Source organism: Bradyrhizobium sp. RD5-C2, from assembly GCF_019972155.1.
GTDB lineage: Bacteria > Pseudomonadota > Alphaproteobacteria > Rhizobiales > Xanthobacteraceae > Bradyrhizobium.
Window position 1 is genome coordinate 1 of sequence record NZ_BOVL01000006.1, and the last position, 112,312, is coordinate 112,312.

Here is a 112,312-nt window from a genome sequence, read left to right on the forward strand (position 1 = left end):
GGGTCGTGAAATCCGATCGGCGAGCGCGGAAATTCGGGTGTGCCTCCCGGCGGCAGGTCGTGATCCCAGGTGATTTCGCCGTCCGCGACCTTGAGATCGCAGACCAGTGGCAGGAGGTACCCGCAGGTCATCGCGTCAACGAACGGCGGGCAGCGCTTGATGGTGTCCTCGTCGTGCAGGTTGATCGAGGAGAAGGCCGTTGCCGGCATGGTCTTGAGCCAGTCGGGAACGCCTTGGGCCGCCGGGACCGGTCGCGGGATCAGTCCTTCGAGCTGTTTCGGACAGCGAAATTTGAGCGTCAGCTTGTTGTTGTTCGTCATTGGGCGCTCCAGTGCGCCCGATCGACCTACATGATGATGTCGTGAATTCGCGCTCACGATCGATTGATGGCGACCTCAGCCATGCGTCCGACAAACGCCAATCCGTTGCCGCCCTCATCGGAAGCAGGGGCAGACACAATCTGAAGCAAACGGGAAACGCCGGGCGCGCTAGCTCACGAGATACTTCGCCACCGCCGGCTCGTTCCATTCGATGCCGAGCCCGGGACCGCGGGCCGTCACTGCGCCGTCGATGATCTCGGCGGGCCTTGCGAGGATCGCGCCCGCGAAGTCGAGGAACTCGAGCCAGTGCGCGGTCGGCGTCACTGCGAGCAGATGCGCGCTGACTTCCGCGAACAGATGGCTCGACATCGGGATCGATGCGGCATCGGCCTGTCCCGCGACCTGCATCCAGCCGGTGACGCCGCCGACCTTCATCACGTCGGGCATGATGAAGTCGGATGCGCCGGCCGCGATCGCCTCGGCGAAACCGCGGGGAAACCACCAGTTCTCGCCGGCCTGGATCGGCGTCGGCGAGGTCTCGCGAACCCTGGCGTGACCGGACAGGCTTTCCTGCGGTACTGGCTCCTCGATCCAGTGCAGATCGTAGGGCGCAAGGCGGGCGATGCGGCGGGTGGCTTCCGCCGGATCGAGCGACTGGTTGAAATCGATCATCAGCGCGATGTCGGGGCCGAGCAGGGCGCGCACGCCCTTCACGACGCGCTCGTCATTGGCGGCATCGCCGTCGCCGCCCTTGATCTTGATGCCCTTGAAGCCTTGGTCGAGCGAGCGGCGCAGCGCGCGCTCGTCCGCTACGGGATCGACCGCGCCATAGCTGTCATAGGCCTTGATCGGCCTCGCCGAGCCGCCGAGCAGCGCGACCAGCGGCCGGCCGCCGAGCTGACCGAGCACATCCCAATAGGCCATGTCGAGGCCCGACACGGCCATACCGACCAGACCCTGCGCGCCGAGCAGCCGGAACTTGGCGTCCATCGCCTTCAACAGATCAAACGGGGCGACCGGCCTGCCGATCAGCTCGCGACCGATCTCCTCGATCAGATAGCAGAGAGGGTGAAGTGTGAGCTTGCTGTAGGCGAAGATGTAGGTGCGGCCGGTAACTCCTTGATCGGTTTCGACATCGATCAGCACCAGCGGACCGGAATCGATCACGCCAAACGCGGTCTTCACAGGACGCTTGAGCGGCACCACGACGCTTCGTGCCTTCACTCCGCGAATCGCTGCAACTGTCTGGCTCATCGGTGCTTCCTTTGGCGGTTTCCACTTCTTGTTATTGGATACTGTACCATCGCAGCAGCCGCGGCGCGGCCCAATCGGTCGCGACCTGCTCGATCAAATAGCGGCCCGGATATTCGGCGAGGAAGGCGATGCGCTGGGTCTGGCCCGGTTCGACCGCGAGCGTGTCGAGCCAGAACGGCTTCCAGCCATCGTCGAGCCGGTCGAGCAGACGGAAGTGATGGCCGTGCAGATGAAAGGCGCTGGCGATTGCGCTCGGGTTGGTCAGGGCCAGCACGACGGTTCGGCCTGCCTTGGCCTGAAAGGCCGGGGCGGTGGAGGGCTTGAACTCCGCCGGGCGGAACCAATCGGTTGGCGTGCCCAGCGCCAGATCGAATCTCGCTGCACTCTTGAGATCGAGCTGGGCGGGCATGTCGTTGCCCGGTAGCGGCGGGGCCGGCGGGAACGGCGCCGTCCGGATCGGCGGTTCGTTCGAGACAACCAGCTTGCCGACCGGGCGGGCCTGCTTGCCGTCGTGCAGTAGGATCGGGAAGCTGGTTCCGGCCAGACCGGTCGCATCGACAAAGACGTCCGTACGGCCCCCCGGAGCCAGGATCAGCGCACCGTTGCGGGCCGGGAACGGTTCGGCCGGCTGGCCGTCGATCGCCATCACGCGGACGTCGAGGTTCTCGAGCTTGACCGCCAGCACACTGCGTTGGCTGCCATTGATAAAGCGGAGTCTGAGGCGGGCATTGGCCGGTGCCGAGATATCGTATGAGGTCTTGCCGTTAATTGTATGAATTTGCGTCGAATCTTTCGGGTCGCTTCCAGGCGGGATCGCGGTTCCATCGGACTGCAGGCGCCACTCCTCGATCAGCAAGACCTCGTCGCGGTCGATCGCCACCGGCGAGGTGCCGGTCACGATCAGCGGGCGCGGTCGTGCCGGCGCCGTGCCATCCCCGAACAGCGGTTCGCACAGGAACGTGCCGGCATGCCGAAGCGGCAGCTGAAAGCTATCCTTTGCCCCTGTGGCTAGAGGCGCCCGGGAGGCCAGCGGCTCCGCGGCCGGGACGCCATCGAGCCCGCGGCAATCAAGTACGGCTGCAACCGGCAGCTCGTTGCCGAACGTCACGTCGAGGACCTCGCCGCGCTTGAAGCGGAGGTCGCCACTGCCGAGCGACCAGACTGGGGTCTCCGGGGTGCCCGGACGAAGCAGGATGCGGTCGGTTTTGGCCTGCAACGCGACTGCCGTCCGGCCCTGTGCCCAGCCGGGGCTCGGCCAAGCGGGGCAAAGCGCCGCGGCGCCGAGACCGGCGATCAGGTCGCGCCGGGTGAGGGAAAGTTCGGGCCTTGCTAGGGGGCTTGCCATCCGGCCGATGCGGACCATTTTCAAGTGTACCTGTCCAGTCGCGATCGGTCGCAGGGCGGGCTCTCCAGCGGCCATTTTTTTGCTGCGAACCGGTGGGCGCATGTTATAAGCCCGGCCGCCCGCGGCATCGCGGCCGGACTGGATGCTTTTCGCGCGGGCGTGGCGGAACTGGTAGACGCGCTGGATTTAGGTTCCAGTGACGAAAGTTGTGGGGGTTCGAGTCCCTCCGCCCGCACCAAGCGCTTACAGCGTTTGCATGACGAATTCTTGGAGAACCTTGAGCCCCGAAGGGGACGAGGGTTCGCCGAACCCACAGACGTTAGGCCGCAAGGCTCACCGTCGAACAGACTGGACACTGCCACGGCCGCTCGGGCCGCGGCAAAAGCGGAAGAAGATTGATACCATGCAGGTCACCGAGACCCTCAACGAGGGACTGAAGCACGAATTCAAGATCAGCGTTCCGGCATCCGATCTCGATGCCAAGGCGGGCGCCAAGCTGGTCGACCTCAAGGACAAGGTCCGTCTCAACGGCTTCCGTCCCGGCAAGGTGCCGGTCGCGCACCTGAAGAAGATCTACGGCCGCTCGGTCATGGCCGAGACCATCGACCAGACCATCAGCGACACCAACCGGCAGATTTTCGAAGATCGCGGCTTCCGCCTCGCCGGCGAGCCGAAGATCACGATGCCGACCGAGAAGGACCAGGTCGAGGAATTGCTGTCGGGCAAGACCGACCTGACCTACACCGTCGCGATCGAGGTCGTGCCGCAGATCCAGCTCGCTGATTTCAAGTCGTTCTCGGTCGAGAAGCCTGTGGTCGATGTCTCCGACGCCGACGTCGACGATGCCATCAAGCGTGTCTCCGAGGGCAGCCGTCCGTACAATGCCAAGGCCGAAGGGGCGGCGGAGAAGGGCGACCGCGTCACCATCAGCTTCAAGGGCACCATCAACGGTGAAGCCTTCGAGGGCGGCACCGGCGAGGGCATTCAGGTCGTGATCGGCGCCGGCCAGTTCATTCCGGGCTTCGAGGAGCAGCTGATCGGCATCGGCACGGGCGAGACCCGCACGCTGAAGGTCCCGTTCCCGAAGAACTACCTCAATGAAAAGCTCGCCGGCCAGCCGGCCGAGTTCGAGACCACGGCGACGCTGATCGAGGCGCCCGGTGAGGTCACGGTCAACGACGAATTCGCCAAGACGCTCGGCCTCGAGTCGCTCGACAAGCTCAAGGAGCTGATGCGCGAGCGCCTGACCGCCGAGTTCGCCGGTGCGACCCGCCAGAAGGTCAAGCGCGCGCTGCTCGATCGGCTCGACGAGAGCCACAAGTTCGAGGCCCCGCCGTCGCTTGTCGCGGAAGAGTTCAACCTGATGTGGAACTCGATCAAGGCCGAGATGGACTCGACCGGCAAGACCTTCGCCGACGAGAACACCACCGAGGATGCGGCCAAGGACGAGTACCACAAGATCGCCGACCGCCGCGTCCGCCTCGGCCTCGTGCTCTCGGAGATCGGCGAGAAGAACAAGATCACCGTGACCGACGACGAGGTCTCGCGCGCTGTCATCGAGCGCGCGCGCCAGATGCCGGGCCGCGAGAAGGAAGTCTGGGATTACTACCGCAGCAACGCCCAGGCGCTGGCCCAGCTCCGCGCCCCGATCTACGAGGACAAGGTCGTCGACTTCGTCCTGGAGCTCGCCAACGTGACCGAGAAGAAGGTCTCGAAGGATGAGCTGTTCAAGGATGAAGACGCCGAGAAAACTGCCGCTTAATTGCGGCACCTCGCGTTAATGATGAACCGTGAAAGCACGCCTGCGACGGGCCTCCGTCGCTAGGCGCGCCGACGCGAATCGGCTTGAACTTCTGCGACCTGCCCAGTTGGCTAGTGCCGGTCTTGTCGGCCGGAAATTGGCCCATATCTGGGTTAAGCCTTAACGTTCTGCATCACCCCTAACCCTTGGGTTCTTTCATGCGCGATCCCGTTGAAACCTACATGAACCTCGTGCCGATGGTCGTCGAGCAGACCAATCGCGGCGAACGCGCCTACGACATTTTCTCGCGCCTGCTGAAAGAGCGCATCATCTTCGTCACCGGCCCGGTGGAGGACGGCATGTCGACGCTGACCGTCGCGCAGCTGTTGTTCCTCGAGGCCGAGAATCCGAAGAAGGAAATCTCGATGTACATCAACTCGCCGGGTGGCGTGGTGACGTCGGGCCTTGCGATCTACGACACCATGCAGTTCATCCGTCCGCCGGTATCGACGCTGTGCACGGGGCAGGCGGCCTCGATGGGCTCGCTGCTGCTGGCAGCCGGCGAAAAGGACATGCGCTTCTCGCTGCCGAACTCGCGCATCATGGTGCACCAGCCGTCCGGCGGCTTCCAGGGCCAGGCCACCGACATCATGCTGCACGCTCAGGAGATCCTGAATCTCAAGAAGCGCCTCAACGAGATCTACGTGAAGCACACCGGCCAGACCTACAAGGCGATCGAGGACGCGCTCGAGCGCGACAAATTCCTTACTGCCGAGGATGCCAAGACGTTCGGCCTCGTCGACAAGGTCATCGACAAGCGGCCGGAAGACCCGTCGGCGGCCAAAGCGGCCTGACGACGCCGGCTGATCTGGACAGGCGACCCGGGGCGTCGGTGTGATCTCCACATTGACGCCTCACATAGTCGGCAAAGCAGGACGGCGGAGTACCTCGCAAGCGCATACGCTGGGCCAGAAAGTTCCGCTTTCGTGCTCATGGCCCGGCGTGGTAATCCCGCAACGTTCCGTGGATTTCGACGCGTATTCCACGTACGATCGTGGAAAATCACGGTATTGTCACGGTCTTGAGCCTGCCCCCCGATTAGCGAATTCTTGATAGTCGGGTGCCAGCATGGTTGGCTGTAATGCATCGGCTATGATCGCGGAGATTCAAATAAACCGTGATCCACACGGTCAGTATTGCGTAGGGTCTTTTTTGGTACGGAATTTGCTCTATCTACCCAATACTCCGGTTTTGTGCCGGATTGGGTCGATCTGGCAAACGAGGTCGAACGGCGGACGGAGATAATGAATGAGTAAGGTCGGCACGAGCGACGCCAAGAACACGCTATATTGCTCGTTCTGCGGCAAGAGCCAGCATGAAGTTCGCAAGCTGATTGCCGGACCGACTGTCTTCATTTGTGACGAGTGTGTCGAACTCTGCATGGACATCATTCGCGAGGAGAACAAGTCCTCGCTGGTGAAGTCGCGCGACGGCATCCCGACACCGAAGGAAATCTGCAAGGTCCTGGACGACTATGTGATCGGCCAGAGCCATGCCAAGAAGGTGCTGTCGGTCGCCGTTCACAATCATTACAAGCGGCTTAACCATCAGACCAAGCACAACGACGTCGAGCTGGCGAAGTCGAACATCCTGCTGATCGGTCCGACCGGTTCGGGCAAGACGCTGCTCGCGCAGACGCTGGCCCGCATCCTCGACGTGCCCTTCACCATGGCTGACGCCACGACGCTGACCGAAGCCGGCTATGTCGGTGAGGACGTCGAGAACATCATCCTGAAGCTGCTGCAGGCCGCCGACTACAACGTCGAGCGCGCGCAGCGCGGCATCGTCTATATCGACGAAATCGACAAGATCAGCCGCAAGTCCGACAATCCCTCGATCACCCGCGACGTGTCGGGCGAGGGCGTCCAGCAGGCGTTGCTGAAGATCATGGAAGGCACGGTGGCCTCGGTCCCGCCGCAGGGCGGCCGCAAGCATCCGCAGCAGGAGTTCCTGCAGGTGGATACCACCAATATCCTGTTCATCTGCGGCGGTGCCTTCTCGGGCCTCGAGAAGATCATCTCCGCGCGCGGCCGTTCGACCTCGATCGGCTTCGCGGCGCAGGTGCTCGCGCCGGAGGATCGCCGTACCGGCGAGATCTTCCGTCACGTGGAGCCGGAGGATCTGCTGAAGTATGGCCTGATCCCGGAATTCGTCGGCCGTCTGCCCGTCGTCGCGACGCTGGAAGACCTCGACGAGGCCTCGCTGAAGAAGATCCTGACCGATCCGAAGAACGCGCTGGTGAAGCAGTACCAGCGGCTGTTCGAGATGGAGAACATCGAGCTCACCTTCGCCGACGAGGCGCTTGGCGCGGTCGCCCGCAAGGCGATCGAGCGCAAGACCGGTGCGCGCGGCCTGCGGTCGATCCTGGAGAGCATCCTGCTCGAGACCATGTTCGACCTTCCGGGCCTCGAAGGTGTCGAGGAAGTTGTGATCTCGCGCGAGGTCGTCGAGGGCACGGCGCGTCCGCTCTACATCTATGCTGATCGTTCCGACCGCGCCGTCGAGAGCAGCGCGAGCGCCTAAGGCGCAACTTTCTGTCGTCGCAATTCATGCGGCTGCCGGGCGATCCGGCGGCCGTTGTGGCGCAGCAGCAGGCCATTTTCGCGTCGCAGTAAATGCCTGTTTAGCCTATATTTCCCGGCACTTCTCAGACTTGACACCCCCCCGCCTGATAGCCACCTAATGCTATCGGTGAGGGATCTCATGTGCTGAGATTCGTCGCTTTACGATGCGGAATATGCGGCTGCTGACGGCAATCTAATTCCGGATCACCAAGGCACCTTGTGGCGGTTGCGCAAGCAGGCGGACTGCGTGCAAGGGGGCAAAACAAAAGGATAAGGCCATGACGACATCAAAACCCCGGCCAACGATCGTCCACGGCGAAAGCCACTCCTATCCGGTGCTGCCGCTCCGCGACATCGTCGTCTTCCCGCACATGATCGTGCCGCTCTTCGTCGGCCGCGAGAAATCGATCCGCGCGCTCGAAGAGGTGATGAAGAACGACGCGCTGATCATGCTCGCGACGCAGAAGAACGCGTCCGATGACGATCCGGCTCCCGATTCAATTTACGAGACCGGTACGCTCGCCAGCGTGCTGCAGCTCCTGAAGCTGCCCGACGGCACCGTGAAGGTGCTGGTCGAGGGCCTCGAGCGCGCGCGTGTCGAGAAGTATTCCGACCGCAGCGAGTATTACGAAGCGACCGCGGTCGCACTCGCCGACGCGGACGCCACCTCGGTCGAGGCCGAGGCCTTGGCGCGTTCAGTCGTGTCTGACTTCGAAAGCTATGTGAAGCTGAACAAGAAGATCTCCGCCGAAGTCGTCGGCGTGGTTCAGGCGATCACCGATTTCGCCAAGCTCGGCGACACCGTTGCCTCGCATCTCGCGGTCAAGATTGCCGATCGGCAAGCGATCCTGGAGACGTTGTCCGTCACCCAGCGCCTGGAGAAGGTGCTCGGCCTGATGGAGAGCGAGATCTCGGTGTTGCAGGTCGAGAAGCGCATTCGCTCGCGCGTCAAGCGCCAGATGGAGAAGACCCAGCGCGAGTATTACCTGAACGAGCAGATGAAGGCGATCCAGAAGGAACTCGGCGACGACGAAGGTCGCGACGAGCTCGCCGATCTGGAGGAGAAGATCTCCAAGACCAAGCTGTCCAAGGAAGCGCGCGAGAAGGCCCAGCACGAGCTGAAGAAGCTGCGCCAGATGTCGCCGATGTCCGCGGAAGCGACCGTCGTGCGCAATTATCTGGATTGGCTGCTGTCGATTCCGTGGGGCAAGAAGTCCAAGGTCAAGAAGGACCTCGAGGCCGCGCAGGCGGTGCTGGACTCCGATCACTACGGGCTCGAGAAGGTCAAGGACCGTATCGTCGAGTATCTCGCGGTGCAGTCGCGCGCCAACAAGCTGACCGGACCGATCCTGTGCCTGGTCGGGCCTCCCGGCGTCGGCAAGACCTCGCTCGGCAAGTCGATCGCGAAGGCGACCGGCCGTGAGTTCGTGCGCGTGTCGCTCGGCGGCGTGCGTGACGAGGCCGAGATCCGCGGTCACCGCCGCACCTATATCGGCTCGATGCCCGGCAAGATCATCCAGTCGATGCGGAAGGCGAAGACCTCGAACCCGCTGTTCCTGCTGGACGAGATCGATAAGATGGGCGCCGATTTCCGCGGCGATCCGTCGTCGGCGCTGCTGGAGGTCCTGGACCCCGAGCAGAACTCGACCTTCAACGACCATTACCTGGAGGTCGACTACGACCTGTCCAACGTGATGTTCATCACGACCGCGAATACGCTGAATATTCCGGGACCGCTGATGGACCGCATGGAGATCATCCGGATCGCCGGCTACACCGAGAACGAGAAGGTCGAGATCGCGCGCAAGCATCTGATCCCGAGCGCGCTCTCCAAGCACGGTCTGGACTCCAAGGAATGGTCGATCGACGACGCGGCCTTGCTGTTGATGATCCGCCGCTACACCCGCGAAGCGGGCGTGCGTAATCTGGAGCGTGAGCTCTCCACACTCGCCCGCAAGGCGGTGAAGGAGCTGATGATCTCCAAGAAGAAGTCGGTGAAGGTCACCGAGGCGAACATCGAAGAGTTCCTCGGCGTTCCGAAGTATCGCTTCGGCGAGATCGACGATGAGGATCAGGTCGGTATCGTCACCGGTCTGGCGTGGACCGATGTCGGCGGCGAGCTGTTGACCATTGAAGGCGTCATGATGCCCGGCAAGGGCAAGATGACCGTCACGGGCAATCTGCGCGACGTGATGAAGGAGTCGATCTCGGCGGCGGCGTCCTACGTCCGCTCGCGTGCGATCGTCTACGGCATCGAACCGCCGATGTTCGATCGCCGCGACATCCACGTTCACGTGCCGGAGGGCGCAACGCCGAAGGACGGTCCGTCCGCCGGCGTGGCGATGGCCACCGCGATCATCTCGGTCATGACCGGCATTCCGGTCCGCCACGATGTCGCGATGACCGGCGAGATTACGCTGCGTGGTCGCGTGCTGCCGATCGGCGGTCTGAAGGAGAAGCTCTTGGCTGCCGCGCGCGGTGGCATCAAGACGGTGCTGATCCCGGAGGACAACGCCAAGGATCTCACGGAGATTTCCGATGCGATCAAGGGCGGTATGGAGATCATTCCGGTCTCGCGGCTGGATGAGGTCGTTGCCAAGGCGCTGACCCGCGTGCCCGTGCCGATCGTCTGGGAAGAGGAGACCAGCAAGGTCGACGTCAAGCCCGACGCTTCAGATGAGGCGTCCGGTGGCCTGACGGCGCACTGAGCGAAACTCCAATCGAAATAATGAAACGGCGCCTTCGGGCGCCGTTTTTGTTTTGGCTCTGGTGCGGATGGGAGGCCGATCTCGCGCACGAGACCATGCGTTGACAATAAATGCCGTCTGGCGGTCAGAGCGTCACGTCGCGGACGAAATCGTTTGATGCAGTCTGGCCTTCGACAAGAAGCGTTTCTGAAGCCGATCCTAGATCCGAAGGAAGCGATCAGATGACCACGCAGCCTGGAGCGCCACTGCCCCCTGACGATGTCAACCGGAACCTTACGCTGGCGCATTTCGACGATCCGATGCTACGCCATGTCTCGATCGTCGGCGGTACCTACACCATCCTCGTGTCCGGCGAGCAGACCGGCGGCCGCTACTGTCTGATCGACATGCTGGTGCCGCCCGGCGGTGGCCCGCCGCCGCACCGTCACGAGTTCGAGGAGATGTTCACCATTTTCGACGGCGAGGTTGAGTTGATCTTCCGGGGGCAACCATATCGGGCAGGCGCCGGCTCGACCGTGAACATCCCCGCAAACGCGCCTCACGCGTTCAAGAACAGGTCCGACAAGCCGGTCCGTATGCTCTGCATGTGCACGCCGGCAGGCCAGGAGGAGTTATTCCTGGCAGTGGGCGATCCGGTCGCGAGTCGTACTGCGCCGCCGCCAAACCTCAGTCAGGCCGAGCGAGCTGAACGCATTGAAAGAGCAAAGGCACTGTCCGCGAAATACCGGACCGAATTATTGGCATGAGGCATCTGGTCTCGCCGCGGGCCGCCAGATGAGGCTAGCGGGTTGCCCTGTGCGCCGCGAGGTGCGCAGGGTTGCCAATGCACCACCGTGCGCAACTACTCCTTTTTCTCGACGAGGAAATTGCCGATCGCCCCGAGCGCCATCAGCACGCTGGTGCCGAGGAACACCGCGCGCATGCCGATATGGCCGCCGATGAATCCGCCGGCGAGCGGGCCGATCACCTGGCCGGCATATTGCGCCGAGATCGAATAGCCCAGCATGCTGCCGGTGACCGTGTCGGGTACGCTGTGCCGGATCACGCTTGCGATGCAGGGCAGCAGGCCCCCGAGCGCGAGCCCCATCAGGAAGCGGAGCAGGATCAGCTGCCAGCCGCTGACTACGAAAGCTTGCGGGATCAGCAGCAGTGCGGATGCGGCCAGGCAGATGGTGATGATCCGCCAATGGCCGACGCGATCGGCGAGCTTGCCGAGATGCGACGACGACAGCAGGCTGCCGAACGCCGCTGCCGACATCACGAGGCCGGCGACGAACGTCACCTGCGGCGTCTCGACCAGCTGCGCGACATAGACCGTGATGATCGGCTCGATCGACATGTTGGCAATCATCAGCAGCAGGCCGGTGCCCCACATCGCGATCACAGGACGCTTGTCCGGAACCAGCGACCAGCCGCCGCGCGCCTTGGCGCCTTTCACCGACTTCGGGCGTGCCTCCTCGCGGATCAGGAAAGTGGTGCCGAGGAAGGTGATGAAGATGACGCCGCCGATCAGGAAGAAGGTCGCGCGGATGCCGATCAGGCCCGGCAGCACGCCGCCAATCAAGGGACCGACCAAGCTGCCGGCCATGATGCCGGCCGACAGCACGCCGATCGCCCAGCCGGAGCGCGCCTTCGGTGTCTGCGAAGCGACCAGCACGGTCGAGCCGGAGGCGTAGCCGCCGAGCAGGCCGGTCAACAGCCGTAAGCCGACCAGCTCATAGACATTGTGCGCCATGCCGATCAGCGACATGGCGACCGCCATGCCGAGGCTGGCGCGGATCAGCATCAGCTTGCGGCCATAGCGGTCCGCAAGCCGTCCCCACAGCGGCGCCGTCAGCGCCGCGCTGAAGAAGGTCGCGCCGTAGGCTACGCCCGACCATTGCACGATGGCGGCATGGTCGGTCACGCCGAGCTGCTCGACATAAAGCGGCAGGAACGGCAACAGCAGCGTCATCCCCACGATGGTCGTGAAGGATCCGATCACGCAGACGACGAGGTTGCGCCTCCAGGGGCCGGCGTCGAGGGCCGCCTCGCGATCGATCTCCATGTTCATGTCAGCGCAGCCCGATCACGGCGAAGCCACGCGCCCGCAGGCCGCGACGGTCCTCGTTGAGCGAACGCAGCAGGCGATCTCGGGTGTCGGTGATGTGATCGGCGGCCTCGCGCGCAGCGGAATCCGGATCGTTGGCCTTGATGAAGCCGAGAATGCGCCGGTGCTCGCGCCAGGCCTGCTCGCGCGAAGGTTCGGTCCACACCTCGAGCCAGCGTGCCCGCGACAGCCGCGTCATGGCGCCCGCGATCGCCTTGACGATGAAGGGATTGCCGGAGAGGCGTGCGATCTCGACATGGAAATCGGTGCCGACCCGGTGCCATTCCTCGCGCGGCGCACCGGACTGGCAGGCATCCAGCATCTCCTCGACGCCGGCGATGTCGGCCGCGCTCGCCCGCGCGCAGGCGAGGCGGACCGCCGTCGTCTCCAGCGGGATCCTGAACTCCGCCAGCGCCTCCAGCTCACCGAGGTCGATCGGTGCGACGATCCAGTTGCGGCCGTCGCGGCGGACCAGCTCTTCACCTTCGAGCCGCACCAGCGCGGCGCGGATCGGCGTGCGCGATCCCTCGAACCGGCTCTCGAGCCAGCGCTCCGTCAGCCGCTCGCCCGGGCCGAGGTCGAGGGAGAGGATCATCTCCCGGAGCTGGTCGTGGATCTGAAGCATCTGCGACATGGCGGTCTGCCGGTGTGGGAGTAGGTTTTTGGAGTATTGTCGACGCATCCCGAATTGGTATCCCAAACAATCCCGTTTTGGGATACCAGTATTGTCCCAACGGGGCACCACACCGTGTCCCGGATGCCTTGCGGGGCCGCATCTCCGGGAACGACCTCTTGGCGACAGCCTTATTGGACAACGCCGACTTGGGAGAGCGCGGATGCAGATCGACGGGCAATGCCATTGCAGCGCCGTGACCTATCAGACCGAGATCGATCCCGAACGGGTGTCGATCTGCCATTGCACGGACTGCCAGGCGCTGACCGGCTCGCCCTATCGCGTCACGGTGATCTGCGCCGCCGAGCAGGTCCGGCTGACGGGAGGTGCGCCGAAGATCTACGGCAAGCGGGGCGACAACGGCCGAATCCGCTTCCAGCATTTTTGCGGCGACTGCGGTTCCCCGTTGTTCACGAGCGGCGAGGATGGCGGTCCGGACGATTGGGGAATCCGCTGGGGCAGCATTCGCCAGCGCGGCGAATTGACCCCGCGACGCCAGGTCTGGCGCCGCTCCGCCGCGCCCTGGATCAATGATCTCAAGGGATTGCCGGCGCGGCCCAATGATTGAAGCCCAAGGATTGAAGCCTACGGATTGGGGCCTTGCGGCCCTCGCGACCTTGCGCCCCAGGGGCGGGCGAGGCTAAAGAGGCGCGCAGGTAAGGGCGGCTAGCTCAGCTGGTTAGAGCATCTCGTTTACACCGAGAGGGTCGGGAGTTCGAATCTCTCGCCGCCTACCAGCCTTCGCTCCTCATGGCTACGGCTCGGCGAGCCAGCTTTTGCGGATCAACTCAACCGCTTGTTCGGTCCGCAGGGCGAAGGCTGTCGCGCCGAAGCTCGAAGAGCGAAGGCGGACTGGTTCATCAGGAATCGCTGCTGTTCCCCGCGAGCTACGAGCCGAGGCGGACAAAAGTATGACTGCCTTCATCATCATTCTTGCCGCGCAGATTTGATGCCGGCACGGCTGCGATGCTAATCTCTCCGCCTAACCGGGAACTCGATGCATGCGCAAACTCGCCGCGATTTTTCTTCTCACCATGATTGCCGGACCGGCATTGGCGCAGCAGGACCACGTTCAGCGCTATCGCGAAGAGATCGAGAAGTCGCCGTCGGATGTGGCCAACGAGGCGCGGCAGCAGCGCGCCTACCAGCGCGCGCTCAGCGGCGTGCCGGACCAGAAGCCGACCGACCCGTGGGGCATCGCACGCAGCAATGACGGACAGGGTGCCCCGAAGGGGACTGCCGCCAAGACGCCTGCGCCGAAGCCGGCCAAACCGACGAGCGCCGCCGCCAAATAATTCGAGAGGGCGGACCAGGTCGATGAAGCACTACGTCTGCAAATTGACCGGGCCGCGCCCGACCTTTCCGCAGGACATGACGCCGCAGGAAGCCGCCATCATGCAGGCGCATGTCGCCTATTGCGGCGAATTGCTGCAAGCCGGCAAGGCGCTGATCTTCGGGCCGGTCGCCGATCCCGCCGGCGTCTGGGGACTGGGCGTGCTGCAACTACCTGACGATGCCGATCCGCAGGAGATCGTCGCCAACGATCCCGTCGTCAGGGCCAATGCCGGATTCACCTATCAGGTGATGCCGCTGCTGCGCGCGGCGACGCGCGAGAGTTGCTAGAGTCTCTGGAAGCTTCTCAACAAGGTTGGATCGCATGAACGCAGGCCATCCGCAGAACGCCGATCAGATTGCATATTGGAACGGGCCAGGCGGTCAGCGCTGGGCGTCCAGGCAGGCCGCGCAGGATATCGTGCTGCAGCCGGTGCTCGACCTCCTGATCGATCGCGCCGCGCCGAAGGCCGGCGAGCGCATCGTCGATGTCGGCTGCGGCAGCGGCGCTTCGACGAATGGGTTTGCGAACAAGGTGGGGCCGTCAGGCCATGTGTTCGGCGTCGACGTCTCCGGGCCGATGCTGGAGCGGGCACGAGAGAGCACGCCGAAGGATGCGCCGGTCACCTATGCGCTCGCCGACGCCACGGTCTACCCGTTCGATCCCGCAAGCTTCGATCTCCTGGCGTCGCGCTTCGGCGTGATGTTCTTTGCCGATCCGGCCGTGTCGTTCGCCAATCTGCACAAGGCGCTGAAGCCGTCGGGCCGGCTCGCCTTCGCCTGCTGGCAGGAGCCGCGCGAAAATCCCTTCTTCATGGCGCCGTTGCAGGCGGTCTACAAGCACGTGCCGAAGCTGCCGCAGCTTGGTCCCGACGACCCCGGCCCCTTCTCATTCGCGTCCGAAGCGCGCGTGAACCGAATCCTCGGCGAAGCAGGGTTTGCCGGCGTCGCGATGGAGCCCTGCCGGCTTGAGTTCGACGTCGCGATCGGGCGCGGAATTGACGCCGCCGTCCAGAGCGCGCTCGAGATCGGGCCCGCCAGCCGCGCACTGGAAGGACAACCGGATGACCTACGGGCCGCCGCCGTCACGTCGATCCGCGAGGCGTTGACGCCGTTTGCGAAGGGCGATTCCGTGCTGCTGCCCGGCGCGATCTGGATCGTGACGGCGCGGGCCTAGAGAATAAGTTGGTGATTTCGTCATTGCGAGGAGCGTAGCGACGAGGCAATCCATCTGTCCTCACACGCGTAGCATGGATTGCTTCGCTTCGCTCGCAATGACGGCGAAGCGGCGCGGGTCGCTAGGCGGCCTTCTCTTCCCAGATCATCGCCAGATGCACGATGGTCTGCACGGCCTTCTCCATGTCCTGGCGGCTCACCCATTCGAGCCGCGAATGGAAGGCGTGCTCGCCGGCGAAGATGTTCGGGCAGGGCAGTCCCATGAACGAAAGCCGCGAGCCATCCGTGCCGCCGCGGATCGAGGTTTTCACCGGCGATAGCCCGGCGCGCTCGATCGCCTCGATCGCATAGGCGACGATCTGCGGGTGGCGATCGATCACCTCTTTCATGTTGCGGTATTGCTGCTTGACCTCCATGCGGTAGGTCGAGCGCGGATATCCCTTCATGACGTCCTGCACGATCTTTTCGAGCAGCGCTTCCTTCTGCTTCAGGCCTTGCTCGGTGAAATCGCGCACGATGAACTCGATCCGCGCGTTTTCCAGGGCCCCCGAGATCGCGACCGGATGCAGAAAGCCTTCCTTGCCCTCGGTGGTCTCGGGCGAACAGGTATCCTTCGGCAGGCGATCGACGATGGCGGCCGCGATCTTGATCGCGTGCTCCATCTTGCCCTTGGCGAAGCCTGGATGGGTCGCGACGCCTTCGATGATGATGCTGGCGCCGTCGGCGGAGAAGGTCTCGTCCTCGATATGACCCGCGGTCTCGCCGTCCATGGTGTAGCCGAAATCGGCGCCGAGCTTCTTGATGTCGACCTTGTCGACGCCGCGGCCGATCTCCTCGTCCGGCGTGAACAGGATCTTGATGGTGCCGTGCTTCACCTGCGGGTTGGTGACGAGGAAATGCGCGGCATCCATGATCTCGGCGAGGCCGGCCTTGTTGTCGGCGCCGAGCAGGGTGGTGCCGTCGGTCGTGATGATGTCGTTGCCGATCTGGTCGGCCAGCGCTTCGTGCTCGGCGGCGCGGATCACCTGCGAGGCATCGGCCGGCAGCACGATGTCGCCGCCGCGATAATTCTTCACGAGCTGCGGCTTGACGTTCTTGCCGGTGCAGTCGGGTGAAGTGTCCATGTGCGAGCAGAAGCAGATAACCGGCACCGTCTTGTCGGTGTTGGGCGGGATCGTCGCATAGACGTATCCGTGGGGATCAAGATGCGCATCCGATATGCCCATCGCCTGCAACTCGGCGACCAGCAGGCGGCCGAGATTCTTCTGCTTCTCGGTGGAGGGCGTGGTGGGTGAATCGGGATCGGACTGGGTGTCGATCACGACATAGCGCAGGAAGCGCTCGGTGACGGTGTGCTTGAAGTCGAGAGCCGGTGCCAGCATGAAGACCGCGCAGGAATGGAGGACAGGAACAAGACGCTCAGGCGAAGTTGGTTCGCGCAAGCAAAGCGCATCGAGAGACAACTCTACAACAGAAAAGCGCCACTCCGGGGCCGCGTCGCGAGCCGGAATGGCGCTTGGTATCAAGCAAGTTAAGGACCTAAACGGCTTCCTTCAGCTCCTTGGCGGCGCGGAAGGCGACCTTCTTGCTCGCCTTGATGTGGATCTGCTCGCCGGTTGCCGGGTTGCGGCCCATGCGGGCGGCGCGCTTGCGAACCTGGAGGATGCCGAGGCCTACGATGCGGATCCGCTCGCCCTTCTTGAGGTGCTTGGTGATCCGGGTGACCATGTCGGTCAGGATCGCCTCGGTCTGCTTCTTGGACAGCTCCTGCTCTTCGGCGATGGCCGCCGCCAGGTGCTTCAGCGTGATCGTCGCCGGGGTCGCTGCTTTCTTCGCCACGTGTGGCCCTCCTCGTTGCTGAATGGCTGGATTGCTGCTTTCACGCGAATGGCGCGCCGTTCGCGTCGGGAAAATGCGTCCGGAAAAGTCCTGAAACCGCCGGTTCTGGGAATGGGCAGCGCCGGGTCCGGCCACAGGAAACCCAGACGTATCAGGCCTTATTTGATTCGGGGCTTTGCTGACTACGCCGATTCCCCTGAAAACAGGCGACAACTCGCGTCCACAACGCGAAAATACCCGCGCTGTGCAGGGCTCCGCAACGTGCTTGACTATCCGGATGCGGGCCTTTATGCCCTCGATCCTGCGCGGATCAATCCGATGATCGGCATCCGCGGGAGTAGCTCAGTTGGTTAGAGCGCCGCCCTGTCACGGCGGAGGCCGCGGGTTCGAGTCCCGTCTCTCGCGCCAGTCTTATCAAGCACTTAGACCCAGGTTCCAGATTTAAGGCGTGTCGCGCGCAGCGCTGTCATGACACCTTGAACGCCCTTGTGCTCGGGCTTTCCGCGCTCCGATAGTCGCCACCTCTCAGACGATCTCGATCGCTCGTTCGCTCCCGGCAATCGCGTGATCCTCATTCACGCGCGCAATCTGACACTCCGCGACGCCCGACACGATCAGCCAGGTTTCCGGCTTCGCTCCTTCGCCAATCACGACCGTTGCGTCTTGATCCGGGAGTGCCTGGAGCAGTTGAAGTAGCTCGCGGACTTTCATCGACATGCTTCCTGGAGACCGGCCAACTGGTTCGCCTCTCACGCGAACATCACATCGGCTGATGCGGTAGTGACTATCGCCACCCAGACCAGCGAGAAACGGACGTACGTCAGGTCTCGGTTCGAGCGCGGAGCGTAACGCGCGAGCCTGACGTCAGCCTTACTCTCATGGCATCGCCCTCGGCGACAGCGGTCGCAGCCAGTGAGCGGAAACCACATCAGCGGTTCCACCGGCTTGCGGAACTCAGGCGCTTTCGATGGGTCTTAAAGTTGCCGGAGTAGGCGAAGGGAGTTCAGGACATTCAAACGACGCGAGCGCGGATATCTTGTTGTCGAACATCCTGCCGTGAACGGGATCTCGCCGTATCAGAGCATCATCGTTCTCCGAAGAAGTGAGGCCGCCACAGGATCGTATTGGCGTTGCTTCGTGGCGGCTGTCGATCGGTCAGGCCGCGACACCGGCGGCATCGATGGGCCGCGTTGACTGTTGCTGATGATGCGAAGCTTCCGTTCGCCATTCGGGCGTCAGCCACCACAGCAGGAACAGCAGCGCGATCCCGTTCGAGGCCAGGCTTGTCGTGAGCGGCACGTTCATGATCGCCTGAACGGCGATGCCTGACGACACCGCGATGAAGCGTGGTGATAGGTGCCGCGAGACCATCGACCCCACCGACAGGATCAGGCCGCACACGAGCGCCGAAACCGGGGCGAGCGCAAGACCAACCGACGCGATGCCCTCGGTGGCGAGGAAGGAGGCGTTGAAATTGCCGTCCCGGTAGATCGCTCCGAGCGCCGGGCCGAGCTCGCCATAAGGGCAGGCGGTCACCTGTCGCACGATTGATATCTGGCAGAAGCGGGTCAGGTCGCGGTGTGCAAAGAAGTCGGCATATTGATCAAGGGCGAGCGATGGGATTGCGAGGAAGCGCAGGTTGATGGCGCTGAACACGACGTAATCGCGGTCGGCGCCGAGCATGGCAAACGCCGTCAGCCCGATGATCATCGGAATGAGAAATGCGAGCACCGTGGCCAGCCGCGGGTTGAACCGGCCGAACAGCCAGAACAGAAACGGCAGCCAGATCGGCAGCAGCAGCACGGTCTTGTTGTTGACCACCGGATAGAAGCAAAGCGCAAACAGCAACACGCAGGCGGCCTGTATCCATTGCCGACGCGACGCGAAATGCGCGAACAGATAGGGCAGCACCGCGCCGATGATGATTCCAGTGAGATAATTCAACAGCGCCGGCCGCGTGACGGCGTTGCGCGCTGCGCCATAGGGATTGCCGAGATTGGCGCCGTACGAGATGTCGGCGACCAGCACGGCGAAGGACGACGCCAGCAGCAGCAGCGTAATGCGTTTGATCGCCGCATCAGAAAGGCCGGGCCGCCACACCGGCATGTTCTGGAACATCAGGGGGATCATGGCAGTGGTCAACGCGGCGATCATGGCCCAGCGGGCGATGGCATGCGGATAATCGAACGCGCTGAAGAAGCTAAGCCAGACGAAGCCGAACACCGCTGACAGCAGCGCGAAGCTCACCAGATAACCGAAGCTGAAGCGGCACGCGACGAACGCCGGGATGAAGAAGGCCATCATCGCCGTGCCGAGGATGGCCTCGGCAGTGATGCCGGAGCGCCAGACATGCATCGCCGGGAACGCGTGCCCGCAGGCGATCATCGAGGCGGTGCTGATGACGAAGAAGGCGAAGATTGTGACCCCGACAGTCAGGTCGTCGCGCGTCAATTGCATCGGCCCGTCCGATTCGAAAGCTGTGTGACAGCTAGCAAGTCGGCCTTGGGCTAATCAAGTCAAGCAAGGTTAGGCGGCGTCTCGATCCGTATTGTTATGTTTCCGCCGGGCGATCGGTCACCGCGGCGCCACAATGGATTCACAAACGCGCGACGCGTCGCCTTGATCAGGCAAAGAATGCGGCGACCGCGTTCAGGTCGGATTGTCCGGGGGCGTCGCCACGCAAATTCGCGTCGATGATGCGGCGGCAGGCATCGACCGTATGGGTGTCGCCCAATTCGTTGGCGGCCTCGAGGATCGACCAGACCGTGTCCAGGGGAATGTCGCTCTGCATGGTCGCGTTCGGGTCTGACAGCATCGGCGGCGCCGGGGTTAGAATTCGAACAGGTCGCGGCCGCGCCGCGCCATGGTGTGCAGGTCCGCCACCGTGCCGCGTACGGCGTTGCAGCGGCGGCATTCGATGATGGTGTCGCCGGACGCATGCGCGGGATCGGCGACCTTGATCGCCAGGCTGCCGCAATCCGTGCAGATGATCTTGAATCCGGTCGAAATTACTTGCTGCTGCAAATTCATTGTGGGCCTGCGCCTCTGTTGACGTCCACCTTACGGAACAATTTTTAAAACGGGGGTCGCGGAGCGGATTGCAATCGAATGACCGCGTTAGGAGGCGGTTAAGATTTCGCCGCGGCGGCGCGTTGGCCAAGCCGCGCGTGCATCTCGCGCGCCCCGATCTCGGTGGTCCTGCAATCGCCGCAGCCAAAGGTGGCGAAGGCCACATTGTCTTGATCGAAGCGCGAGACGATCAGGACCAACAAAAAGCCGCCCGAAGGCGGCCGCTTTGTTTGCAGAACCCTCAACACCGTCTTAGCGGACCGTCGAGGTCCCCGAGGAGGTGATCGCGACAGGCTTACCGGCCTTGATGACCTGGTTGGTCTGGGCGGTCTGGGTGAAATCCGCATTATTTCGGGCCGAAATGCCGAAAGCCGCAACCCCGATGGCCGCAACGAGCGCAACCACCACAATCTTGAGGTGGGTCGCGCGATCGGCTGAGTGGATCGAGTGGTTCATGGTCGCCTCCGGGCGTCTATGCGCCGTCTATGGCAGCTACTGGTAAGCGCCATCTGTTTCCGGATCGTTTCGTGAGTTCCCGGAAATGGTTTCGTGCCACGGACGGATTGGTTTCACCGTGCCTTGCGTCACACAGGAAGAGGGCTGAAACTGGCCGCGGGCGCGGACGGCGCCTGGGAGAAAAACAATAATGAAAACAAGGAATATGACCCGACGGCGGGTGCTGGGAACTGGCTCCGTGGCACTTGCCGCGGCGATGTTTGGTAAGCCGTCTCTTGCCGCCGCCGAGTACGACTTCAAGCTCGGCGTCAACACTCCGGAAACCCATCCGCTAACAATCCGTTTGGCCGAGGCGGCGAGGCTGGTCGGCACGCAGTCGTCCGGCCGGGTCAACATCACGGTGTTCGCCAACAGCCAGCTCGGCGGCGATCCGGAGATGCTCTCGCAGGTCCGCGCCGGCGGGATCGAACTGTTGGCCGCGCCCAGTATGACGCTGTCGACGCTGGTGCCGCTATCGGGCTTGCCCAGCATCGGCTTCGCCTTCCAGTCCTACGACCAGGTCTGGGCGGCGATGGACGGCGGCGTCGGCGACATCGTCCGCGATGCGATCGCCAGGACCGGCGTCGTGCCGCTGAAGAAGGTCTGGGACAACGGCTTCCGCCAGATCACCTCGTCGTCGAGCCGGCAGCTCAACAGCGTCGACGATCTCAAGGGCTTCAAGATTCGCGTGCCGGTGACGGCATTGCTGACCTCGCTGTTCTCAGGTCTCGGCGCATTGCCGTCGAGCATCTCCTATAGCGAGCTCTATTCGGCGCTGCAGACCCACATTGTCGAAGGGCAGGAAAATCCGCTGGCGCAGGTTTCGACCGGAAAGCTGTACGAGGTGCAGAAATACTGTGCGCTGTCGAACCATTGCTGGAGCGGCTACTGGATCCTCGGCAACCGCCGCGCGATGGCGGGTCTGCCGCCCGAGCTGCTCGAACTGATCAATGCGGCATTCGACGCGGCGGCGGTGAAGGAGCGCGCCGATCTGGTCGAGATGGACCGCTCGTTGCAGGCCGAACTGACCGAGAAGGGCATGACTTTCAACAAGCCCGATCCGGTGCAGTTCAGGGCCGCGTTGGTGAAAGCCGGCTTCTACATGCAGTGGCAGAAGACCTATGGCGCGGACGCCTGGGCGGCGCTGGAGAAATACACCGGCAAGCTGACGTGAGCGCACCCTGACATCACGCGCGTGATTACCTGACACGTAATCGCGCGCACGATCTCCCTTTGCGATGGTCGGTGCATCGGCGGCGATGTTGCCGATCGATCTGCAAAGGGACTTCCATCATGGCAAGCCAACCGCTCTATGCGACCGCAAGCGACGGCACAAAACTGTTCGTGCAGGATTGGGGCTCGGGCAAGCCGGTGCTGCTGCTTGCCGCATGGACATTCAATTCCGGCGTCTGGGGCAGCCAGATCGTGGCGCTGAACGCCAAGGGCTTTCGCTGCGTTGCGCCTGACCGGCGCGGCCACGGCCGTTCCGACATGCCGATGACGGGATACGATCTCGACACGCTGACCGATGATGTCGCCGCCGTGATCGAGCAGCGTGGTCTCCGCGACGTCACGATCGTCGCGCATTCGATGGGATCGATCGAGGCGGTGAATTATCTGGCGCGTCACGGCGCGGAGCGCATCGCGCGGCTGGTCCTGGTGGCGCCCACCACGCCGTTCATCGTCCAGACCGACGACAATCCGGTCGCGGTGCCGAGGGCGATGGTCGAGGCCCAGAATGCTGCGATCGCGCAGGACTTCCCGAAATGGATGGGCGAGAACGAGGCGCCGTTCTTCATGCCCGACACGCCAGATGCCACGCGGGCCTGGATCAGGGAGATGATGCTGAGCGTGCCGCTTCCCGTGGCGCTGGCCTGCCGCAGGACCATCTCGTTCGCCGATCTGCGCGCCGCAGCCAAACGTATCGACCGCCCGACCCTGATCGTGCACGGCGACAAGGATGCCAGCGCGCCGCTCGAACTGACCGGCGCGAAGACGGCGGCGCTGATCAAAGGCAGCAAGCTCGCCGTCTATGAAGGCGCACCGCACGCTCTGCCGCTGACGCACAGCGCGCGCTTGATGGCCGACTTGCTGGCCTTCATGGACGCTTAACTGGCGCGCACGATGTCCGACCGGATCCAGCGCGCTGCCCAGACGAACAGCAGCGCGCCGAGTGTCGTCGTCACCGCGGCCGACAGCAGCGAGTAGCGAACCGCATCCGTGCCGTACGCGCCCTTCAGGGCGTCGTTGATCATGCCGACGGCGAGGGGGCCGACGCCCTGGCCGAAACAGGTCGCGGTGAGCAGCACGATCGCCGAGGCCAGCGCGCGCATGCTGGGCTTTGCGACCGTCTGGGCGATCGCGAAGATCGGGCCGAGATGGAAGCCGACCATGAACGAGGTCAGAGCCAGCATCGCGACCATCAGCGTGAAGCTTTGCGTCAGCATGCACAGCGCGAACACCGGACCGGCGAGTCCGGACATGATCGCGGGCGCCCACAGCTTCCAGCGGTCGTCGCGGCGGCCGATCTGCGCCACCACGAGGCCGCCGATCAGCGTGCCCGCCATGCCGGCGAGGCCCTTGAAGGTGCCGGCATAGGTGCCGATCTCGGCGCTGGTGAGGTGATGGATGCGCGCCAGGAACGGCGGGATCCACACCGCGGTGGCGTAGTTGGTGTAGGTTGTGAGGCAAAAGCCGACCAGCACGATGAGGAAGCTCGGCTGCGCGATCAGGAAGCCCAGCGTCGGCCCGATCGGCTCGGCCTTGAAGGTCTCGGCCATCGCACCGCGCCTCGGCTCGGAGATCGTCAGCCACAGCACCGCGGCGAGCGCGATGCCGGGCAGGCCCGCGGTGAAGAAGGCCATCCGCCAGCCATAGTGCTGATTGACATAGCCGCCGATGAAATAGCCGAGGAAGACGCCGAGATAGGTGCCGATCGCGTAGATGCCGAGCGCGCGCGGACGCTCGTTCTTGTCGAACAGATCGGCGATCATCGATTGCGAGGCCGGCGTGCCCGCCGACTCTCCGATGCCGACCCCGACCCGCGCCAGTGCCAGCGTCGCGACGCTGGAGGCCATGCCGCAGAGATAGGTCATCGCACTCCAGAACGCGAAGGCTGCCGCGACGATGTTGCGGCGGTTGAGGCGATCCGCCATCCGCGCGATGGGAATGCCGAGCAACGAGTAGAACAGCACGGAGCCGAACCCGGCGAGCAGGCCCATCGTGGTATCGCTGAGCGCGAACTCCTTCTTGATGGGCTCGATCAGCACGTTGAAGATGGTCCGGTCGAGGAAGTTGAGGGCGTAGATGATCGTGAGCAGGCCAAGGACGTAGTAGCGGCGCGCGGCGGGCGTGGCGGCGACTTGAACTTGCGCGGCCGCCTGCGGTGCGACATCGACCATGACTTCCTCCCCCGATTTTTGTCTTTTCTTGTTTGCTTTGCGCGCGGGCCTTACCCCTCGCGGATGTAATTCCCTGCTTCGAATTCCACCGGCTCGGCATCGGCATCGAACGACACGCCGATCGGGTCGCGGCCGGCGGCCATGGCCTCGAGCTGGTCAGAGAGCATCCGGCGGATCATCAGGACGCCGCGGTCGCTCTGGCCGAAATGCTCTTCCGAATGAACCGTCACCGGCCCCTGGCCGACCTGCGCCTCGTAGTCGCCGGGGAATTGCTGGTGCTCCTGCTCCGTCATGTCCCACCAGAACTTGCCGTTGAACTTCGAGCGCATCCGGCCGATATCGCCTGACTTCTTGACCCGGCCGGCGACATAGATGCGGAACGAGGTGTCGTCGATCGGCAGGGTCCAGCCGATCGATTCGACGCGGGCGAATTGCGCGACCCGCGGGTTGGGCACGACGCGGAGCGTGGGCAGGGCGGCCTCGGTGACGCGATAGAACACCTTGCCGTCGTCCTGCCTGCGGATCGAGCGCACCGCGACGCCGCGCGGCGACATCTCGAACTTCACCTCGGGCATCGAGGCCATCATGGTCGTGAATTGCGGCCCCGAAAACGAGCCGTGCAGCACCGGCACGTGATAGGGGTCGGCGACGTTCTCGAAATGCTGCAGCCAGTTGCAGGGGATCACGGCAGGCCCGCCGCCGCCGATCGAGGAATCGTCGGCCTCGACGAACTCGCCGTCGTCCATATTGTCCAGGCACTCGTAGCGCGGCAGCACCGGCTGCTTATCCGCCGGGCCCATATAGGCGAAGATCAGGCCGTAGCGTTCCTGCACCGGATACCAGGGCTGGCGCACCTTGTCCTTGAACAGGCCGCCTTCGGGCTCGCAGGGTTGTTCGAGGCAGCGGCCCTCGGTGTCGAATTTCCAGCCGTGGTAGCAGCAGCGGATGCCGTCTTCCTCGACCTTGCCGTAATAGAGTGTGGTGCCGCGATGGCAGCAGCGCGCATGCAGCAGGCCGACCCGGCCATGCCGGTCGCGGAACAGGATCAGGTCCTCACCGAGCGCACGGACTTTTCTGGGGATATCGGTGGCGTCGCTGGAAAGGCCGATCGGGTGCCAGTAGCGGCGCAACAGCTCGCCCATCGGTGTGCCGCGGACGACCGAGGTGAGCTGGGTCCGGGTGGTGGACGGCTTCATCGCATAGGCCGTGCCGAGATCGCGGTCGAGCTGGGTCATCGTCATGCTGTTTCCTCCCGCCGCCGGATTCTTGCCGACGGTCGCTGTGTCGTTGATGGCAGTCAGCGTTGTTGACGAAGTCAACGATATATCGATGACAATGTCAACGATCTCGATTAGCTTGGCAGCGATCAGCTTTGTTGGCAGAGGTTGGCGATGACCGAGAAGTTCAGGACTGCGAGGGCCTTGCCGCCGGAGGCGGTGGTTGACGCCGAGCTGGCGCCGATCACCGCGATGATGTCGTCGCGACTGATGGTGCTGGCGAATCTGCTCAGGCGCGGTGCGTTGCTGCGCTACAAGCGCCTGACAGGTCTGTCGTCGGTCGAGTTCGGCCTGGTTGCCTCGCTCGGCCGGCGGCCGCCGATGAGCGTGGTGCGGCTTGCCGAAGCCGTCGGCATGGACAAGGGGCAGATCAGCCGGGCGCTCGCCGAGCTCGTCGCGCGCAAGTTGGTCGCCAAGGCCGCCAATCCGCGTGACAATCGGGAAACACTTGTCTCCCTCACCAAAGCCGGGCTCGCCGCCCATGACGCCATTGTGGCCGGCGCGCAGGAGCGAAACCGGCGCCTGCTGGAACAGCTTGGTCCGCAGGATATTGAGTTGCTACTTGGACATATCGACCGGCTGACGTTGGCCGCGGCCGAGATGCTCGCGGTCGAGCGGGAGCTGGGCTGATATGGGAAGAGCGCAGGGCGCCGGCGGCGGTCCCTGTTGTGGCAAGCGCTTCCGCCTGATGCGGCAAAGAGCCCGCGGGAGGGACGGTAAAAGCGTCAAAATTGCTTGTCTTGCGCCCCCTGTTGCGCTGCGCTAAAGCCTCAAGAACAATTCCAATCAACGAATCTGCGGGACGTCCGAAACCGCAGCAAGAAGGCCTCGCCGATGACCGGCATCCTGCAGAATTATCTCCCACTTGTGGTCTTTATCGGGGTAGCGAGCCTGATCGGGCTGGCGCTCCTGATCGCGCCGTTCATCGTCGCGTTCCAGTCGCCGGATCCGGAAAAGCTGTCCGCCTATGAATGCGGATTCAACGCTTTTGATGACGCCCGCATGAAGTTCGACGTCCGCTTCTATCTGGTGGCGATCCTCTTCATCATCTTCGATCTCGAAGTGGCGTTCCTGTTCCCCTGGGCCGTGGCGTTCGGAAAACTGGGCGCGACCGGTTTCTGGTCGATGATGGTGTTCCTGGCCGTGCTGACGGTCGGGTTCGCGTATGAATGGAAGAAAGGCGCGCTCGAATGGGATTGAGCCCCACCGCCGCATCCTCGCAGCCGGCGATTGCGCAGGCGCCGAGAGGCATTCTCGATCCGTCGACCGGCAAGCCGGTCGGCGCCAATGATCCGTTTTTCCTCGAGGTCAATCACGAGCTGTCCGACAAGGGCTTCTTCGTCGCCGCGGCCGATGACCTGATCACCTGGGCGCGTACCGGCTCGCTGATGTGGATGACCTTCGGTCTCGCCTGCTGCGCGGTCGAGATGATGCAGGTCTCGATGCCGCGCTACGACGTCGAGCGCTTCGGCTTTGCGCCGCGCGCCTCGCCGCGACAGTCCGACGTGATGATCGTCGCGGGCACCCTGACCAACAAGATGGCGCCCGCGCTGCGCAAGGTCTACGACCAGATGCCGGAGCCGCGCTACGTCATCTCGATGGGCTCCTGCGCCAACGGCGGCGGCTACTACCACTATTCCTACTCGGTGGTGCGTGGTTGCGACCGCATCGTGCCGATCGACATCTACGTGCCGGGCTGCCCGCCCACGGCGGAGGCGCTGCTCTACGGCGTGCTGCTGCTGCAGAAGAAGATCCGCCGTATCGGCACTATCGAACGCTAAGGTTTCAGGCATGGACGACGGCAAGCTCGACGCCCTTGGGCAGACGATCGTGAGCGCGCTTCCGGGCGCCGCCACGGCGCACTCGGTCGCGTTCAATCAACTCACTATCGACGTCGAGATTGGCAGAATCGTGGACGTCGTCAGTTTTCTGCGTGACGATCCGAACTGCCGCTTCGTCAACTTCACCGATGTGACCGCGGTCGACTATCCGAGCCGCGAGAAGCGTTTCGATGTCGTCTACCATTTGCTGTCGCCGACGCTGAACACGCGTATCCGGGTGCGCGGCCAGGCCGACGAGACCACGCAGGTGCCTTCGATCATCGGTGTCTTCCCCGGAGCCGACTGGTTCGAACGCGAGACCTACGATCTCTACGGCGTGATCTTCGTCGGGCATCCGGACATGCGCCGCCTGCTGACCGATTACGGTTTCGACGGCCATCCGTTGCGCAAGGATTTCCCGCTCACCGGCTTCGTCGAGGTTCGCTACGACGACCAGGAGAAGCGAGTGCTGTACGAGCCGGTCCGGCTCAACCAGGAATTCCGCAAGTTCGATTTCCTCTCGCCCTGGGAAGGCGCGGACTATCCGCTGCCCGGTGACGAGAAGGCCAAGGCGGAGCCGAAGCCATGAACGAGCAACCGCAAGATCTTCGTAACTTCACCATCAACTTCGGCCCGCAGCATCCGGCGGCGCACGGCGTGCTTCGTCTCGTGCTGGAGCTCGACGGCGAAGTCGTCGAGCGCGTCGATCCGCATATCGGCCTGCTTCACCGCGGCACCGAGAAGCTGATCGAGCACAAGACCTATTTGCAGGCGATTCCGTATTTCGACCGGCTCGACTACGTCGCGCCGATGAACCAGGAGCACGCGTTCTGCCTCGCGGCGGAGAAGCTGCTCGGCATCACGGTGCCGCGTCGCGGCCAGCTCATCCGCGTGCTGTACTGCGAGATCGGCCGCATTCTTTCCCATCTGCTCAACGTCACCACGCAGGCGATGGACGTCGGCGCGCTGACCCCGCCGCTGTGGGGTTTTGAAGAGCGCGAGAAGCTGATGGTGTTCTACGAGCGCGCCTCGGGCTCGCGCATGCACGCGGCTTTCTTCCGCGTCGGCGGCGTGCACCAGGATCTGCCGCTGAAGCTGATCGACGATATCGAGGCGTGGTGCGATCCGTTCCTCAAGGTCGTCGACGACCTCGATACGCTGCTCACCGGCAACCGCATCTTCAAGCAGCGCAACGTCGATATCGGTGTGGTGCCGCTGAAGGAAGCCTGGGAGTGGGGCTTCTCCGGCGTGATGGTGCGCGGCTCGGGCGCGGCCTGGGACCTGCGCAAGTCGCAGCCGTATGAGTGCTACGCCGAGATGGATTTCGACATTCCGATCGGCAAGAACGGTGACTGCTACGACCGCTATTTGATCCGCATGGAAGAGATGCGCCAGTCGGTGCGCATTATGAAGCAGTGCATCGAGAAGCTGAAGGCCGCGGACGGGCAGGGCCCGGTCGTGGTCGAGGACAACAAGATCGCGCCGCCGCGCCGTGGTGACATGAAGCGCTCGATGGAAGCGCTGATCCATCACTTCAAGCTCTACACCGAAGGCGTGCACGTGCCGGCCGGCGAGGTCTACGCCGCGGTCGAGGCGCCGAAGGGCGAGTTCGGCGTCTATCTCGTCGCCGACGGCACCAACAAGCCCTACAAGTGCAAGATCCGCGCGCCGGGCTTCGCCCATCTGCAGGCGATGGATCACATCTGCAAGGGCCATCTGCTGGCCGACGTTTCCGCCATCCTTGGCTCGCTGGACATCGTGTTTGGCGAGGTCGACCGGTGATGATGTCCACATCCGCACCGTGCGCAATGAGAGTTTGATCGATGTCCGTCCGCCGCCTTGCCCCGAAGGAATTGCAGCCCGCGAGCTTCACGTTCACGGACGAGAATCTTGCCTGGGCCAAGAAGCAGATCGAGAAGTATCCACCGGGCCGTCAGGCTTCGGCTGCGATCGCGATTCTGTGGCGTGTGCAGGAGCAGCATGACGGCTGGGTCTCGGAAGCGGCGATCCGCGCCGTCGCCGACCTGCTCGAGATGCCGCATATTCGCATGCTGGAGATCGCGACCTTCTACACCATGTTCCAGCTCTCGCCGGTCGGCAAGAAGGCACATGTCCAGGTCTGCGGCACCACGCCGTGCCGGCTGCGTGGCGCCGCCGACCTGATCGAGGTGTGCCAGCATCGTATCCATCACGATCCCTTCCAGTTGTCGAAGGACGGCAACTTCTCGTGGGAAGAGGTCGAGTGCTTAGGTGCCTGCGTGAACGCGCCGATGGTGCTGATCTGGAAGGACACCTATGAGGATCTGACCAAGGAAAGCTTCGGCAAGGTGCTCGACGGGTTTGCCGCCGGCAATCCGCCGAAGCCGGGCCCGCAGGTCGACCGACAGTTCTCGGCGCCCGCAGGCGGGCCGACGACGCTGAAGGAAACCACCTGATGCGAGGCTTTCAGGTGCTGGCAAACGCGCAGGAAAACAAGGCGGAGAGGGGCGCTGCGATGAAGGCCTGGCGCACGATCGCCCTGCATACCACGGTCGCAGCCGGCTTCATGTTCCTGCTGCAACGTTACGGCCTGAGCGCCACGCTGGAATCCAGCCTGTTGTGGGCCATCGTGTTCGGCGGCTGTGCCGCCGGGCTCGCTTACTCCCAAGCCAATCGGTGATGTTCGGAAAGTTTTGAGCATGCTCGACGACAAGGACCGCATCTTCAAGAACCTCTACGGCCTCCATGATTGGGGCCTCGAGGGCGCGCGCCGCAGAGGCGCCTGGGATGGCACCAAGGGGATCATCGACAAGGGGCGCGACTGGATCATCAATGAGATGAAGGCGTCGGGCCTGCGCGGCCGCGGCGGTGCGGGCTTCCCGACCGGCATGAAGTGGTCTTTCATGCCCAAGGAATCCAAGGACGGCCGTCCGAGCTATCTCGTCGTCAACGCCGACGAGTCCGAGCCCGGCACCTGCAAGGACCGCGAGATCATGCGGCACGATCCGCATCTCCTGGTCGAAGGTTGCCTGCTCGCGAGCTTCGCGATGGGCGCGCATGCCTGCTACATCTATATCCGCGGCGAGTTCATCCGCGAGCGCGAGCGGCTGCAGGCGGCGATCGACCAGGCCTATGAGGCCAAGCTGGTCGGCAAGGACAATATCAACGGCTGGCCGTTCGACATCTATGTCGCGCACGGCGCCGGTGCCTATATCTGCGGCGAGGAAACCGCGCTGCTCGAAAGCCTCGAGGGCAAGAAGGGCCAGCCGCGGCTGAAGCCGCCGTTCCCGGCCAATGTCGGCCTCTATGGCTGCCCGACTACCGTCAACAACGTCGAGTCGATCGCGGTCGCGCCCGACATCCTGCGCCGCGGCGCCGCCTGGTTCGCCGCCATCGGCCGGCCGAACAATGTCGGCACCAAGCTGTTCTGCATCTCCGGTCACGTCGAGCGGCCCTGCAACGTCGAAGAGGCGATGGGGATTCCGTTCCGCGAACTGATCGAGAAGCATTGCGGCGGCATTCGTGGCGGCTGGGACAACCTCAAGGCTGTGATCCCCGGCGGCTCGTCGGTGCGCATGGTGCCGGCCGACCAGATCATCGACACGCCGATGGATTTCGACAGTCTGAGCAAGCTGCGCTCGGGCCTCGGCACCGCGGCCGTCATCGTGATGGACAAGTCGACCGACCTGATCCGGGCGATCGCGCGCATCTCGTATTTCTACAAGCATGAGAGCTGCGGCCAGTGCACGCCGTGCCGCGAGGGCACCGGCTGGATGTGGCGCGTCCTGACCCGCATGGCGGACGGCCGCGCCCACAAGCGCGAGATCGACATGCTGCTCGAGGTCACCAAGCAGGTCGAAGGCCACACCATCTGCGCGCTCGGCGACGCAGCAGCGTGGCCGATCCAGGGTCTGATTGCGCATTTCCGTCACGAGATTGAAGAGCGCATCGATCAGTATTCGCACAAGGCCGATCTCGACGATCAGGGCGTTCGTGATCCCGTCCATATGGTCGCGGCGGAGTAGAGAAGAGACATGAGCAAGATCATCGTCGATGGCAAAGAGATCGATGTGCCGCCGGAGTACACGCTGTTGCAGGCGTGTGAGGCGGCAGGCGCCGAGATTCCGCGCTTCTGCTATCACGAGCGGCTGTCGATCGCCGGCAATTGCCGGATGTGCCTGGTCGAGGTGAAGGGCGGCCCGAAGCCGGTCGCAAGCTGCGCCTGGGCCGTGCGCGACTGCCGTCCGGGCCCGAAGGGGGAGCCGCCGGAAATCTCGACCCGTTCGCCGATGGTGAAGAAGGCGCGCGAAGGCGTGATGGAATTCCTGCTGATCAACCATCCGCTGGACTGCCCGATCTGCGACCAGGGCGGCGAGTGCGACTTGCAGGACCAGGCGATGGGTTACGGCGTCGACACCAGCCGCTTCGCCGAGAACAAGCGCGCGGTCGAGGACAAGTATCTCGGCGCGCTGGTCAAGACCTCGATGAACCGCTGCATCCAGTGCACGCGCTGCGTCCGCTTCTCCGCCGAAGTCTGCGGCGCGCCGGAAATGGGCGCGACCGGGCGCGGCGAGGACATGGAGATCACCACCTATCTGGAGCAGGCGCTGAGCTCGGAGCTGCAGGGCAACCTCGTCGATATCTGCCCGGTCGGCGCGCTGACCTCGAAGCCGTATGCCTTCGCGGCGCGCCCCTGGGAACTCGGCAAGACGCAGTCGGTCGACGTCATGGACGGTGTCGGCTCCGCGATCCGCGTCGACACCCGCGGCCGCGAGGTGATGCGCATCCTGCCGCGCATCAATGAGGCGGTGAACGAGGAATGGATTTCCGACAAGACCCGCCACGTCGTCGACGGCCTGCGCACGCAGCGCCTCGACCGGCCCTATGTGCGCGAGAACGGTCAGCTCAAGCCTGCGATCTGGCAGGAAGCCTTTGCTGCCATCGCCGCCAAGGCCGGCCGCATCGACGGCAAGCGGATCGGTGCGATCGCCGGCGATCTCGCCGCGGTCGATGAAATGTATGCGCTGAAGGAGCTGCTCGCGAAGTTCGGCTCGGTCAATCTGGCAGTGCAGGGCGGCGACGCGTTCGACGCCGAGGCCGGCCGCGGCTCCTACATCTTCAACCCGACCATTGCAGGCATCGACCAGGCCGACGCGATCCTGATCGTCGGCTCGCATCCGCGCAAGGAAGCCGCCGTGCTGAACGCGCGGATCCGCAAGCGCTGGCGCACCGGCGGGCTCAAGGTCGGCATGATCGGCGCCAAGGCCGATTTCACCTACGACCACGACTATCTCGGTGCAGGCACCGACACGCTCGCCGACCTCGTGGCCGGCAAGCACTCCTTTGCCGACGTGCTGAAGAACGCCAAGAACCCGATCATCCTGGTCGGCGCCGGTGCCTACACCAGGCATGACGGCGCGGCGGTGCTGGCGCAGGCTGCCAAGCTCGCCGTCGATGTCGGTGCGCTGAAGGACGGCTGGAACGGCTTTGCCGTGCTGCAGGACACCGCCTCGCGCGCCGGCGCGCTCGATATCGGTTTCTCGCCGGCAGGCGGTGGCCTGACCACGGCGCAGATGACGACCTTCGGCACGCTCGACGTGCTGTTCCTGCTCGGCGCCGACGAGATCAAGGCGCCGGATGGCACCTTCGTCGTTTATATCGGCACCCATGGCGACAAGGGCGCGCACCGCGCCGACGTGATCCTGCCAGGCGCCGCCTATACCGAGAAGTCCGGCATCTTCGTCAACACCGAGGGCCGGGCGCAGATCGCCAACCGTGCCGCGTTCCCGCCGGGTGAAGCCCGCGAGGACTGGGCGATCATCCGCGCGCTGTCCGACGTGCTCGGCAAGAAGCTGCCGTTCGACTCGCTGCAGGCGCTGCGCCAGGCGATGTTCAAGACCGCTCCGCATCTGATGCGGCTCGACCAGATCGAGGCCGGCAAGGCTGATGACGTCAAGGCGCTGGCCGGTAAGGGCGGCAGCATCGACAAGGCGGCATTCAAGCCGACCATCGAGGATTTCTATCTGACCAACCCGATCGCGCGGGCCTCTGCCGTGATGGCGGAATGCTCGCGGCTGGCGTCGGGCCGAATGCTGACGGCAGCGGAGTGAGCGTGACCTGATGGCTGAATTCTTCGCAAGCGCGTTCTGGACCGGCTTCCTCTGGCCGCTGATCATCATGGTCGCGGAAAGCCTGTTGCTGCTCGTCGTGCTGCTGATCGCGATTGCCTACATCCTGCTCGCCGACCGCAAGATCTGGGCGGCGGTACAGATCCGCCGCGGCCCCAACGTGGTCGGCCCGTTCGGCCTGCTGCAATCCTTCGCCGACCTCCTGAAATTCGTGCTGAAGGAGCCGGTGATTCCGTCCGGCTCCAACAAGGGCGTGTTCCTGCTGGCGCCGCTGGTCTCGTGTATCCTGGCGCTGGCCGCCTGGGCCGTGATCCCGTTCAATCTCGGCTGGGTGATCTCCGACATCAATGTCGGCATTCTCTACATCTTCGCGATCTCGTCGCTGTCGATCTACGGCGTCATCATGGCCGGCTGGTCGTCGAACTCGAAGTACCCGTTCCTGGCCGCGCTGCGCTCCGCGGCGCAGATGGTGTCCTACGAGGTCTCGATCGGTTTCGTCATCATCACCGTGCTGCTCTGCGTCGGCTCGCTGAACCTGTCGGCGGTGGTCGAGGCCCAGAATAGCCGCGGGCTCGCGCACCTGATCGGCCTGCCGCAGCTCACCATCCTGAACTGGTATGTCTGGCCGCTGTTCCCGATGTTCGTGGTGTTCTACGTCTCGGCGCTGGCGGAGACCAACCGTCCGCCGTTCGACCTGGTCGAAGCGGAATCCGAACTGGTCGCCGGCTTCATGACCGAATACGGCTCGACGCCGTATCTCCTGTTCATGCTCGGCGAGTATGTCGCGATCACCACGATGTGCGCGCTGGCGTCGATCCTGTTCCTGGGCGGCTGGCTGCCGCCGGTCAACCTGCCGCCGTTCACCTGGATTCCGGGCATCGTCTGGTTCGCCCTCAAGGTGTTCTTCATGTTCTTCATGTTCGCGATGGCGAAGGCGATCGTGCCGCGCTACCGCTACGATCAACTAATGCGCCTCGGCTGGAAGGTGTTCCTGCCGCTGTCGCTGGCGATGGTGGTGATCGTGGCCGGTGTGCTGCAATTCGCCGGCATCGCGCCGAAGTGAGGTCGTCATGAGTGTCAACGTCAACGCAACAGCCCGCTCGCTTCTGCTCTCGGAATTCGTCTCGGCGTTCGTTCTCGCCATGCGCTACTTCTTCAAGCCGAAGCCGACGCTGAATTATCCCTTCGAGAAGGGGCCGATCTCGCCGCGCTTCCGCGGCGAGCACGCGCTGCGCCGCTATCCGAACGGCGAGGAGCGTTGCATCGCCTGCAAGCTGTGCGAGGCGATCTGCCCGGCGCAGGCGATCACGATCGAGGCCGGCCCGCGCCGCAACGACGGCACCCGCCGCACGGTGCGCTACGACATCGACATGGTGAAGTGCATCTATTGCGGGCTGTGCCAGGAGGCATGCCCGGTAGACGCCATCGTCGAGGGACCGAACTTCGAATTCGCGACCGAGACCCGCGAGGAACTCTACTATGACAAGGCGAAGCTGCTCGCCAATGGCGACCGCTGGGAGCGCGAGATTGCGAAGTCGATCGCGCTCGACGCGCCGTACCGGTGAGGTGAGGGCATGATCCTTCCGGCGCTGTTCTTCTATCTGTTCGCCGCGGCCTGTGTGGCCTCGGCGGTCATGGTGATTGTCTCGCGCAATCCCGTGCACTCCGTGCTCTATCTGATCCTGGCGTTCGTCAACGCCTCGGGCCTGTTCATCCTGATGGGCGCCGAGTTCCTCGGGATGATGCTGATCGTGGTCTATGTCGGCGCCGTCGCGGTGCTGTTCCTGTTCGTGATCATGATGCTCGACGTCGACTTCGTCGAGCTGCGCGAGGGCTTCATCCAGTATCTGCCCGTCGGCATCGTGATCGGCGGCATCTTCCTGTTCGAGCTGCTGCTCGTAGTCGGCGCCTGGGTGATCAACCCGCAGGTCACCAAGACGATCACGGCGGCGATCCCGACCAATATCAGCAACACCGAGGCGCTCGGCCTCGTGCTCTATACGAAGTACATCCATTACTTCCAGCTCGCCGGCATGGTGCTGCTGGTCGCGATGATCGGCGCCATCGTGCTGACGCTGCGCCACAAGGCCAACGTCAAGCGGCAGAACATCAATGTGCAGAACGCGCGCACGCCGGAGATGGCGATGGCGATGCGCAAGGTGGTGTCGGGGCAGGGCCTGCAGGATGCCGATGCGGCGGAGTGGGTGAAATGACGATCGGGCTAGGGCACTATCTGGCGGTCGGCGCGATCCTGTTCACGCTCGGGATCCTAGGCATCTTCCTCAACCGCAAGAACATCATCGTCATCCTGATGTCGATCGAGCTGATCCTGCTCTCGGTCAACATCAATTTGGTGGCGTTCTCGACCTTCCTCGGCGACATCGTCGGCCAGGTGTTCGCACTGCTGGTGCTGACGGTGGCGGCAGCCGAGGCCGCGATCGGCCTTGCCGTGCTGGTGGTGTATTTCCGCAACCGCGGTTCGATCGCGGTTGAAGACGTCAATCTGATGAAGGGCTAGTCCGGCAAATGATACAGGCAATCGTATTCCTGCCGCTGCTGGGCGCCATCCTCGCAGGCATCATCTCGCTGGTCGGCGCGCATGCGCGCTGCCCGAGCGGCGATACCGTCGACCGTCACGACGACGCGCATGACGACGCCCATGCTTCTGACGCCCATGCCTCGGCGGCCCACGACGATCACGGCCATGATGACCACGGCCACGACGACCACCACGTCGCCGAGCCGGCGGCGGCGGGCTCCCGGCTGGCCGAACTGATCACCACGGGCCTCCTGTTCGTGTCGGCGGCGCTGTCCTGGTTCACGCTGGTCGATGTCGGCTTCATGCACCATGACGCGCGCGTCGTGCTGCTGCCCTGGATCACCTCGGGCGACCTGCAGGTGGCCTGGACGCTGCGGGTCGACACCCTGACCGCCGTCATGCTGGTCGTGGTCAACACCGTGTCCGCGCTCGTTCACCTCTATTCCATCGGCTACATGGACGAGGATCCGAACCGGCCGCGCTTCTTCGGCTATCTCTCGCTGTTCACCTTCGCGATGCTGATGTTGGTGACCTCGGACAACCTCGTGCAGCTGTTCTTCGGCTGGGAGGGCGTCGGTCTGGCAAGCTACTTGCTGATCGGGTTCTGGTACCAGAAGCCGTCAGCCAATGCGGCGGCGATCAAGGCGTTCGTGGTCAACCGCGTCGGCGACTTCGGCTTTGCGCTCGGCATCTTCGCGATTTTCGCGCTGGTCGGCTCGACCGACTTCGAGACCATCTTCCACGCCGCGCCCGGACTGACCGGCAAGACCATCGACTTCTTCGGCTGGCACCCCGACGCGCTGACCTTGACCTGCCTGTTCCTGTTCATGGGCGCGATGGGCAAGTCGGCGCAGTTCCTGCTGCACACCTGGTTACCGGACGCGATGGAAGGCCCGACCCCGGTGTCGGCGCTGATCCACGCCGCGACCATGGTCACCGCCGGCGTGTTCATGGTGGCGCGGCTGTCACCGCTGTTCGAGCTGTCGCCGACCGCGCAGGCGGTGGTGATGTTCTTCGGTGCGACCACGGCGTTCTTCGCCGCCACGATCGGCCTGGTGCAGAACGACATCAAGCGCATCGTCGCGTACTCGACCTGTTCGCAGCTCGGCTACATGTTTGTAGCGATGGGAGCAGGGGCCTATTCGGTCGGCATGTTCCATCTGTTCACGCACGCCTTCTTCAAGGCGCTGCTGTTCTTGGGCTCCGGCTCGGTGATCTACGCGATGCACCACGAGCAGGACATCCGCAACATGGGCGGCCTGTGGCGCAAGATCCCGTACACCTTCGCGGTGATGTGTATCGGCACCCTGGCGCTGACCGGCTTCCCGCTGTTCGCCGGCTACTTCTCCAAGGACGCGATCATCGAGGCGGCCTACGCCGCACACAACCCGTTCGCGACCTACGCTTATCTGATGACGATCGTGGCCGCCGGCCTGACCTCGTTCTACTCCTGGCGCCTGATCTTCAAGACGTTCTTCGGCGAGCCGCACGACCAGAAGCACTATGAGGCGGCGCATGAGAGCCCGGTCTGGATGCTGGTGCCGATCGGCGTGCTTGCCGCCGGCTCGATCCTGGCGGGTCTGCCGTTCAAGGAAGTGTTCGCCAGCCCGCACGGGGTCGAGGAGTTCTTCCGCGAGTCCATCAAGATGAACCCGCACATCCTCGAGGACATGGAGCATATGCCGAGCTGGCTCGCGCCACTGCCCACCGTGATGATGGCGCTCGGCCTGTTCATCTCGTACCTGTTCTACATCCGCAGGCCGTACCTGCCGGTCGAGCTCGCGAACCAGCAGCCGATGCTGTACCAGTTCCTGCTCAACAAATGGTACTTCGACGAGTTGTACGAGTGGATCTTCGTGCGCCCGGCGAAGTGGCTCGGCTATACGCTGTGGAAGAAGGGCGATGGCTTCGTCATCGACGGCTTCGGTCCGGACGGCGTCTCGGCCCGCGTGCTCGACATCACCCGCAACGTCGTGAAATTGCAGACCGGTTACCTCTATCACTACGCATTCGCGATGCTGATCGGGGCCGCCGGATTGATCACCTGGTTCATGTTCGGCTTGGGAGGCCAGTAAATGACAACCTGGCCCATCCTTTCCGTCACGACCTTCCTGCCGGCGGTCGGCGCGATCCTGGTCTACCTGCTGGCGCGGGGCGGCGACGAGACCGCGAGCCGCACGGCGCGCTGGATCGCGCTGTGGACCACGCTGATCACCTTCGCTGTGTCGCTGGTCCTGGTCGCGCGTTTCGATCCCGCGCAGTCCGACTTCCAGTTCGTCGAGAAGACATCCTGGCTCGCCACCGGCATCACCTATCACATGGGTATCGACGGCATCTCGCTGCCGCTGATCATCCTGACCACCGCGATCATGCCGCTCTGCATCATCGCGAGCTGGAAGTCGGTGACGCAGCGCGTCAGCGAATACATGATGGCGTTCCTGATCCTGGAAACGCTGATGGTCGGCACCTTCTCGGCGCTCGACCTCGTGCTGTTCTATCTGTTCTTCGAGGGCGGCCTGATCCCGATGTTCCTGATCATCGGCGTCTGGGGCGGTCCGCGCCGGGTCTACGCCTCGTTCAAGTTCTTTCTCTATACGTTCCTTGGCTCGGTGCTGATGCTGCTCGCCATCATGGCGCTGTACTGGAACGCCGGCACCACCGACATCCCGACCCTGATGCACACCGCGGTGCCGCGCTCGATGCAGACCTGGGCGTGGCTGGCCTTCTTCGCCTCGTTCGCGGTGAAGATGCCGATGTGGCCGGTGCACACCTGGCTGCCTGACGCGCATGTCGAGGCGCCGACGGCGGGCTCGGTGATCCTGGCCGCGATCCTGCTGAAGATGGGCGGCTACGGCTTCCTGCGCTTCTCGCTGCCGATGTTCCCGCTGGCCTCGCACGACTTTGCGCCGTTCGTGTTCACGTTGTCGGTCATCGCTATCATCTACACCTCGCTGGTGGCGATGATGCAGGAGGATATGAAGAAGCTGATCGCGTACTCCTCGGTCGCGCATATGGGCTTCGTCACCATGGGCATCTTCGCGGTGACCACGCAGGGCGTCGCCGGCGGCATGTTCCAGATGATCTCGCACGGCATCGTCTCCGGCGCGCTGTTCCTCTGCGTCGGCATCGTCTACGACCGCATGCACACCCGCGAGATCGCGGCCTATGGCGGCCTCGTCAACCGGATGCCGCTCTATGCGATGACCTTCATGGTCTTCACCATGGCCAATGTCGGTCTGCCCGGCACGAGCGGCTTCGTCGGCGAGTTCATGACCTTGCTCGGCACCTTCAAGATCTCGCTGCCGACGGCGTTCTTCGCCACCACGGGCGTGATCCTGTCGGCCTGCTACGCGCTCTGGCTCTACCGCAAGGTGGTGTTCGGCGCGCTGGTCAAGCCGTCGCTGATGTCGATCAAGGATCTCACCTTCCGCGAATGCGTGACGCTGTTCCCGCTGATCGCGCTGACCATCCTGTTCGGCGTCTACCCGAAGCCGGTGCTCGACATGTCGGCCGCCTCGGTGCAGCAGCTCGTCAACAATTACAACACCGCCGTGACTGCCGTGAAGGCAGCCGCGCTGGTTACGCAGTAAGGCCGCTGTCATGAGCTTTTCCAGTGCAGGTTATCAGTTGCAGCCGGTGCTGCCGGAGCTGGTGCTCGCGGTCGGCGCCATGGTGCTGTTGATGATCGGAGCCTATCGCGGGCAGGGGACGACCCGGCTGATCACCGCGCTCGCGGTGTGTCTCCTGGTCCTGACCGGCGCGCTGGAGCTCTGGCTGCCGGCCGGCAAGCTCGTCACCTTCGGCGGCAGCTTCATCGTCGACGACTTCGCCCGCTTCCTGAAGATCCTCGCCTTGATCGCCTCGGCGGCAACGCTGATCCTGTCGACCGAGTACCTGTCCCAGCCGTCGACCCGCAACTTCGAGTTCTCGATCCTGGTGCTGCTGTCGACGCTCGGCATGATGGTGCTGATCTCGGCCGGCGACCTGATCTCGCTCTATCTCGGCCTCGAACTGATGAGCCTTGCGCTCTACGTCGTCGCCGCCAGCCAGCGCGACAACGCCAAGTCGAGCGAGGCCGGCCTGAAGTATTTCGTGCTCGGCGCGCTGTCGTCGGGCATGCTGCTCTACGGTGCCTCGCTGATCTACGGCTTCACCGGCACGGTCAGCTTCGCCGGCATCGCGGCCGCCGCGACCACCGGCAGCATCGGCATCGTGTTCGGCCTGGTGTTCCTGCTCGCCGGCCTCTGCTTCAAGGTCTCGGCGGTGCCGTTCCACATGTGGACGCCTGACGTCTATGAGGGCGCACCGACCCCGGTGACGGCGTTCTTCGCCTCCGCCCCGAAGGTCGCCGCGCTCGCCGTGTTCACCCGTGCGACGCTGACCGCGTTCCCGGGCATCGTCACCCAGTGGCAGCAGATCCTGGTGTTCGTGGCGATCGCCTCGATGGCGCTGGGCTCGTTCGCCGCGATCGGTCAGACCAACATCAAGCGGCTGATGGCCTATTCGTCGATCGGCCATATGGGCTTTGCGCTGGTCGGCCTCGCCTCCGGCACGGTCGAGGGCGCGCAGGGCGTCCTGATCTACATCACGATCTATGTCGCGATGACGCTCGGGACCTTCTCGATCATCCTGGCGATGAAGCGCAACGGCCAGGCGCTGGAGCAGATCAGCGATTTCGCCGGCCTGTCCCGCACCAACCCGCTGATCGCCTTCATCTTCGCAATGCTGCTGTTTTCGCTGGCCGGCGTGCCGCCGCTCGCCGGCTTCTTCGGCAAATGGTACGTGTTCGTCGCCGCGATCAAGGCCAATCTGTTTACGCTCGCGGTGATCGGCGTGCTGACCAGCGTGGTGGGCGCGTTCTACTATCTGTCGATCGTCAAGGTGATGTATTTCGACCAGCCGCTCGGCAAGCTCGACCCGGTCCGCGTCGAGCTGCGCACCGTGCTGGCGGTCGCAGGCATCTTCAACGTCTTCTTCTTCGCCTATCCGGGCCCGCTGGTGAGCGTGGCCACGGCGGCGGCGAAGTCGCTATTCTGATGCACATGATCCCGAAAACAGGGCGCTGGCTTTCGGATCGGATCATGCGCATAACCTCACTATGACCTTCACGCTCGGACCCCGGGCCATTGCGGCGGGCTATAAGCTCGCCGCCTTCGACCAGATCGGCTCGACCAACGCCGAGGCGATGCTGCGCGCCCGCGACGGCGAGCAGGGGCCGATGTGGTTCGTGACGACAGAGCAGACCGCAGGGCGGGGCCGGCGGCAGCGGGTCTGGATCGCGCCGCGCGGCAACCTTGCCAGCAGCATTCTCGAATTGATGGACGTTCCGCCGGCCGTTGCCGCGACGCTCGGCTTTGTCGCCGGGCTGTCGGAGGAAGCCGCCCTGGAGAAGGTCAGTGTCGAGGCGGCCCTTCGTCTCGGTTCTGACCGGCCGAGATATGCGCTGAAGTGGCCGAACGACGTGCTCGCTGGTGGTGCGAAGCTGGTCGGCATCAATATGGAGGCCGAAGCCGTCGGCGATCGCCTCGCGGTGGTTGTCGGCATCGGTACCAATGTCGTGGCGTCGCCCGAGGGCACGCCGACGCCTGCGGTGTCGCTGGCGGAGCTCGGCGTCCAGATCAGCGCGGAAGAGCTGTTCACGGCGCTGTCCGATGCCTGGGTCGAGTTCCGCGGCATCTGGGACAACGGCCGCGGCTTTGCCGAGATCCGCCGGCGTTGGCTCGAGCGCGCGGCCGGGCTCGGCGGCGAGGTCGCGATCAACACGGGCTCGGCGACCATCGAGGGCATCTTTGAGACCATCGACGAGACCGGTTGTCTGATCGTGTGTACGGCCGAGGGCAAGCGTGTCCCGGTCGCGGCGGGCGAGGTCTATTTCGGCAGCGCAGCCTCTAAGAGGGCGGTGTGATGGCGCGACCTGACGAGCTTACCTTTGCACCGCTCGGCGGCGTCGGCGAGATTGGCATGAATTTGTCGATCTATGGGCTCGGCAATCGCCACCAGCGCTCGTTCCTCGCGGTCGATCTCGGGGTCTCCTTTGGCGACGAGGAGCATCTGCCGGGCATCGACTTGATCATGCCGGATGTGCGTTTTCTCGAGAAGGAGCGCAACAATCTGATGGGCCTCGTGTTGACGCACGCCCATGAGGACCATTTCGGCGCGATCATCGATCTCTGGCCGAAGCTCGGCTGCAAGATCTACGCAACTCAGTTCAGCGCGGCGCTGTTCGAGGCCAAATGCGCCGCCGAGCGCAATCCGCCAAAGATCCCGATCACGGTGATCCCGTCGGGCGGCCGGGTCGATATCGGCCCGTTCAATGTCGAGTTCATCCCGGTCGCGCATTCGATTCCGGAATCGCACGCGCTCGCGATCAAGACCGATGTCGGCACCGTGCTGCACACCGGTGACTGGAAGATCGATCCGACCCCGATCATCGGCCTGCCGACCGACGAGCGGCGGCTGCGCGAGCTCGGTGACGAAGGCGTGCTGGCGCTGGTCGGCGATTCCACCAACGCTGTGCGCGACGGGCGCTCGCCCTCGGAGACCGAGGTTGCCGCCACCATCAAGAAGCTGGTCAATGCGGCCAAGGGCCGGGTCGCGGTCACGACCTTCGCCTCCAATGTCGCCCGCGTGAGGGCGGTGGCGGACGCTGCGAACGCCGCCGATCGCGAGGTCGTCGTGGTCGGCCGCGCCATGGAGCGCGTGGTGCAGGTCGCGCGCGAATGCGGCTATCTCGACAGCTCGCACAAATTCCGCAGCACCGACTATTACGGCCATTTCCCGGCCGACAAGGTGCTGGCGCTGTGCACTGGCAGCCAGGGCGAGCCCCGCGCCGCGCTGGCCCGGATCGCCAACAACGATCACCCGCAGGTGACCCTGAACAGGGGCGACACCGTGATCTTCTCCTCCCGCACCATCCCCGGCAACGAGAAGGCGGTCGGCGGCATCATCAACGGGCTGGTGACGCAGGGCGTCGAAATCATCACCGACCGCGAGCATCTGGTGCACGTCTCCGGCCATCCGCGCCGCGACGAGCTGCGCGACATGATCTCCTGGGTGCGGCCGCAGCTGCTGATCCCCGTGCATGGCGAGGCGCTGCATCTCGCCGAGCACGCCAAGCTGGCGCGCGCTGCGGGTGTCCCGAAAGTCCTGACCTGCCGCAACGGCGACCTCGTCAAGCTCGGGCCCGGCGATCCCGGCATCGTGGGCGAGGTGCCTTCGGGGCGGCTCTACAAGGACGGAACCATCCTGGAGGACTCCAAGTCGCGCGCCGTGGTCGAGCGGCGGCGGATGGGTTTTGCCGGCTGCGCCTTCGTCGCTATCGCCATGACCGCGCAGGGCGAGCTGGTCGACGATCCCGAGGTTGATCTGGTCGGCATGCCGGAGAAAAATGCCGCGGGCGAATTGCTCGACGACATCGTGTTCGATGTCGTGGTATCGACGATCGAGGGCCTGCCCAAGCCGCGGCGCCGCGATCCGGACGCACTCGGGGAATCGGTGCGCCGCGCGGTGCGGGCCGCGCTGAACGAGCAGTGGGGCAAGAAGCCGATCTGCGTCGTGCACGTTCTGACGGTCTGACACACGCCTCCAAGGCGTGCGCAACGACAAAGGGAGAGAGAGATGCTGGGCCGCCTCAATCACGTCGCCATTGCGGTCAAGGACGCCAAGCAGGCTGCCAGGATTTACGGCACCGCCTTCAATGCCGAGATTTCCGATGCGGTGCCGCTGCCGGAGCATGGCGTCATCACCGTGTTCGTGACGCTGCCCAACACCAAGATCGAGTTCATCGAGCCGCTCGGCGAGGCCTCACCGATCGCAAAGTTCGTCGAGCGCAACGCCGACGGCGGCATCCACCATGTCTGCTACGACGTGCCCGACATCATCGCGGCTCGCGACCGCATGATCGCCGAGGGTGCACGGGTGCTGGGCGACGGCCAGCCGAAGATCGGCGCGCACGGCAAGCCGGTGCTGTTCTTCCACCCCAAGGACTTCTCCGGCGCCTTGGTCGAGATCGAACAGGCCTGAGACCACATGGCGTACCAGATCTCCACCGGGCTTGCGATCTACTTCGTCCTTTGGTGGCTCGTGCTGTTTCTGACATTGCCGTTCGGCATTCGCAGCCAGCATGAGGACGGCGTCGGTGCGCCCGGCACCGACCCCGGCGCGCCGATCATGGCGCGAATGGGCCGCAAGCTGTTTTGGACCACGCTGATCTCGGCCGTGATCTTCGCGATCGGCATGTGGGCCTATTATGCCGGCTATCTCTCGGTCGAGCGGCTGTCCAAGCTGATGGGGATGCCGTTCTAAGACCGACCAGGATCTGATGCCGATGGAGTGAGGATCAACCTCACCCTGGCGATGCGGAGGAGGCGACCACGATGAAGCTGCAGGCCCAGCCAGGCTCCGGGCAGAGCTCCTATCGAATCCTGCGGGAAGCCGATCTGCGCGACTATCTCGCGAGCCTTCCCGGCATCGTCACCCAACTCGGCGGAGCGCCGGCCGACTGGTCGATCAGCGAGGTCGGCGACGGCAATCTCAACCTCGTCTTCATCGTCAAGGGCAGCAGCGGCGGCATCGCCGTCAAGCAGGCGCTGCCCTATGTGCGGCTGGTCGGCGAGAGCTGGCCGCTGCCGCTGTCGCGGGCCCATTACGAGCATCTGGCGCTGGTGCATCAGGCACGGCTGGCGCCGAACCTCGTGCCGGCGGTGCTACATCATGATGCGCCGCTCGCGCTCACCGCGATGGAACTGCTCGAGCCGCACATCATCATGCGCAAGGGCCTGATCGGCGCCACGCGCTATCCGCGCTTTGTCGAGGATATCTCGACCTTCCTGGCGCAGACGCTGTTCTTCACGTCCGATCTGGCGCTGTCGGCCGCGGAGAAGAAGCAGGGCATCGCCGATTTCGCTGGCAACCACGCGCTCTGCAAGATCACCGAGGATCTGATCTTCACCGACCCCTATCGTATTGCCGAGCAGAACCGCTGGACCGCGCCGTATCTCGACGCGACGGCGGCGGCGTTCCGCGAGGATCTCGACCTGCATGTCGCGATCTCCAGGCTCAAGCTGAAATTCATGGCGAGCCCGGAGGCGTTGCTGCACGGCGACCTGCACACCGGCTCGATCATGGTCACCGAAGGCGAGACCAAGGTGATCGATCCCGAATTCGCCTTCTACGGCCCAATGGGCTTCGACATCGGCGCCGTTATCGGCAATCTCTTGATGGCCTATCTGGCCTCCGCCGGCCATGAGCGCACGGCGGGCGAGCGCGCGTCGTTCGAGGCCTGGCTCCTGGAAGCCATCGAGGGCGTCTGGAGCGAATTTTCGCGCAAGTTTCTCGCGCTGTGGCGCAGCGAGGCTGATGGCGACGGCTATCCGGCGTCGCTGTTCGCGGGCGAGGCCGGCGCCGCGCGGCTGGAGGCGGAGCGGCAGGCCTATATGGCGCGGCTGTTCCAGGACACGGTCGGCTTCGCCGCCGCCAAGACCATCCGGCGCATCCTTGGCCTTGCGCACAACATCGATTTCGAGTGGATCGCGGACGAGAAGCAGCGCGCGATCTGCGAGGCACGGGCCCTCAAGCTCGCTCGCAACATGATGCTGGAGGCTGCGTCCTACACGACGGTCGGCACAGTCACCTACGCCGCGCGTGAGCTCCGCCACTGGCAGCCGGATCTCGCCAGGTGATCTGGTGAGCATCGATCGTCGTGTACGGCAAGGATCGGCAAGGATTGTTTGGCAGGCCGCTGCGGCATGGACTAACTTTCGGCCGGACGCACGAAACAGAGAATGCCGGCCTCAGGCGTGAAACAGACCACGGCGCGGTTCGTCGGGTTGTCGGTTCTGTTGATGATCCTGTTCGGTGGGACCCGCAGCCAGAATGGCGCCGACAACTTCCAGCGACCATCAATTAGGACTTCGTAGCCGTCTCGGTCCTGTCGGAACTCAACCGTCCGGCAATCCGCAATCGAGCAGCACGATGCACCGGTGCCTGGTTGCTTCAGGCTCTCAAACCATGGGGCAAGCGCAGGATTTGGGTTGTCGGGCGGTGCTGCTACCGCAGCCTGACTTAGAGCAAGCCCGGCCGCGACCGCCATTTTCCAGCCGATCCTCTCACGGTGTGCCCTCGACGCTGACAAAGGCGAGCCCTCCGCTGCCCACCAGAGGTTAGCGAATATTTGGGCCATTGCCACGGCGCTTGAGTACGGAATTAACCATGAGCGAGCGGAAGCGAGCGATGAGGGGCACACCTTCAACTCCTGACCTGGAGCGAACATCAGAGCTTCATCGCTGGTGAAAATCACCGAAGGCGGCGGCACGCTGCCAGCGATCGCGCGTTGCGCTCGAGCAACACCCTTTGGAAAAGCGTAGGGCCAACGGCTTCCGACCATTGCGCGTTTACATTTTGATCCAAATGATTGACCCCGTCGCGTGCTTGGCTGTGCAACAGGGCTCGGATCGGGCCTTTGGAGGCTACGGGATGATGAACCCGCGGCGAATTGCGACGGTGACGCCTGAACTGTGCGGGGCGGTCGTTCTCGCAGGTTGGCTCGCTGCCTGGCTGGCTGGCTTTGCCGGCATGGGGAACTTTGGAGCAGTGCCCATCGAGGGCCTTGCACCATCTCTCGCCGCCAATGCCGAACTGGCCGATACGCCACAGACACCTGCAGTCAGCAACGTCGCCAACGTGAACGCTGAGGTGACGATGACTGCCGAACCCGTGACGGAGCCGGCCTTCACGACGGCCACCCTGCAGGCAGACGTCACGGGCAACGCTGTCGCTAACGTCGACGCGGCGATGGCGGTTGAATCGATGCCGGCGACGACCCCTGATGCGACGGCGACCTCAAGCGAGCCGAAATCGATTGTCGTGGCGGCGTTGCCGGATTCGTCGCAGACGCTGCCGGTCGAAACATCGCCGGTGCAAACGACGACAGCGAGCGCGCCTCCAGTGTCGAGCGACACCAAGGAGGCCGCGAGACCCCTGGATATTTTCGAAGAGTGCCTCGTCGTCGATGTGTGCATCGACCGGTACCTGTGGGCGCTCTACGAGCGGACGCCCAAGGAAGACACCATCAGCGTACAAGAGCAGCGGAAGGTAACGGTCAAAAGGAAGCGCAAGACGGTGACCGTCACCAGGACGTTCAGCAGGCGCGTCGATAACGATTTCACGTGGAAGGATCCGAAGGCGGCGGAAAGAATGGGCATGCCGATGATCGACTACGTGATTGGAGGGGTGGATCGGGGCTTTAAGCTCAAGCTCTTTCATGCGCTCTACGCGGCGGAGCAGGCCGGGTTGTCGCCCGGGATAACCAGCGCGTTCCGCGATGACTACCGTCAATCGATCGCGAGCGGCCTGAAGGCGGCGTCCGACAAGTCATACCATGGAGGGAGCTTCCGCGGTGGCTACGGCCACGGGCTTGCCGCTGATATCGTGAGCGTCAAAGGCGCGACGCGCGCGGAGCGTTGGGTTTCCACTGAGGCCCTTTGGAAATGGATCGATGCGCGCGGATCGGACTTTGGAATCGGACGGCCGTATCTCGATCGAGATCCACCGCATGTCGCGCCGATAGACGGCAAGGAATATGCCGCTCACCGCGGCGGGACGAAAGCTCAGCACGCGGAAGCGGATATCAAGAAGCGCAACCGGGGCGCTCTGCGGGTCGCCGCGAAGCGATCAAAAACCGCGAAAGCGTCGAAGGGGAGAACGATCTGATCCGGTTCAGCTGCGCCTTTCAACACGACGCGGGCAAGAATGCCTAGCAATCCCATCATCGTGCAAAAATATGGCGGCGCCTGTCTCGAAACACCGGCAAGAATCCGCGCAGTGGCGAGCAGTGTCGCTGATTTGCATGGCCGTGGTCATCGTGTCGTGGCGATCGTTTCAGCGATGGGCAAGACCACCGACGAACTCGTCAGGATGGCCTATCAGATCAGCCCGCATCCCAATCGCCGCGAACTCGATATGTTATTGACCACCGGCGAGCGCATCAGCATGTCCTTGATGAGCATGGCGCTGTCTGATCTAGGCGTGCCGGCGATCAGCTTTACCGGCAGTCAGGCCGGTGTGATGACCGACGGATCCCATTCATCCGCACGCATTTTGGATGTGCGGCCCATTCGTGTGCGCGAAGAGCTCGATCGCGGACGCATCGTGGTCTTGGCGGGCTTCCAGGGCGTGGATCCGCTGACCAAGGAAATCACGACGCTTGGCCGGGGTGGCAGCGATACCACTGCGGTCGCCATGGCTGCGGCGCTCAAGGCGGAGTGCTGCGAGATTATAAAGGAAGTCGACGGAGTGTGCTCGGCTGATCCTCGCATCGTCGCGGATGCAAAACCCTTGCGTCAGCTGGATTTCGCATCCCTATCCGAAATGTGTTTCTGGGGCGCAAAAGTCCTGCACTTCCGCAGCGTGGAACTGGCCCACAGCCAAAACGTGCCTCTGGTCTTGAGAAAGTGGGGCGGCGCTCGACACAGCACGCAAGTGATGAAGGAAGTCGCGGATATGGAGAACGGAAAAGTCCTGGCCGTCAACTCAATGGCTCGCATTGAGCACGTGGAGATCGATTCGGCGAACCTCAATCAAGGCTTTGAGAAGTTCGCGCAGCATCTCAAGCAAAATGGCTTGCCTTGGCCGCAACTCCTCGCCTCGGCTTTCACCGCCGACAAAACCCGCATCATGATGACGTGCGATTCGGAGACTCTCGACGCGTTGCTCCGCACACTGGAAGGGAGCAAAGACCTGCGCAAACAGCGCGAGACTCTGAGTTCGGTGAGCCTCACTTGCTTTGGCGGCATTTCTTCGGATCTGCCGTACAAGGCGGTTCAGATTCTGCAACATCACGGGATCATCGCCGACAAGTATGTCTTGTCATCGCATTCGGTAAGTTTCTTTGTTTCGGTGGAGAGCCGTGAGGCTGCGGTCAGGGCTTTGCATTCGCTGATCTAGCACTGCGAATTCGCGATGGCACGGATGAATGATCGTGCACACGATGTCGGCGCGATTTGCGATCGCCGCCGATGCCACTGAGTTGCCCGACGGCGCAAGCTCGGGCGAAACGTGCCCGAGAACGCGAAGCAGCGTCCCCATACTCATCGTCGTCCTGGCGTAAGCCAGGCCATTACCCCAAGTGATCGTCGTTGTGCGACGCTGGAACGACGATTCCAATTCACAACGCCTGCTCCGGAGGATGGGTCCTGGCTTTCGCCACGACGACAGCGGAGGATACGTCGCGATATCGACAACTGGAGCGGGGGCTTCCATCACCATCATGTTGAGCTGGCTTCTGCCCGCTCACTCCGCTGCCTGCTCCCGCAGCCGCTGCGCGTAGACGTTGATGACCAGCGCGGCGAGCAGGATCAGGCCGCGGATCAGGATCTTCAGGAAGCTGTCGATGTTGACGTGGTCGAGGCCGTTGTTGAGCACGCCGAGCACGAACAGGCCGACGATGGTGTTGCCGATGCCGCCGCGGCCGCCGAACAGGCTGGTGCCGCCGACCACCACCGCCGCGATCGAATCCAGCAGATAGGTGTCGAACTCGTTCTGCTGCGCGCTGCCGAAATGCGCGACGCCGAGCATACCGCCGATCCCGGAGCAGACCGCCGAGATCACCATCACGCTGCCGAGGATGAGCTTGACGTTGAGGCCGGCAAATTCCGCAGCCTCGCGATTGCCGCCGACCATGTAGACGTAGCGGCCGAAGCGTGTGTAGGTCAGCACCAGATGGCCGCCGAGCAGCATCACCGCTGCGACGATCACGATCCAGGGGATGCCGCCGATCGAGCCCGAGCCGAGCGTCGTGATCAGCGGCGGCACCTTGTAGGCGATCTGGCCGCGCACCAGGAGCGCCGAGACGCCGGCCGCGATCTGCATCATCGCCAGCGTCATGATGAAGGAGGGGATGCCGATGATGGTCAGGCCCAGGGCGTTGACGAGGCCGAGCAGCGCGCACAGCGCCAGCGCCAGCAGGATCGCGGCAAAACCCGGCATCGGGATATTGGCGATGTTGACGTAGGACTCTTGCAGCGTGAAGTACGCCACCGCAATGCCGGTGACGTTGGCGATGCTGGCGATCGACAGGTCGATCTCGGCGCACAGGATCACGAAGGTGAGGCCGACGGCGATGATGCCGGTGACCGACACTTGGGTGAGGATGTTGCCGAGATTGTCGATGGTCGCAAACGACGGGCTTGCGATCGCGAAGAATCCGCTGAGGAAGATCAGCGTCAGGAACGGCGCGATGTTGCGCATCTGCGAGCGCAGGAACGGCGCCAGCCCGCGCGGCCGCTTGTGATCGGCTGGGCTCGTCGCGCTGTCACTGCTCGCCATGATGACTCTCCATTACGCCGCCTCGAGCAGCCGATCCTTGCTGACCGCTTCGCCCGCGAATTCGCGCACCACCGCGCCGCGCTTCAGCACCAGGATCCGGTCGGCCAGCGACAGCACCGTCTCCGGCTCGGTCGACAGCACGATGATAGCCAGTCCCTTGGCGCGGAGGTCGCGCACGATGTTGATCACGTCGTTCTTGGCCCCGACATCCATGCCGCGGGTCGGCTCGCACAGCACCAGCAGGCGCGGCGGGTAGGTCAGCCATTTGGCCAGCGCCACCTTCTGCTGGTTGCCGCCCGAGAGCATGCCGAGATCGAGGCCGACCACCGGCGGCCTGATCTGCAACTGCTCGACCTGGCGCTGGGCGATGGCGCGCTCGCGCACCGGCTTGAGCAGCAGCGCCGAGATCCGCTCGAGGATGCTGATCGAGATGTTCTTGTAGACCGGCTCCTGGTGGAACAGCATGGCGCGGCGGCTCTCCGGCACCAGCGCAACGCCGGCCCGCCGAGCGGCGGCGGTGCTGCGGAAGGTTTTCGCGGCGCCATCGACGACAAGCGTTCCGCCGTCGGGTCTCAGCTTGCCGAACAGGATACGCGACAGCTCCAATTGGCCGCAGCCCATGAAGCCGTAGATGCCGAGCACCTCACCGGCGCGGGCCGCGAACGAGACGTTCTGCAGGCTGCGGCGGAGCGAGAGCTGATCGACCTTCAGCACCGTCGAGCCGCCCCCCGGTTGCGGGAGCATCAGGTCATCGGTGTAGCTGTGCTCCAGCGCCTCGCCGCCGCGGCCGATCATGGCTTCGATCAGCGCGCCCTTGGTGGTATCCGCGGACGCGGTCTCGGCGATCTTCCGCCCGTTGCGGAACACGGTTACCACGTCGGACACCCGCAGGATGTCCTCGATGAAATGCGAGATGAAGACGATGCTGGTGCCGTCGTCACGGAGCTTGTGCAGCGTCGTGAACAGGCGCTCGACCTCGGGTGGGGAGAGGGCGGAGGTCGGCTCGTCGAGGATGATGATGCGCGCGCCGGAGAACAGCACGCGGGCGATCTCGATCAGTTGCTGCAGGCCGATCGGCAGGTCGCCGAGCCGCGTCATCGGATCGACGTCGATGCCGAACCGGGACAGCTGCTCGCCGGCCTCGCGCGCCATCTGCCGCCATTGCACGAAGCCGAGGCGGTTGGTCGGCTGGCTGCCGAGGAAGACGTTCTCGGCGACGGTGAGATCAGGCGCGACGCTGAGCTCCTGATGCACCATGCCGATGCCGGCGGCATGGGCGTCGCGGGTGGAGCGGAAGCGGGTTTCCTTGCCGTCGAGCACGAAGCGACCGGAGAACTCCGGATGCACGCCGGCGATGATCTTCATCAGCGTGCTTTTTCCGGCGCCGTTCTCGCCGACGAGACCATGGATCTCACCGGCGTGCAGCGCGAAGTCGACCCCACGAAGGGCTTCGACACCGCCGAAGGCCTTCGTGATCTGGTTCAACTCGAGGATCGGGGAGCGTCCCTGCGACATGCGGACCGCTCAGATCAGGAAGTGATCCTCCATCCATTGCATGCCGGCGGCGTTGGCCTTGGTCACCACGGGACCATCGGTCACGACGTTCTTCGGAATGCCCTGGCCACTCTTCTCGCCGCCGACCACCGCCGCGACGCCCGCGACGATCGCACCGCCATGGATGCGGCAGGACGGATTGCGCACGGTTGCGAACATGCGGCCTTCGCTGACCGCCTGGATCGCCGGCGGCATGGCGTCGACGCCGCCGATCAGGATGTTGGTGCGGTTGTGCGCCTTCATGATGTTGGCGGCGGCAAGCGCCATGTCGTCATTGTGGAAGAACGCCGCGTCGATCTGCGGATATTTCGTCAGATAGGTTTCCCAGAGCCGGGCGGTCTTGGAGACGTCCCAGTCGGCGGGCTGGGTGTCCAGCACCTCGATATTCGGGAACTGCTTGACGACCGAGTTGAAGCCCTTGGCGCGGCCCTGCGCGCCGGTGTGGCCGAGCGCGCCCTGGGTCATAATGACCTTGCCCTTGCCGCCGATCGCGTTGCACAGCGCCTGCGTCACCGAGGCGCCCATGAACTCGTTGTCGGGGGCGAGGAACGAATGGACGTTGATCTGGTCGAGCGGCGCGATCAGCGTGTCCATGTCGATCACGGGGGTGCCGGCGTCGATCATCTTTTGCACCGGCTGGGTCAGCGTGCCGATGCCGAACGCCTGGATCGCGACGAAATCCCATTTCTGCGACGCCATGTTGTCGATTGCGGCGCGCTGCTTGACGGCATCGAGCTGGCCGTCGAACCAGGTCACCTCGACGTTGAACAGCTTGCCCCAGAATTCTGCGGCCTGCTTGCCCTGCGCGCACCACGTCGCCTGCAATCCGGCGTTGGAGAACGCGGCTTTCAGCGGCTTTTCCGAACGTCCCATTTCGGCTGCGAGCGCGGACGTCGTCACGCCCATTCCGCCGAACAGGCCGGCCGCAGCTCCGCCTGCCGCCGCCAATTGCAGAAGGTCGCGCCGAGTCGTCGACGCCTTGTCCATCCCCTTGTCGGTTCCTGGCATTGTTTGCTCCCTCTTCGTTTTTCTGACCGTCGGCGTCAGTTGCACGCGCCGCGGATAAAGGGAGTGTGTCACAATCGGAACGGTGGCGCTACGCCTTCGCGCCCACGAGATGTTTCTGCTGCAGTACGATGGCCTCGATGTCGCGAAGCAGCTTGTGCCACGCAGCATCGATCTCGTCAGACCATTGCTCGCCGACAATGTCGCGCAAACAGTCCGCGATCACGGCGAAGAATGCGACGAACAATTCGCGCGGCGTCCCGTAGGCATCATGCGAGAACACTTCGGATTCGATCAGGCGAAAATGTCCGCGGCGCTCGCCCGCGAAATCGAGGATGGCTTCGATCGTCAACGCCAGCATCGAGCCCTTCACCGGCTCGCTGCCTTCGGTGCGAAACATCGCCTGCGCCTCGGGATGTTCGCGAAACAAGCGCTGGTACACGTGCGGCGTCAGATCATCGCAAGCCGCGGCTGCGAGTTCAAAGCTGCGTTCGATTGGATTCGATGATGGAGTCATAGTGCTTTGCGATCATCACATAAAAAAAGAGCAGGGCTCCAAGCCCTGCTCCAAAAATTGTGTCGACCCTATTTGCCCCAAAAATTCGATTTGATCTTGATTCATGGGGTGACGCTGCTTGTGCGCGTCGGGCTCCTCCCGAGACTTGGACCACCAGGACACACCTCGCGGCTGGCCTGAGCCCGAATTGGTAGACTATCTTTCCAGCCTTGTCATCATTTTCGGCAACGATTGTTCAAATTTCGAGCAATTTGCGAAATGATTGGGATAGTGCCACCGGCAGTTGCGAAAGTGAGCTGAAAACACGTGACGGGGTAAGGGGATACAAAGGCCTGTGGAGTGGCCGTGACGCAAGTGTCGCGCCCGGCAATTTCCGTCAGCCGGAAGAAATGCGCGAGGTGGGTGATCTCGACTTCCGAGGCCTGTGGTGGTTAGTTCCGTACCGGATGGGTTTTGCGATGCGCCGGCGGCTGAAGATTTTTCTGCCCATAGTCCTGGTTGCCCTGCTGGTGCAGATTTTCGCACCGATCGGGGCCTGCTGGGCGACGAGCCTTGCCCTGTCCGATCCACTCGCGGCTGCCACCATCTGCCATGGCAATGCCGGCTCCGGAGTCGGGCAGGGTGACCAGACCGGTCATGATGCCCATGACGGTTGTTGTTCCGCATGCAGCGTGCTGCAGACCGGTGCGCCCGTTGATAACCCCGAGATCACGGCTCACGCCGTCGAGCGGCCTTCGACGCGCATCGCTTGGCTTGATTTCGCCAACGAATTCGATCGCTCGCCGGCGCGCCTCTCCGCGCAAGCCCGCGCGCCGCCGCTGTTTTCCTGACGACGTTCTCGCTGCCGGTGCGCCTCGCGCGCTGGCGAGTGCCTAAGAGCAAGCCGGCCGAAGAGCCGGTGTCAGGATTCATCCATGTTTCGATTTCATCCGCGGGCCGGGGCCAGTGCGCTGACGCTGGGCTTTGCGCTTTCCACGCTTACAAGTTGGGCAGAGGCCCAGACGACGCTGCCGTCCGTCACGGTCGACGCGCCGCAGGCCGCGCGCGCGAAACCGGCAAGGTCCAAGCCGAAGACGCGCGCGGTTGCCGCCCGGCGGCCGGCAAGGCCGCTGGCGCCCTTGGCCGTGGCGGCGGCCGGCCGTGCGCAGCGCATCACGCCCAGCGCGGCGCGGGACAGCCTGAACCAGGGGCCGGCCGGTCAGACCCAAACCACCATCGACCGCAGCCAGTTCGACAATCGGCCGTCCTTCTCGGTGGCGGACGTGTTGCGGGACAGTCCCGGCATCTCGATCAAACAGGGCAACGGTCCGCGTGATTTCGGCATCTCGATCCGCGGGTCGAATGCGAGGAATGGCTTCGGCATCCGTAACCTCGTGATCTTCGACGATGGCTTTCCGGTCACTCAGCCGGATGGCCTGTCTCGCAGCGACCTGATCGATCCGCACGCCTATGGCGCGATCGACGTGGTCCGCGGGCCATCATCGGCGCTCTACGGCAATTATGCGACCGGCGGCGCGTTGAATTTCCGGACCCGGCCGGGCGGCACGATCGACGGCGTCGAATACGGCGTCGACGGCGGCAGCTTCGGCTATCTCAACAACTATCTGGCCGCGGGCAAGAAGGTCGGCAATTTCGAGGGCTCGCTGTTTGCGAGCGACGCGCGTGGCGACGGCTATATCGGCAACAGCTGGTTCAATACCCAGACCGTCAATTTCCTCGGCACGCTTCAGGTGACGCCGGACGACCGTTTCACGTTCAAGCTGATCAACAACGATTTGACGGCGCGCCTGCCGATCCGCTCGTCGCTCAACCAGTTCAACCAGAACCCGTTCCAGCAGGGCTGCGCGACCGGAACGACGGCCGCGCCGGGCTGTGGAACCGTGACCTTGTTCAACAACGGATTCAATTCGGCAGCAGGGACCGACAAGGAAACCGCGGTCCAGGCGGGCCTCGGGCGCGATGACCGCCGTACCATCGTCGGTGGCCGCTGGGAGCACGATTTCGACAACCAGACCACGTGGCGCAACCAGTTTGTCTTCGACGATCGCAATATCAGCCAACCGACGGGATCGACGAGCGCGATCGGTGACTTCCCGTCCTACAACTACATGAGCGATATCGTCAGACGCGGCGACATCTTCGGGATGGATTCGACGGCCTATTTCGGCGGCTTCTACAATACGCTCACCGCCTCGAGCGATACGCGCAACGTGATGCCGGGCGGAAATGCAACGCTCGGGAGCCTGTCCAGCAACCTGTTCAGCACGACGACGAACTACGGTGTCCGCGCGCGCGAGGAACTGAAGCTCACTTCTGCGCTGACAGCCGTCGCCGGTATTGGCTGGGAAACAACCAATCTCACGGGGCGAAACACTGCCTATACCTACACCGGCGCGGCCGGGGCCACGAACACGGCGATCACGACCGCGGACCGGCAATTCCAGAATACGGCGCCCGAGCTTGCGCTGCTCTACCGGCTGAACAGCGATTGGCAATTCCGCGGGCGGGTGGCCACCGGATATGGCACACCACAAGTCAGCAATCTCTTCATCCTGCCGAGCGGTGCTTCGGGCAATAACACCCAACTGCAGACGCAGAAGAATCTGGGCTACGACATCGGAGCAGACTGGACACCGAACAATGCGCTCAAGGTAAGCGTCACCGGGTTCTACGAGTTCTTCAAGGACGAGCTCGTCTCGCAGGCCACACCGCAATCGGGTATCTCCTACACGTTCAACGCGCCGCGATCGGAACATCGTGGCGTCGAACTGGCCGCCGACTGGAAGTTCCTGCCTGGCTGGCGGTTCTCGGCTGCCTACACCTATCTCGACGAGGTTTACACGGAATACGTCGAGAACATCGCGAACGGCGCGGTCTTCAGCTTCAATCGCGCTGGTAACAAAATCCCCGGCATCTCGCCGAACGAGCTCACGACGCGGTTGGGCTACGACCAATTGTCGGGTCCGTTGCAGGGATTGGGCGCGTTCGTCGAGGTCCAGTGGAAGGATGGCTTTTACATGGACAACGCCAATCTCCTGAAGGCGCCGGGCTACGAGCTGGTCAATCTCAACGTTCACTACACGACGGATCTGATCTCCGACTATTTCAAGTCGCTGAATCTGTATCTCGAGGTGCGGAACGTGTTCGATCGAACCTACATCGCCTCGGCGAACAATATCGCCAACTCGGTGACGGCGGCGGGCGTTCAAAATCCTGCGAGCATACTGGCGAACTCGACCAACTCGATCTATGCCGGATCGCCGCGCGCCTTCGTGGCGGGCATGAAGATCGCGTTCAAGTGAGGGGCGCATCGATGACGTCTCGCAAATCTTCGGCTTGGATCGTGCTGGCGACGGTCATGCTCGGGGCCCTGCCCAATATCGCCGGGGCGCAGATGAGCCACCAGCACGCCTCGGAAGCGGCGTGCGAGGAAACCGTCCTGCGCTGCGCGACCAAGGTTACGCCCGCCTTCGCGCCGGACGGGACGTTGTGGCTGGCCTGGATGGCCGGAGGTGAGATCTCCGTCGCGAGCTCGAAGGATCAGGGCAAGAGCTTTTCCGCGCCGGTGCAGGTGACGCGGGAGCGGCTCAACCTGGATTGGGGGCCGGATGCGCGCCCGAAGCTTGCGATCGACGCCAAGGGAGGCATCGCGTTGGCTTTCTCGACCTTCCGCGATCAGGCCTTCAATGGCCAGGTGCTGACCTCGCGTTCGACCGATGGCGGGCGCAGCTTCGATCTGCCGAAGCCGATCACTACCAACAACGAGAGTCAGCGGTTCGAGGCGATCGGCTTCGATCCAGCGGGTGCCGTGTTCGCCGTCTGGCTCGACAAGCGCAACCGCGTGCCAGCGCAGCAGCGCGGCCAGAAATATGACGGTGCCGGCTTGTTCTTTGCGACCTCGAAAGATGGTGGCGCGACCTATTCCGACGCGCAGCTCGTGGCCGACAACACCTGCGAGTGCTGCCGTCTCGCCCTGGCGTTCGATGGCGCAGGCCATCCGGTGGTCGTGTTCCGGAACATTTTCGAAGGCGGCGTGCGCGACCATGCGATCGTGACATTCAACGATCTGGCAACGCCCGGCGATGTGCATCGGGTGAGCCGCGACGACTGGCAGATCGCGGCATGTCCGCACCATGGTCCCAGCCTGACCATTTCGTCCGCAGGAACCTACCATGTGACCTGGTACACGAATGGCAAGGCGCGCAAGGGATTGTTCTATGCGCGGTCACGCGACGGCGGCAAAACCTTCTCCGATCCGCTTCCGGTCGGTCAGCCGAACCGCAGCCCGTCGCGGCCGCAGATCGTCGCGGGGCCGCAGGGGCTTGCGATGGCCTGGAAGGAGTTCGACGGGCAGAAGACGTCGATCCATCTGATGACATCACACGACGATGGTGCGACGTGGTCGAAGCCAACTGATATCGCCGACACAGCCGACAGCTCCGACCATCCGCTGCTGGTCTCGGACAGCCGGCAGACCTACCTGTCGTGGATGACCAAGGCCGACGGCTACCACTTTCAAGCGATCGAGGGCGAACCATGAAACGTTATTTGCTCGCAGCCCTTGTCCTGCTCGCAACCCTGCCGTCCGCACTGGCGGCGGGCGAGGGCGCGCCGAAGCCGTTCGAACGCGGCAGCTGGCAAAAGCTGCTGCATGCGCACGCCGGCCATCCGACCCTGGTGCATTTCTGGGGTGTCACCTGCGGACCATGCAAGGTCGAGCTGCCGCAGCTTGGCCGGTTCATGAAGGATCATCCCGATATCGACGTCGTCACGATCAGCGCGGATTTGGTTCCGAACCTTCCGGAGGCGACGCGATCGATGCTGGATCAGGCCGGGCTCGCTTCAGCCGAGAACTGGATTTTCGGCGACGGCTTTGCCGAGCGACTGAGATTTGAGATCGATCCGGCGTGGCAAGGTGATATCCCGCGAACCATGCTGATTGCCCGTGACGGAACGATCACGACGATCGAAGGATCGGCCGAAATCGCCGATCTGAACAAATGGTCCGAGGCCCAGGCCGCAACAATCCGATAGCACAGCTACTTCAATCTGAAAGGAAGCCGCCACCATGAAATCGTTCTCTCGCATCCTCACCCTCGCGACGCTGACTGCCGCGCTCGTGTCGACGTCCGTACGCGCCGAGGACGTCAAGGCCGGCGACCTCGTGATCACGCAGGCGTGGACGCGTGCCACGCCGAACGGCGCCAAGATCGGCGGCGGCTATTTAACGATCGAGAACAAGGGGACGACGCCCGACCGGCTTGTTTCAGGCTCCGGCGACGTCGCAGGCAAGATCGAAGTCCACGAGATGTCGATGGACAACGGCGTCATGAAGATGCGTGCGCTCGACAAGGGACTGACCATCGAGCCGGGCAAGACCGTGAAGCTCGCACCGGGCGGCTATCACCTCATGATGTTCGACCTCAAGAACCCGCTGAAGCAGGGCGACAAGGTGCCGGTCACGCTCGAATTCGAGAAGGCCGGCAAGGTCTCGGTCTCGCTGGATGTCCAAGCCGTCGGGGCGCAAGCGCCCGGTGGCAGCGATCATTCCGGCCATGGCGACCATTCCGGTCACATGGACATGAAGAAGATGTGAGGAAGCCATGCGATCACACACGCTCCTCATTGCCACGGCGGCGCTGCTCGTAGCGCAGCCTGCGGTCGCCCATATCACGCTTGAGGGAAAACAGGCGGCGGTCGGCTCGTACTACAAGGCGGTCTTTGCCGTGCCGCATGGCTGCGCGGGATCGGCGACGATCAAGATCCGCGTGCAGATTCCGGAAGGCGTGATCGGGGTGAAGCCGATGCCGAAGCCCGGCTGGACCCTCGATACGGTCACCGGAAAATATGCTGCCCAGTACGACTTTCATGGCGCCAAGCTCGCCGAGGGCGTGAAGGAAGTCGCCTGGAGCGGTGGCAAGCTCTCCGACCAGAACTACGACGAGTTTGTGATGCAGACGTTTCTCACCGACACGCTGAAGCCGAACACCACGTTGTATTTTCCCGTCGTGCAGGAATGCGAACAGGGCGTCAGCCGCTGGATCGACATCCCGGCCGAAGGGCAGGGCGGCGGGCACGACCATGGCAGCAAGACGCCGGCGCCCGGCCTCAAGCTGCTGCCGAAGTCGTAAGCCGTGCGGGCGGTCGCAAGTCTTGTCGTTGCAAGTCTTGCCGCGTTGTTCGTGACGCTGTGTCTTGCGACCTCTGCCGATGCGCATGCCGTCCTGATCGCCGCTGAGCCGGCGGACGGCAGCGTGGTGACGGAGGCACCGAAGATGGTAGTGCTCCGCTTCAACGAAGCGGTGGCGCCGACCGCGGTCAGCCTGCTCGACGCTGCGGGCAAGCCGCGCGACGTCACGATCCGCGCTGTCGATCAATCTGTCATGGTGACCCTGCCGGCCGACTTGCCCCAGGGCACGCAGGTGGTCAGCTATCGCGTGGTGTCGCAGGACGGCCATCCGGTTGCGGGCTCGCTGTTGTTCTCGATCGGCGTCGTCACCGGCTCGGCGGCGCCAACTGGCGACGGCGTGCTGCATGCGCTGATCTGGCTGGCACGGCTCGGGCTCTATCTCGGACTGTTTGCCGGCGTCGGTGGTGTGTTCTTTGCCGCCTGGATCGGGCAGGGACCGGCGGGTGGACGGCTGATCATGTGGTCGCTGGCGCTCGGCCTCATTGGCACGATCGCCTCGCTTGGCTTGCAGGGTGTCGACCTGCTGAACCTGCCGATCACAGGCATCCTGACATGGGCGGCATGGGCCAGTGCCGCCGGCACCAGTCTGTTTCCCGCGTTGCTGCTCGCGATTGCCGCGATGTTGATCGCGGCGGTCGCCTGGCGCAGCCCGTCGTTCGGCGCGGCCTGGACCCGCACCGCGGTCGCAATGATCTGCGTCGGGCTGTCGCTTTCGGTCAGCGGCCATGCCGCCAACGCTTCTCCGCAATGGCTGACGCGGACCGCGCTGTTCATCCATGGCGTTGGCCTCGCCTTCTGGATGGGGGCGCTCGGGCCGCTCGCCGTGCTGGCCTGGCAGCGCAAGGATTCGCTGCTGCGGGTGCTCCGGCGCTTTTCGACGCTCGCGATGCCGGTTGTTGCGTTGATCGCTCTGTCGGGCCTCGCACTTGCCGTCGTTCAGCTCGAAAGCCTTGGCGCACTGATCGACACCGGATACGGCAACATCCTCCTCGCGAAACTTGTGCTGGTGTCGCTGTTGCTCACGCTCGCTGCGCTGAACCGGCTGGTGTTCACGCCGGCCATCGCGCGCGAATTTCACCGCACGCGGCCGCTGCAGCGCTCGATCGCGCTCGAGTTCGTACTGATGATCGCGATCCTCGGCCTCGTCGCGCTGTGGCGCTTCACGCCGCCGCCGCGCGTGCTGGCGATGTCGGACGACGTCCCGCTCGCGGTCCATATCCACACCGATGCCGCGATGTTCCAGGTGCTGATCGCGCCGGGCAAGGTCGGGCAGAACGATTTCGTGCTGCAGCTGATGAACGGCGATGCCAGCCCGTTCGCGGCCAAGGAGGCGACGCTGACGCTGAGCCTGCCGGATCGCGGCATCGAGCCGTTGGAACGCAGCGCAGCGCTCGGTCCCGACGGCTATTGGCACGTCAAGAAGGTGCCGTTGCCGGTCCCGGGCCGCTGGCACATGCAGATCGACGCCCTGGTGACCGATTTCAGGAAAGTGACGCTGGAAGACGATTTCGAGGTCAGGTAAACGCACGACCAGCGCGCCGGGCACGTCGTTGGGACGCAAATCGCCGAAATGGCGGAAAATCGCCTGATTTGAAGGGCTTTTGTCATTTGGCGGCCTTGTGTTTTCACAGCCGATCCGGTTTCACTGCTGCGCTTCCCACGCTTTCCTGATTCCCGAGTAACGCCATGCGATTGTCGCGGTTTTTCCTGCCCATCCTGAAAGAAAACCCGAAAGAGGCGGAGATCGTCTCGCATCGGCTGATGCTGCGCGCGGGCATGATGCGGCAGGAGGCCGCCGGCATCTATGCCTGGCTGCCGCTCGGCTTCCGGGTGCTGAAGAAGATCGAGCAGATCGTTCGCGAGGAGCAGAACCGCGCCGGCGCACTCGAGCTCCTGATGCCGACGCTGCAGCTTGCCGATCTCTGGCGTGAAAGCGGCCGCTACGACGCCTATGGTCCGGAGATGCTGCGCATCCTCGATCGTCACAAGCGCGAGCTGCTGTACGGACCGACCAACGAGGAAATGATCACCGAGATCTTCCGCTCCTACGTCAAGTCCTACAAGAACCTGCCGCTCAACCTCTACCACATCCAGTGGAAGTTCCGTGACGAGCAGCGTCCACGCTTCGGCGTGATGCGTGGCCGCGAATTCCTGATGAAGGACGCCTATTCGTTCGACCTCGACGAGGCCGGTGCACGGCGCTCCTACAACAAGATGTTCGTGGCCTATTTGCGCACCTTCGCACGGATGGGCCTGAAGGCAATCCCGATGCGGGCCGAGACCGGTCCGATCGGCGGCGATCTGAGCCACGAATTCATCGTGCTGGCGGAAACCGGCGAGTCCGGCGTCTTCATCAATCGCGATGTGCTGGACCTGCCGGTGCCGGGCGAGGACGTCGATTATGACGGCGATCTCACGCCGATCATCAAGCAGTGGACCTCGGTCTATGCTGCGACGGAGGACGTTCACGAGGCTGCGCGCTTCGAGCAGGAAGTGCCTGAAGCAAAGCGGCTCAACACCCGCGGCATCGAGGTCGGCCAGATCTTCTATTTCGGCACCAAATATTCCGACACCATGAAGGCGATGGTGGCGGGCCCCGATGGCGTCGACGTGCCGATCCATGGCGGCTCTTACGGCGTCGGCGTGTCGCGCCTGGTCGGTGCCATCATCGAGGCCTGTCACGATGACGCCGGCATCAAATGGCCCGAAGCGGTCGCGCCGTTCCGCGCTGCGATCCTCAACCTCAAGCAGGGCGATGCCGCGGTCGACGGCGCCTGCGAGCAGCTCTATCGCGAGCTCTCGGCGAGGGGTGTCGACGTGCTCTACGACGACACCGATCAGCGCGCCGGCGCCAAGTTCGCCGCCGCCGATCTGATCGGTATCCCCTGGCAGATTCTCGTCGGACCCAAGGGGCTCGCGGAAGGCAAGGTCGAAGTGAAGCGCCGCAGCGACGGTTCACGCGAGAACATGAGCCCCGCGGACGTGGTCGCGAAGCTCGCGGGTTAAAGTTTATTCACGCCGTATCTATCGGCGGGGTAATCCGGCCACATTTGACCCGAATCATGGGATTATCGAGAGATGGATGAGACCATGAGCGAGCCAGTCCGTACCCCGCCGTTTGCGCCATTCGAATGGCTGCTGTCCGGACGCTATCTGCGCGCGCGCCGCAAGGAAGGGTTCATCTCGGTCATCGCCGGCTTTTCGTTCCTCGGCATCATGCTCGGCGTTGCGACGCTGATCGTGGTGATGGCCGTCATGAACGGCTTCCGCAAGGAACTGCTCGACAAGATCCTCGGCCTCAACGGCCACCTTCTGGTGCAGCCGCTGGAATCGCCGCTGACCGACTGGAAGGACGTCGCCGATCGCATCAGCCAGGTACAGGGCATCCGTCTCGCCGCGCCCGTCGTGGACGGACAGGGGCTCGGATCATCGCCGTTCAACGCGGCCGGCGTCTTCATCCGCGGTATTCGCGCCGACGATCTCAACAACCTCACCTCGATCGCCAAGAACATCAAGCAGGGCACGCTCGAGGGTTTTGACGAGGGGCAGGGGGTTGCGATCGGCCGCCGGCTTGCCGACCAGCTCTCGCTGCATGCCGGCGACATGATCACGCTGGTCTCGCCGAAGGGCGCGGTGACGCCGATGGGCACCACGCCGCGCATCAAGCCCTACAAGATCACGGCGGTGTTTGAGATCGGCATGTCGGAATACGATTCGACCTTCGTGTTCATGCCGCTGGCCGAGGCGCAGGCCTATTTCAACCGCAACAACGACGTGTCCTCGATAGAGGTGTTCACCACCAATCCGGACAAGATCGACACTTACCGCAAGCTGGTGACGGAGGCGGCCGGGCGGCCGGTCTTCCTGGTCGACTGGCGGCAGCGCAATTCGACGTTCTTCAACGCGCTGCAGGTCGAACGCAACGTGATGTTCCTGATCCTGACCATGATCGTGCTGGTCGCGGCGCTCAACATCGTCTCCGGACTGATCATGCTGGTGAAGGACAAGGGCCAGGACATCGCGATCCTGCGCACCATGGGCGCCTCGCAGGGATCGATCATGCGGATATTCCTGATCACCGGCGCCTCGATCGGCGTGGTCGGAACGCTGACCGGCTTTGCCGTCGGCATGCTGATCTGCCTGAACATCGAATCGATCAGGCAGTTCCTGTCATGGCTCACCAACACAGAGCTGTTCTCGCCGGAGCTGTATTTCCTTTCCAAGCTGCCGGCTGAGGTCGATTTCGGCGAGACGCTCGCCGTCGTGATCATGGCGCTGACGCTGTCCTTCCTGGCGACGCTCTACCCGTCGTGGCGCGCCGCGCGCCTCGATCCGGTCGAAGCGCTCCGGTACGAATAGGGGCGCACATGGCAGAGGGGGCGGAAGACGTACCGGTTGTCTATCTTCATGATATCAAGCGGGAATACAGGCAGGGCGAAGCGACGCTGACGATCCTGAACGGCGCCAAGCTCGCGCTGTGGCCCGGTCAATCGGTGGCGCTGGTGGCGCCGTCGGGATCCGGCAAGTCGACGCTGCTTCACATCGCGGGCCTGCTGGAGAGTCCCGATGAGGGTGAGGTCTATGTCGCGGGCACGCCGACCTCGCAGATGTCCGACATCGACCGCACGCAGATTCGCCGGTCCGATATCGGCTTCGTCTATCAGTCGCACCGGCTGCTGCCGGAATTCTCGGCGCTCGAGAACGTCATGCTGCCGCAGATGATTCGTGGCCTCAAACGCTCCGAGACCGTGAAACGCGCGACCGAGATCCTGGCGTATCTCGGGCTTGGCGACCGCATCACCCATCGTCCCGCCGAACTCTCAGGTGGCGAACAGCAGCGCGTGGCGATCGCGCGCGCGGTTGCGAACGCACCCCGGGTGCTGTTTGCGGACGAGCCGACCGGGAATCTGGATCCGGGGACAGCCGATCACGTCTTCAGCGCGCTGATGCAGCTCGTGAAGGCGACCCGCGTCGCGATGCTGATCGCGACCCACAACATGGATCTCGCCGCGCGGATGGATCGTCGGGTGTCGCTGTCGAACGGACAGGTCGTCGAACTCGAATAGCGTTTCGCGCGAAGCGGGTCGCAGTTCGTGTGAAGAACACACGCTAAGCACAGGAATCTAGGGTTTTTTCCGCCCTGCTTCAGTCGGAATGGAAGGGGCTTGAGCCCTCAATAGGCGGGCCGAGGCCGTCTGCCGGACTGGCTCGGCCGACGATCGATCGGCGGCCCGGCATAATACGGATTGTTGATGCACATCGCGGCGAGGCCGGACGCTGAGGCGCGGCACTGCTCCAGCGACGTGTAGCCGCAGTCGGTGTCCTCGCCGCCCCACCGGTAGTTCGTCTTGCAGACCGGCGAGGTCGAATCGTATTTCTGGGCATTGGCTGGCGCGCTTGCGATCGTACCCAGCGCCAAGAGCGCCGGAAACAGTGCCAGAATAAGGTTTTGCATCGGAAGCTCCAATCGATCTGGCGCCGGCAACGCGAGCGCTGAATGTCCATGCAAATAGGCGCCCGCGTGCGGGGGCGATCAACTCACATTCCTGCGGCGACGACGCCGGACCGGGCGTCAGTGAATGAAAAGGTCGAAGAAATTGCCCTCACGGCGGTCGCGCGGGGAGGCGTGCAGATAGGAGCGCGGGTCGTTGTCGCCGGCATAATAGGGGTTGGCGATGCAGTTCTGTCCGATGCCCGAGGCGGTCGCGAGGCACGCTTCATAGGACGGATAGGAACAGTTGCTCAGGCCGGGATAGCGGTCGCCCTGGATGCAGAACGGGTAGCGCACGCCGACGGCATAGGAGGGCGTAGTACCAAGCGTAGCGAGCGCGACCACAGACGCCGTAGCAGCAAGAATCATCGTCCGCATGTGCATTCCTTATCGCTGCGAGGATTCGATCTCGGCGACGATCCAAATCGGACAAGCCGGTTCCGGTCAACACGATCTTGCGGACAGCTTGCCCACGCAGTTTTGAATTGTGAAAATTGTGCGGCAGCTATGTGGCAAAAGTTCCAAGAAGTGCTTGTAACGCAGTATTAACTTCAAATTTGAGCGAAGTCGTTTGGGCCTGCCTGTTGCAGCGAAGTTACAGCAATTCCGACGGGGGCTGCTATGACGGTGTCTCGCGGCCTTGGGGGCCTGTAGAAAAAGTTGGAACGGGAAAATGAAAAAGATTTTGCTTGTCACCGCCAGCCTGCTCGCGCTCAGCGCGACCGCTGCCTCTGCGGCTGACCTCGCGGCTCGCCCTTACACGAAGGCTCCGCCGCCCATGGTTGCCGCTGTTTATGATTGGACCGGCTTCTACATCGGTATCAACGGTGGTTGGGGCCAGAGCCACGACAACCGTTCGGTCGACGGCATCGGCCAGGCTGGCAGCTACGATGCCAACGGCGGCACCGTCGGTGGCCAGGTTGGCTACCGCTGGCAGACCGGCGGCTGGGTCTGGGGTCTGGAAGCTCAGGGCAACTGGGCTGACTTCTCCGGCAGCACCGGCAACCTGCTCGTCCCGGGCGGCACCGTCCGCTCGAAGACCGATGCGTTCGGCCTGTTCACCGGTCAGATCGGCTACGCCTGGAACAACGTCCTGCTGTACGCCAAGGGCGGTGCTGCGGTCACCGATCGCAACTACCAGTTCCTGGCTCCCGGCGGCGCGCTGGCTTCCTCGACCGGTTACGACACCCGTTGGAGCCCGACGGTCGGCGTTGGCCTCGAGTTCGCCTTCTCGCAGGGCTGGTCGCTCGGCATCGAATACAACCACATCTTCGAAGACACGCACGGTGCGACCTTCGTGACCCCGGCTGGCGTTGCCGTGGCCGGCTTCCACACCGGTGGCGACACCGACATGGTCCTCGGCCGTCTGAACTACAAGTTCGGTGGCCCGATGATCGCGCGTTACTGATCGCTCGCTTAATCCAAGCGGCATCGAAAACCCCGGGCTTCGGCCCGGGGTTTTTTGTTGGCCTGGCGGATTACCCATTGTGGCAAGTGGGCGGGGACGAAAAATGGGGGCATATTTGTTCCCATGGGACAGTGGCTAAAGGCGGCCTTGGTCATTTTCGGCTTGTGCGCCGGATGGATGGTCATTGGTTACCTGGCCTTCGATGCTGATGACGATGACGTCGTCCAGACCATCGTGGCGCATAAAAAATCGCACAAATGACCCTAAGCGGCCCAGAGGCCCAACCAGTTCGCCAAGCGGATCATTGATATCGCTACGGGCGAGGCGCCTGACAGCGATCCTACGCCGGAGGAAGAGGGCAAAGAGCGGGGATGAAGCGCTGGAATGAGCGCGCGCGAAGTCGCAGGGCTGGAGAATAGAACCAATGGCGCTGCCAGCTCCCGCCACGATTAACCAAGGGATTCTCTTTCGGGGGCAGTTTTCAAACTGACCCACTACCCTCGCTTGACTCTAAGAACAAAAAAGGAACAATGTTCTGCATACGTTCCAGTTCAGGGAGAGCGGCCATGTTGAAGATCTTCGTGCAGGAAGCTGCAGCGCTGGCATCGATCACGCTGTTCGTCGGGATGATCGCGGTTTGGGCCCAGCTGATCACCCAGTTCTGAAAATGCGCCCGCGGGGGCAGGGGCATAGCTTGCTTCTGGGGAAAAGCAGGACGACCTGCCGCCACGCCGGGTTCGGCGTGGACTTGGCAGGGCCCAAGCCCCACGATGGGGATGCGAGTCGGGTCTGAAGCGTTCGAGTTCCGGCTTTGGCACTCGCGCCATCCCTGACTTCAAGAGATCCCGTAAGCAGCCATGCCGAATGCCGGATTCGTTCATCTCCACGTCCATTCCGCCTATTCGCTGCTGAAGGGCTCGATCAAGATCGCCAAGCTCGGCGAACTCGCCAAGGCTGACCGCCAGCCGGCGCTGGCGCTCACCGACACCGACAACATGTTCGGGGCGCTGGAATTCTCCGACAAGATGGCCGGCTACGGCATCCAGCCGATCGTCGGCTGCGAAGTTGCGGTGGATTTTGGCGACGTCGACCCCAATACGCGGAGCATCCTGGCGACGACCGGGCCGACGCGAATCGTGCTGCTGGCGGCCCGCGAGCGCGGGTACCAGAACCTGATGCGGCTGAACTCGCGGGCGTTCCTGGAGACGCCGGTGAACCAGACGCCGCACATCAAGCTCGACTGGCTCACCGACGCCGCCGAGGATTTGATCGCTCTGACCGGCGGGCCCGACGGGCCGATCGCGCTGGCGCTGCGTGCCGAGCAGGCGGCGCTGGCCGCGACCCGCTGCGAACGTCTGGCGAGCCTGTTCGGCGATCGTCTCTACGTCGAATTGCAACGCCACGGCATCGATAAGGAGCGCCGCACTGAGGGCGGCCTGATCGATCTCGCCTACAGCAAGGGCCTGCCGCTGGTTGCGACCAACGAGCCGTATTTCGCCACCAGTGACGACTACGAATCGCATGATGCGCTGCTGTGCATCGCCGGCGGCCACCTGATCGCCGAGACCAACCGCGAGCAATTGACCCCCGATCACCGCTTCAAGACCCGTGCGGAGATGGCGGTGCTGTTCGCCGATATTCCGGAGGCGCTGGCCTCGACGGTGGAGATCGCCGAGCGCTGCTCGTTCCGCCCAAAGACCCGCAAGCCGATCCTGCCGTTCTTCACCGTCGGTGCCGCGGCGAGCTCCGACGCCGCCGCCGACGAAGCCGCCGAGCTGAAGCGCCAGGCCGAAGAGGGCCTCGCCAACCGCCTGCGGGTGCACGGTCTCTCGCCGGGCATGACCGAGGAGGACTACGCCAAGCGGCTTGCCTTCGAGCTCGACGTCATCACCCGCATGAAATACGCGGGCTACTTCCTGATCGTCTCGGACTTCATCAAATGGGCGAAGGCGCAGGGCATTCCGGTCGGACCGGGCCGCGGCTCGGGCGCGGGCTCACTGGTCGCCTGGGTGCTCACCATCACCGACCTCGATCCGATGCGCTTCGCCTTGCTGTTCGAGCGCTTCCTCAATCCCGAGCGCGTCTCGATGCCGGACTTCGACATCGACTTCTGCCAGGACCGCCGCGGCGAGGTGATCCAATACGTCCAGGAGCGCTACGGCCGCGACCAGGTGGCGCAGATCATCACCTTCGGTACGCTGCAGGCGCGCGGCGTGCTGCGCGACGTCGGGCGCGTGCTGCAGATGCCGTACGGGCAGGTCGACAAGCTGACCAAGCTGGTGCCGCAAAATCCCGCGGCTCCGGTGACGCTGGCGCAGGCGATCGAAGGCGAGCCCAAGCTGCAGGCGTTCCGCGACGAGGATCCGGTGGTGGCGCGCGCGTTCGACATCGCGCAGCGCCTCGAGGGTCTGACGCGCCACGCCTCGACCCACGCCGCAGGTATCGTGATCGGTGATCGGCCGCTGAGCGAGCTGGTGCCGATGTACCGCGATCCGAAATCCGACATGCCGGTCACCCAGTTCAACATGAAATGGGTCGAGCCGGCGGGCCTCGTGAAGTTCGACTTCCTCGGCCTCAAGACGCTGACGGTGCTCGATGTCGCGGTCAAGCTGCTCAAGCAGCGTAACGTTGACGTCGACCTCGCGACGCTGCCGATCGACGATGCGCCGAGTTACCAGATGCTGGCCCGGGGCGACGTCGTCGGCGTGTTCCAGGTGGAAAGCCAGGGCATGCGGCGCGCGCTGATCGACATGCGGCCCGACCGCTTCGAGGACATCATCGCGCTGGTCGCGCTGTATCGCCCGGGCCCGATGGCGAACATCCCGACCTATTGCGCGCGCAAGCACGGCGATGAGGAGTCGGAATATCTGCATCCGATCCTTGAGCCGATCCTGAAGGAGACCTTCGGCGTCATCATCTACCAGGAACAGGTGATGCAGATCGCGCAGCAGATGGCGGGCTATTCGCTCGGCCAGGCCGACCTGCTGCGCCGCGCGATGGGCAAGAAGATCCGCGCCGAGATGGACAAGCAGCGCGACATCTTCGTCGCCGGCGCGATGAAGAACGGCGTTGGGAAGGGGCAGGCGGAGACGATCTTCGAGCTGCTCGCCAAGTTCGCCGATTACGGCTTCAACAAGAGCCACGCGGCGGCCTATGCGCTGGTGTCGTACCACACCGCCTATATGAAGGCGCATTATCCGGTCGAGTTCCTCGCGGCGTCGATGACGCTCGAACTCAACAATACCGACAAGCTCTCCGAATTCCGCTCCGAGGCGCAGCGCCTCGGCATCAAGGTCGAAGCGCCCAACATCAATCGCTCCGGCCCGACCTTCGAGGTCAGCGGCAACACGATCTACTACGCGCTCGCCGCGCTGAAGGGTGTCGGCATCCAGGCGGTCGAGCAGATCATCGAGGAGCGCAACAAGAAGGGCGCCTTCACCTCGCTCGCCGATTTCGCAGCAAGGGTGAGCCCGCGCGCCGTCAACAAGCGGATCATCGAAAGCCTTGCGGCGGCCGGCGCGTTCGACACGCTGGACCCGAACCGGGCCCGCGTGTTCGCCGGCGCCGATGCGATACTGGCCGCCTGCCAGCGCAGCCACGAGGCGGCAACCTCAGGCCAGAACGACATGTTCGGCAGCGCTCCGGATGCGCCGAGCATCATGCTGCCGCAGGTCGAGCCATGGCTGCCCGCGGACCGGCTGCGGCGCGAATATGATGCGATCGGCTTCTTCCTGTCGGGTCATCCGCTCGACGACTATGCGACCGCGCTGAAGCGGCTGCGCGTGCAATCCTGGGCGGAATTCTCGCGTGCGGTGAAGACCGGCGCGACGGCGGGCAAGGTCGCGGCAACCGTGGTGTCGCGCATGGAGCGGCGCACCAAGACCGGCAACAAAATGGGCATCATGGGCCTGTCGGATCCGACCGGCCATTTCGAAGCGGTGTTGTTCTCCGAGGGCCTCGCGCAGTACCGCGATGTGCTGGAGCCCGGCGCGGCCGTGCTGTTGCAGCTCGGCGCCGAGCTGCAGGGCGAGGACGTGCGAGCGCGGGTGCTGCACGCCGAGCCGCTCGATCACGCCGCGGCCAAGACGCAAAAGGGCCTGCGGATCTTCGTCCGCGACACCAAGCCGCTGGAGTCGATCGCGCGCCGGCTCAACATGCCGGACGCCGCGCCCGCCCCGTGTGGCGCCGCAAGGCCACCGGCGGTCAAGCCCGCACCGTCGGCAGCGCCGGCAGGTGCTGCCGACGGCGACGTCTCGCTGGTGATGATGCTGGACCTCGAGACTGAGGTCGAAATGAAGCTGCCCGGCCGCTACAAGGTCTCGCCGCAGATCGCCGGCGCGATCAAGGCGGTCACGGGCGTGGTCGACGTGCAGACGCTTTAGACGACGATCCCGGCGACGCTGCGGAAAACCAATGGCTTTGGCTTAAGCACTATTGCAACCACACCGTGCTTCTTTCTATGGTCGCGCCTGCTGGGAATTTCGGGGGCGGGATGATCGGACGTTACGCGGCCTTGCTGGCCGGTGTGCTGATAGTGTCGGGCTGCGTGAGCGATGGTGTCGGCACCAACTATGCGGCGATCTCGCAGAAGTTCGGGCCACCGAAGCCGGGACATTCCCGCGTCGTGGTGCTGCAGGAGAAACGCAAGGGCCTGAGCATGGCGATCTGTGCCTGCGACGTGAAGCTCGATGGCGAGCCGATCGGCAAGGTCGCCATCGGCACTTATGCATTCGCCGATCGGCCCGCCGGCCGGCACCAGTTGGTCGCCAACGAGGTGATGTTTCCCGGCGAGACCACGCACAATTTCACGACCGAGCCGGGTCGCACCTATTTCTTTCTGGTGAAATCGAGCGAGCGGCATGATGCCGTCACCGGCGTGACGATGGTGGGAGGTCTGGTCGGTGCCGTCGTTGCATCGGCCGCGACTTCGACCGCCGGCAATCCCGGGCCGGGCGATTTCGTTGCACTGGACGAGGCGACCGCGCGTACGACGCTGGCGGACCTGCAATTGGCGCAATAGGGGGCGCCGGCCGGGCTCCTGACGGGGGCTCTTGCCGGCCACATCGGACCAGTTCTGGCCAAAACGGGCCAGTTCCGGGGCTCAAAGGGCCCATCCGGTCGGCGTAACCGGCCGTATTTCCTTGCTTCTGGCGCAAATCGCGCTATATAGCGCGCCATCTCACACGGAAACATGGCTCTCAAAGGCCGTCCGGTGGCAACCGGCCATTCAGGCTCGTTTGCTCACACGTTTCCGGAGGAACCAACCGGAGAATTAGATCTATGTCGCTGCCCGAATTCAACATGCGTCAGCTTTTGGAAGCCGGCGTTCACTTTGGCCATCAGTCCCACCGCTGGAACCCGAAGATGCAGGATTACATCTTCGGCGCCCGCAACAACATCCACATCATCGACCTCGCGCAGACCGTGCCGATGCTGCACCGTGCCCTGCAGGCGGTCAGCGATACCGTCGCCAAGGGCGGCCGCATCCTGTTCGTCGGCACCAAGCGCTCGGCTCAGGACGGCGTTGCCGATGCGGCCAAGCGTTCGGCCCAGTATTTCGTCAACTCGCGCTGGCTCGGCGGCACGCTGACCAACTGGAAGACGATCTCGGCCTCGATCAAGCGCCTTCGCCATCTCGACGACGTGCTGTCGTCGGGCGACGCCAGCTCCTACACCAAGAAGGAGCGGCTGACGCTGCAGCGCGAGCGCGACAAGCTCGACCGTTCGCTCGGCGGCATCAAGGACATGGGCGGTCTTCCCGACATGATCTTCGTCATCGACACCAACAAGGAAGACATCGCGATCCAGGAAGCCCAGCGGCTCAACATCCCGGTCGCTGCGATCGTCGACACCAATTCGGACCCCAAGGGCATCACCTATGTGGTGCCGGGCAATGACGACGCCGGCCGCGCGATCTCGCTGTATTGCGATCTCGTGGCGCGCGCCGCCATCGACGGCATCTCGCGCGCCCAGGGCGATTCCGGAATCGATATCGGTGCGTCGGCTGCGCCCGTGCAGGAAGAGCTCCCGGCGGCTGCGCCGTCCGGCTTCCAGGGCCTCGCTGGTCCGCGCGGCACCGCCGACAACCTCAAGAAGCTCACCGGCGTGTCCGGTACGATCGAGAAGAAGCTCAACGACCTCGGCATCTTCCACTACTGGCAGCTCGCCGAGCTCGACCACGACACCGCGCACAAGATCGGCGAAGAAGTCGGTCTGCCGAGCCGTGCCGACGCTTGGGTTGCCCAGGCCAAGACGCTCGCCGAAGCGGAATAAAAGTTACGCGGCGTGGCCGGGTCTCGCCCGGCCGCCGCTTCAATTCCACGAACAACGATTTCCCTGTCGCTGACAGCGGCGCCATCGGGCGCCGCGGTTTCTGTACAGGCAAGAAGGACATTGAACGATGGCAACGATCTCAGCAGCGATGGTCAAGGAACTCCGCGAGTCGACCGGCGCGGGCATGATGGATTGCAAGGCGGCGCTGACCGAGACCGACGGCGACATGACCGCCGCGCAGGATTGGCTGCGCAAGAAGGGCCTCTCCAAGGCCGCCAAGAAGGCTGGCCGCGTCGCTGCCGAGGGCCTGATCGGCGCGCTGACCTCCGGCACCAAGGGTGTGCTGGTCGAGGTCAACTCCGAGACCGACTTCGTTGCGCGCAACGAGCAGTTCCAGGGCCTGGTCAAGATGATTGCGCAGGTCGCGCTGAAGCACGGCTCCGACGTCGAGGCCATCAAGGCCGCCAAGGTTGGCGACTTCACGGTGGAGCGGGCGATCTCGGACGCGATCGCCACCATCGGCGAGAACATGTCGCTGCGCCGCGCTGCTTCGCTCGAGGTGAGCAAGGGCGTGGTGTCGAGCTACGTCCACAACGCCGTCGTCGAAGGCGCCGGCAAGATCGGCGTGATCGTGGCGTTGGAGTCCACCGGCAAGGCCGACGAGCTCGCCGTGCTCGGCCGCCAGCTCGCCATGCACGTCGCGGCGGCAAAGCCGCTGGCGCTCGACCCGGCCGGGCTCGATCCGGAGACCGTCAAGCGCGAGAAGGACGTGCTGGCCGACAAGTACCGCCAGCAGGGCAAGCCGGAGAACGTCATCGAGAAGATCGTCGATTCCGGCCTGAAGACCTACTACAAGGAAGTCTGCCTGCTCGATCAGGCCTTTATCCACGACAGCGGCAAGTCCGTTGCCCAGGCGGTGAAGGAAGCTGAGGGTAAGGTTGGCGGGCCGATCAAAATCGCTGGCTTTGTGAACTATGCTCTCGGTGAGGGAATCGAGAAGCAGGAAAGCGACTTCGCCGCCGAAGTCGCGGCCGCCAGCGGCAAGAAGTAACCGCTGACACCAAGGCGTCCGGCGCACGCGCCGGAGGCCTGCCTGCGCGGGATAAGAAAGCGATCGCATCATGGCTGAGCCGATCTATCGTCGCGTGGTGATCAAGCTGTCCGGCGAATATCTGGCCGGCTCCCACGGGTTCGGTATCGATCAACCGACCGTCGATCGCGTCGCCGACGACCTGATCGCGGCCCGCAAGCTCGGCATCGAGGTCGCCGTCGTGATCGGCGGCGGCAACATCGTCCGCGGCGTCGAGGTGTCCTCGCGCGGCGTGTCCCGGCCGACCGGCGACACCATGGGCATGCTTGCCACCATGATGAACTGCCTCGCGCTCGAGGCGGCGATCGAGCGCAAGGGGACCCCGGCGCGGACCTTGTCGGCATTCGTGATGCCGGAGATTTCCGAGCTGTTCACCCGTAGTGCGACGCACAAATATCTCGCCGAGGGACGCATCGTCCTGCTCGGCGGCGGAACCGGCAACCCGTTCTTCACCACCGATACCACCGCCGTGCTGCGCGCGGCCGAGATCGGCGCGCAGGCGGTGCTGAAAGCCACCAATGTCGACGGCGTCTACAGCGCCGATCCGAAGAAGGACCCCAAAGCCAAGCGCTTCGACCGCCTGACCCATTCGCAGGCGATCGAGGGCGGTTACAAGGTCATGGACGCGACCGCTTTCGCACTTGCCCGCGAGACGTCGCTGCCTATCATCGTGTTCTCGATCGCGGAGCCCGGTTCGATCGGTGCGATTCTGCGCGGTACCGGACACGGCACGGTCGTCGCCGGCTGATTGCCGCGCCTCCGGGTCCAGACTTTGGACCCGAGGGCGTCGACAGCCGGTTTCTAGTAAAGGGAGAAGCGTCATGGCCGCAGCTGGTTTTGACATCAACGACGTGAAGCGCCGCATGCAGGGCGCCACACAATCGCTCAAGCACGAGCTCGGCGGTCTGCGTACCGGCCGCGCCGCGGCCTCCATGCTGGAGCCGGTCCAGGTCGAGGCTTACGGCTCGCATATGCCGCTCAACCAGGTTGCGACCATCAGCGTGCCCGAGCCGCGCCTGCTCTCGGTGCAGGTCTGGGACAAGTCGATGGTGAAGGCCGTGGAGAAGGCGATCGTCGACTCCAATCTCGGCCTTTCGCCGGCAACCGAAGGCCAGGTGTTGCGCTTGCGGATTCCCGAACTCAACGAGGAGCGCCGCAAGGAACTGGTCAAGGTCGCGCACAAATACGCGGAAGCGGCCAAGGTCGCGGTACGCCACGTGCGCCGCGACGGCCTCGACGTGATCAAGAAGCTCGAGAAGAATCACGAGATCTCCGAGGACGATCAGGAGCGCCTGTCGAACGAGGTGCAGAAGGCGACCGACGGCGTGATCGCCGAAGTCGATCAGCTGCTTGCCGCCAAGGAAAAGGAAATCCTGACGGTCTAAAGGCGCTACGGGAAAGAGCCGATGTCGAACGCCGCCGCCCCAGCAACTGACGGACCGGATCGCTCCGGCAGTCCGTTGCATGTGGCGATCATCATGGACGGCAACGGGCGCTGGGCCGCTTCGCGCGGCCTGCCGCGCGTCGAGGGCCACCGCCGCGGCGTCGAGGCACTGCGCCGCGTGGTGCGTGCGGCCCATGAACTCGGCATCGTCTATCTCACGATCTTTTCGTTCAGCTCGGAAAACTGGTCGCGGCCGGCGAGCGAGATCGGCGATCTGTTCGGCCTGCTGCGCCGCTTCATCCGCAACGATCTGGCGACGCTGCATCGTGACGGCGTGCGGGTGCGCGTGATCGGCGAGCGCGCCGGGCTCGACCCCGACATCTGCGCGCTGCTCAACGAGGCCGAGGAGCTGACGCGGAACAACGTCAAGCTCAACCTTGTAGTCGCCTTCAACTACGGCTCGCGGGCGGAGATCGCTGCCGCCGCGCGGCGCCTTGCGCGCGAGGTCGCCGAGGGCAAGCGCGACGCTAACTCCATCGATGCCGATACGCTCGGGCAATATCTCGATGCGCCCGACATTCCGGACCCCGACCTGATCATCCGCACCAGCGGCGAACAGCGGCTGTCGAACTTCCTGATGTGGCAGGCCGCCTATAGCGAGCTCGTATTCGTGCCGATTCACTGGCCGGATTTTGACAAGGCGGCGCTCGAAGGCGCGATTGCGGAATACGGCAAGCGTGAGCGCCGGTTCGGCGGCCTCGCCGCGAAAACCGGCTCGTGAGCGAACGCGAAGCCGCACCGGCGGCAGCAAGCGAGCAGTCGCCGGCTGCACCAAGCGAGCAGGGCTCGCGCAACCTCGCGATGCGCGTGGTCGCGGCGCTGGTGCTGGCGCCGGTCGCGATCGCGCTGGCCTATCTGGGTGGCGTGGCCTGGTCGCTGCTGGTGACGCTGGTTGCGGTCGGATTGTTCGCGGAATGGCTCATGGTCACCGGGCTCGGACGCGAGCTCCGCGTCATGGTGCCTGGTGTTGTCGCGCTGCTGCTCGCGGGACTTTGCCTGATCGCCGGCCGCATCGATGCGGCGTTGGTGGTCCTCGCCGTCGGTGCGGTTGCCGTGGCGCTGACCTCGGGCGCGCGGCGCAACTGGGCGATTGCGGGATTGCTCTATGCTGCGGCCGCCGAGATCGCATCGGTGCTGCTGCGTCTCGATACGGCGGAGGGCTTTGCCGCGCTGATGTTCGTGTTGCTGATCGTGTGGGTCACCGACATCGGCGGCTATTTCGCGGGCCGCAGCATCGGCGGGCCGAAGCTTTGGGTGCGGGTCAGCCCCAAGAAGACATGGGCTGGCGCGGCCGGCGGTTTCGTCGCGAGCCTGTTGGTTGCGGCCTGCTTTGCCGCCTTCGAGATCGGCACGACCGGGCCGCTGCTGATGCTCGGAGCCGTGTTGTCGGTGGTCTCGCAGCTTGGCGATCTCTTCGAATCCGCGGTGAAGCGGCGGTTCGGGGTGAAGGACTCGAGCCACATCATTCCCGGCCATGGCGGCCTTCTGGATCGCCTGGACGGATTTGTCGCGGCCGTCGTCGTGGCGGCGATTTTCGGCTTTCTCCGTGGTGGCGCCGATGGCGTCGGACGCGGTCTTATGGTTTGGTGATGAGATGAGCGCAGTTCCGTTGCGTAACAACAAGGCCGCGGCGGCGTCCGCCGCGCGGTCCGTGACCGTCCTCGGTGCCACCGGCTCGATCGGCGACAGCACGATGGATCTGCTGCGTGGCGCGCGCGACCGCTACCGGGTCGAGGCGCTGACCGCGAACAGCAATGTCGAGGGACTGGCCAAGCTCGCCAAGGAGTTCGGCGCGCGGTTCGCCGCCATCGCCGATCCGGCGCGGCTTTCCGAATTGAAGGACGCGCTGGCCGGAACCCGCATCGAATGCGGGGCCGGGGAGAGCGCCATCATCGAGGCGGCCGCGCGGCCGGCGGATTGGGTGATGGCCGCGGTCAGCGGCGCTGCCGGATTGAAGCCGGCACTTGCCGCGGTCGATCGCGGCGCAACCGTCGCGCTCGCCAACAAGGAGTGCCTGGTCTGTGCCGGCGACATCTTCATGGAGCGGGCCAAGAAGGCCGGAGCCTGCATCCTGCCGGCGGACTCCGAGCATAATGCGCTGTTCCAGGCGCTGGCTTCCGGCAATCGCGAGGAACTGACGCGGGTGATCATCACCGCCTCCGGCGGGCCGTTCCGCACCTGGGCTCCCGCCGACATCGAACAGGCGACGTTGGAACAGGCGCTCAAGCATCCGAACTGGAGCATGGGGCAGAAGATCACGATCGATTCCGCCTCGATGATGAACAAGGGCCTCGAGGTGATCGAGGCGTCCTATCTGTTCGCCCTGGCGCCCGACGAGATCGACGTGCTGGTGCACCCGCAGTCGATCATCCACGGCATGGTCGAGTTTTCCGATCGCTCCGTGATGGCCCAGCTCGGTACGCCCGACATGCGGATCCCGATCGCGCATTGCCTCGGCTGGCCGGACCGGATCGTCGGCCCGTCAGCCAAGCTCGATCTCGCCAAGATCGGACAGCTCACCTTCGAGGCGCCGGACTTCCAGCGTTTCCCCGGGCTGCGGCTCGCCTACGAGGCGCTGCGCCTCGGGCATGGCGCGACGACGGTCTACAACGCGGCGAACGAAATCGCGGTCGCGGCGTTTATCGCCGGCAAGATCAAATTCGGTGCGATCGCCCGGCTGGTCGAGGCGACCATGAACGATTGGATCAGGTCGGGGAATCAGCCACCACTGAACTCGGCGGATGATGCGATTTCCGTTGACCATATCGCGCGAAATAAAGCTGCCGCCCTATTGCCTCAAATTGCCTTAAAGGCAACCTAGAGGGTTGGGGACGGAGCCTATGGCTCTTGTCGAGGGGAATTCGAATGCCCGAGTATTTGCTTCATAGTATCAATGCGTTGAGCCATGGGCTCCTCGGCTATATCGTTCCCTTCCTCTTCGTCCTGACCATCGTTGTCTTCTTTCACGAGCTCGGCCACTTCCTGGTCGCGCGCTGGGCCGGCGTGAAGGTGCTGACGTTCTCGCTGGGGTTCGGACCGGAGCTTGCCGGCTTCAACGACCGGCATGGCACACGCTGGAAGATCTCGGCGATTCCGCTCGGCGGTTACGTCAAATTCTTCGGCGACGACAGCGAGGCATCGACGCCCTCGACGGAGACGCTCGCCGCCATGACAGCGGAGGAGCGCGAAGGCAGCTTCCACCACAAGTCGGTCGGCAAGCGCACCGCGATCGTCGCGGCCGGTCCGGTGGCGAACTTCATTCTAGGCGCCCTGATTTTCGCGGGTATGGCGCTCTATTACGGCAAGCCCAGCACGATCGCCCGGGTCGATGGCCTAGTTGCCGAAAGCGTCGCTGCGAACGCAGGCTTCAAGGTCGGTGATGTCGTCGTCGATATCGATGGCAGTGCGATCCAGAGCTTCGCCGACATGCAGCGGATCGTAGCTTCGAATGCTGGTTCAGAGCTTGATTTCAAAGTGAAGCGGGACGGCGCGATCGTTTCGCTGAAGGCGGCGCCGGCGCTGAAGGAGGTCAAGGACCCCTTCGGCAATGCCCACCGAATCGGCGTGCTTGGAATCGAGCACAAGGCTCAGGTCGGCGAATCATCCAGTGCTCCGGTCGGCGTGCTGGAAGCGATGAAGATCGGTGTCGAGCAGGTTTGGTACATTATTTCCAGCACGTTTAAGTTCCTGGGGTCGCTGTTCGTCGGGACCGGCAATCCGGCCGAGGTGAGCGGGGTCATTGGAATCGCGAAGCTGTCGGGTCAGGCTGCGAGCGCCGGGTTCCAGTTCGTCGTCAATCTTTGCGCCATCCTCTCGGTCTCGATCGGGCTGTTGAATCTGTTCCCGATCCCGCTTTTGGACGGTGGACACCTCCTGTTCTACAGCGCGGAGGCGCTTCGTGGACGCCCGCTCTCGGAGCGGACGCAGGAGGTGGGTTTCCGAATTGGTCTGGGTTTGGTTCTGATGCTGATGGTGTTTGCGACATATAACGACATCCTCAGAATCGCTGGGTCCTGAAACGGGGCTTTTCTGTGGCGTTGCCAATGGGCAACGTCTTGGTATGAAAATGGAAATGTTCAGCTGTAGTAAGTTTGCCCCCTCGGCAAAGTTGGCTACAAGCTGAGCGGCAGGTTGGGAATCTGTCGGGTCGTTGGGGAACGGTCCGGCATTGCTAAAGATAAGGGCGCGTTGCGCATGATGTTTGGAATGCGAGTGAGGGGGGGGCTGTTCGCCGCCTTGGTCATGTTCGCCGCGCCAGCGGCGGCCACCTTGGCGGCCGTTGCTGTCTCTGCGCCTGCGCATGCGCAGACCGTTGATTCGATTGCCGTGGAGGGGAACCGTCGCGTCGAGCTCGAAACCATCCGTTCCTATTTCCATCCCGGACCGGGCGGTCGGCTGGGCCAGGCCCAGATCGATGACGGCCTGAAGGCGCTGATCGAGACCGGCCTGTTCCAGGACGTCCATATCGATCAGCGGGGCGGGCGCTTCGTCGTGGTCGTGGTCGAGAACCCGGTGATTGGCCGCGTTGCCTTCGAAGGCAACAAGAAGGTCAAGGACGAGCAGCTCACCGCCGAAGTCCAGTCCAAGCCGCGCGGCACCTTCTCGCGCCCGATGGTGCAGTCGGATGCCCTGCGCATTGCCGAAATCTACCGCCGCTCCGGCCGTTACGACGTGCGGGTCAATCCGCAGATCATCGAGCAGCCGAACAACCGCGTCGACCTGATCTTCGAGGTCAATGAAGGCGTGAAGACCGGTGTGCGGTCGATCGAGTTCCTGGGCAACAATGCCTATTCGGCGTCCCGCCTGCGCGACGTCATCAAGACCCGCGAATCGAACCTCCTGAGCTTCCTTGGCGGCAACGACGTCTATGACCCGGACCGGGTCGAAGCCGACCGCGACTTGATTCGCCGCTTCTACCTCAAGAACGGCTATGCCGATGTACAGGTCGTGGCCGCACTGACCGAATACGATCCCGACAAGAAGGGCTTCCTGGTTACCTTCAAGATCGAAGAGGGCCAGCAGTACCGCGTCGCCGCCGTCAACTTCACCTCGTCGATCGCAACACTCGACCCGAACGCGCTGCGCTCGTACTCGCGCGTCAATACCGGCTCGCTCTACAACGCCGAGGCGCTGGAGAAGTCGGTCGAGGAGATGCAGATCGAGGCATCGCGCCGCGGCTATGCTTTCGCGGTGGTCCGGCCGCGCGGCGATCGCAATTTCGACAATCACACGGTGTCGATCACCTTCGCGATCGATGAAGGTCCGCGCACCTATATCGAGCGTATCAACGTCCGCGGCAACAGCCGCACGCGCGATTACGTGATCCGCCGCGAATTCGATATCTCGGAAGGCGACGCCTACAACCGTGCGCTGGTGGACCGTGCAGAGCGCCGGCTGAAGAACCTCGACTTCTTCAAGACAGTGAAGATCACCACCGAACCCGGATCCTCCAGCGATCGCGTCATCCTGATCGTCGATCTCGAGGAGAAGTCGACTGGCGACTTCTCGGTGTCGGGCGGCTATTCGACCACCGACGGCGCGCTGGCTGAAGTCAGCGTCTCCGAGCGCAATCTGCTCGGCCGCGGCCTGTTCGCGAAGGCGTCGGTGACCTATGGCCAGTATGCCCGCGGCTACTCGCTGTCGTTCGTCGAGCCCTATCTGCTCGACTATCGTGTCGCGCTCGGCCTCGATTTCTATCAGCGCCAGCAGCTGTCCAACAACTACATCGCCTACGGCACCAAGACGCTCGGCTTCAGCCCGCGTCTCGGCTTCAGCCTGCGGGAAGACCTGTCGCTGCAGCTGCGCTACTCGATCTATCAGCAGGAAATCACCCTGCCGTCGACGCTCAACAACTGTAACAACAATCCCTTCCTGGCTGACGGCGTAACGCCCAATCCCGCATTCAATCCGAGCCCGGCCTATGCGAACCTGAACGGGATCAGCCTGGTGTCGACCAATGGTCTCGGCTGCTACAGCGACGGTGAAGCCTCGCTGCCGGTCCGCAAGGAACTGGCTGGCGGCAAGACGTTGACGTCGGCGCTGGGTTATACGCTCAACTACAACACGCTCGACAACAACAAGAACCCGACCGACGGTCTGATCGTCGACTTCAAGCAGGACTTCGCCGGCGTCGGTGGCGACGTCAGCTACATCAAGAGCGCGATCGACGCGAAGTACTACACCCCGCTGGTGTCTGATATCGTCGGCGTGATCCACGCCCAGGGCGGCATCCTGAACAAGCTGGGCAGCGACGAACTGCGCATGCTGGATCACTTCCAGATGGGCCCGAACCTGGTCCGCGGCTTCGCGCCGAACGGCATCGGTCCGCGTGACATCAACCCGTACGGCACCATGGACGCCGTTGGCGGCACCAAGTACTGGGGCGTGTCGGCGGAACTGCAGATGCCGTTCTGGTTCCTGCCGAAGGAAGTCGGGCTCAAGGGCGCGGTCTATGCCGACGCCGGCGGCCTGTACGACTACAAGGGACCGACCTCGTGGGCGGCGACCGGCGAAGTCAACACGCCCGGCTGCGTCAGGCCGACCAACAACCCGCCGTCTCCGGGTACCTGCTTGGGTCTGAGCTATGACGACAGCAAGGTTGTCCGTACCTCGGTCGGTGTCGGCCTGATCTGGCAGTCGCCGTTTGGTCCGCTGCGCTTCGATTACGCCGTACCGCTGACCAAGGGTGCGTATGACCGCGTGCAAGAATTCCGGTTTGGCGGCGGTACGACTTTCTAACACCGCTGATCGACCGGACTGCGACGGATGGAATGGCGCAGCCGATCTTCTACAAGAGTCCTCCTTCGTCATCGCTGGCTGAAATTGCCGCGCTGACGAAGGCGCCACTGGTCGACCCCGAAAGGGGCGCGCTTCAGATCAGGGGGCTGGCTTCGCTTGACGAGGCCGGACCGATGCATCTCGCGTTTTTCGACAATCTCAAATACGCCGACCAGCTTGCCGCGACCAAGGCCGGCGCCTGCCTGGTCAGCGCGCGTTTCGAGGCGCAGGTGCCGAAGGGCACCGCCGTGCTGCGGGCCGCGAAACCGTTCCAGGTGTTCGTCGAGCTTGCCCGCGAATGGCACGCCGATGCGCTGCGGCCGCAATCCTGGTTCGGGACCGAGGGCATCGCCCCGTCGGCGATCATCGATCCCACCGCGCGCCTCGAGGACGGCGTCATCGTCGATCCGCTGGTCGTGATCGGCCCACGGGTCGAGATCGGCGCCGGCACCATCATCGGCGCCGGCGCGGTGATCGGCGCCGACGTCAAGATCGGCCGCGACTGCAATGTCGGCGCCAAGACCACCATTCAGTTCGCGCTGATCGGCAACAACGTGCTGATTCACCCGGCCTGCAATATCGGCCAGGACGGCTACGGCTTCATCTTCTTCGGGCCGGCCGGGCACGTGAAGGTGCCGCAGACCGGCCGCGTGGTGATCCAGAACAATGTCGAGGTCGGCGCCGCCTCGACCATCGACCGCGGTTCCCTGCGCGACACCGTGATCGGCGAGGGCACCAAAATCGACAACCAGGTCCAGATCGGCCACAATGTGACCATCGGCCGGCACTGCCTGCTCGCGGCCCAGATCGGGCTCGCCGGCAGTCTGACGATCGGCGACAATGTTGCGCTCGGCGCCAAGGTGGGCATCAACAACCACCTCAAGATCGGCGACGGCGCCCAGGTGACGGCGATGAGCGCGGTCAAGGACGACATTCCGGCCAATGGTCGCTGGGGCGGGCATTTCGCCAAGCCGACCAAGCAGTGGTTCCGGGAAATTATCGCGGTGGAGCGCCTGGTGCGCGACAACGAAGCCAAAGGCAAGGAACAGGAGTGATGGAGGAGGCACCGGTCAAATTCGAGCTCGTGGATATCAACGATATCCTGAAGACGCTCCCGCATCGCTTTCCGATGTTGCTGATCGACCGGGTGATCAAGATCCGCACCGACTACAGCGGCATCGGCATCAAGAACGTCACCTTCAACGAGCCGCCGTTCCAGGGGCATTTCCCGGATCGTCCGGTCTATCCCGGCGTGATGATGATCGAGGCGATGGCGCAGACCGCCGGCGTGATCGGTATCAAGTCGGTCGAGGGCACCGAGAAGCCGCGCGCGGTGTATTTCCTCACCATCGACAAGTGCAAGTTCAGGAAGCCGGTGATGCCCGGCGACACCATCGAGTACCACATGCGCTCGCTCGGCCGCCGCAAGACGATGTGGTGGTTTCACGGCGACGCCAAGGTCAACGGCCAGGTCGTCGCCGAGGCCGATGTCGGTGCGATGCTGACGGATTAGAGCAACGTCAGCTCGCCGCCGTCACGACGTGCTGCAGGCATATCGGCCGTCCGCGCCGGCGATCCGCAGCACGCGATTGAGGAAGACGCCCATCGATGGTGCGATCATCAGCGCGTCGTAGGTCTCCGTAGGCACGCCGCAATAGTGCTGGTAGCTGCCCCTGACCGCGACCAGCAGCGTGCGCTCGCTTGCGCTGTAGCAGACCCGCTGGACGATCGTGCTGCGGTTGATGTCGCGACAGTCGAAGCTCGAGAGATTGACGGTCGTGCTGTTGCCGAGATCGACGGTCTCCGGACCGACCGGCGCGGAGAACAGGTTGAGGATCAGTGCGGCGGCCCGGACCATGGATCGGTTGCGACCTTCTCGTTTGCAACAGGCGGTCATCATACGTCACTGGACAGGGCGGGCAAAGTCGCGCTAACGACCGCTCAAATCGACTGATACCACCTTGGCGCGATTAACGAATTCCGGACCGTAACGACATGAGCATGATCGACCCCACTGCGCGGATTGCGGATGGCGCTATGATCGGGGCCGGCACCGAGATCGGTCCGTACTGCATCATCGGCCCCAACGTCGTGCTGGGCGAGAACTGCAAGCTGATCGCGCATGTCACCGTCAGCGGGCACACGAAGATCGGCGCCGGTTGCGTCATCTCGCCGTTTGCCGCGCTCGGCGGGCCGCCACAGGATCTGAGCTATCGCGGCGAGCCGACCCGTCTCGAAGTCGGCGAAGCCTGTACGATCCGCGAAGGCGTGACGATGAATGTCGGCACGATCAAGGGCGGCGGGCTCACTCGCGTCGGCGACCGCGGCTTCTTCATGAACAACAGCCATGTCGGCCATGATTGCATGGTCGGCAATGGCGTCATCTTCGCGACCTCGGCGACGCTCGGCGGCCACTGCGAGATCGGCGACGCCGTCTATATCGGCGGCCTGTCGGCAGTGCACCAGTTCACCCGCGTCGGCTCGCAAGTGATGATCGGTGGCGTCTGCGGCGTGCGCGGCGACATCATCCCGTTCGGTCTCGCCAACGGTCAATATGCGGTGCTCGAAGGGCTCAACATCATCGGCATGCGGCGGCGTCAGTTCACCAAGGCGCGGCTGGCGACGGTGCGGGCGTTCTATCAAAAGCTGTTCCACGGTCCCGGCATCTTCGCCGAGCGACTGGTGTCGGTGCAGCCGCTTGCGGGCGAGGATCCTGCGATCGCGGAAATCCTCGCCTTCATCGAGGGCGGCAAGCTCCGGCCGCTCTGTCTTCCCGCCGACGTCAATTGAGCAGGGGATGGCCGCCAGCATGACGTCAGCGGCTCCCTCGCTTTCCTCGCCGGTCGGCGTGATCGCCGGCGGCGGCGCCATGCCGTTCGCGGTCGCCGATCAGCTCACCGCGCGCGGCATCACGCCGGTGCTGTTCGCGCTGCGCGGCGCCTGCGATCCGGCGCGCGCGCAGCGGTTTCGTCATCGCTGGATCTCGGTCGGCCAGCTCGGACGCGCGACCCGACTGTTCCGCGACGAAGGCTGCCGCGACCTGATCTTCATCGGCACCCTGGTGCGTCCCGCGCTGTCGGAGATCCGGCTCGACTGGGGCACGCTGCGTTTGCTCGGCCACGTCGTGCGCGCGTTTCGCGGCGGCGACGATCATTTGCTGTCGAGCGTTGGCCGCATCCTCGAGCAGCAAGGATTTCGCATGGTCGGAATCAAGGATGTTGCACCCGATCTCCTGATGCCTGAGGGCGCCGTGACGCGCACGACGCCGGATTCGAGCGCGCTCGCCGACATCGCACGCGGACGCAGTGTGCTCGATGCGCTCGGCCCGTTCGACATCGGCCAGGCGGCCGTGGTGATCGACGGCCACGTCGTTGCGGTCGAAGACATCGAAGGCACCGATGGGCTGCTGGCGCGGGTGGCCCGGCTGCGTGCCGAGGGCCGTATCCGCGCCAAGGCCGGCCGCGGCGTTTTGGTGAAGGCGCCGAAGAGCAAGCAGGATCTCCGCTTCGATCTGCCGACCATCGGCCCGCGCACGGTCGAGGGCGCGGCCGCGGCGGGCATCGCCGGCATCGCCGTGATCGCCGGTAACACACTTGCCGCCGAGCCGCAGGCCCTGATCGAGGCCGCCGACGCCAAGGGGCTGTTTGTCATCGGACTGGCGGGCTGATGCAGGCGCGCAGTCCCAGCAGCGGCCGCAAGATCTTCCTCATCGCGACGGAAGAGTCCGGTGACCGCCTCGGCGCGGCACTGATGAAGGTGCTGCGCCAGCGCCTAGGCGATGCCGTGCAATTTTCCGGCGTCGGCGGCCGGCAGATGACCGGCGAGGGCATCGATCCCTTGTTTCCGATCGAGGAGCTCTCGATCATCGGCTTTGCCGCCGTCGTGAAGCAATTGCCGAAGATACTGCAATTGATCAGGCGTACGGCCGATGCCGTGCTCGCCGATGCCCCTGACATGCTCGTCATCATCGACAGCCCTGACTTCACCCACCGCGTCGCGCGCCGCGTTCGCGCGCGCAACCCGAACATTCCGATCGTCAACTACGTGTCGCCGTCGGTCTGGGCGTGGCGGCCGGGCCGGGCGCGCGCGATGCGAGGCTATGTCGATCACGTGCTGGCGCTGCTGCCGTTCGAGCCGGAGGAATATGGCAAGCTGCAGGGGCCGCCATGCAGCTATGTCGGACATCCCCTGACCGAGCAGCTCACCTCGCTGCGGCCGAACGAGGAGGAACAGAAGCGGCGCGACGCGCAGCCGCCGGTCCTGCTGGTGCTGCCCGGAAGCCGGCGCAGCGAGATCAGGCATCATCTGGCGCTGTTCGGCGCGGCGCTCGGCCAGCTCAACAAGCAAACCCCGTTCGAGCTCGTGCTTCCGACCATGCCGCATCTCGTGGCCATGGTGCGCGAAGGCGTCGCGTCGTGGCCCGTGGTGCCGCGGCTTGCCGTCGGCGAGACCGAGAAGCGCGCCGCATTCCGCGTGGCACGCGCGGCGCTCGCAAAGTCGGGTACGGTGACGCTGGAGCTCGCACTGTCAGGCATTCCGATGGTGACGGCCTATCGCGTCGGTGCTGCGGAAGCGTTCATCCTGCGCCGTGCGATCCGGGTGTCGTCGGTGATCCTCGCCAATCTCGTGATCGGCAGCGACATCATTCCCGAGTTCCTGCAGGAGGACTGCACGCCGGACAAGCTCGCGCACGCGCTGGGTGATGTCCTCGCGGATACGCCCGACCGTCTGCGGCAGCTCGTGGCGTTCGGAACGATGGACGGGAAGATGTCGACCGGCGACCAGCCGCCGAGTGTCCGCGCCGCCGACATAGTGCTCGCGGAAATGAGCCGGCGTTCAACCTAGTCATTCGATCATCGTGGTGCTGCGGCGACATGTGGTCGCAACGGTTCCGCTTGCTGCGCTAATATTAGTAATAGCTAATATTGATGCGGAGCGCCGTCATGAAGATCGATCCTGTCGCCTATGTCGGAGCCGTCGTTCGCGAAGTCGCGGTCCGGGAGCGCGATGGCAAGCCGGCGCGGGCGGTCATCGCGACCCGCAGCTACGACACCGACATCGCCGATCTCTGGGACGCGCTGACCAACCCCGAGCGCATTCCGCGCTGGTTCCTGCCGATCTCGGGCGATCTCAGGCTCGGCGGCCGCTATCAGTTCCAAGGTCAGGCGGGCGGGGAAATCACGACGTCTGAGCCGCCGCGCCGGCTTGCCGTGACCTGGGAGGCGATGGGCGCCGTCAGCTGGGTCGCCGTGACCCTGGCCGACGATGGCGCCGGCGGCACGCGACTCGAGCTGGAGCACCTTTCACTGATCGAGGGCGACTTCTGGGATCGCTACGGGCCCGGCGCGGTCGGTGTCGGCTGGGACCTCGCCTTGATCTGGCTCGCGCTCTATGTCGCGGCAGGCCCCGGCGGGCAGTTCGACCGGGCGGCGGCGGAGGCCTGGCCCGGCTCCGGGGACGGCAAGGATTTCATCCGCCGCAGCAGCGCGGACTGGTGCAGGGCGTCGATCACGGCGGGAACGGACGAGGCGGCGGCACGTCGGGCCGGGGCCAGCACGACGGCGTTTTATTGCGGCGAGCCTGAGCCGGGCGGCGGAGGAGGCTAACGACCGTGCACGCCTTCGACATCCTCGGCGATCCCGTCCGCCGGCGCATCCTGGAACTGCTGGCGACCGGCGAGCACAGTTCGGGCGACGTCGTCGCCGTCGTGCATCGCGAATTCGGCATCACCCAATCAGCGGTCTCGCAGCAGCTGCGGATCCTGCGGGACGCCGGTTTCGCGTCGGTGCGCGCCGACGGCACGCGCCGGATCTATGCCGTGGAGCCGGCGCGGCTGCGCGAGGTCGACGACTGGCTCGACCGGTTCAGGGCGTTCTGGCTGCCGCGTCTCGATGCGCTCGCAACCGAGGTCGCGCGCGGCAAACGAAAACGGCGCCATCGGGAATGACGGCCCCGTCTCGAACTCGTCGGAGATGAAGCTTACTTGCGCTTGTCGATCGTCACATAGTCGCGGCGTGCCACGCCGGTATAGAGCTGGCGCGGACGGCCGATCTTCTGCTGCGGATCCTCGATCATCTCGCTCCACTGGCTGATCCAGCCGACGGTGCGGGCGACTGCGAACAGCACGGTGAACATCGAGGTCGGGAATCCCATCGCCTTCAGCGTGATGCCCGAATAGAAGTCGACGTTCGGGTAGAGCTTGCGGTCGATGAAGTAGGGATCGCTGAGCGCGATCTTCTCGAGCTCGAGCGCAACCTTCAGCATCGGGTCATCGCCATGGCCGGTCTCGGCCAGCACCGCGTGACACATCTTCTGCATGATCTTGGCGCGCGGATCGTAGTTCTTGTAGACGCGGTGACCGAAGCCCATCAGGCGGACTTCGCTGTTCTTGTCCTTCACCTTGGCGATGAATTCGGGGATCTTGTCGACCGTTCCGATCGACGACAGCATGGCGAGCGCAGCTTCATTGGCGCCGCCATGGGCCGGACCCCACAGGCAGGCGATGCCGGCCGCGATGCAGGCGAACGGGTTGGCGCCCGAGGAGCCGGCGATACGCACCGTCGAGGTCGACGCGTTCTGCTCGTGATCGGCATGCAGGATGAAGATCTTGTCGAGCGCGTCGGCGAGCACCGGGTTGATCTTATATTCCTCGCACGGCACCGCGAAGCACATCTGCAGGAAGTTCTCGGCGAAGGAGAGCGAGTTCTTCGGATACACGAAGGGCTGGCCGATGGTGTATTTGTAGGCCATCGCCGCCAGCGTCGGCACCTTCGCGATCATCCGCATCGAGGCGATCATGCGCTGTTTCGGATCGTTGATGTCGGTGGAGTCATGGTAGAACGCGGCGAGCGCGCCGACCGCAGCAACCATGATCGCCATCGGATGCGCGTCGCGGCGGAAGCCCTGGAAGAAGCGCGCCATCTGCTCGTGCACCATGGTGTGGTGGATCACGCGATGGTCGAAGTCCTTCTTCTGCGCCGGGGTCGGAAGCTCCCCGTAGAGCAGCAGGTAGCAGGTCTCGAGGAAGTCGCCGTTCTCGGCGAGCTGCTCGATCGGGTAGCCGCGGTATTCGAGGATACCGGCGTCGCCGTCGATATAGGTGATCTTCGACTGGCAGCTGCCGGTCGAGGTGAAGCCGGGGTCGTAGGTGAACACCCCGGCCTGGCCGTAGAGCTTGCCGATGTCGATGACATCAGGCCCAACCGTGCCGCTCAGGATCGGGAAATCGTAGTTCTTGTTGCCAATGGTGAGTGTGGCTGTCTTGCTGGATTTTGCGTCCATCGTGATATCCCCGATGAAATCGTTGCGAAAACCGACCTTGCCCAGTCGCTAATTTGCGGCCCATGGCGGGGCGGAACGGCTTGTGGAGAAAGCGTCCGGGGATGGGTAGCTCATTGCAATGTGCGCTGCAAGATGGACCCTGGAGGGGGTCCATGCAGGATCACACCGCCTGATCGGCGAGACGAGCGAGACACTCCTGGCGTCCCAGCACGGCCAGCACGTCGAATATGCCCGGCGACGTTGTCCGCCCCGTCAGTGCCACCCGCAGCGGCTGGGCGACCGCGCCGAGTTTCAGATTGTTCTGCTCGGCGAAATTCCGCATGGCGGTCTCGGTGGTTTCCGCCGTCCAGTCGTTGACGGCTTCCAGCGCGGTGCGCAGCCGGCCGATCAACGCGCGTGTTTCCGGCGTGAGTAGCGCGGATGCTTTCGGATCGAGCTCCAACGGGCGATCGGCGAAAATGAAGTAGGCGCTCGCGATCAGCTCGATGAGCGTCTTGGCGCGCTCCTTCAGGTTTGGCATCGCCCGCAGCAATTGCGCGCGGGTGGTGTCATTGAGCTTGGCCTTCAGCGCGGCGCCTTCAGGAACATAATCCAGCACGCTCTCGAATTGGGTCACGAGGGATTGATCGTCGCTCTGCCGGATATAGTGGCCGTTGAGGTTCTCCAGCTTGGCGAAATCGAACCGCGCCGCCGAGCGGCCGATGCCGGAGAGATCGAACGCGTCGATCATCTCCTGCGTCGAGAAGATCTCCTGGTCGCCATGGCTCCAGCCGAGCCGGACGAGATAGTTGCGCAAGGCGGCCGGCAGATAGCCCAGCGCGCGGTAGGCATCGACGCCGAGCGCGCCATGGCGCTTCGACAGTTTCGAGCCGTCCGGTCCGTGGATCAGCGGAATGTGGGACATGCTTGGCAGCTCCCACTCCAGCGCGTCGTAGATCTGCTTCTGCCGCGCCGCGTTGATCAGGTGGTCGTCGCCGCGGATGATGTGGGTGACGCCCATATCGTGGTCGTCGACCACGACCGCGAGCATGTAGGTCGGGGTGCCGTCGCCGCGCAGCAGGACGAGGTCGTCGAGGTTCTCGTTCTGCCAGACCACGCGGCCCTGAACCTGATCCTCGATCACGGTCTCGCCGGTCTGCGGCGCTTTGAGGCGGATGGTCGGCTTGACGTCGGAAGGTGCGGTGGCCGGATCGCGGTCACGCCACATGCCGTCATAGAGGCGGGTGCGGCCCTCGGCGCGCGCTTTCTCGCGCATCGCGGCCAGTTCCTCCGGGGTGGCGTAGCAGTAATAGGCCCGCCCGGCGGCGAGCAGGCCCTCGGCGACCTCGCGATGGCGCGCAGCGCGGCTGAATTGGTAGATGACGTCGCCGTCCCAATCGAGCTCGAGCCATTTCAGGCCGTCCAGGATGGCGTCGATCGCCGCCTCGGTCGAGCGTTCGCGGTCGGTGTCCTCGATCCGGAGCAGCATCTTGCCGCCGAGCTTCCTGGCATAGAGCCAGTTGAACAGCGCGGTGCGGGCGCCTCCGATATGGAGGAAGCCGGTTGGCGAGGGGGCGAAGCGGGTAACGACGGAATTGGTCATGATCGATTGCGACGTATGCTGGAATGGGCGGTGGTGTATATCAGGAACCGGACATAACTAAAGCCCCGGCTGACCTTTTGCCGGCCAAACCAGGCTCTGAAAGCAGGCTTGGCCGGACGGCGCGAATTTGGCAGAAGGTTAAGCTTAATCCTTCAGGGAACCCTTTGATGACGACTGACACGACGGCAGAGGCAGGGCGCGACTTCATCCGCGACATCGTCCAGGCCGATCTCTCCTCCCACAAGCACAACCGGATCGTGACCCGCTTTCCGCCGGAGCCGAACGGCTACCTGCATATCGGCCACGCCAAGTCGATCGCCCTGAATTTCGGCATCGCGCAGGAATTCGGCGGCCAGTGCAATTTGCGCTTCGACGACACCAATCCGACCAAGGAGGAGCAGGAGTACATCGACTCGATCCAGGCCGACGTGCATTGGCTAGGCTACGATTGGGGTAAAAACCTCTTCTTTGCGTCGGACTATTTCGAGCGCCTGTACGATTGGGCGGAGGGCCTGATCAAGGCCGGCCATGCCTATGTCGACGATCAGTCGCAGGAGGAGATCCGCACGTCCCGCGGCACCTTGACCGAGCCCGGCAAGAACTCGCCGTTCCGCGACCGCACAGTCGAGGAGAACCTCGACCTGTTCCGCCGCATGAAGGCCGGCGAGTTCTCGAACGGCGCTCGCGTGCTGCGCGCCAAGATCGACATGTCGGCCGGCAACATCAACCTGCGCGATCCGGTGCTGTACCGCATCCTGCACGCCCACCATCCGCGCACCGGCGACAAATGGTCGATCTATCCGAGCTACGACTATGCGCACGGCCAGTCGGACGCGATCGAGGGCATCACCCATTCGATCTGCACGCTGGAGTTCGAGGATCACCGTCCGCTCTATGAGTGGCTGCTCGACAAGCTGCCGGTGCCCTCACAGCCGCGTCAGTACGAAATGGCGCGGCTCAATCTGACTTACACGCTGCTGTCCAAGCGCGTGCTGACCCAGCTCGTCCGTGAGGGCCACGTCGCAGGCTGGGACGATCCGCGGATGCCGACCGTCGCAGGCCTGAAGCGGCGCGGCGTGCCGCCGGCTGCGGTGCGCGAGTTCATCAAGCGCATCGGTGTCGCCAAGGCCAACAGCGTGGTCGATGTCGGCATGCTCGAGTTCTGCATCCGCGAGGAGCTGAACCGCACGTCGCTGCGCCGCATGGCGGTGCTGCGGCCGCTCAAGGTGGTGATCGAGAACTATCCGGAAGGGCGGGTCGAGGAGATCGAGGCGATCAACCATCCTGACAATCCGGAAGCCGGCACCCGCAAAATCGCGTTCGGCCGCGAGCTCTATATCGAGCGCGACGACTTCATGGAGAACCCGCCGAAGAAGTTCTTCCGCCTCTCGCCCGGCAATGAGGTGCGGCTGCGCTATGCCTACTTCATCAAGTGCACGGGCGTTGTGAAGAACGACGCCGGCGAGATCGTCGAGCTTCGCGCGACCTACGATCCCGCGACCAAGGGCGGCAACGCGCCCGACGGCCGCAAGGTGAAGGCGACGATGCACTGGTTGCCGGCGGCGCAGTCGAAGCCGGCGGAGATCCGCATCTACAATCAGCTGTTCGCCAACCCGAGCCCGAACGCCGCCGATTTCGCCGCCGACCTCAACCCGCAGTCGCTGGAGGTGTTGGGCGATGCGCGGGTCGAGCCTGCGATCGCCGAGAGCAATTCGCCCGAGGCGATGCAGTTCGAGCGGCAGGGCTATTTCGTGCGCGATGCGGATTCGACGCCGGACCGGCTGGTGTTCAACCGCACCATCGGCCTGCGCGATACCTTCGCCAAGGAAGTCGGCGGCAAAGGTTAGCGCAATCCTGCGCGGACAACGGACGGAGGCAATCGATGCCTGATGAAGCCGACGATATCGCCTCCGCCATCATCGCCAGATGGTCCGCAGGTTTCGGCAAGCTCGATGCGGATACGCTGGCCGCGCTCTACTCGCGGCACGCGTTCTTCTTCGGCTCGAACCCGACGCTCTATCGCGGCCGCGACGGTGTGAAGGCCTACTTCAACGGCCTGCCGCGCTGGCGCTCGCCGCGCGTTCAGTTCAGCGAAGTCAGGGCCGAGCGTGTGAATGCCGATCTCGTCAATATGGCTGCTATCGCGTCGTTCTTCCTCGACGGCGATGCGCCTTCGCTTACCGTCAAAATCACCTGGGTGATCACGCGGGAGGACGGCGACTGGAAGATCGCCTGCCATCACGTTTCGTCGCAGACGCCATTGATCTAGCGCCCGCCAAAATATCGAAAACAACCCCATGCAAAGTAGCCGCCGGCCGCCGGCGTTCGACATGGCAACTTGACACGTCGAGCAAATCAACGGCATTCTTCTATTATTCCGAAATCATGCAGGCCCGCCCCCGCAAGCCGGGGCCCGCATCACGTCTCGGCTGACATGTTCTGCTCTTGCAGGATTTTGACGAGCGCCCGGTGCTCCAGGCAGCCAGCCAATCCCGGCAGTGTCAGCAGGGTGGCCGGCACGGTCACGCCCTTCGGCGAGTGAAGTTCAATCTGCTCGAGATGCAGTCCCGGATGCGATCGCGTGGTGGGTCGCACCAAGGCATCGAGCCTGCCGTCGATCAGTTCGCCGAGATCGCCGGTCGCGGAGAGATTGACGCGCAATTGCCGTTGATCCTGCCGCGTCAAGCTTTGGATCGCAGGGCACTTCCTTGACAGGATGACCGGTGCAACGCCGAGCCGAAGCCGCCTGCCGCGAAGCGCAGGCGCTGTGCGATGCGTCGCATGCGATATCTCACGGAAGGCGCGGCTGATCGACGGCAGGTACTCTTCGCCGGCGGTCGTCAGCAGCAATCCGCGCGGCAGCCGCCGGAACAGCGCGATGCCCAACGCGGTCTCCAGCGCCTTGACCTGCTGGCTGACCGCGCCTGGCGTCACGCACAATTCGTCGGCCGCGCGCTTGAAGCTCAAATGCCGCGCGGACGTCTCGAAGGCGCGCAGTCCGTTCAGGGGAGGGAGGCGGTAGCTCATTGTCGGCACTTCTCAGGTTCTGTCGAGCTGCAGTTTTCAGGGATAGATTTTTTAAGTCAACGGCCGAGAAGGATTGGTTTGATCCGGCCGGTCCGCTCCCGCAGAAATAGCCCGACCGGTTTCTGCCAGGGAGAACATCCATGCCCGACACTCACGACGTGGCCATCAGTCATTTGCAGCGGCGCAAGATCGAAGGCCGCGTTCTGATCCCCTTCATCCAGACGCTGCGCGACAAGCTCGGCGACGACGCCACGCGGGAGCTCGTCGATGCCACGATACGCCGGCTCGCGGCCGAGGATGGCGCAACATGGGCCTCCACCTACGGACAGGGCATCGGGTCGTTGAGGCGGATTGTAGATGAATTGTGGGCGGCCGGCGGCGCCATGGAGGTCCAGATCCTCGACCAGTCGGAGCAGCAGTTTGCCTTCAATGTGAAGCGCTGCGGCTATGCCGAGTTCTACAAGGATCTCGGCCTCGCCGACATCGGCTACGAGGTTCACTGCAAGCGCGACCATGCCATGCTCTCGGGCTTCGACGACGGCCTGCAGCTCTCCCGTTCCCAGACCTTGATGGAGGGGGCTTCGTGTTGCAATTTCCGCTTTCGCAGGGGCCCGTAGCAGCCGCAGCTCGTGCTGCCGGATACCTTCGTGTTCCGGTTGTGTTCCGCTAGGCGGCCAGCGGGAGCTTCCGCTAGCTTCGTGGCCCGGCAGGGATCGCAAGCGGTATGGCGGAGCAGGGCACGACGCCGGGCGGCAGACGTGGCTACGCGGGGACGTGGCCGCCGCGCACGGCTGCGCCGGCCGGCGGCTATATTCCGGTGCGCGCCAGCATCTGGCGTCCTCTCGTCGAGGCATTGCGGCAATGGGTGCGTGCGGAGACGGGGGCCGGGCGGCTGTTGCCATGGGTGCCGGTAGCGTTCAGCACGGGCATCGCGTTCTATTTTGCGGCCGAGCACGAGCCGGTGCTCTCGGTCGCTGCGTCAGTCGCGATCGCGCTCTGCCTGCTGGCGTTGCTGCTGCGGCGGCGCCGGGTGTTTCCCGCCGTCGTGATGCTGGCTGCGGTCGCGGCGGGCTTTGCGACGGCGACATGGAAGACCGCGCGGATCGCCCACGGCGTGCTGGCGCGGCCGATATATTCCGTGGCGCTGACCGGTTTCGTCGAGACGCGCGACGTCAGGGAGAAGACCGACCGCTTCGTGCTGCGCGTCGTGTCGATGGAAAGCCAGCGCGAGGTGCCAAAACTCGAGCGCGTCAGGCTCTCGGTCAAGAAGGGCACCGCGCCCGAGGTCGGCAGCTTCGTCGAATTGAAGGCGCGGCTGATGCCGCCGCTCGGGCCGCAGCGTCCGGGCTCCTACGATTTCGGCCGCGACCTCTATTTCCAGGGCATCGGCGCATCCGGCTTCGTGATGGGCGCGGTGAAAACCAGGGAGCCGCCGGCGAGCGGCGGCCTCGCGCTGCGTTATGCCGCCTTCATGCAGTGGCTGCGCGACGCCATCGACGCGCGGATCCGCACCACGCTGGACGGCGACCAGCGCGCGATCGCAACGGCGCTGCTCACCGGCCGGCGCGATGCGATCACGACGCCGGTCAACGACGCGATGTTCATCTCGGGGCTCGGCCATGTGCTGTCGATCTCCGGCTACCACATGGCGGTGGTCGCGGGCGTCGTGTTCTTCACGATCCGCGCGCTGCTTGCGCTGTTTCCGGCGCTGACGGCCGGACACCCGATCAAGAAATGGGCGGCGGCGGCGGCGCTGGTCGCGGCGGCGTTTTACCTCCTGCTGTCGGGGGCGGAGGTCGCGACCCAGCGATCGTTCTTCATGACGGCCGTGGTGCTGATCGCCGTGATCGTCGACCGCCGCGCGATCACCTTCCGCACGCTGGCGGTGGCGGCGCTGATCGTGCTCGCGATCGCGCCGGAGGCGCTGGTGCATCCGAGCTTCCAGATGTCGTTTGCGGCGACCCTTGGGCTGGTGGCGCTGGTGCAGATCGGGCTGCCGAACCTGCTGGCGTCGCCCGACCATTCGGCGACCGCGCGGGTTGCGCTGTGGGGCGGGCGTGAGCTCACGATGCTGATGCTGGCCTCGCTGGTCGCGGGGCTCGCGACGACGCCCTACGCCGCGTTCCACTTCCACCGCGTGACGCCCTACGGGCTGCTGGCGAACCTCGCGGCAATGCCGGTGGTGTCGGCAGTCGTGATGCCGGCTGGCCTGCTCGGGCTGCTCGCCATGCCGTTCGGCTTCGACGGCGCGTTCTGGGCGATCATGGGCTTCGGCATCGACTGGATGATCCTGGTGACGCAATGGGTCGCGGCGCTGCCGGGCGCGGTCGGCCGGATGGCGGCGTTCGGGGTCGGGCCGATGATCGTGGCAAGCGCCGGCCTGATCCTGCTCGGGCTGTTGCGTTCGCAGCTGCGCTGGTCGGGTGCGGTGCTGCTGGTGGTGGCCTCGGTCTGGGCGGTGCGGGTGCCGCAGCCGGACGTGTTGGTCTCAGCCGACGGCCGCAACGTCGCGGTGCGGGGCGGCGACGGCCGGCTGCATCTGATGCACAGCGCGAAAGACGCCTTTCTCGTCAAGGAGTGGCTGGCGGCGGATGCCGATGCGCGGACCGCCACGGATGCCTCGCTCGGCGAGGGCGTCTCCTGCGATCCGAGCGGCTGCGTGACGCAGGGTCCCGGCGGCGCCTTCGTGGCGCTGGCGAGCCGGCCCGAGGCGCTGGCCGACGACTGCGAGCGTGCTGCGCTGATCGTGAGCGCGCGACCGGCGCCGAAGGATTGCGCGGCCTCGGTGATCGATGCCGAGCGGTTGCGGCGCCACGGCGCGCTGGTGCTGCGGCGCATCAGGGACGGCTACGCCATCGACGCGGTCAAGCCCGGCGGGATCGACCGGCCATGGTCACCGGCGGTTCCCGGCGATGGCGAGAGCGAGACCACGCTGCGCACACCCGCCAGCGCGCCGCGGCCCGCCGTCGATGCGACACCGACCGAGACCGATTTGCAGGGCGAAGACTAGCCGCCCAGGATTAGCCATTTTCGGGTGAGGGGCCGGTCGGCAGCTCGAACAGGCCGAGATGGAATTCGTCGGAGTCGGGGCCGGCGTCGGGCTTCTTGACGAGGGTGAAGGAAGCCTCCGGGAATTGCTCCCAGACCTTCAGGTCGTCAGCCGTCACCGTCAGCCAGCCGAACCGGAACATGTAGCGGCCCGGCTCCGTGACGCGTCCAGCCTTTTGCCATGTGACCTTGTCGACCACTGAGCAGGTTTCCGTGAGTGCACGTCCTCCGTACCCAATGATGCGCCAAGGCGCGCGCCGACGCAATTCTCCTGCTGCGCCCCGGAGCCCGGCGTCCGGGGTCGCTCGAAATCGGTTAGGTCCTTCGCCGCCGGATTACTCATTCCGCGGCGACGATGCGTTCAACCCAAAAACAGCGACGCAAATGCGGAGGGCCGCCGCTCCACAACCTTCGGCTTCTGCTCGACCGGCGGATGCAGCGCCGGCAATTGCAGCACGCTGACGCGTTGTCCCTCGACCAGCTGGGTCACCAGCACATGGCTGCCGTCGGGGAATTCGACCGCGTCATGATGGCGATCGGGAACGTCGGGCTCGACCTCGTTGAACACGCCGACGCGGAAATTCATCGTCTTGGTCCAGATCCAGCGGCTGTCGTAGCGAACGTTCTCGGCGAAAGCGAGCTCGGTGCCCGGCAGCATGCAGACCGCGACAGTCGGATCGTTCTCCGAAGCAAAGCCGCGGGTCGACGTGCCGCGGAAAGTCGTGGTGATCAGCGTCTCTCCAACAATGGCGGGGCGCGACGCCACGGCGTGCAGACTATAGTCACACATCGGATGGCTCCTCTATTCGAGGTAGCGACCCGTGCCTCTCCTTGAGGCATAGGGCCTCTACCAGAGTGGACGATAGCGAACGAGTGTCTCCTCGTTTCTAGGCGATTGTACGACTGCTCGACGAAACGCCCCGATCACAAACACGCGACGCTGCGTGAGAGGTATCGGAGCGCATCGGGCAGGCCGCACGTTACGCTATCTTTCAAGGAACGATCCGATGTGTTGCTCGTTCCCTGCCGCCATCAGTATTTGCGATAGAGGCCGATCAGCTTGCCCTGGATGCGGACCCGGTTCGGCGGCAGGATGCGCACTTCATAGGCGGTATTGGCCGGCTCCAGCGCGATCGATGCACCGCGGCGGCGGAAGCGCTTCAGGGTGGCTTCCTCCTCGTCGATCAGCGCCACCACGATGTCGCCGGTGTTGGCGACGTCGTTACGCTGGATCAGCGCCATGTCGCCGTCGAGGATGCCGGCATCGACCATCGAGTCGCCGCGCACTTCCAGCGCATAGTGCTCACCGGCGCCGAGCATGTCGGGCGGCACGCTGATGGTGTGGCTGCGGGTCTGCAGCGCCTCGATCGGCGTACCGGCGGCGATCCGGCCCATCACCGGGACCGCGACCGGACGGTTGCCGTCGTCCTCGGCGATCGGTGGCGAGCTGGTGCGCTTGCCGAGGGTGCCTTCGATGACGCTCGGGGTAAAGCCGCGGCGGCCGTTGCCGCTGCCGGCCGAGAGCTCGGGCAGCTTAATGACCTCGATGGCGCGGGCGCGGTTGGGCAGGCGGCGAATGAAGCCGCGCTCCTCCAGCGCAGTGATCAGGCGGTGGATTCCGGACTTCGAGCGCAGGTCGAGCGCATCCTTCATCTCGTCGAACGAGGGCGGTACGCCGGCCTCCTTCAGACGTTCATTGATGAAACGCAGTAGTTCGTACTGTTTGCGCGTGAGCATCTCGAGTATTCCCCCGGTTGGTAGCGTCGTTCGATTCCGAGACTCTTCAGGTGGGCCTGCAGGCGGGGCCTGACCTCAGGAGCGCGGTGCTCGGTACAAGCGCTTCCTGGATGGTCTCCCGTTTGTAGACACCAGTACTCGAAACAAATCATGAACGGACACTATATGTTCGATATGTGTTCCGCAACCACTTAATTTCCGGTGAACGTAATGGGCAAGCGCTCAAGCGATGCCGTCTGCGCCGTCACTCGGGCAGTGTCAGGATCTCGCATTCGCTGCCTTTGCCGGCGGCAGGCGCAAACGGCGGACGCACGAGAAGTGCCCGTGCCGCAGCGAGATTCCCGAGCAGGGACGAGTCCTGCTGCATCACAGGCGTTGCGACCAGCGTGCCGTCGTCGCGCGCCTCGAGACGTGCGCGCAGATAGTCCTCGCGCTGGTCGTTGGCGGCGAGGTCGCGGCCGAGCAATGCGCTGGCGCGGACATGATGGACAGTCTTTTGGCCGCTCAGCGCCCGAATCAACGGCACCAGAAACAGGAAGGCGCAGACATAGGAGGACACCGGATTGCCGGGCAGCCCGATCACCCGCATCGCCCCTAACCGGCCATGCATCATCGGCTTGCCGGGCCGCATCGCGATCCGCCAGAACGTCATCTCGACGCCCTCGGCCTCCAGCGACTGCTTGACCAGGTCGTGGTCGCCGACCGAGGCGCCGCCGGTCGTGATCAGGATGTCGGCGCCGGTCTCGCGCGCCCGGCGGACGCCGGCGGTGGTGGCTTCCACCGTGTCGGCGGCAACCCCGAGATCGACGGTGTCAGCGCCTTCGGCGCGCGCCAGTGCCCGCAGCGCGTAACCGTTGGAATAGACGATCTGGCCGGGACCGGGCTCCGAGCCCGGCATCACCAGCTCGTCGCCGGTCGCCAGCACCGCGACCTTCGGGCGGCGATGCACCGCGAGCTCCGGATAGTTCATGGCGGCTGCCAGCGACAGCGCGCGGTCGGAGAGGCGGCTGCCGGCGGCGAGCAGCACGTCGCCCTCACGGAAGTCGACGCCGGCCGGGCGGATGTGCCGCCCGGCGGCAGCCAGCTCGGTGATCGTGATGTGGTCGCCGTCGACGGCGGTGTCTTCCTGGATGATGACGGCGTCGGCGCCATGGGGGACCACGCCGCCGGTAAAAATTCGGACCGCTTCGCCTGGGCCAACCGTGCGCTCGAACGGCCGGCCGGCGGCGACTTCGCCGATCACCTTGAGCCGGGCCTTCAGATCACCGGCGTCGGCCGCGCGCACGGCATAGCCGTCCATCGCCGACATCGGCTGCGGCGGCTGGGTGCGGCGCGCGGCGAGGTCGCGCGCCAGGGTGCGATGGTAGGCGGCATCGAGTGCGACCATCTCCTCCGGCAGCGGGTCGGCGCCGGCGAGGACGGCGGACAGGGCATCGGCAACCGGCATCAGGGCCACGCTCAGAGCTCCTCAATTCCTAATCACATACCAAGTGCGGTCAGAGCCCTTGCCACGTCATCCGTCGATGTCACGTGGATGGCATGAAGGCCGCGCGCCCGCGCGCCGTCGATATTAGCGGCCAGATCGTCGAAGAACAGGATCCGCGACGCCGGCACGCCGATGGCTTTTACCACATGATCGTAGGCCTCGGCGTCGGGTTTCCGGTGGCCGATCGTCGAGGACAGGAAGACCGTTCGGAAATGGCCGAGCAACTCGGTATGGATGGCCGAGAAATGCGCGACATGGGCCGGATTGGTGTTGGAGAAGGCGTACAGCGGCATCCGCTTCGCGGCGGTCGCGAGCAAGGGGGCAATCCCCGGCATCTCGCCGGTGAAGATCGCATTCCAGCCTTCGAGAAACTGCGCGTCGGTGATGTCGATACCGAGCGTCCGGCGCAGGTTTGCGAAGAACGCCGCGTCGTCGATCCGGCCGATCTCGTGATGCCTGAAGCTGTCGTCGACCACAAAGCGCGCGGCGAGATCGGCCGGCGCGCAGCCGGAATGCTGCGCCCAGTGCGCCATCACCTTCTCGAAGTCGATGTCGAGCACGACGCGGCCGATATCGAACAGCAGCACGTCGACGGAATCGGGGGAGAGTTGCGAGGTCATTGCGTGAAACCCTGTACGAAAATTGCGGGCGGGCGGCAATGTCCTCGATTTGTGCGGCAGCCATGCGACGACAGGAGCGGGGTGTTGTCCTTGCGAAGGCGGGGACCCATACTCCGCGGCGGGTGTTGTTGAAGGGACGCCTCGTACCCACTTCGCCTAACCATGACCATTCGTGGTTATGGGTCCCCGCCTTCGCAGGGGCAACGATGAGGATCGTGCGCGATTCAAGTTGTCACGTCACGCGGTGTCAGTTGTGGTGGGGACGCAGCCCTACAATCTCTCGACATGAATCGTCTGAGCTTTGCTTCTCGTTTCGCCGCTTGAAAGCAGAGGGCACAGGAAAGCCGGGTGCCGCCATGGGCCACTCACATCCTGGAAAGCGCCAGGCCGAGGTAGGCGATCAGCGCGCCGGTGCTGAGAATGACGACGACGAGCGCCTGTTCCGAACGTGCTTGCAGAGTTTTTCGGCTCACGGCGATGACGCTCCATCCTTCAAAATCGTATGGCCCAACTCACGTCGGCTGATATCCGTTCCGGTTCCTGGCCGGGAACTTTCATCGATGTCAGCTTCGCGGGCGCGCTCGGTCTCCTCTCGTTGCAGGCCAGAAACGCACAACGCCGCCCGCATTGAAATACGACGGGCGGCGTTGGTTCTAGCCCCAGGAGGAATGGCAAAATCCTGACGTTATGGATACGGGCGAGAGAGCAATAGGGTTCAGCCTACGGCTCCGTACGATACCGGTACTCCGAAGGAGCAAAGGAAACTGTCGGGGCGAGGTCTACGATGATGTGACCAAGTTGTACTGGCCTCAGCGTGTACCCCCTCGCTGGGGCCCTTTCTTGAGGCCGCCGGATCCCCGGCGCCGCGAGGCAGCGCATAGCGAGGTTCACTTGGCGTCCTTGCACGGACGAGCGCGCTCTCGAAGCGCCTCAACGGCGTCAGCCAGCGGCAAAACGGAGACGGCCCCGGCGCGCTCGCGGAGGCTTATGGTGCCTTGTTGCGCTTCACGCTGCCCGACGACCGCCACGACTGGAATACTCGCCTCATGCGCGGCAACGATCCGTCGCGACAGCGTGTCGGCGCTGGCGAACAGGACGCCTCTGATGCCGGCAGCTTCGAGCGCATCGAGAACCTTGACCGCGTAATCGGAATGATCACGCGAGATCGGCGCGACGGCGACCTGGTCCGGAGCCAGCCAGAACGGCAGCGCGCCGGCATGATGTTCAAGCAGCATCGCGATGACGCGACCGATTGAACCGAACACGGCATGGTGGATCATCACCGGGATCGCGCGATCGCCGTCCGGTCCGACGTAGAACGCGTCGAGACGGCCCGGCAGAACGCTGTCGAGCTGAACCGTTCCGCATTGCCAGGACCGGCCCAGCCGATCGCGGAGCGCAAACTCCAGCTTAGGCCCATAGAAGGCGCCTTCGCCGGGCTGGATCTCGTACGACAGCCCGCACTGGCGCGCGGCCGCGGCAAGGCTCGCTTCCGCCCAATCCCATAATTCGTCCGAACCGGCGCGCGCAGTCGGCCGGGTGGAAAGCGACACCTCGGGCTCGGGGAAGCCGAACTCGGCATAGACTTCCGACAGCAGCGCGACGAAGCGGGCGACTTCACTCGGCACGTCCTGTTCGCGGCAGAACACATGGGCGTCGTCCTGCTCGAAGCCGCGCGTGCGCATCAATCCGTGCAGGGAGCCGGACGGCTCATCGCGGTGGCAGATGCCGAACTCGGCGTAGCGCAGCGGCAGGTCGCGCCAGGAGCGCAGGCCCTTGTTGAAGATCTGGACGTGGCAGGGACACGACATCGGCTTGAGCGCCATTGCGCGCTCGCCGTCGGCAAAACCGAACATGTGCGCCCCGAATTTTTCCCAATGGCCGCTTCGAATCCACAGATCGCGGGGCAGCAGCTGGGCGTTCGAACCTCGGCATAGCCCAACCGGCGCATTTTCCGGCGGATGTAGTCCTCCAGCACCCGATAAAGCGTGTTGCCGCGCGGATGCCAGAACACCATCCCTGGCGCATCCTCCTGGATGTGCCAAAGATCGAGACGCGTTCCGAGGCTTCTGTGATCGAGATCGTCCATAGCTTGCTCTCCTGATTGGAAGCAGCGCGGACGAGTTTGCGCGTGAAAAAAGCCCCGTCCGTCGCCGGCGGGGCCTTGTCTGGTTGTGCAGTCTGTTACCGCATACGACCAGGGGACGACCCGCCAAGGCTGGTCGTCGCGGTGGTCAAAGACATGGAACAGATGTTGCGCATGTTGTTATTCTGGATTGTCTCGCCGGTCTCGTCAACCTGCCCGTAACACGAGACAGCGTTAGTCACGGGGCGATGCGGGCTCACCGTTCGCCCAGATCGATCTGCGTCAGAATGCCCTGGCGCAGCGCGAGGCGGACCAGCTCGATGTCCGTGCCGACGCCGAGCTTGTCCTTGATCATGGAATGCAGGTTCGCGACCGTCTTGGGGCTGAGATGCAGCGCCTCGGCGATCTCGTCGGTGGTCTTCTCCGCGAGCAGCATGCGCAGCACCTCGAATTCCCGCGCGGTCAGCAGGTCGGCGGCGGCGCGCTCGCCGGCGAGATGGCTGAGCGCGAGTTCGTGGTCGATATCCGGACTGATCGCGATCTTGCCCGACAGCGCTTCCATCACCGCGTGTACCAGCGTCTCCGGCGGGCTCATCTTGGTGACATAGCCGCTCGCGCCGGCGCGGATCGCCTGCACGGCAAAAGCTGCGTTCTGGTGCATGGTGAATACAAGGATCTTTGCGCGCTTGTCCCACTGCCTGAGGCGCCGGATGGCCTCGATGCCGCCGATGCCGGGCATCGACAGGTCCATGATGACGAGGTCGGGCCCGGTCTCCTTGTAGAGGCGGTAGGCCTCGACGCCATCGGAGGCTTCGGCCACGACGGCGAGGCCCGGCTGCTTCTGCAGCATCGCCCGATAACCCTCCCGAACGACGGCGTGGTCGTCGACCAGCATGATGGTTCGCGCCGCATTGCTCATGCCGCGCGTTCCACGAATGCGGCCTCTCGACCGGTCGCGACGGGAACGCTGACGCGGAGCGAAGAGCCGTTGGACTGTCCGGCCGCGAAGCTCAGCCGTCCGCCGAGCGCGGCGACCCGCTCGCGCATGCCGAGCAGGCCCATGCCGGACTTCACCTGAGGATCGCCCTGGGGATCGCCGGGCCTGCCATCATCGTCGATCGCGAGCACGATTTCGCTGCCGCCGCCGTCTGACGCCGTCTCGCGCATCTCAAGCCGCAGCGTGACGCGGGTGGCGCCGGCGTGCTTGGCGGCGTTGGTGAGCGCCTCCTGCACGATGCGGTAGAGGTTGGCGCCGGTGGAGGCGGGGATGTGCCCGAACGATCCCGCTATGGCGATCTCGAACCGCTGACGTCCTCGGCTGCGGCCGTTCCAGCCGGCGATCAGGCCCTCCAGGCTGGCCGCAAGGCCGAGTTCGTCGACATCGGGCGGGCGCAACCTGAAGAGGGCGCCGCGCAACGTCTCCATCATGTCGGTCGCGGTGCGCGCGATGCCGTCGCATTCGGCGAGCAAAGGTGGGCAATCCTGGACCGCGGTCAGACGTGCCGAGGCGGCGAGCGCGCGGATCGCGACCAGCGATTGCCCGAACTCGTCATGCAGCTCGCGCGCAAGATGCCGGCGCTCCTCGTCCTGCACCACGATCAGCTTCTCCGTCAGCGCGTTGCGGTCGGACAGCGCAGCGGCGAGGTGTTCGGCGAGATGATTGAAGACGTCGCCGACCGCCGACAATTCGGCGAGGTCGAACGGCGGCAGGCGCGCCGTGAGGTCGCCAGCGGCGATCCGCTCGAGCCCGTCGCGGATCAGCCGCGTCGGACGCAGTGCACGCGACAGCGCCGCATAGACCAGCGCGCAGAGCAGCGGCAGCGCGAGCATCAGCACCGCCATCAGCCGGCCGGCGTCGTGCCAGGCTTCCGCCGTCAGCACCGCCGGATCGACCCAAACGACGGCCTCGCCGATCGCCTGGCCGCGCGCAATCACCGGGCGCACGGTCTCCCGGCCGGGATCGAACAGGCGGCGATAGAGCGCCGCGAAGGCCTGCGGCGGCGCGGCCGCATCGGTCTGCGTGCCGCCGCAGAACCGCTGGCTGATCTCGCCGCTGTTGCCGCGAAACGCGAGGCACAGGCCGGGCGCCATGACCGAGGCGGCCACGCTGTCGAGATCAGGGAAATCGGAGCGTGGATTGTTCAGCCACTGGATCTTGCTCTGCTGCAGCTCCAGCGTCCTGGCGGCGACATCGGCAACGGCCGCGATCCTGGCGCGCACCGAGCGGTCGGCCTCGATCAGGAAGTAGCCGGAGATCGCAGCAAAGCAGAGCATCGACACCGCAGCCACACGCAACGTCAGCCGCAGCTTCAGATCGCTTCCGGACCAATTCCACATCGGTGTATCCTCGGAGGTCGCAGACGGCCTTCGGCGCGTGGTTGCGGGCAGGACCGTCATGCCCATTAAACGGCAGAATGGAAGTGTCGAGAAGCACTGCCTTGGGCGCGGACCTCGGTCGTGAAATTTTCCCGGCGGCGGCCGGGAGGCGTTCCGCTGCGGCGCGGCGGCCTGCCGGCCTAGGTTGCGATCGAACCGACCGCATCAGCACCTGAAAGGCCTCGATCATGCGCCAGTCCCGCCTCGTCTTGCACGCTCTCGCGTTGATCGGCCTTCTGGCCGGATATTGTCCGCTGCGCGCCGAGACCGGTGCCGCTGCGGCTTCCCCGCTTGGCGTCAACATCGATGATTTCAGCTATGTCGACACCTCGGGCGAGGTGATCGATCAGACCGCCACCCATCAGAAGCGGCTGGATGCGTTCATGGCCGCGCTGCGCGCCGATATTGCCGCGGAGCCGCGCTATCGCCTGGTGCCGTCAGCGGCGCCCGCAGGCGAGGCCCGGATCAAGGTGGTCGGCGGCGTGCAGAAGATGAGCACGCTGGTGCAGTGGGCCAAGGTGGCCGTCATCGATGTCGGCGCGAGCCGTGTGCTTTACGAAAAGCTCTACACGTTTCGCGGCGACAATGACGAGGCATGGGACCATGCGCGGATGTTTGTGTCGCGCGAGGTGCGCGCCGTTCTTGCGGCTGCGCTGCCGACGGCACCGGCCGCCGCGCCGCAGATCGGGCTTGCGGTGTTCGCGTTCGAGCTCGAGGATAATTCGGCGGCACCGTCGTCCGGCCTTGCCGGCTCCGATGCTGCCATTTTGGCCGATGTCACCCAGGGCGTCCGCGACCGGCTTGCGCAATCGGGCCGCTACCGCCTGGTCGATACCGCCGGCGCAATGGCCGAGCCCGTCAAGGTGCGGGCGCTGCGCGACTGCGACGGTTGCGAGGCGGCGATCGCGCAGAAGCTCGGTGCCGATCAATCGCTGATCGGCGTGATCAGGCGGGTCAGCCGGACCGAATACACGGTCGGCTTCCAGGTGCGCGACTCCCGCAGCGGCGCGGTCGTGTCGCGCGGCGACAGCGGCTTGCGGATGGGCGCCGATTATTCCTGGACCCGCGGCGCGGTTCACTTGGTCGGCGACCGCCTGCTCGCGGGTGAGGCGCAGTAGTAGCGATCCGGACCATCGCAAAGCGCGATAGCTGATAGACACATCATCTTCTATCGCCGGGCCTGTGTGTGGGCTATCACCGCCATCCGATCACCGCACAGGAGCCGCCGATGCGTTTGCCCGCCGTCCTTTTCGCGCTCTCGCTCGCTGCAAGCCCCGTGGCGGCCGAAGAGCCGTCGGGCACGCTGCAGAAGATCAAGGAGACCAGGAAGGTCACGCTCGGCTTTCAGGAGGCCTCCGTTCCCTTCAGTTATCTCGACGACAATCAGCGGCCGATCGGCTTCGCGCTCGATATCTGCCTCAAGATCGTCGATGCCGTGAAGAAGGAGCTTGGCATGCCCGACATAGCGGTCGACTATTTGCCGGTGACCTCGTCGAACCGAATCCCGCTGATGGTCAACGGCACGATCGACCTGCATTGCTCGGCGACCACCAACAGCGCCGAGCGCCAGAAGCAGGTGACCTTCACCAACTCTCACTTCCTGAGCGCGACGCGATTTGCCGCCAAAAAGTCCGCCGGCATCAACACCATCGACGACCTCAAGGGCAAGTCGGTCACCGCCGTTGCAGGCTCGGTGAACCTCACGCAGCTCGTCAAGGTCAACACCGAACGCAAGCTCGGCATCAACGTTCTGCCGGCCAAGGACCAGGCCGAGGCGTTTTTGATGCTGGAGACCGATCGCGCCCAAGCCTATGCACTCGACGACGTCCAGCTTGCGGTGGCGATTGCGAGATCCAAGCAGCCTTCGCTCTACATGATCAGCGAGGAGGCGTTCTCGAAGGCCGAACCGTTCGGGATCATGCTGCGCCGGGAGGACGCGCCGTTCAAGGCGCTCGCCGACCGCGCGACGGCCGAGCTCTACAAGAGCCCGGAGATCGAGGTCATGTACAAGAAGTGGCTGGAGCAGCCGACCCCGCCGAACGGCATCAACTACAACGTCCCGATCTCGCCGGCGCTGCGCAATGCGTTCGCTCATCCGAGCTCGAGTTTTGATCCTGATGTGTACGAGGTTGCGAAGTAGCGCAGTTGCCGTGGCCCGCATGGCGATGCGATATGCGGGGTGTCAATCGTGGGGGCTGACGGAGCGACCCCGGATGTCGCTTCGCTCATCCGGGCTATGCCGAGGCAATAGTGCAACCGGAAAACAGATCACCGCGCCAGGCCGTCAATCTTTGGAACGGCTTTTCGCGCGCGCGGCCAAAAACGAAATAGCGTCTCATATACATCGGCGGGTTTTCTCCTAATCTTGCACCAGTTTTGACTGCTGATCAGGAGCCTGCGCCGGTGACCGCGCCACCTCTCTCTCGACGTTCTGCGCTCGGCGTTCTCGCCGGAAGTCTGGTTGCGAGCGGCGTTCGCGCAGAGGGCGGGGCGGGCGTGGGTCCCGATCTCGGCGGCGTCACTTTGCGGGTGGCGTATTACAAGGGGGGCTGGCGTCCGCTGCTGCAGGCCGCCGGCGAGGACAAGGCGCCTTACAGGATCGAATGGAAGGAGCTCAACAATGGCGTGCTCCACATCGAGGCACTGAACGGCGATGCGCTCGACGTCGGTTCGGGCAGTGAGATTCCGGCGATGTTTGCCGCGCGCCAGAACGCCAAGGTGCGCTTCATCGCTGTCACCCATGAGGATCTCAACATCCAGGTCACGGTGGCGGCGAAGGATGCGCCGATCCATTCGATCGCCGATCTCAAGGGCAGGCGCGTCGGCTATGTGCGCGCGACAACGGCGCACTACTTCCTCGCCAAGCAGCTCGAGGAAGCCGGGCTTGCATTCGGCGATATCGAGGCCATCAATCTGACGCCGTCGGACGGCTACTCGGCGTTCGCCTCCGGCAAGCTCGATGCCTGGGCGATCTACGGCTACAACGGACAGCTCGCCATCGCCAAGCAGGGCGCGCGGCTGCTCAAGACCGGCGTCGGCTATCTCTCGGGCAACTTCCCGATCTACGCCAATCCGAAGGCGGTCGACGATCCGCTGCGCCACGCGGCCGTGAGCGATCTGTTGCTGCGGATCCAGCGCGCCTATGCGTTCGCCAACAAGAATTTTCCTCTCTATGCGGCGGCGCAGGTGGCCGAAACCCATCTGCCATTGCAGGACATCCTCGACCAGTTCGCCCGCCGCAGCGACGACTTCTCGCTCGCCGGTGTGAGCCCTGACGTGCCGGAAACCCACCAGAAGGTCGCCGACACCTTCCTCAAGCTCGGCGTGCTCGACGCGCGCGCGGAGGTCGGAAAATTCTGGGATACGAGCTTCAACGACGCGATCGCCGCGGGCGCAGCAAGGATCGCGCGGAGTTGACGGCCGTCGTGAGGATGTAGCCCATATAGGCTAGGTGATCGACGGGCAGGTTCCCGGAGATCGCGGCATTCTTCATCGCAAAACAGACGAGAAAGTTCCAGCGCGATCGCCGCCGGCTTGTGCCGTGCTGCCATGCAGGCCGGAAAGCTTGCAGGCCGCGCCATGTCCGTACCATGATGGTGGGCAGTTCCAATGCGGGTCTGGTCAACGGGCCGGGCGCGGCCTCCGAGGGGCCGGGCCAGTTTTGTTTGCAGCGGATGATTGTCGCTCATGCTGATTGTTGCCCGGAGCCGAAATTGAATCACGACACGTTGGCCAAGCTCACCGTCACCATCATCGTCCTGGTCGCGCTGCTGGTCTGGCGTGTCGCCGACCAGAAGAAGGCGATCGCATGCGGGCTGGACTGCCCGACCGACCTGTCGGCGAACCGGAAGCCCGCTCAATAGGAACAGCCCATTGATCGATGCCGCCTCGGAGGTGCGTGCCGCGCGCCTCTATCGGCCGTCGCGCGGCGCGTATATCGTTGGCGGCAAACACAAGATCGGTCCCGCGTGCCGGGTAACGACGTGAGGTGAGGAAGCGATGTCCGATATGCTGCTGTTTTCGCCGATGACCATCCGCGGCGTCACGCTGAAGAACCGCATCGTGGTGCCGCCGATGCATCAGTATTCCGCCGAGAAGGGCTTTCCGACCGACTGGCACCTGATGAATGCCGGCAAGTTCGCCGCCGGCGGCGCCGGCCTCGTGATCGTCGAATCGACCAAGGTCGAGCGTCGCGGTTGCGGGACGATCGGCGATCTCGGCATCTGGGACGACAAGTTCGTCGCGCCGCTCAGCCGGCTCGTCAGTTTCATCAAGCAGCAGAACGCGGTGGCCGGCATCCAGCTCGGCCATTCCGGCCGCAAGGCGCGCGCAAGCCGCCCCTGGGAGGGTGACCGTCCACTCGAACGCAGCGCCGCAATCGAGGACTGGGACGCCTGGACCCCGGTGGCGCCGAGCGCGATCGCCCATAGCGAGCGTTGGCCGGTGCCGCGCGCGCTGGAAACGCATGAGGTGAAGGATCTCGTCGCGGCCTGGGGGCAGGCGGCGCGGCGCGCGCACGAGGCCGGGTTCGAGGTGCTGGAGCTGCACGGCGCCCATGGCTATCTCGTGCACGAATTCCTCTCCGCGCGCTCCAACCAGCGCAGCGATGAATATGGCGGCTCGGAAGCCAACCGGATGCGCTTCCTGATCGAGGTGACCGAGGCGGTGCGCGCGCACTGGCCGGATCACAAGCCGCTGTTCGTGCGGCTGTCGGTCGAGGACAATGCCGGCTGGGGTCCGGAGCAGAGCGCGGGGCTGGCGGCGATCCTGAAGGGGAAGGGCGTCGATGTGATCGACTGCTCGTCGGGGGGAATCAGCGAGATGGCGCCGATCCTGGGCAAGGAGATCAAATACAACTATCAGGTGCCGCTGGCGGAATATGTGCGCCGGCATGCCGATATCATGACCATGGCGGTCGGGCTGATCATCCATGGTGACCAGGCCGAGCAAATCCTGCGCAATAAACAAGCAGATTTGATCGCGGTCGGCCGGGAGATCCTCAATAACCCCAACTGGCCGATGGATGCCGCGCTAAAACTCGGGGTTGAAGGGCCATTTCGCAATGTTCCTCCGCAGTTTGGCTATTGGCTGGGCACCCGGGCCAAGCGCGGATTCGGGACTCGGCCATCGACCTGGCAGAACGGGTTGCGGGAGGCTGGGCCAGAGACCGACCGGGAGCTGACTTGAGGCCGGCTTTGGGGTGACTAAATGCTGATTTGGGGCTGACCAGGGCATCGTGACAGGACCGTAATGGTCCAGTGACGTGGCGGCCTTGATCCGACCAAAAAGCCGTTGTGTGGTGCCCCCGTCGGGGTGGGGCAGGCGAACGTTGCGGAACGTTGCCGGCCGATACGAAAAAGGATCGCGGATAATGCGCAAACATGTTGGCTTCTTCCTCGGGACGGTTGCGGGAGCGTGTCTCACCCTGCTCGTGGCCTCGCCGCAGGGGGCGCATCTGTTCGCCGTCGCCAATGCCGCCGCGCATGCCGACAACACCTATTCGCAGCTCAATCTGTTCGGCGAGGTGTTCGAGAAGATCAAGACCGACTACGTCGAGAAGCCCGAGGACTCCAAGCTCGTCGAAGGGGCGATCAACGGCATGATCTCCTCGCTCGATCCGCACTCCCGCTACATGAACGAGAAGGGCTGGGCGGAGATGCAGGAGACCACGCATGGCGAGTTCGGCGGGCTCGGCATCGAGGTCACGATGGAGGACGGCTTCGTCAAGGTGGTGGCGCCGATCGACGACACGCCGGCTTCGCGCGCCGGCATCATGTCGGGCGACGTGATCACCTCTATCGACGATGAGCAGATTCAGGGTCTGACGCTCGACCAGGCCGTCAACAAGATGAAGGGTGCGCCCAACAGCTCGATCCGGCTGAAGCTCATCCGCAAGGACGCCGACAAGCCGATCGAGGTCTCGATCACCCGCGAGATCATCCGCGTCCGCCCGGTGAAGTATCACGTCGAGGGCGGCGACATCGGCTACATCAGGATCACCTCGTTCAACGAGCAGACCACCGAGGGCCTGCGCAAGGCGATCGGCGAGATCCAGAAGCAGGTCCCGCAGGACAAGCTCGACGGTTATGTCGTCGACCTCCGCAACAACCCGGGCGGCCTGCTCGACCAGGCGGTCTCGGTGACGTCGACGCTGATGCAGCGCGGCGAGGTGGTTTCGACCCGCGGCCGCAATCCGGAAGAGACCCAGCGCTTCACCGCCCATGGCGGCGACATGACCAAGGGCAAGCCGCTGGTGGTGCTGATCAATGGTGGCTCGGCCTCGGCCTCCGAAATCGTCGCCGGCGCGCTGCACGACCACAAGCGCGCGACCCTGATCGGCACCCGCTCGTTCGGCAAGGGATCGGTGCAGACCATCATTCCGCTCGGCGCCGGCAATGGCGCGCTGGCGCTGACCACGGCGCGCTATTTCACCCCGTCGGGCCATTCGATCCAGGCGCTTGGCATCAAGCCCGACATCGAGGTGCTGCAGGACGTGCCGGACGAGTTCAAGACCCGCTCCGAGATCAAGGGCGAGGCCTCGATGCGCGGCCACCTCGCGGCCGAAGGCGGCGAGCAGACCGGTTCGCAATCCTACGTGCCGCCGGACGAGAAGAACGACAAGGCGCTGGCCGCGGCGTTCAACCAGCTGCGCGGCGTCACAGTGAACGCCGACGCCAAGAACGCGGACAGCAAGGCCGCGCAGAAGCGGCCGGTTCCGAACTAGGCGCCGTCGTTTTCCGGTCGAAGCCGCTCGCCGCGGCAAGGTCCATGGACCTTGCCGGCTGGATCCGACCCGACACCTTGCGCGTCAATTGGGTACTGCGCGTCTGTGATCTTGCGCGATCTCGGTGGCCTGGTAGGCGAGATTTTGCCAGCGGCCGCCGAGCCTGACCCAAACGGACAGAAATCGCGCTCGATAATCGAACGAGGCCGGACCGTTGCGGCCTGACGCCAGCCAGCGTCCGACGACGACCGCCGTGTCCTGGTACAGCCGGATATCAAGCTCGTCGACGCGCGCGGCTTCCCAATGGCGCGTTCCGCTCCGGTACGAGGCGAGCACGTCCGCTTTGGTCTCGATCGCCCCGCCGGGTTGCACGATGACGTAGTCCGGGTGGATCAATCGATCGATCACATCCAGGTCGAGCGTCAGGTGCGCCGCGGCAAGTGCGTGCTCCGCAGCGGCAACCGC

General features: G+C 64.3%; 107 protein-coding genes, 3 tRNA genes and 1 pseudogene (1 of these 111 cut by a window edge). 77 read left to right on the top strand and 34 right to left on the bottom strand.

Translation table 11 applies throughout. The features are described 5' to 3' along the window. The 3 genes and pseudogenes from BraRD5C2_RS04900 to BraRD5C2_RS04910 all read right to left on the bottom strand — a co-directional run. Positions 1-320: pseudogene (locus BraRD5C2_RS04900) on the bottom strand (hypothetical protein); the annotation flags it as partial. 168 nt (positions 321-488) lie between these two features. Further along, a complete protein-coding gene (locus BraRD5C2_RS04905) occupies positions 489-1,574 on the bottom strand; it encodes an enolase C-terminal domain-like protein (RefSeq protein WP_223967217.1) in 1,086 nt (361 codons plus the stop codon). A 31-nt stretch (positions 1,575-1,605) separates the two neighbouring features. Further along, positions 1,606-2,937: a multicopper oxidase family protein gene (locus BraRD5C2_RS04910; protein WP_223967316.1), complete on the bottom strand. Its 1,332-nt coding sequence runs from the start codon at positions 2,935-2,937 to the stop codon at positions 1,606-1,608. A 135-nt stretch (positions 2,938-3,072) separates the two neighbouring features. Here BraRD5C2_RS04910 and BraRD5C2_RS04915 point away from each other — a divergent pair. The 6 genes from BraRD5C2_RS04915 to BraRD5C2_RS04940 all read left to right on the top strand — a co-directional run bounded on the left by BraRD5C2_RS04915 (position 3,073) and on the right by BraRD5C2_RS04940 (position 10,738). After that, positions 3,073-3,157 (top strand) — tRNA-Leu (locus tag BraRD5C2_RS04915). A gap of 165 nt (positions 3,158-3,322) precedes the next feature. After that, a complete protein-coding gene (gene tig / locus BraRD5C2_RS04920; RefSeq protein WP_223967218.1) occupies positions 3,323-4,681 on the top strand; it encodes a trigger factor in 1,359 nt (452 codons plus the stop codon). Positions 4,682-4,878: 197 nt separating this feature from the next. Further along, positions 4,879-5,514, top strand: coding sequence for an ATP-dependent Clp protease proteolytic subunit (locus BraRD5C2_RS04925; protein ID WP_223967219.1), 636 nt, complete (start codon positions 4,879-4,881; stop codon positions 5,512-5,514). A gap of 454 nt (positions 5,515-5,968) precedes the next feature. Further along, on the top strand, positions 5,969-7,243 hold the full coding sequence (gene clpX / locus BraRD5C2_RS04930; RefSeq protein ID WP_024583449.1) for an ATP-dependent Clp protease ATP-binding subunit ClpX: 1,275 nt from the start codon (positions 5,969-5,971) through the stop codon (positions 7,241-7,243). Positions 7,244-7,562: 319 nt separating this feature from the next. Beyond that, complete coding sequence (gene lon, locus BraRD5C2_RS04935) at positions 7,563-9,992, top strand: endopeptidase La (protein ID WP_223967220.1); 2,430 nt, start codon at positions 7,563-7,565, stop codon at positions 9,990-9,992. 221 nt (positions 9,993-10,213) lie between these two features. Next, positions 10,214-10,738 (top strand): cupin domain-containing protein, encoded by a 525-nt coding sequence (locus BraRD5C2_RS04940; RefSeq protein ID WP_223967221.1) that lies wholly within the window; start codon positions 10,214-10,216, stop codon positions 10,736-10,738. A 95-nt stretch (positions 10,739-10,833) separates the two neighbouring features. Here BraRD5C2_RS04940 and BraRD5C2_RS04945 read toward each other — a convergent pair whose 3' ends face one another. Next, positions 10,834-12,045 carry an MFS transporter gene (locus tag BraRD5C2_RS04945; RefSeq protein ID WP_223967222.1) on the bottom strand — a complete coding sequence of 404 codons (1,212 nt, stop codon included), beginning with the start codon at positions 12,043-12,045 and terminating at the stop codon, positions 10,834-10,836. Between the two features lies 1 nt (position 12,046). Continuing rightward, positions 12,047-12,715, bottom strand: coding sequence for a GntR family transcriptional regulator (locus BraRD5C2_RS04950; RefSeq protein ID WP_097673524.1), 669 nt, complete (start codon positions 12,713-12,715; stop codon positions 12,047-12,049). A gap of 202 nt (positions 12,716-12,917) precedes the next feature. Between BraRD5C2_RS04950 and BraRD5C2_RS04955 the strand changes: the two genes are divergently transcribed. The 5 genes from BraRD5C2_RS04955 (at position 12,918) to BraRD5C2_RS04975 (ending at position 15,263) form a co-directional block, all read left to right on the top strand. Further along, positions 12,918-13,322: a GFA family protein gene (locus tag BraRD5C2_RS04955; protein ID WP_223967223.1), complete on the top strand. Its 405-nt coding sequence runs from the start codon at positions 12,918-12,920 to the stop codon at positions 13,320-13,322. A 92-nt stretch (positions 13,323-13,414) separates the two neighbouring features. Next, positions 13,415-13,491: transfer RNA gene (locus tag BraRD5C2_RS04960), tRNA-Val, on the top strand. Between the two features lie 264 nt (positions 13,492-13,755). Then, on the top strand, positions 13,756-14,049 hold the full coding sequence (locus tag BraRD5C2_RS04965; protein WP_223967224.1) for a hypothetical protein: 294 nt from the start codon (positions 13,756-13,758) through the stop codon (positions 14,047-14,049). A gap of 22 nt (positions 14,050-14,071) precedes the next feature. Further along, complete coding sequence (locus tag BraRD5C2_RS04970; RefSeq protein WP_223967225.1) at positions 14,072-14,377, top strand: YciI family protein; 306 nt, start codon at positions 14,072-14,074, stop codon at positions 14,375-14,377. A gap of 34 nt (positions 14,378-14,411) precedes the next feature. Next, positions 14,412-15,263, top strand: coding sequence for a class I SAM-dependent methyltransferase (locus BraRD5C2_RS04975; RefSeq protein WP_223967226.1), 852 nt, complete (start codon positions 14,412-14,414; stop codon positions 15,261-15,263). A gap of 121 nt (positions 15,264-15,384) precedes the next feature. Here BraRD5C2_RS04975 and pepT read toward each other — a convergent pair whose 3' ends face one another. Both pepT and BraRD5C2_RS04985 read right to left on the bottom strand, forming a co-directional pair. Further along, positions 15,385-16,644 (bottom strand): peptidase T, encoded by a 1,260-nt coding sequence (gene pepT / locus BraRD5C2_RS04980; protein WP_223967227.1) that lies wholly within the window; start codon positions 16,642-16,644, stop codon positions 15,385-15,387. A gap of 157 nt (positions 16,645-16,801) precedes the next feature. Further along, positions 16,802-17,125 (bottom strand): HU family DNA-binding protein, encoded by a 324-nt coding sequence (locus tag BraRD5C2_RS04985; protein WP_223967317.1) that lies wholly within the window; start codon positions 17,123-17,125, stop codon positions 16,802-16,804. 307 nt (positions 17,126-17,432) lie between these two features. Between BraRD5C2_RS04985 and BraRD5C2_RS04990 the strand changes: the two genes are divergently transcribed. After that, positions 17,433-17,509: transfer RNA gene (locus BraRD5C2_RS04990), tRNA-Asp, on the top strand. Positions 17,510-17,626: 117 nt separating this feature from the next. On the opposite strand, the gene BraRD5C2_RS04995 is transcribed toward BraRD5C2_RS04990, so the two are convergent. The 6 genes from BraRD5C2_RS04995 to BraRD5C2_RS05020 all read right to left on the bottom strand — a co-directional run bounded on the left by BraRD5C2_RS04995 (position 17,627) and on the right by BraRD5C2_RS05020 (position 20,626). Continuing rightward, entirely contained in the window at positions 17,627-17,812 is a 186-nt protein-coding gene (locus BraRD5C2_RS04995) for a hypothetical protein (RefSeq protein WP_223967228.1), read from the bottom strand. A gap of 444 nt (positions 17,813-18,256) precedes the next feature. Continuing rightward, positions 18,257-19,558: a hypothetical protein gene (locus tag BraRD5C2_RS05000; RefSeq protein WP_223967229.1), complete on the bottom strand. Its 1,302-nt coding sequence runs from the start codon at positions 19,556-19,558 to the stop codon at positions 18,257-18,259. A 166-nt stretch (positions 19,559-19,724) separates the two neighbouring features. Continuing rightward, complete coding sequence (locus BraRD5C2_RS05005) at positions 19,725-19,892, bottom strand: hypothetical protein (protein ID WP_223967230.1); 168 nt, start codon at positions 19,890-19,892, stop codon at positions 19,725-19,727. A gap of 38 nt (positions 19,893-19,930) precedes the next feature. Further along, positions 19,931-20,131 (bottom strand): hypothetical protein, encoded by a 201-nt coding sequence (locus BraRD5C2_RS05010; protein ID WP_223967231.1) that lies wholly within the window; start codon positions 20,129-20,131, stop codon positions 19,931-19,933. A 98-nt stretch (positions 20,132-20,229) separates the two neighbouring features. Beyond that, positions 20,230-20,370 (bottom strand): hypothetical protein, encoded by a 141-nt coding sequence (locus BraRD5C2_RS05015; protein ID WP_223967232.1) that lies wholly within the window; start codon positions 20,368-20,370, stop codon positions 20,230-20,232. Positions 20,371-20,422: 52 nt separating this feature from the next. Then, the gene (locus BraRD5C2_RS05020; protein ID WP_021079164.1) at positions 20,423-20,626 is read right to left on the bottom strand and encodes a hypothetical protein; all 204 of its coding nucleotides are present in this window, start codon (positions 20,624-20,626) and stop codon (positions 20,423-20,425) included. Between the two features lie 238 nt (positions 20,627-20,864). Between BraRD5C2_RS05020 and BraRD5C2_RS05025 the strand changes: the two genes are divergently transcribed. Further along, positions 20,865-21,839, top strand: a complete 975-nt coding sequence (locus BraRD5C2_RS05025; RefSeq protein ID WP_223967233.1) for a TRAP transporter substrate-binding protein — start codon at positions 20,865-20,867, stop codon at positions 21,837-21,839. A 119-nt stretch (positions 21,840-21,958) separates the two neighbouring features. Next, positions 21,959-22,777 (top strand): alpha/beta fold hydrolase, encoded by an 819-nt coding sequence (locus BraRD5C2_RS05030; RefSeq protein ID WP_223967234.1) that lies wholly within the window; start codon positions 21,959-21,961, stop codon positions 22,775-22,777. Here the strand turns inward: BraRD5C2_RS05030 and BraRD5C2_RS05035 are convergent. Continuing rightward, positions 22,774-24,066 (bottom strand): spinster family MFS transporter, encoded by a 1,293-nt coding sequence (locus tag BraRD5C2_RS05035; RefSeq protein WP_223967235.1) that lies wholly within the window; start codon positions 24,064-24,066, stop codon positions 22,774-22,776. The genes BraRD5C2_RS05030 and BraRD5C2_RS05035 overlap by 4 nt on opposite strands. 50 nt (positions 24,067-24,116) lie before the next feature. After that, the gene (locus BraRD5C2_RS05040; protein ID WP_223967236.1) at positions 24,117-25,307 is read right to left on the bottom strand and encodes an aromatic ring-hydroxylating dioxygenase subunit alpha; all 1,191 of its coding nucleotides are present in this window, start codon (positions 25,305-25,307) and stop codon (positions 24,117-24,119) included. A gap of 150 nt (positions 25,308-25,457) precedes the next feature. Here BraRD5C2_RS05040 and BraRD5C2_RS05045 point away from each other — a divergent pair, with 150 nt between their 5' ends. The 23 genes from BraRD5C2_RS05045 (at position 25,458) to BraRD5C2_RS05155 (ending at position 48,751) form a co-directional block, all read left to right on the top strand. Continuing rightward, on the top strand, positions 25,458-25,973 hold the full coding sequence (locus BraRD5C2_RS05045; RefSeq protein ID WP_223967237.1) for a MarR family winged helix-turn-helix transcriptional regulator: 516 nt from the start codon (positions 25,458-25,460) through the stop codon (positions 25,971-25,973). Between the two features lie 204 nt (positions 25,974-26,177). Continuing rightward, on the top strand, positions 26,178-26,543 hold the full coding sequence (locus BraRD5C2_RS05050; protein WP_223967238.1) for an NADH-quinone oxidoreductase subunit A: 366 nt from the start codon (positions 26,178-26,180) through the stop codon (positions 26,541-26,543). Continuing rightward, the gene (locus BraRD5C2_RS05055; RefSeq protein ID WP_050402390.1) at positions 26,534-27,124 is read left to right on the top strand and encodes a NuoB/complex I 20 kDa subunit family protein; all 591 of its coding nucleotides are present in this window, start codon (positions 26,534-26,536) and stop codon (positions 27,122-27,124) included. The genes BraRD5C2_RS05050 and BraRD5C2_RS05055 overlap by 10 nt, the downstream gene beginning before the upstream one ends. Before the next feature lie 10 nt (positions 27,125-27,134). Next, positions 27,135-27,752: an NADH-quinone oxidoreductase subunit C gene (locus tag BraRD5C2_RS05060; protein WP_223967239.1), complete on the top strand. Its 618-nt coding sequence runs from the start codon at positions 27,135-27,137 to the stop codon at positions 27,750-27,752. Continuing rightward, entirely contained in the window at positions 27,749-28,945 is a 1,197-nt protein-coding gene (locus tag BraRD5C2_RS05065; protein WP_223967240.1) for an NADH-quinone oxidoreductase subunit D, read from the top strand. The genes BraRD5C2_RS05060 and BraRD5C2_RS05065 overlap by 4 nt, the downstream gene beginning before the upstream one ends. A 41-nt stretch (positions 28,946-28,986) precedes the next feature. Continuing rightward, positions 28,987-29,598, top strand: a complete 612-nt coding sequence (gene nuoE / locus BraRD5C2_RS05070) for an NADH-quinone oxidoreductase subunit NuoE (RefSeq protein ID WP_029080758.1) — start codon at positions 28,987-28,989, stop codon at positions 29,596-29,598. Beyond that, positions 29,598-29,822, top strand: coding sequence for a hypothetical protein (locus BraRD5C2_RS05075; protein ID WP_223967241.1), 225 nt, complete (start codon positions 29,598-29,600; stop codon positions 29,820-29,822). Before nuoE ends, BraRD5C2_RS05075 begins: the two co-directional genes overlap by 1 nt. A gap of 19 nt (positions 29,823-29,841) precedes the next feature. Further along, complete coding sequence (gene nuoF / locus BraRD5C2_RS05080; protein WP_223967242.1) at positions 29,842-31,167, top strand: NADH-quinone oxidoreductase subunit NuoF; 1,326 nt, start codon at positions 29,842-29,844, stop codon at positions 31,165-31,167. A gap of 9 nt (positions 31,168-31,176) precedes the next feature. Further along, complete coding sequence (gene nuoG / locus BraRD5C2_RS05085; protein ID WP_223967243.1) at positions 31,177-33,252, top strand: NADH-quinone oxidoreductase subunit NuoG; 2,076 nt, start codon at positions 31,177-31,179, stop codon at positions 33,250-33,252. A gap of 10 nt (positions 33,253-33,262) precedes the next feature. Further along, positions 33,263-34,333, top strand: coding sequence for an NADH-quinone oxidoreductase subunit NuoH (gene nuoH / locus BraRD5C2_RS05090; protein WP_223967244.1), 1,071 nt, complete (start codon positions 33,263-33,265; stop codon positions 34,331-34,333). Positions 34,334-34,340: 7 nt separating this feature from the next. Further along, on the top strand, positions 34,341-34,835 hold the full coding sequence (nuoI, locus tag BraRD5C2_RS05095) for an NADH-quinone oxidoreductase subunit NuoI (protein ID WP_097673576.1): 495 nt from the start codon (positions 34,341-34,343) through the stop codon (positions 34,833-34,835). Between the two features lie 9 nt (positions 34,836-34,844). Then, positions 34,845-35,483, top strand: coding sequence for an NADH-quinone oxidoreductase subunit J (locus BraRD5C2_RS05100; RefSeq protein WP_223967245.1), 639 nt, complete (start codon positions 34,845-34,847; stop codon positions 35,481-35,483). Then, positions 35,480-35,788: an NADH-quinone oxidoreductase subunit NuoK gene (gene nuoK, locus BraRD5C2_RS05105; RefSeq protein WP_027537255.1), complete on the top strand. Its 309-nt coding sequence runs from the start codon at positions 35,480-35,482 to the stop codon at positions 35,786-35,788. The genes BraRD5C2_RS05100 and nuoK overlap by 4 nt, the downstream gene beginning before the upstream one ends. 8 nt (positions 35,789-35,796) lie before the next feature. Beyond that, complete coding sequence (gene nuoL, locus BraRD5C2_RS05110) at positions 35,797-37,884, top strand: NADH-quinone oxidoreductase subunit L (RefSeq protein WP_223967246.1); 2,088 nt, start codon at positions 35,797-35,799, stop codon at positions 37,882-37,884. Next, on the top strand, positions 37,885-39,399 hold the full coding sequence (locus BraRD5C2_RS05115) for an NADH-quinone oxidoreductase subunit M (protein WP_223967247.1): 1,515 nt from the start codon (positions 37,885-37,887) through the stop codon (positions 39,397-39,399). It abuts the gene before it with no gap. A gap of 10 nt (positions 39,400-39,409) precedes the next feature. Further along, complete coding sequence (gene nuoN, locus BraRD5C2_RS05120; protein WP_223967248.1) at positions 39,410-40,846, top strand: NADH-quinone oxidoreductase subunit NuoN; 1,437 nt, start codon at positions 39,410-39,412, stop codon at positions 40,844-40,846. A gap of 61 nt (positions 40,847-40,907) precedes the next feature. After that, positions 40,908-41,714, top strand: a complete 807-nt coding sequence (locus BraRD5C2_RS05125) for a biotin--[acetyl-CoA-carboxylase] ligase (protein ID WP_223967249.1) — start codon at positions 40,908-40,910, stop codon at positions 41,712-41,714. After that, the gene (locus BraRD5C2_RS05130) at positions 41,714-43,384 is read left to right on the top strand and encodes a ribonuclease J (protein ID WP_223967250.1); all 1,671 of its coding nucleotides are present in this window, start codon (positions 41,714-41,716) and stop codon (positions 43,382-43,384) included. Before BraRD5C2_RS05125 ends, BraRD5C2_RS05130 begins: the two co-directional genes overlap by 1 nt. 42 nt (positions 43,385-43,426) lie before the next feature. After that, positions 43,427-43,831 (top strand): methylmalonyl-CoA epimerase, encoded by a 405-nt coding sequence (mce, locus tag BraRD5C2_RS05135; protein ID WP_223967251.1) that lies wholly within the window; start codon positions 43,427-43,429, stop codon positions 43,829-43,831. A 6-nt stretch (positions 43,832-43,837) separates the two neighbouring features. Next, entirely contained in the window at positions 43,838-44,113 is a 276-nt protein-coding gene (locus BraRD5C2_RS05140) for a DUF1467 family protein (RefSeq protein WP_223967252.1), read from the top strand. A 71-nt stretch (positions 44,114-44,184) separates the two neighbouring features. Beyond that, complete coding sequence (gene mtnK / locus BraRD5C2_RS05145) at positions 44,185-45,489, top strand: S-methyl-5-thioribose kinase (protein ID WP_223967253.1); 1,305 nt, start codon at positions 44,185-44,187, stop codon at positions 45,487-45,489. Between the two features lie 796 nt (positions 45,490-46,285). Further along, positions 46,286-47,518 carry a peptidase M15 gene (locus tag BraRD5C2_RS05150; protein WP_463671631.1) on the top strand — a complete coding sequence of 411 codons (1,233 nt, stop codon included), beginning with the start codon at positions 46,286-46,288 and terminating at the stop codon, positions 47,516-47,518. A 39-nt stretch (positions 47,519-47,557) separates the two neighbouring features. After that, the gene (locus BraRD5C2_RS05155; RefSeq protein ID WP_223967255.1) at positions 47,558-48,751 is read left to right on the top strand and encodes an aspartate kinase; all 1,194 of its coding nucleotides are present in this window, start codon (positions 47,558-47,560) and stop codon (positions 48,749-48,751) included. A gap of 345 nt (positions 48,752-49,096) precedes the next feature. Here the strand turns inward: BraRD5C2_RS05155 and BraRD5C2_RS05160 are convergent, their stop codons facing one another. The 4 genes from BraRD5C2_RS05160 to BraRD5C2_RS05175 form a co-directional block, all read right to left on the bottom strand. After that, positions 49,097-50,131, bottom strand: a complete 1,035-nt coding sequence (locus tag BraRD5C2_RS05160; RefSeq protein WP_223967256.1) for an ABC transporter permease — start codon at positions 50,129-50,131, stop codon at positions 49,097-49,099. 12 nt (positions 50,132-50,143) lie between these two features. Next, positions 50,144-51,646 carry a sugar ABC transporter ATP-binding protein gene (locus BraRD5C2_RS05165; protein WP_223967257.1) on the bottom strand — a complete coding sequence of 501 codons (1,503 nt, stop codon included), beginning with the start codon at positions 51,644-51,646 and terminating at the stop codon, positions 50,144-50,146. Between the two features lie 9 nt (positions 51,647-51,655). Then, on the bottom strand, positions 51,656-52,693 hold the full coding sequence (locus BraRD5C2_RS05170; RefSeq protein ID WP_223967258.1) for a sugar ABC transporter substrate-binding protein: 1,038 nt from the start codon (positions 52,691-52,693) through the stop codon (positions 51,656-51,658). An 88-nt stretch (positions 52,694-52,781) separates the two neighbouring features. Then, entirely contained in the window at positions 52,782-53,207 is a 426-nt protein-coding gene (locus BraRD5C2_RS05175; protein WP_223967259.1) for a globin, read from the bottom strand. Positions 53,208-53,605: 398 nt separating this feature from the next. Between BraRD5C2_RS05175 and BraRD5C2_RS05180 the strand changes: the two genes are divergently transcribed. The 10 genes from BraRD5C2_RS05180 to BraRD5C2_RS05225 all read left to right on the top strand — a co-directional run bounded on the left by BraRD5C2_RS05180 (position 53,606) and on the right by BraRD5C2_RS05225 (position 64,463). Continuing rightward, the gene (locus tag BraRD5C2_RS05180) at positions 53,606-54,037 is read left to right on the top strand and encodes a DUF2946 domain-containing protein (protein ID WP_223967260.1); all 432 of its coding nucleotides are present in this window, start codon (positions 53,606-53,608) and stop codon (positions 54,035-54,037) included. 84 nt (positions 54,038-54,121) lie between these two features. Further along, positions 54,122-56,509 (top strand): TonB-dependent receptor family protein, encoded by a 2,388-nt coding sequence (locus tag BraRD5C2_RS05185; protein ID WP_223967261.1) that lies wholly within the window; start codon positions 54,122-54,124, stop codon positions 56,507-56,509. Positions 56,510-56,520: 11 nt separating this feature from the next. Then, positions 56,521-57,747, top strand: coding sequence for a sialidase family protein (locus BraRD5C2_RS05190; protein ID WP_223967262.1), 1,227 nt, complete (start codon positions 56,521-56,523; stop codon positions 57,745-57,747). Then, complete coding sequence (locus tag BraRD5C2_RS05195) at positions 57,744-58,241, top strand: TlpA family protein disulfide reductase (RefSeq protein WP_223967263.1); 498 nt, start codon at positions 57,744-57,746, stop codon at positions 58,239-58,241. The genes BraRD5C2_RS05190 and BraRD5C2_RS05195 overlap by 4 nt, the downstream gene beginning before the upstream one ends. 34 nt (positions 58,242-58,275) lie before the next feature. Next, on the top strand, positions 58,276-58,803 hold the full coding sequence (locus tag BraRD5C2_RS05200; RefSeq protein WP_223967264.1) for a copper chaperone PCu(A)C: 528 nt from the start codon (positions 58,276-58,278) through the stop codon (positions 58,801-58,803). Between the two features lie 7 nt (positions 58,804-58,810). Next, the gene (locus BraRD5C2_RS05205) at positions 58,811-59,338 is read left to right on the top strand and encodes a YcnI family copper-binding membrane protein (protein WP_223967265.1); all 528 of its coding nucleotides are present in this window, start codon (positions 58,811-58,813) and stop codon (positions 59,336-59,338) included. Between the two features lie 3 nt (positions 59,339-59,341). Beyond that, a complete protein-coding gene (locus tag BraRD5C2_RS05210; protein ID WP_223967266.1) occupies positions 59,342-60,919 on the top strand; it encodes a copper resistance CopC/CopD family protein in 1,578 nt (525 codons plus the stop codon). Between the two features lie 164 nt (positions 60,920-61,083). Beyond that, a complete protein-coding gene (gene proS / locus BraRD5C2_RS05215; protein ID WP_223967267.1) occupies positions 61,084-62,403 on the top strand; it encodes a proline--tRNA ligase in 1,320 nt (439 codons plus the stop codon). Between the two features lie 72 nt (positions 62,404-62,475). Continuing rightward, positions 62,476-63,756 (top strand): lipoprotein-releasing ABC transporter permease subunit, encoded by a 1,281-nt coding sequence (locus BraRD5C2_RS05220; RefSeq protein ID WP_021079195.1) that lies wholly within the window; start codon positions 62,476-62,478, stop codon positions 63,754-63,756. A gap of 8 nt (positions 63,757-63,764) precedes the next feature. After that, positions 63,765-64,463 carry an ABC transporter ATP-binding protein gene (locus tag BraRD5C2_RS05225; RefSeq protein WP_223967268.1) on the top strand — a complete coding sequence of 233 codons (699 nt, stop codon included), beginning with the start codon at positions 63,765-63,767 and terminating at the stop codon, positions 64,461-64,463. Positions 64,464-64,570: 107 nt separating this feature from the next. Here BraRD5C2_RS05225 and BraRD5C2_RS05230 read toward each other — a convergent pair whose 3' ends face one another. Beyond that, entirely contained in the window at positions 64,571-64,852 is a 282-nt protein-coding gene (locus BraRD5C2_RS05230; protein ID WP_223967269.1) for a DUF3551 domain-containing protein, read from the bottom strand. 117 nt (positions 64,853-64,969) lie between these two features. Beyond that, positions 64,970-65,266: a DUF3551 domain-containing protein gene (locus BraRD5C2_RS05235; RefSeq protein WP_223967270.1), complete on the bottom strand. Its 297-nt coding sequence runs from the start codon at positions 65,264-65,266 to the stop codon at positions 64,970-64,972. A gap of 295 nt (positions 65,267-65,561) precedes the next feature. Between BraRD5C2_RS05235 and BraRD5C2_RS05240 the strand changes: the two genes are divergently transcribed. The 15 genes from BraRD5C2_RS05240 to fabZ all read left to right on the top strand — a co-directional run bounded on the left by BraRD5C2_RS05240 (position 65,562) and on the right by fabZ (position 83,393). Then, positions 65,562-66,296, top strand: coding sequence for an outer membrane protein (locus BraRD5C2_RS05240; protein WP_223967271.1), 735 nt, complete (start codon positions 65,562-65,564; stop codon positions 66,294-66,296). A 57-nt stretch (positions 66,297-66,353) separates the two neighbouring features. Then, on the top strand, positions 66,354-66,557 hold the full coding sequence (locus tag BraRD5C2_RS05245) for a hypothetical protein (protein WP_223967272.1): 204 nt from the start codon (positions 66,354-66,356) through the stop codon (positions 66,555-66,557). Between the two features lie 596 nt (positions 66,558-67,153). Further along, on the top strand, positions 67,154-70,678 hold the full coding sequence (gene dnaE, locus BraRD5C2_RS05250; RefSeq protein WP_223967273.1) for a DNA polymerase III subunit alpha: 3,525 nt from the start codon (positions 67,154-67,156) through the stop codon (positions 70,676-70,678). A 110-nt stretch (positions 70,679-70,788) separates the two neighbouring features. Next, on the top strand, positions 70,789-71,316 hold the full coding sequence (locus BraRD5C2_RS05255; protein ID WP_223967274.1) for a DUF2846 domain-containing protein: 528 nt from the start codon (positions 70,789-70,791) through the stop codon (positions 71,314-71,316). Positions 71,317-71,576: 260 nt separating this feature from the next. Next, positions 71,577-72,569 carry a 30S ribosomal protein S2 gene (locus BraRD5C2_RS05260; protein WP_223967275.1) on the top strand — a complete coding sequence of 331 codons (993 nt, stop codon included), beginning with the start codon at positions 71,577-71,579 and terminating at the stop codon, positions 72,567-72,569. A gap of 127 nt (positions 72,570-72,696) precedes the next feature. Further along, the gene (gene tsf, locus BraRD5C2_RS05265) at positions 72,697-73,620 is read left to right on the top strand and encodes a translation elongation factor Ts (protein WP_223967276.1); all 924 of its coding nucleotides are present in this window, start codon (positions 72,697-72,699) and stop codon (positions 73,618-73,620) included. Positions 73,621-73,690: 70 nt separating this feature from the next. After that, complete coding sequence (gene pyrH / locus BraRD5C2_RS05270; RefSeq protein ID WP_038385104.1) at positions 73,691-74,407, top strand: UMP kinase; 717 nt, start codon at positions 73,691-73,693, stop codon at positions 74,405-74,407. Positions 74,408-74,480: 73 nt separating this feature from the next. After that, the gene (gene frr / locus BraRD5C2_RS05275; protein WP_176531045.1) at positions 74,481-75,044 is read left to right on the top strand and encodes a ribosome recycling factor; all 564 of its coding nucleotides are present in this window, start codon (positions 74,481-74,483) and stop codon (positions 75,042-75,044) included. 21 nt (positions 75,045-75,065) lie between these two features. Then, on the top strand, positions 75,066-75,824 hold the full coding sequence (locus tag BraRD5C2_RS05280; protein WP_223967277.1) for an isoprenyl transferase: 759 nt from the start codon (positions 75,066-75,068) through the stop codon (positions 75,822-75,824). Between the two features lie 80 nt (positions 75,825-75,904). Continuing rightward, on the top strand, positions 75,905-76,693 hold the full coding sequence (locus tag BraRD5C2_RS05285; protein WP_374707962.1) for a phosphatidate cytidylyltransferase: 789 nt from the start codon (positions 75,905-75,907) through the stop codon (positions 76,691-76,693). 4 nt (positions 76,694-76,697) lie between these two features. Next, on the top strand, positions 76,698-77,924 hold the full coding sequence (gene dxr, locus BraRD5C2_RS05290) for a 1-deoxy-D-xylulose-5-phosphate reductoisomerase (RefSeq protein ID WP_223967279.1): 1,227 nt from the start codon (positions 76,698-76,700) through the stop codon (positions 77,922-77,924). Positions 77,925-77,968: 44 nt separating this feature from the next. Then, positions 77,969-79,120, top strand: a complete 1,152-nt coding sequence (gene rseP, locus BraRD5C2_RS05295) for an RIP metalloprotease RseP (RefSeq protein ID WP_223967280.1) — start codon at positions 77,969-77,971, stop codon at positions 79,118-79,120. A gap of 177 nt (positions 79,121-79,297) precedes the next feature. Next, positions 79,298-81,841, top strand: a complete 2,544-nt coding sequence (gene bamA, locus BraRD5C2_RS05300) for an outer membrane protein assembly factor BamA (protein WP_223967281.1) — start codon at positions 79,298-79,300, stop codon at positions 81,839-81,841. Positions 81,842-81,873: 32 nt separating this feature from the next. Next, positions 81,874-82,935 carry a UDP-3-O-(3-hydroxymyristoyl)glucosamine N-acyltransferase gene (gene lpxD, locus BraRD5C2_RS05305; RefSeq protein ID WP_223967282.1) on the top strand — a complete coding sequence of 354 codons (1,062 nt, stop codon included), beginning with the start codon at positions 81,874-81,876 and terminating at the stop codon, positions 82,933-82,935. Continuing rightward, complete coding sequence (fabZ, locus tag BraRD5C2_RS05310; protein WP_016841580.1) at positions 82,935-83,393, top strand: 3-hydroxyacyl-ACP dehydratase FabZ; 459 nt, start codon at positions 82,935-82,937, stop codon at positions 83,391-83,393. Before lpxD ends, fabZ begins: the two co-directional genes overlap by 1 nt. Before the next feature lie 21 nt (positions 83,394-83,414). Here the strand turns inward: fabZ and BraRD5C2_RS05315 are convergent, their stop codons facing one another. After that, the gene (locus BraRD5C2_RS05315) at positions 83,415-83,738 is read right to left on the bottom strand and encodes a KTSC domain-containing protein (RefSeq protein WP_223967283.1); all 324 of its coding nucleotides are present in this window, start codon (positions 83,736-83,738) and stop codon (positions 83,415-83,417) included. Positions 83,739-83,875: 137 nt separating this feature from the next. Between BraRD5C2_RS05315 and lpxA the strand changes: the two genes are divergently transcribed. The 5 genes from lpxA to BraRD5C2_RS05340 all read left to right on the top strand — a co-directional run bounded on the left by lpxA (position 83,876) and on the right by BraRD5C2_RS05340 (position 87,827). Beyond that, entirely contained in the window at positions 83,876-84,670 is a 795-nt protein-coding gene (gene lpxA / locus BraRD5C2_RS05320) for an acyl-ACP--UDP-N-acetylglucosamine O-acyltransferase (protein WP_223967284.1), read from the top strand. 19 nt (positions 84,671-84,689) lie between these two features. Further along, positions 84,690-85,547 (top strand): LpxI family protein, encoded by an 858-nt coding sequence (locus BraRD5C2_RS05325; protein ID WP_223967285.1) that lies wholly within the window; start codon positions 84,690-84,692, stop codon positions 85,545-85,547. Then, positions 85,547-86,725 (top strand): lipid-A-disaccharide synthase, encoded by a 1,179-nt coding sequence (gene lpxB / locus BraRD5C2_RS05330; RefSeq protein WP_223967286.1) that lies wholly within the window; start codon positions 85,547-85,549, stop codon positions 86,723-86,725. Before BraRD5C2_RS05325 ends, lpxB begins: the two co-directional genes overlap by 1 nt. A 98-nt stretch (positions 86,726-86,823) precedes the next feature. Then, positions 86,824-87,486, top strand: a complete 663-nt coding sequence (locus tag BraRD5C2_RS05335; RefSeq protein WP_223967287.1) for an SRPBCC family protein — start codon at positions 86,824-86,826, stop codon at positions 87,484-87,486. Between the two features lie 5 nt (positions 87,487-87,491). After that, on the top strand, positions 87,492-87,827 hold the full coding sequence (locus tag BraRD5C2_RS05340; RefSeq protein ID WP_223967288.1) for an ArsR/SmtB family transcription factor: 336 nt from the start codon (positions 87,492-87,494) through the stop codon (positions 87,825-87,827). A gap of 32 nt (positions 87,828-87,859) precedes the next feature. Here BraRD5C2_RS05340 and gltA read toward each other — a convergent pair whose 3' ends face one another. Further along, complete coding sequence (gltA, locus tag BraRD5C2_RS05345) at positions 87,860-89,161, bottom strand: citrate synthase (protein ID WP_092114598.1); 1,302 nt, start codon at positions 89,159-89,161, stop codon at positions 87,860-87,862. 160 nt (positions 89,162-89,321) lie between these two features. Then, a complete protein-coding gene (gltX, locus tag BraRD5C2_RS05350; protein WP_223967289.1) occupies positions 89,322-90,743 on the bottom strand; it encodes a glutamate--tRNA ligase in 1,422 nt (473 codons plus the stop codon). 167 nt (positions 90,744-90,910) lie between these two features. On the opposite strand from gltX, the gene BraRD5C2_RS05355 reads away from it, so the two are divergent. Together BraRD5C2_RS05355 and BraRD5C2_RS05360 are read left to right on the top strand one after the other, a co-directional pair. Continuing rightward, the gene (locus tag BraRD5C2_RS05355; protein ID WP_223967290.1) at positions 90,911-92,590 is read left to right on the top strand and encodes a glutamine--tRNA ligase/YqeY domain fusion protein; all 1,680 of its coding nucleotides are present in this window, start codon (positions 90,911-90,913) and stop codon (positions 92,588-92,590) included. Positions 92,591-92,625: 35 nt separating this feature from the next. After that, on the top strand, positions 92,626-93,012 hold the full coding sequence (locus tag BraRD5C2_RS05360) for a YybH family protein (RefSeq protein WP_223967291.1): 387 nt from the start codon (positions 92,626-92,628) through the stop codon (positions 93,010-93,012). Positions 93,013-93,161: 149 nt separating this feature from the next. Here BraRD5C2_RS05360 and BraRD5C2_RS39505 read toward each other — a convergent pair whose 3' ends face one another. Continuing rightward, positions 93,162-93,770: a LysR family transcriptional regulator gene (locus tag BraRD5C2_RS39505; RefSeq protein ID WP_275945285.1), complete on the bottom strand. Its 609-nt coding sequence runs from the start codon at positions 93,768-93,770 to the stop codon at positions 93,162-93,164. A 140-nt stretch (positions 93,771-93,910) separates the two neighbouring features. Here BraRD5C2_RS39505 and BraRD5C2_RS05370 point away from each other — a divergent pair, with 140 nt between their 5' ends. Further along, on the top strand, positions 93,911-94,387 hold the full coding sequence (locus BraRD5C2_RS05370) for an L-2-amino-thiazoline-4-carboxylic acid hydrolase (RefSeq protein ID WP_223967292.1): 477 nt from the start codon (positions 93,911-93,913) through the stop codon (positions 94,385-94,387). Between the two features lie 107 nt (positions 94,388-94,494). Then, positions 94,495-96,780 carry a ComEC/Rec2 family competence protein gene (locus tag BraRD5C2_RS05375; RefSeq protein ID WP_223967293.1) on the top strand — a complete coding sequence of 762 codons (2,286 nt, stop codon included), beginning with the start codon at positions 94,495-94,497 and terminating at the stop codon, positions 96,778-96,780. A gap of 10 nt (positions 96,781-96,790) precedes the next feature. Here the strand turns inward: BraRD5C2_RS05375 and BraRD5C2_RS05380 are convergent, their stop codons facing one another. From BraRD5C2_RS05380 to BraRD5C2_RS05415, 8 genes are all read right to left on the bottom strand, one after another. Then, positions 96,791-97,018, bottom strand: a complete 228-nt coding sequence (locus BraRD5C2_RS05380) for a hypothetical protein (RefSeq protein ID WP_223967294.1) — start codon at positions 97,016-97,018, stop codon at positions 96,791-96,793. A gap of 161 nt (positions 97,019-97,179) precedes the next feature. Next, positions 97,180-97,608: a hypothetical protein gene (locus BraRD5C2_RS05385; RefSeq protein WP_074130078.1), complete on the bottom strand. Its 429-nt coding sequence runs from the start codon at positions 97,606-97,608 to the stop codon at positions 97,180-97,182. Between the two features lie 242 nt (positions 97,609-97,850). Then, the gene (gene lexA, locus BraRD5C2_RS05390; RefSeq protein WP_223967295.1) at positions 97,851-98,555 is read right to left on the bottom strand and encodes a transcriptional repressor LexA; all 705 of its coding nucleotides are present in this window, start codon (positions 98,553-98,555) and stop codon (positions 97,851-97,853) included. Positions 98,556-98,799: 244 nt separating this feature from the next. Further along, positions 98,800-100,011, bottom strand: coding sequence for a molybdopterin molybdotransferase MoeA (locus BraRD5C2_RS05395; RefSeq protein WP_223967296.1), 1,212 nt, complete (start codon positions 100,009-100,011; stop codon positions 98,800-98,802). 23 nt (positions 100,012-100,034) lie between these two features. Continuing rightward, positions 100,035-100,661, bottom strand: a complete 627-nt coding sequence (locus BraRD5C2_RS05400) for an HAD family hydrolase (RefSeq protein WP_223967297.1) — start codon at positions 100,659-100,661, stop codon at positions 100,035-100,037. 887 nt (positions 100,662-101,548) lie between these two features. Beyond that, the gene (locus BraRD5C2_RS05405) at positions 101,549-102,517 is read right to left on the bottom strand and encodes a threonine--tRNA ligase (protein WP_223967298.1); all 969 of its coding nucleotides are present in this window, start codon (positions 102,515-102,517) and stop codon (positions 101,549-101,551) included. A 486-nt stretch (positions 102,518-103,003) separates the two neighbouring features. Continuing rightward, a complete protein-coding gene (locus BraRD5C2_RS05410; RefSeq protein WP_223967299.1) occupies positions 103,004-103,666 on the bottom strand; it encodes a response regulator in 663 nt (220 codons plus the stop codon). Continuing rightward, the gene (locus BraRD5C2_RS05415; RefSeq protein WP_223967300.1) at positions 103,663-105,084 is read right to left on the bottom strand and encodes a sensor histidine kinase; all 1,422 of its coding nucleotides are present in this window, start codon (positions 105,082-105,084) and stop codon (positions 103,663-103,665) included. Before BraRD5C2_RS05415 ends, BraRD5C2_RS05410 begins: the two co-directional genes overlap by 4 nt. 227 nt (positions 105,085-105,311) lie before the next feature. On the opposite strand from BraRD5C2_RS05415, the gene BraRD5C2_RS05420 reads away from it, so the two are divergent. From BraRD5C2_RS05420 to BraRD5C2_RS05445, 6 genes are all read left to right on the top strand, one after another. Beyond that, complete coding sequence (locus tag BraRD5C2_RS05420; RefSeq protein WP_223967301.1) at positions 105,312-106,241, top strand: DUF3280 domain-containing protein; 930 nt, start codon at positions 105,312-105,314, stop codon at positions 106,239-106,241. 110 nt (positions 106,242-106,351) lie between these two features. Beyond that, complete coding sequence (locus tag BraRD5C2_RS05425; protein ID WP_223967302.1) at positions 106,352-107,263, top strand: amino acid ABC transporter substrate-binding protein; 912 nt, start codon at positions 106,352-106,354, stop codon at positions 107,261-107,263. 263 nt (positions 107,264-107,526) lie between these two features. Beyond that, positions 107,527-108,540, top strand: a complete 1,014-nt coding sequence (locus BraRD5C2_RS05430) for an ABC transporter substrate-binding protein (RefSeq protein ID WP_223967303.1) — start codon at positions 107,527-107,529, stop codon at positions 108,538-108,540. Between the two features lie 173 nt (positions 108,541-108,713). Next, entirely contained in the window at positions 108,714-108,986 is a 273-nt protein-coding gene (locus BraRD5C2_RS05435; protein WP_223967304.1) for a hypothetical protein, read from the top strand. A gap of 136 nt (positions 108,987-109,122) precedes the next feature. Next, positions 109,123-110,310, top strand: a complete 1,188-nt coding sequence (locus BraRD5C2_RS05440; RefSeq protein ID WP_223967305.1) for an NADH:flavin oxidoreductase/NADH oxidase — start codon at positions 109,123-109,125, stop codon at positions 110,308-110,310. 184 nt (positions 110,311-110,494) lie between these two features. Continuing rightward, entirely contained in the window at positions 110,495-111,847 is a 1,353-nt protein-coding gene (locus BraRD5C2_RS05445; RefSeq protein ID WP_223967306.1) for a S41 family peptidase, read from the top strand. Between the two features lie 84 nt (positions 111,848-111,931). On the opposite strand, the gene BraRD5C2_RS05450 is transcribed toward BraRD5C2_RS05445, so the two are convergent. Continuing rightward, a protein-coding gene (locus tag BraRD5C2_RS05450) for a nuclear transport factor 2 family protein (protein ID WP_223967307.1) crosses the window boundary here: on the bottom strand, positions 111,932-112,312 show its 3' portion. 27 nt of this gene lie beyond the right edge of the window; the window shows 381 of its 408 coding nt (coding positions 28-408); its start codon lies beyond the right edge, outside the window — the gene reads right to left on this strand; its stop codon occupies positions 111,932-111,934.

What these genes read in the sequence shown, in the direction of transcription:
- BraRD5C2_RS05335 (WP_223967287.1), top strand. Translation starts at nt 86,824, where the DNA reads ATGAAGATCGATCCTGTCGCCTATGTCGGAGCCGTCGTTCGCGAAGTC.
- BraRD5C2_RS05415 (WP_223967300.1), bottom strand. Translation starts at nt 105,084, where the DNA reads ATGTGGAATTGGTCCGGAAGCGATCTGAAGCTGCGGCTGACGTTGCGT.
- lexA (WP_223967295.1), bottom strand. Translation starts at nt 98,555, where the DNA reads ATGCTCACGCGCAAACAGTACGAACTACTGCGTTTCATCAATGAACGT.
- BraRD5C2_RS05185 (WP_223967261.1), top strand. Translation starts at nt 54,122, where the DNA reads ATGTTTCGATTTCATCCGCGGGCCGGGGCCAGTGCGCTGACGCTGGGC.
- proS (WP_223967267.1), top strand. Translation starts at nt 61,084, where the DNA reads ATGCGATTGTCGCGGTTTTTCCTGCCCATCCTGAAAGAAAACCCGAAA.
- BraRD5C2_RS05190 (WP_223967262.1), top strand. Translation starts at nt 56,521, where the DNA reads ATGACGTCTCGCAAATCTTCGGCTTGGATCGTGCTGGCGACGGTCATG.
- gltA (WP_092114598.1), bottom strand. Translation starts at nt 89,161, where the DNA reads ATGGACGCAAAATCCAGCAAGACAGCCACACTCACCATTGGCAACAAG.
- tig (WP_223967218.1), top strand. Translation starts at nt 3,323, where the DNA reads ATGCAGGTCACCGAGACCCTCAACGAGGGACTGAAGCACGAATTCAAG.
- lpxB (WP_223967286.1), top strand. Translation starts at nt 85,547, where the DNA reads ATGCAGGCGCGCAGTCCCAGCAGCGGCCGCAAGATCTTCCTCATCGCG.
- rseP (WP_223967280.1), top strand. Translation starts at nt 77,969, where the DNA reads ATGCCCGAGTATTTGCTTCATAGTATCAATGCGTTGAGCCATGGGCTC.
- mce (WP_223967251.1), top strand. Translation starts at nt 43,427, where the DNA reads ATGCTGGGCCGCCTCAATCACGTCGCCATTGCGGTCAAGGACGCCAAG.
- gltX (WP_223967289.1), bottom strand. Translation starts at nt 90,743, where the DNA reads ATGACCAATTCCGTCGTTACCCGCTTCGCCCCCTCGCCAACCGGCTTC.
- BraRD5C2_RS05125 (WP_223967249.1), top strand. Translation starts at nt 40,908, where the DNA reads ATGACCTTCACGCTCGGACCCCGGGCCATTGCGGCGGGCTATAAGCTC.
- BraRD5C2_RS04970 (WP_223967225.1), top strand. Translation starts at nt 14,072, where the DNA reads ATGAAGCACTACGTCTGCAAATTGACCGGGCCGCGCCCGACCTTTCCG.
- pepT (WP_223967227.1), bottom strand. Translation starts at nt 16,644, where the DNA reads ATGCTGGCACCGGCTCTCGACTTCAAGCACACCGTCACCGAGCGCTTC.
- tsf (WP_223967276.1), top strand. Translation starts at nt 72,697, where the DNA reads ATGGCAACGATCTCAGCAGCGATGGTCAAGGAACTCCGCGAGTCGACC.
- mtnK (WP_223967253.1), top strand. Translation starts at nt 44,185, where the DNA reads ATGAAGCTGCAGGCCCAGCCAGGCTCCGGGCAGAGCTCCTATCGAATC.
- BraRD5C2_RS04905 (WP_223967217.1), bottom strand. Translation starts at nt 1,574, where the DNA reads ATGAGCCAGACAGTTGCAGCGATTCGCGGAGTGAAGGCACGAAGCGTC.
- BraRD5C2_RS05370 (WP_223967292.1), top strand. Translation starts at nt 93,911, where the DNA reads ATGCCCGACACTCACGACGTGGCCATCAGTCATTTGCAGCGGCGCAAG.
- nuoN (WP_223967248.1), top strand. Translation starts at nt 39,410, where the DNA reads ATGAGCTTTTCCAGTGCAGGTTATCAGTTGCAGCCGGTGCTGCCGGAG.
- BraRD5C2_RS04940 (WP_223967221.1), top strand. Translation starts at nt 10,214, where the DNA reads ATGACCACGCAGCCTGGAGCGCCACTGCCCCCTGACGATGTCAACCGG.
- BraRD5C2_RS05055 (WP_050402390.1), top strand. Translation starts at nt 26,534, where the DNA reads ATGGGATTGAGCCCCACCGCCGCATCCTCGCAGCCGGCGATTGCGCAG.
- nuoK (WP_027537255.1), top strand. Translation starts at nt 35,480, where the DNA reads ATGACGATCGGGCTAGGGCACTATCTGGCGGTCGGCGCGATCCTGTTC.
- BraRD5C2_RS05195 (WP_223967263.1), top strand. Translation starts at nt 57,744, where the DNA reads ATGAAACGTTATTTGCTCGCAGCCCTTGTCCTGCTCGCAACCCTGCCG.
- BraRD5C2_RS05170 (WP_223967258.1), bottom strand. Translation starts at nt 52,693, where the DNA reads ATGCCAGGAACCGACAAGGGGATGGACAAGGCGTCGACGACTCGGCGC.
- BraRD5C2_RS05220 (WP_021079195.1), top strand. Translation starts at nt 62,476, where the DNA reads ATGGATGAGACCATGAGCGAGCCAGTCCGTACCCCGCCGTTTGCGCCA.
- BraRD5C2_RS05255 (WP_223967274.1), top strand. Translation starts at nt 70,789, where the DNA reads ATGATCGGACGTTACGCGGCCTTGCTGGCCGGTGTGCTGATAGTGTCG.
- BraRD5C2_RS04955 (WP_223967223.1), top strand. Translation starts at nt 12,918, where the DNA reads ATGCAGATCGACGGGCAATGCCATTGCAGCGCCGTGACCTATCAGACC.
- BraRD5C2_RS05225 (WP_223967268.1), top strand. Translation starts at nt 63,765, where the DNA reads ATGGCAGAGGGGGCGGAAGACGTACCGGTTGTCTATCTTCATGATATC.
- frr (WP_176531045.1), top strand. Translation starts at nt 74,481, where the DNA reads ATGGCCGCAGCTGGTTTTGACATCAACGACGTGAAGCGCCGCATGCAG.
- BraRD5C2_RS05200 (WP_223967264.1), top strand. Translation starts at nt 58,276, where the DNA reads ATGAAATCGTTCTCTCGCATCCTCACCCTCGCGACGCTGACTGCCGCG.
- BraRD5C2_RS04965 (WP_223967224.1), top strand. Translation starts at nt 13,756, where the DNA reads ATGCGCAAACTCGCCGCGATTTTTCTTCTCACCATGATTGCCGGACCG.
- BraRD5C2_RS05280 (WP_223967277.1), top strand. Translation starts at nt 75,066, where the DNA reads ATGTCGAACGCCGCCGCCCCAGCAACTGACGGACCGGATCGCTCCGGC.
- BraRD5C2_RS05030 (WP_223967234.1), top strand. Translation starts at nt 21,959, where the DNA reads ATGGCAAGCCAACCGCTCTATGCGACCGCAAGCGACGGCACAAAACTG.
- BraRD5C2_RS05050 (WP_223967238.1), top strand. Translation starts at nt 26,178, where the DNA reads ATGACCGGCATCCTGCAGAATTATCTCCCACTTGTGGTCTTTATCGGG.
- BraRD5C2_RS04950 (WP_097673524.1), bottom strand. Translation starts at nt 12,715, where the DNA reads ATGTCGCAGATGCTTCAGATCCACGACCAGCTCCGGGAGATGATCCTC.
- BraRD5C2_RS39505 (WP_275945285.1), bottom strand. Translation starts at nt 93,770, where the DNA reads ATGAGCTACCGCCTCCCTCCCCTGAACGGACTGCGCGCCTTCGAGACG.
- BraRD5C2_RS05235 (WP_223967270.1), bottom strand. Translation starts at nt 65,266, where the DNA reads ATGCGGACGATGATTCTTGCTGCTACGGCGTCTGTGGTCGCGCTCGCT.
- BraRD5C2_RS05315 (WP_223967283.1), bottom strand. Translation starts at nt 83,738, where the DNA reads ATGGTCCGGGCCGCCGCACTGATCCTCAACCTGTTCTCCGCGCCGGTC.
- BraRD5C2_RS05020 (WP_021079164.1), bottom strand. Translation starts at nt 20,626, where the DNA reads ATGAACCACTCGATCCACTCAGCCGATCGCGCGACCCACCTCAAGATT.
- fabZ (WP_016841580.1), top strand. Translation starts at nt 82,935, where the DNA reads ATGGAGGAGGCACCGGTCAAATTCGAGCTCGTGGATATCAACGATATC.
- BraRD5C2_RS05410 (WP_223967299.1), bottom strand. Translation starts at nt 103,666, where the DNA reads ATGAGCAATGCGGCGCGAACCATCATGCTGGTCGACGACCACGCCGTC.
- BraRD5C2_RS05100 (WP_223967245.1), top strand. Translation starts at nt 34,845, where the DNA reads ATGATCCTTCCGGCGCTGTTCTTCTATCTGTTCGCCGCGGCCTGTGTG.
- BraRD5C2_RS05150 (WP_463671631.1), top strand. Translation starts at nt 46,286, where the DNA reads ATGAACCCGCGGCGAATTGCGACGGTGACGCCTGAACTGTGCGGGGCG.
- BraRD5C2_RS05405 (WP_223967298.1), bottom strand. Translation starts at nt 102,517, where the DNA reads ATGTTCGGTTTTGCCGACGGCGAGCGCGCAATGGCGCTCAAGCCGATG.
- BraRD5C2_RS05130 (WP_223967250.1), top strand. Translation starts at nt 41,714, where the DNA reads ATGGCGCGACCTGACGAGCTTACCTTTGCACCGCTCGGCGGCGTCGGC.
- BraRD5C2_RS05010 (WP_223967231.1), bottom strand. Translation starts at nt 20,131, where the DNA reads ATGAATTTGCAGCAGCAAGTAATTTCGACCGGATTCAAGATCATCTGC.
- BraRD5C2_RS05165 (WP_223967257.1), bottom strand. Translation starts at nt 51,646, where the DNA reads ATGTCGCAGGGACGCTCCCCGATCCTCGAGTTGAACCAGATCACGAAG.
- BraRD5C2_RS05360 (WP_223967291.1), top strand. Translation starts at nt 92,626, where the DNA reads ATGCCTGATGAAGCCGACGATATCGCCTCCGCCATCATCGCCAGATGG.
- BraRD5C2_RS05440 (WP_223967305.1), top strand. Translation starts at nt 109,123, where the DNA reads ATGTCCGATATGCTGCTGTTTTCGCCGATGACCATCCGCGGCGTCACG.
- BraRD5C2_RS05115 (WP_223967247.1), top strand. Translation starts at nt 37,885, where the DNA reads ATGACAACCTGGCCCATCCTTTCCGTCACGACCTTCCTGCCGGCGGTC.
- BraRD5C2_RS05155 (WP_223967255.1), top strand. Translation starts at nt 47,558, where the DNA reads ATGCCTAGCAATCCCATCATCGTGCAAAAATATGGCGGCGCCTGTCTC.
- dnaE (WP_223967273.1), top strand. Translation starts at nt 67,154, where the DNA reads ATGCCGAATGCCGGATTCGTTCATCTCCACGTCCATTCCGCCTATTCG.
- BraRD5C2_RS05065 (WP_223967240.1), top strand. Translation starts at nt 27,749, where the DNA reads ATGAACGAGCAACCGCAAGATCTTCGTAACTTCACCATCAACTTCGGC.
- pyrH (WP_038385104.1), top strand. Translation starts at nt 73,691, where the DNA reads ATGGCTGAGCCGATCTATCGTCGCGTGGTGATCAAGCTGTCCGGCGAA.
- BraRD5C2_RS04945 (WP_223967222.1), bottom strand. Translation starts at nt 12,045, where the DNA reads ATGAACATGGAGATCGATCGCGAGGCGGCCCTCGACGCCGGCCCCTGG.
- BraRD5C2_RS05420 (WP_223967301.1), top strand. Translation starts at nt 105,312, where the DNA reads ATGCGCCAGTCCCGCCTCGTCTTGCACGCTCTCGCGTTGATCGGCCTT.
- BraRD5C2_RS05325 (WP_223967285.1), top strand. Translation starts at nt 84,690, where the DNA reads ATGACGTCAGCGGCTCCCTCGCTTTCCTCGCCGGTCGGCGTGATCGCC.
- nuoE (WP_029080758.1), top strand. Translation starts at nt 28,987, where the DNA reads ATGTCCGTCCGCCGCCTTGCCCCGAAGGAATTGCAGCCCGCGAGCTTC.
- BraRD5C2_RS05400 (WP_223967297.1), bottom strand. Translation starts at nt 100,661, where the DNA reads ATGACCTCGCAACTCTCCCCCGATTCCGTCGACGTGCTGCTGTTCGAT.
- BraRD5C2_RS05175 (WP_223967259.1), bottom strand. Translation starts at nt 53,207, where the DNA reads ATGACTCCATCATCGAATCCAATCGAACGCAGCTTTGAACTCGCAGCC.
- BraRD5C2_RS05060 (WP_223967239.1), top strand. Translation starts at nt 27,135, where the DNA reads ATGGACGACGGCAAGCTCGACGCCCTTGGGCAGACGATCGTGAGCGCG.
- bamA (WP_223967281.1), top strand. Translation starts at nt 79,298, where the DNA reads ATGATGTTTGGAATGCGAGTGAGGGGGGGGCTGTTCGCCGCCTTGGTC.
- nuoL (WP_223967246.1), top strand. Translation starts at nt 35,797, where the DNA reads ATGATACAGGCAATCGTATTCCTGCCGCTGCTGGGCGCCATCCTCGCA.
- BraRD5C2_RS04995 (WP_223967228.1), bottom strand. Translation starts at nt 17,812, where the DNA reads ATGAAAGTCCGCGAGCTACTTCAACTGCTCCAGGCACTCCCGGATCAA.
- BraRD5C2_RS05230 (WP_223967269.1), bottom strand. Translation starts at nt 64,852, where the DNA reads ATGCAAAACCTTATTCTGGCACTGTTTCCGGCGCTCTTGGCGCTGGGT.
- BraRD5C2_RS05375 (WP_223967293.1), top strand. Translation starts at nt 94,495, where the DNA reads ATGGCGGAGCAGGGCACGACGCCGGGCGGCAGACGTGGCTACGCGGGG.
- BraRD5C2_RS05285 (WP_374707962.1), top strand. Translation starts at nt 75,905, where the DNA reads ATGCGCGTGGTCGCGGCGCTGGTGCTGGCGCCGGTCGCGATCGCGCTG.
- BraRD5C2_RS05445 (WP_223967306.1), top strand. Translation starts at nt 110,495, where the DNA reads ATGCGCAAACATGTTGGCTTCTTCCTCGGGACGGTTGCGGGAGCGTGT.
- BraRD5C2_RS05240 (WP_223967271.1), top strand. Translation starts at nt 65,562, where the DNA reads ATGAAAAAGATTTTGCTTGTCACCGCCAGCCTGCTCGCGCTCAGCGCG.
- nuoF (WP_223967242.1), top strand. Translation starts at nt 29,842, where the DNA reads ATGCTCGACGACAAGGACCGCATCTTCAAGAACCTCTACGGCCTCCAT.
- BraRD5C2_RS04925 (WP_223967219.1), top strand. Translation starts at nt 4,879, where the DNA reads ATGCGCGATCCCGTTGAAACCTACATGAACCTCGTGCCGATGGTCGTC.
- BraRD5C2_RS05355 (WP_223967290.1), top strand. Translation starts at nt 90,911, where the DNA reads ATGACGACTGACACGACGGCAGAGGCAGGGCGCGACTTCATCCGCGAC.
- BraRD5C2_RS05260 (WP_223967275.1), top strand. Translation starts at nt 71,577, where the DNA reads ATGTCGCTGCCCGAATTCAACATGCGTCAGCTTTTGGAAGCCGGCGTT.
- BraRD5C2_RS05000 (WP_223967229.1), bottom strand. Translation starts at nt 19,558, where the DNA reads ATGCAATTGACGCGCGACGACCTGACTGTCGGGGTCACAATCTTCGCC.
- BraRD5C2_RS05435 (WP_223967304.1), top strand. Translation starts at nt 108,714, where the DNA reads ATGATGGTGGGCAGTTCCAATGCGGGTCTGGTCAACGGGCCGGGCGCG.
- BraRD5C2_RS05160 (WP_223967256.1), bottom strand. Translation starts at nt 50,131, where the DNA reads ATGGCGAGCAGTGACAGCGCGACGAGCCCAGCCGATCACAAGCGGCCG.
- BraRD5C2_RS05045 (WP_223967237.1), top strand. Translation starts at nt 25,458, where the DNA reads ATGACCGAGAAGTTCAGGACTGCGAGGGCCTTGCCGCCGGAGGCGGTG.
- BraRD5C2_RS05035 (WP_223967235.1), bottom strand. Translation starts at nt 24,066, where the DNA reads ATGGTCGATGTCGCACCGCAGGCGGCCGCGCAAGTTCAAGTCGCCGCC.
- BraRD5C2_RS05425 (WP_223967302.1), top strand. Translation starts at nt 106,352, where the DNA reads ATGCGTTTGCCCGCCGTCCTTTTCGCGCTCTCGCTCGCTGCAAGCCCC.
- BraRD5C2_RS05205 (WP_223967265.1), top strand. Translation starts at nt 58,811, where the DNA reads ATGCGATCACACACGCTCCTCATTGCCACGGCGGCGCTGCTCGTAGCG.
- lpxD (WP_223967282.1), top strand. Translation starts at nt 81,874, where the DNA reads ATGGCGCAGCCGATCTTCTACAAGAGTCCTCCTTCGTCATCGCTGGCT.
- lpxA (WP_223967284.1), top strand. Translation starts at nt 83,876, where the DNA reads ATGAGCATGATCGACCCCACTGCGCGGATTGCGGATGGCGCTATGATC.
- dxr (WP_223967279.1), top strand. Translation starts at nt 76,698, where the DNA reads ATGAGCGCAGTTCCGTTGCGTAACAACAAGGCCGCGGCGGCGTCCGCC.
- nuoI (WP_097673576.1), top strand. Translation starts at nt 34,341, where the DNA reads ATGAGTGTCAACGTCAACGCAACAGCCCGCTCGCTTCTGCTCTCGGAA.
- BraRD5C2_RS05005 (WP_223967230.1), bottom strand. Translation starts at nt 19,892, where the DNA reads ATGCAGAGCGACATTCCCCTGGACACGGTCTGGTCGATCCTCGAGGCC.
- BraRD5C2_RS04910 (WP_223967316.1), bottom strand. Translation starts at nt 2,937, where the DNA reads ATGGTCCGCATCGGCCGGATGGCAAGCCCCCTAGCAAGGCCCGAACTT.
- clpX (WP_024583449.1), top strand. Translation starts at nt 5,969, where the DNA reads ATGAGTAAGGTCGGCACGAGCGACGCCAAGAACACGCTATATTGCTCG.
- lon (WP_223967220.1), top strand. Translation starts at nt 7,563, where the DNA reads ATGACGACATCAAAACCCCGGCCAACGATCGTCCACGGCGAAAGCCAC.
- BraRD5C2_RS05385 (WP_074130078.1), bottom strand. Translation starts at nt 97,608, where the DNA reads ATGTGTGACTATAGTCTGCACGCCGTGGCGTCGCGCCCCGCCATTGTT.
- nuoH (WP_223967244.1), top strand. Translation starts at nt 33,263, where the DNA reads ATGGCTGAATTCTTCGCAAGCGCGTTCTGGACCGGCTTCCTCTGGCCG.
- BraRD5C2_RS04975 (WP_223967226.1), top strand. Translation starts at nt 14,412, where the DNA reads ATGAACGCAGGCCATCCGCAGAACGCCGATCAGATTGCATATTGGAAC.
- nuoG (WP_223967243.1), top strand. Translation starts at nt 31,177, where the DNA reads ATGAGCAAGATCATCGTCGATGGCAAAGAGATCGATGTGCCGCCGGAG.
- BraRD5C2_RS05140 (WP_223967252.1), top strand. Translation starts at nt 43,838, where the DNA reads ATGGCGTACCAGATCTCCACCGGGCTTGCGATCTACTTCGTCCTTTGG.
- BraRD5C2_RS05075 (WP_223967241.1), top strand. Translation starts at nt 29,598, where the DNA reads ATGCGAGGCTTTCAGGTGCTGGCAAACGCGCAGGAAAACAAGGCGGAG.
- BraRD5C2_RS05040 (WP_223967236.1), bottom strand. Translation starts at nt 25,307, where the DNA reads ATGACGATGACCCAGCTCGACCGCGATCTCGGCACGGCCTATGCGATG.